This window comes from Alphaproteobacteria bacterium (assembly GCA_033344895.1).
In the GTDB taxonomy this organism is placed as follows: Bacteria; Pseudomonadota; Alphaproteobacteria; order UBA8366; family Aestuariispiraceae; genus Pacificispira.
Genome location: JAWPMN010000001.1, coordinates 2,758,015 through 2,871,142, shown reverse-complemented (window position 1 = coordinate 2,871,142; position 113,128 = coordinate 2,758,015). Strand labels below are relative to the sequence as shown.

Annotated in this window: 111 protein-coding genes, 2 other RNA genes and 1 pseudogene (2 of these 114 running past the window's edge); 59 read left to right on the top strand and 55 right to left on the bottom strand. The window is 62.2% G+C overall.

Translation table 11 applies throughout. From position 1 onward, the window contains the following. The 5 genes from R8L07_13980 to greB all read left to right on the top strand — a co-directional run. A protein-coding gene (locus R8L07_13980; protein MDW3206639.1) for a spermidine/putrescine ABC transporter substrate-binding protein crosses the window boundary here: on the top strand, window positions 1-30 show its end. It extends 1,065 nt beyond the left edge of the window; 30 of the gene's 1,095 nt are visible here — the last part of the coding sequence; its start codon lies beyond the left edge, outside the window; the stop codon is at window positions 28-30. 98 nt (window positions 31-128) lie between these two features. Then, a complete protein-coding gene (locus R8L07_13975) occupies window positions 129-1,058 on the top strand; it encodes an ABC transporter permease (GenBank protein ID MDW3206638.1) in 930 nt (309 codons plus the stop codon). A 4-nt stretch (window positions 1,059-1,062) separates the two neighbouring features. Then, on the top strand, window positions 1,063-1,908 hold the full coding sequence (locus tag R8L07_13970; GenBank protein MDW3206637.1) for an ABC transporter permease: 846 nt from the start codon (window positions 1,063-1,065) through the stop codon (window positions 1,906-1,908). Next, on the top strand, window positions 1,905-3,002 hold the full coding sequence (locus R8L07_13965; GenBank protein ID MDW3206636.1) for an ABC transporter ATP-binding protein: 1,098 nt from the start codon (window positions 1,905-1,907) through the stop codon (window positions 3,000-3,002). Before R8L07_13970 ends, R8L07_13965 begins: the two co-directional genes overlap by 4 nt. Before the next feature lie 9 nt (window positions 3,003-3,011). Continuing rightward, window positions 3,012-3,575, top strand: coding sequence for a transcription elongation factor GreB (greB, locus tag R8L07_13960; protein MDW3206635.1), 564 nt, complete (start codon window positions 3,012-3,014; stop codon window positions 3,573-3,575). Between the two features lie 6 nt (window positions 3,576-3,581). On the opposite strand, the gene R8L07_13955 is transcribed toward greB, so the two are convergent. The 8 genes from R8L07_13955 to R8L07_13920 all read right to left on the bottom strand — a co-directional run bounded on the left by R8L07_13955 (window position 3,582) and on the right by R8L07_13920 (window position 10,197). Next, window positions 3,582-4,385: a phytanoyl-CoA dioxygenase family protein gene (locus tag R8L07_13955; protein MDW3206634.1), complete on the bottom strand. Its 804-nt coding sequence runs from the start codon at window positions 4,383-4,385 to the stop codon at window positions 3,582-3,584. Between the two features lie 112 nt (window positions 4,386-4,497). Then, entirely contained in the window at window positions 4,498-4,899 is a 402-nt protein-coding gene (locus R8L07_13950) for a response regulator (GenBank protein MDW3206633.1), read from the bottom strand. Window positions 4,900-5,032: 133 nt separating this feature from the next. Beyond that, window positions 5,033-5,467 (bottom strand): thioesterase family protein, encoded by a 435-nt coding sequence (locus tag R8L07_13945; GenBank protein ID MDW3206632.1) that lies wholly within the window; start codon window positions 5,465-5,467, stop codon window positions 5,033-5,035. Continuing rightward, complete coding sequence (locus tag R8L07_13940) at window positions 5,464-6,267, bottom strand: alpha/beta hydrolase (protein MDW3206631.1); 804 nt, start codon at window positions 6,265-6,267, stop codon at window positions 5,464-5,466. The genes R8L07_13945 and R8L07_13940 overlap by 4 nt, the downstream gene beginning before the upstream one ends. A gap of 16 nt (window positions 6,268-6,283) precedes the next feature. After that, entirely contained in the window at window positions 6,284-7,591 is a 1,308-nt protein-coding gene (locus R8L07_13935; GenBank protein MDW3206630.1) for an O-acetylhomoserine aminocarboxypropyltransferase, read from the bottom strand. 507 nt (window positions 7,592-8,098) lie between these two features. Further along, entirely contained in the window at window positions 8,099-8,896 is a 798-nt protein-coding gene (locus tag R8L07_13930) for a 3-hydroxybutyrate dehydrogenase (protein MDW3206629.1), read from the bottom strand. An 89-nt stretch (window positions 8,897-8,985) separates the two neighbouring features. Continuing rightward, entirely contained in the window at window positions 8,986-9,996 is a 1,011-nt protein-coding gene (locus R8L07_13925) for an NADP-dependent oxidoreductase (protein ID MDW3206628.1), read from the bottom strand. Window positions 9,997-10,014: 18 nt separating this feature from the next. Then, on the bottom strand, window positions 10,015-10,197 hold the full coding sequence (locus R8L07_13920) for a DUF1192 domain-containing protein (protein MDW3206627.1): 183 nt from the start codon (window positions 10,195-10,197) through the stop codon (window positions 10,015-10,017). Window positions 10,198-10,290: 93 nt separating this feature from the next. Here R8L07_13920 and R8L07_13915 point away from each other — a divergent pair, with 93 nt between their 5' ends. Then, window positions 10,291-11,301: an NAD(P)H-quinone oxidoreductase gene (locus tag R8L07_13915; protein ID MDW3206626.1), complete on the top strand. Its 1,011-nt coding sequence runs from the start codon at window positions 10,291-10,293 to the stop codon at window positions 11,299-11,301. A 2-nt stretch (window positions 11,302-11,303) separates the two neighbouring features. On the opposite strand, the gene R8L07_13910 is transcribed toward R8L07_13915, so the two are convergent. Further along, window positions 11,304-13,085: a M3 family oligoendopeptidase gene (locus tag R8L07_13910; protein ID MDW3206625.1), complete on the bottom strand. Its 1,782-nt coding sequence runs from the start codon at window positions 13,083-13,085 to the stop codon at window positions 11,304-11,306. Between the two features lie 121 nt (window positions 13,086-13,206). On the opposite strand from R8L07_13910, the gene R8L07_13905 reads away from it, so the two are divergent. The 7 genes from R8L07_13905 to R8L07_13875 all read left to right on the top strand — a co-directional run bounded on the left by R8L07_13905 (window position 13,207) and on the right by R8L07_13875 (window position 21,371). Beyond that, a complete protein-coding gene (locus tag R8L07_13905; protein MDW3206624.1) occupies window positions 13,207-15,021 on the top strand; it encodes an AMP-dependent synthetase/ligase in 1,815 nt (604 codons plus the stop codon). A 4-nt stretch (window positions 15,022-15,025) separates the two neighbouring features. Continuing rightward, on the top strand, window positions 15,026-15,646 hold the full coding sequence (locus R8L07_13900; GenBank protein MDW3206623.1) for a glutathione S-transferase family protein: 621 nt from the start codon (window positions 15,026-15,028) through the stop codon (window positions 15,644-15,646). A 131-nt stretch (window positions 15,647-15,777) separates the two neighbouring features. Continuing rightward, window positions 15,778-16,593, top strand: a complete 816-nt coding sequence (locus R8L07_13895) for an alpha/beta hydrolase (protein ID MDW3206622.1) — start codon at window positions 15,778-15,780, stop codon at window positions 16,591-16,593. Between the two features lie 56 nt (window positions 16,594-16,649). Further along, window positions 16,650-18,011 carry an AarF/ABC1/UbiB kinase family protein gene (locus R8L07_13890; GenBank protein ID MDW3206621.1) on the top strand — a complete coding sequence of 454 codons (1,362 nt, stop codon included), beginning with the start codon at window positions 16,650-16,652 and terminating at the stop codon, window positions 18,009-18,011. A gap of 198 nt (window positions 18,012-18,209) precedes the next feature. After that, entirely contained in the window at window positions 18,210-19,529 is a 1,320-nt protein-coding gene (locus tag R8L07_13885; protein MDW3206620.1) for a Re/Si-specific NAD(P)(+) transhydrogenase subunit alpha, read from the top strand. A gap of 3 nt (window positions 19,530-19,532) precedes the next feature. After that, window positions 19,533-19,958, top strand: a complete 426-nt coding sequence (locus R8L07_13880) for an NAD(P) transhydrogenase subunit alpha (protein ID MDW3206619.1) — start codon at window positions 19,533-19,535, stop codon at window positions 19,956-19,958. A 24-nt stretch (window positions 19,959-19,982) separates the two neighbouring features. Then, window positions 19,983-21,371: an NAD(P)(+) transhydrogenase (Re/Si-specific) subunit beta gene (locus R8L07_13875; protein MDW3206618.1), complete on the top strand. Its 1,389-nt coding sequence runs from the start codon at window positions 19,983-19,985 to the stop codon at window positions 21,369-21,371. 85 nt (window positions 21,372-21,456) lie between these two features. Here the strand turns inward: R8L07_13875 and R8L07_13870 are convergent, their stop codons facing one another. The 3 genes from R8L07_13870 to R8L07_13860 all read right to left on the bottom strand — a co-directional run bounded on the left by R8L07_13870 (window position 21,457) and on the right by R8L07_13860 (window position 25,004). Further along, complete coding sequence (locus tag R8L07_13870; GenBank protein ID MDW3206617.1) at window positions 21,457-22,359, bottom strand: D-Ala-D-Ala carboxypeptidase family metallohydrolase; 903 nt, start codon at window positions 22,357-22,359, stop codon at window positions 21,457-21,459. After that, window positions 22,356-24,188, bottom strand: a complete 1,833-nt coding sequence (locus R8L07_13865; protein ID MDW3206616.1) for a L,D-transpeptidase family protein — start codon at window positions 24,186-24,188, stop codon at window positions 22,356-22,358. Before R8L07_13865 ends, R8L07_13870 begins: the two co-directional genes overlap by 4 nt. Before the next feature lie 177 nt (window positions 24,189-24,365). Further along, complete coding sequence (locus tag R8L07_13860) at window positions 24,366-25,004, bottom strand: glutathione S-transferase family protein (protein ID MDW3206615.1); 639 nt, start codon at window positions 25,002-25,004, stop codon at window positions 24,366-24,368. A gap of 227 nt (window positions 25,005-25,231) precedes the next feature. On the opposite strand from R8L07_13860, the gene R8L07_13855 reads away from it, so the two are divergent. Then, the gene (locus tag R8L07_13855) at window positions 25,232-25,564 is read left to right on the top strand and encodes a hypothetical protein (GenBank protein ID MDW3206614.1); all 333 of its coding nucleotides are present in this window, start codon (window positions 25,232-25,234) and stop codon (window positions 25,562-25,564) included. A 12-nt stretch (window positions 25,565-25,576) separates the two neighbouring features. Here the strand turns inward: R8L07_13855 and R8L07_13850 are convergent, their stop codons facing one another. From R8L07_13850 to R8L07_13835, 4 genes are read right to left on the bottom strand one after another with little or no spacing between them, the layout of a single operon-like run. Next, window positions 25,577-26,326 carry an aspartate/glutamate racemase family protein gene (locus R8L07_13850; protein MDW3206613.1) on the bottom strand — a complete coding sequence of 250 codons (750 nt, stop codon included), beginning with the start codon at window positions 26,324-26,326 and terminating at the stop codon, window positions 25,577-25,579. 10 nt (window positions 26,327-26,336) lie between these two features. Then, window positions 26,337-27,521 carry a Xaa-Pro peptidase family protein gene (locus R8L07_13845; protein ID MDW3206612.1) on the bottom strand — a complete coding sequence of 395 codons (1,185 nt, stop codon included), beginning with the start codon at window positions 27,519-27,521 and terminating at the stop codon, window positions 26,337-26,339. A 10-nt stretch (window positions 27,522-27,531) separates the two neighbouring features. Further along, window positions 27,532-28,752: a diaminopropionate ammonia-lyase gene (locus R8L07_13840; protein MDW3206611.1), complete on the bottom strand. Its 1,221-nt coding sequence runs from the start codon at window positions 28,750-28,752 to the stop codon at window positions 27,532-27,534. Window positions 28,753-28,755: 3 nt separating this feature from the next. Next, window positions 28,756-29,931 carry an amidohydrolase gene (locus R8L07_13835; protein ID MDW3206610.1) on the bottom strand — a complete coding sequence of 392 codons (1,176 nt, stop codon included), beginning with the start codon at window positions 29,929-29,931 and terminating at the stop codon, window positions 28,756-28,758. A 141-nt stretch (window positions 29,932-30,072) separates the two neighbouring features. Between R8L07_13835 and R8L07_13830 the strand changes: the two genes are divergently transcribed. Continuing rightward, a complete protein-coding gene (locus R8L07_13830; GenBank protein ID MDW3206609.1) occupies window positions 30,073-30,543 on the top strand; it encodes an Lrp/AsnC family transcriptional regulator in 471 nt (156 codons plus the stop codon). 1 nt (window position 30,544) lies between these two features. Here the strand turns inward: R8L07_13830 and R8L07_13825 are convergent, their stop codons facing one another. Continuing rightward, window positions 30,545-30,958, bottom strand: coding sequence for a DUF1801 domain-containing protein (locus tag R8L07_13825; GenBank protein ID MDW3206608.1), 414 nt, complete (start codon window positions 30,956-30,958; stop codon window positions 30,545-30,547). Next, complete coding sequence (locus R8L07_13820; protein ID MDW3206607.1) at window positions 30,955-32,022, bottom strand: GlxA family transcriptional regulator; 1,068 nt, start codon at window positions 32,020-32,022, stop codon at window positions 30,955-30,957. Before R8L07_13820 ends, R8L07_13825 begins: the two co-directional genes overlap by 4 nt. A gap of 298 nt (window positions 32,023-32,320) precedes the next feature. On the opposite strand from R8L07_13820, the gene R8L07_13815 reads away from it, so the two are divergent. Genes R8L07_13815 through R8L07_13800 form a run of 4 tightly spaced genes read left to right on the top strand, consistent with a single transcriptional unit; the run spans window position 32,321 to window position 37,505 of the window. Beyond that, window positions 32,321-33,565 (top strand): sarcosine oxidase subunit beta family protein, encoded by a 1,245-nt coding sequence (locus R8L07_13815; GenBank protein ID MDW3206606.1) that lies wholly within the window; start codon window positions 32,321-32,323, stop codon window positions 33,563-33,565. 11 nt (window positions 33,566-33,576) lie between these two features. Continuing rightward, a complete protein-coding gene (locus tag R8L07_13810; protein ID MDW3206605.1) occupies window positions 33,577-33,909 on the top strand; it encodes a sarcosine oxidase subunit delta in 333 nt (110 codons plus the stop codon). Window position 33,910: 1 nt separating this feature from the next. Then, window positions 33,911-36,931 (top strand): sarcosine oxidase subunit alpha, encoded by a 3,021-nt coding sequence (locus tag R8L07_13805; GenBank protein ID MDW3206604.1) that lies wholly within the window; start codon window positions 33,911-33,913, stop codon window positions 36,929-36,931. Then, complete coding sequence (locus R8L07_13800; GenBank protein ID MDW3206603.1) at window positions 36,924-37,505, top strand: sarcosine oxidase subunit gamma family protein; 582 nt, start codon at window positions 36,924-36,926, stop codon at window positions 37,503-37,505. The genes R8L07_13805 and R8L07_13800 overlap by 8 nt, the downstream gene beginning before the upstream one ends. A 39-nt stretch (window positions 37,506-37,544) precedes the next feature. On the opposite strand, the gene R8L07_13795 is transcribed toward R8L07_13800, so the two are convergent. Further along, window positions 37,545-38,228, bottom strand: a complete 684-nt coding sequence (locus R8L07_13795) for a hypothetical protein (protein ID MDW3206602.1) — start codon at window positions 38,226-38,228, stop codon at window positions 37,545-37,547. A 178-nt stretch (window positions 38,229-38,406) separates the two neighbouring features. On the opposite strand from R8L07_13795, the gene R8L07_13790 reads away from it, so the two are divergent. Beyond that, entirely contained in the window at window positions 38,407-39,162 is a 756-nt protein-coding gene (locus R8L07_13790) for a hypothetical protein (GenBank protein ID MDW3206601.1), read from the top strand. Here R8L07_13790 and R8L07_13785 read toward each other — a convergent pair. Then, window positions 39,159-40,736: an ATP-grasp domain-containing protein gene (locus R8L07_13785; GenBank protein MDW3206600.1), complete on the bottom strand. Its 1,578-nt coding sequence runs from the start codon at window positions 40,734-40,736 to the stop codon at window positions 39,159-39,161. The two genes, R8L07_13790 and R8L07_13785, sit on opposite strands and share 4 nt — an antisense overlap. Beyond that, window positions 40,733-41,734 carry a hypothetical protein gene (locus tag R8L07_13780; protein ID MDW3206599.1) on the bottom strand — a complete coding sequence of 334 codons (1,002 nt, stop codon included), beginning with the start codon at window positions 41,732-41,734 and terminating at the stop codon, window positions 40,733-40,735. Before R8L07_13780 ends, R8L07_13785 begins: the two co-directional genes overlap by 4 nt. A gap of 168 nt (window positions 41,735-41,902) precedes the next feature. Here R8L07_13780 and R8L07_13775 point away from each other — a divergent pair, with 168 nt between their 5' ends. The 8 genes from R8L07_13775 to R8L07_13740 all read left to right on the top strand — a co-directional run bounded on the left by R8L07_13775 (window position 41,903) and on the right by R8L07_13740 (window position 49,903). After that, window positions 41,903-42,865, top strand: a complete 963-nt coding sequence (locus tag R8L07_13775; GenBank protein MDW3206598.1) for a metalloregulator ArsR/SmtB family transcription factor — start codon at window positions 41,903-41,905, stop codon at window positions 42,863-42,865. Beyond that, window positions 42,862-43,728, top strand: coding sequence for a methylenetetrahydrofolate reductase (locus R8L07_13770; protein MDW3206597.1), 867 nt, complete (start codon window positions 42,862-42,864; stop codon window positions 43,726-43,728). Before R8L07_13775 ends, R8L07_13770 begins: the two co-directional genes overlap by 4 nt. A 4-nt stretch (window positions 43,729-43,732) precedes the next feature. After that, complete coding sequence (locus tag R8L07_13765) at window positions 43,733-44,626, top strand: homocysteine S-methyltransferase family protein (protein MDW3206596.1); 894 nt, start codon at window positions 43,733-43,735, stop codon at window positions 44,624-44,626. Window positions 44,627-44,802: 176 nt separating this feature from the next. Beyond that, complete coding sequence (locus R8L07_13760) at window positions 44,803-45,717, top strand: methyltetrahydrofolate cobalamin methyltransferase (GenBank protein ID MDW3206595.1); 915 nt, start codon at window positions 44,803-44,805, stop codon at window positions 45,715-45,717. A 56-nt stretch (window positions 45,718-45,773) separates the two neighbouring features. Next, complete coding sequence (locus R8L07_13755) at window positions 45,774-47,843, top strand: ASKHA domain-containing protein (protein MDW3206594.1); 2,070 nt, start codon at window positions 45,774-45,776, stop codon at window positions 47,841-47,843. Between the two features lie 40 nt (window positions 47,844-47,883). Then, window positions 47,884-48,228: a hypothetical protein gene (locus tag R8L07_13750; GenBank protein MDW3206593.1), complete on the top strand. Its 345-nt coding sequence runs from the start codon at window positions 47,884-47,886 to the stop codon at window positions 48,226-48,228. A gap of 189 nt (window positions 48,229-48,417) precedes the next feature. After that, window positions 48,418-49,338 carry a metFprotein gene (locus R8L07_13745; protein ID MDW3206592.1) on the top strand — a complete coding sequence of 307 codons (921 nt, stop codon included), beginning with the start codon at window positions 48,418-48,420 and terminating at the stop codon, window positions 49,336-49,338. 298 nt (window positions 49,339-49,636) lie between these two features. Then, window positions 49,637-49,903 carry a hypothetical protein gene (locus R8L07_13740; protein ID MDW3206591.1) on the top strand — a complete coding sequence of 89 codons (267 nt, stop codon included), beginning with the start codon at window positions 49,637-49,639 and terminating at the stop codon, window positions 49,901-49,903. A 15-nt stretch (window positions 49,904-49,918) separates the two neighbouring features. Here the strand turns inward: R8L07_13740 and R8L07_13735 are convergent, their stop codons facing one another. Continuing rightward, on the bottom strand, window positions 49,919-50,497 hold the full coding sequence (locus tag R8L07_13735) for a HutD family protein (protein ID MDW3206590.1): 579 nt from the start codon (window positions 50,495-50,497) through the stop codon (window positions 49,919-49,921). A 191-nt stretch (window positions 50,498-50,688) separates the two neighbouring features. Here R8L07_13735 and yghU point away from each other — a divergent pair, with 191 nt between their 5' ends. Next, window positions 50,689-51,555, top strand: a complete 867-nt coding sequence (yghU, locus tag R8L07_13730) for a glutathione-dependent disulfide-bond oxidoreductase (protein MDW3206589.1) — start codon at window positions 50,689-50,691, stop codon at window positions 51,553-51,555. A 125-nt stretch (window positions 51,556-51,680) separates the two neighbouring features. Beyond that, window positions 51,681-52,328, top strand: coding sequence for a LysE family translocator (locus R8L07_13725; protein ID MDW3206588.1), 648 nt, complete (start codon window positions 51,681-51,683; stop codon window positions 52,326-52,328). A gap of 7 nt (window positions 52,329-52,335) precedes the next feature. Here the strand turns inward: R8L07_13725 and R8L07_13720 are convergent, their stop codons facing one another. Both R8L07_13720 and dcd read right to left on the bottom strand, forming a co-directional pair. After that, window positions 52,336-53,310, bottom strand: coding sequence for an NAD-dependent epimerase/dehydratase family protein (locus tag R8L07_13720; GenBank protein ID MDW3206587.1), 975 nt, complete (start codon window positions 53,308-53,310; stop codon window positions 52,336-52,338). A gap of 108 nt (window positions 53,311-53,418) precedes the next feature. Then, a complete protein-coding gene (gene dcd / locus R8L07_13715; protein MDW3206586.1) occupies window positions 53,419-53,982 on the bottom strand; it encodes a dCTP deaminase in 564 nt (187 codons plus the stop codon). Window positions 53,983-54,198: 216 nt separating this feature from the next. On the opposite strand from dcd, the gene R8L07_13710 reads away from it, so the two are divergent. Together R8L07_13710 and R8L07_13705 are read left to right on the top strand one after the other, a co-directional pair. Next, window positions 54,199-57,750: an indolepyruvate ferredoxin oxidoreductase family protein gene (locus R8L07_13710; protein MDW3206585.1), complete on the top strand. Its 3,552-nt coding sequence runs from the start codon at window positions 54,199-54,201 to the stop codon at window positions 57,748-57,750. Further along, complete coding sequence (locus R8L07_13705) at window positions 57,747-58,247, top strand: GNAT family N-acetyltransferase (protein ID MDW3206584.1); 501 nt, start codon at window positions 57,747-57,749, stop codon at window positions 58,245-58,247. The genes R8L07_13710 and R8L07_13705 overlap by 4 nt, the downstream gene beginning before the upstream one ends. 36 nt (window positions 58,248-58,283) lie before the next feature. Here R8L07_13705 and R8L07_13700 read toward each other — a convergent pair whose 3' ends face one another. Continuing rightward, window positions 58,284-59,630 (bottom strand): HAMP domain-containing sensor histidine kinase, encoded by a 1,347-nt coding sequence (locus R8L07_13700; protein ID MDW3206583.1) that lies wholly within the window; start codon window positions 59,628-59,630, stop codon window positions 58,284-58,286. A 249-nt stretch (window positions 59,631-59,879) separates the two neighbouring features. Here R8L07_13700 and R8L07_13695 point away from each other — a divergent pair, with 249 nt between their 5' ends. Both R8L07_13695 and R8L07_13690 read left to right on the top strand, forming a co-directional pair. Beyond that, window positions 59,880-60,113 (top strand): hypothetical protein, encoded by a 234-nt coding sequence (locus R8L07_13695; protein ID MDW3206582.1) that lies wholly within the window; start codon window positions 59,880-59,882, stop codon window positions 60,111-60,113. Window positions 60,114-60,203: 90 nt separating this feature from the next. Further along, entirely contained in the window at window positions 60,204-61,058 is an 855-nt protein-coding gene (locus R8L07_13690; protein ID MDW3206581.1) for a D-amino-acid transaminase, read from the top strand. A gap of 19 nt (window positions 61,059-61,077) precedes the next feature. Here R8L07_13690 and R8L07_13685 read toward each other — a convergent pair whose 3' ends face one another. From R8L07_13685 to hspQ, 10 genes are all read right to left on the bottom strand, one after another. Beyond that, window positions 61,078-61,599 (bottom strand): DUF2059 domain-containing protein, encoded by a 522-nt coding sequence (locus R8L07_13685; GenBank protein MDW3206580.1) that lies wholly within the window; start codon window positions 61,597-61,599, stop codon window positions 61,078-61,080. Window positions 61,600-61,689: 90 nt separating this feature from the next. Then, window positions 61,690-62,250 (bottom strand): DUF2059 domain-containing protein, encoded by a 561-nt coding sequence (locus R8L07_13680; GenBank protein MDW3206579.1) that lies wholly within the window; start codon window positions 62,248-62,250, stop codon window positions 61,690-61,692. A gap of 77 nt (window positions 62,251-62,327) precedes the next feature. Further along, window positions 62,328-63,074, bottom strand: a complete 747-nt coding sequence (locus tag R8L07_13675) for a hypothetical protein (protein MDW3206578.1) — start codon at window positions 63,072-63,074, stop codon at window positions 62,328-62,330. A gap of 316 nt (window positions 63,075-63,390) precedes the next feature. After that, complete coding sequence (locus R8L07_13670; GenBank protein ID MDW3206577.1) at window positions 63,391-64,572, bottom strand: alpha-hydroxy acid oxidase; 1,182 nt, start codon at window positions 64,570-64,572, stop codon at window positions 63,391-63,393. Between the two features lie 70 nt (window positions 64,573-64,642). Continuing rightward, a complete protein-coding gene (locus R8L07_13665) occupies window positions 64,643-64,945 on the bottom strand; it encodes a virulence factor (GenBank protein MDW3206576.1) in 303 nt (100 codons plus the stop codon). 29 nt (window positions 64,946-64,974) lie between these two features. After that, the gene (locus R8L07_13660; GenBank protein ID MDW3206575.1) at window positions 64,975-65,625 is read right to left on the bottom strand and encodes a DUF1638 domain-containing protein; all 651 of its coding nucleotides are present in this window, start codon (window positions 65,623-65,625) and stop codon (window positions 64,975-64,977) included. Window positions 65,626-65,662: 37 nt separating this feature from the next. Beyond that, entirely contained in the window at window positions 65,663-66,352 is a 690-nt protein-coding gene (locus R8L07_13655) for a B12-binding domain-containing protein (protein ID MDW3206574.1), read from the bottom strand. 188 nt (window positions 66,353-66,540) lie between these two features. After that, on the bottom strand, window positions 66,541-67,263 hold the full coding sequence (locus R8L07_13650) for a tetratricopeptide repeat protein (GenBank protein MDW3206573.1): 723 nt from the start codon (window positions 67,261-67,263) through the stop codon (window positions 66,541-66,543). Between the two features lie 102 nt (window positions 67,264-67,365). Next, on the bottom strand, window positions 67,366-68,970 hold the full coding sequence (locus tag R8L07_13645; GenBank protein ID MDW3206572.1) for an acyl-CoA synthetase: 1,605 nt from the start codon (window positions 68,968-68,970) through the stop codon (window positions 67,366-67,368). Between the two features lie 20 nt (window positions 68,971-68,990). Beyond that, complete coding sequence (gene hspQ / locus R8L07_13640; GenBank protein ID MDW3206571.1) at window positions 68,991-69,371, bottom strand: heat shock protein HspQ; 381 nt, start codon at window positions 69,369-69,371, stop codon at window positions 68,991-68,993. Between the two features lie 119 nt (window positions 69,372-69,490). Between hspQ and R8L07_13635 the strand changes: the two genes are divergently transcribed. Beyond that, window positions 69,491-70,060, top strand: a complete 570-nt coding sequence (locus R8L07_13635) for a DinB family protein (GenBank protein ID MDW3206570.1) — start codon at window positions 69,491-69,493, stop codon at window positions 70,058-70,060. A 10-nt stretch (window positions 70,061-70,070) separates the two neighbouring features. Here R8L07_13635 and R8L07_13630 read toward each other — a convergent pair whose 3' ends face one another. After that, the gene (locus R8L07_13630; GenBank protein MDW3206569.1) at window positions 70,071-70,991 is read right to left on the bottom strand and encodes a DMT family transporter; all 921 of its coding nucleotides are present in this window, start codon (window positions 70,989-70,991) and stop codon (window positions 70,071-70,073) included. A 188-nt stretch (window positions 70,992-71,179) separates the two neighbouring features. Here R8L07_13630 and ettA point away from each other — a divergent pair, with 188 nt between their 5' ends. Together ettA and R8L07_13620 are read left to right on the top strand one after the other, a co-directional pair. Then, window positions 71,180-72,865, top strand: coding sequence for an energy-dependent translational throttle protein EttA (gene ettA, locus R8L07_13625; protein ID MDW3206568.1), 1,686 nt, complete (start codon window positions 71,180-71,182; stop codon window positions 72,863-72,865). Window positions 72,866-73,160: 295 nt separating this feature from the next. Next, window positions 73,161-74,870 (top strand): methyl-accepting chemotaxis protein, encoded by a 1,710-nt coding sequence (locus tag R8L07_13620; GenBank protein ID MDW3206567.1) that lies wholly within the window; start codon window positions 73,161-73,163, stop codon window positions 74,868-74,870. A 52-nt stretch (window positions 74,871-74,922) separates the two neighbouring features. Here the strand turns inward: R8L07_13620 and R8L07_13615 are convergent, their stop codons facing one another. Beyond that, window positions 74,923-75,813: a DMT family transporter gene (locus tag R8L07_13615; protein ID MDW3206566.1), complete on the bottom strand. Its 891-nt coding sequence runs from the start codon at window positions 75,811-75,813 to the stop codon at window positions 74,923-74,925. A gap of 63 nt (window positions 75,814-75,876) precedes the next feature. On the opposite strand from R8L07_13615, the gene R8L07_13610 reads away from it, so the two are divergent. Next, window positions 75,877-76,767 (top strand): LysR substrate-binding domain-containing protein, encoded by an 891-nt coding sequence (locus R8L07_13610; GenBank protein ID MDW3206565.1) that lies wholly within the window; start codon window positions 75,877-75,879, stop codon window positions 76,765-76,767. Here the strand turns inward: R8L07_13610 and R8L07_13605 are convergent. The 3 genes from R8L07_13605 to rnpB form a co-directional block, all read right to left on the bottom strand. Next, complete coding sequence (locus tag R8L07_13605; protein ID MDW3206564.1) at window positions 76,764-77,321, bottom strand: PAS domain-containing protein; 558 nt, start codon at window positions 77,319-77,321, stop codon at window positions 76,764-76,766. The two genes, R8L07_13610 and R8L07_13605, sit on opposite strands and share 4 nt — an antisense overlap. 59 nt (window positions 77,322-77,380) lie before the next feature. Next, window positions 77,381-78,196 (bottom strand): hypothetical protein, encoded by an 816-nt coding sequence (locus R8L07_13600; GenBank protein ID MDW3206563.1) that lies wholly within the window; start codon window positions 78,194-78,196, stop codon window positions 77,381-77,383. A 120-nt stretch (window positions 78,197-78,316) separates the two neighbouring features. Then, window positions 78,317-78,719: RNase P RNA component class A (gene rnpB, locus R8L07_13595), an RNA gene on the bottom strand. 70 nt (window positions 78,720-78,789) lie between these two features. On the opposite strand from rnpB, the gene R8L07_13590 reads away from it, so the two are divergent. The 9 genes and pseudogenes from R8L07_13590 (at window position 78,790) to R8L07_13550 (ending at window position 85,217) form a co-directional block, all read left to right on the top strand. Continuing rightward, a complete protein-coding gene (locus R8L07_13590; GenBank protein ID MDW3206562.1) occupies window positions 78,790-79,875 on the top strand; it encodes a GlxA family transcriptional regulator in 1,086 nt (361 codons plus the stop codon). 14 nt (window positions 79,876-79,889) lie between these two features. After that, window positions 79,890-80,477 carry a demethoxyubiquinone hydroxylase family protein gene (locus R8L07_13585; GenBank protein MDW3206561.1) on the top strand — a complete coding sequence of 196 codons (588 nt, stop codon included), beginning with the start codon at window positions 79,890-79,892 and terminating at the stop codon, window positions 80,475-80,477. Window positions 80,478-80,569: 92 nt separating this feature from the next. Continuing rightward, window positions 80,570-81,736 carry an acetyl-CoA acetyltransferase gene (locus R8L07_13580; GenBank protein ID MDW3206560.1) on the top strand — a complete coding sequence of 389 codons (1,167 nt, stop codon included), beginning with the start codon at window positions 80,570-80,572 and terminating at the stop codon, window positions 81,734-81,736. A 159-nt stretch (window positions 81,737-81,895) separates the two neighbouring features. After that, window positions 81,896-82,159 (top strand): hypothetical protein, encoded by a 264-nt coding sequence (locus R8L07_13575; GenBank protein MDW3206559.1) that lies wholly within the window; start codon window positions 81,896-81,898, stop codon window positions 82,157-82,159. Window positions 82,160-82,395: 236 nt separating this feature from the next. After that, window positions 82,396-82,581, top strand: a pseudogene (locus R8L07_13570) (RebB family R body protein). 89 nt (window positions 82,582-82,670) lie between these two features. Continuing rightward, the gene (locus R8L07_13565; GenBank protein MDW3206558.1) at window positions 82,671-82,904 is read left to right on the top strand and encodes a RebB family R body protein; all 234 of its coding nucleotides are present in this window, start codon (window positions 82,671-82,673) and stop codon (window positions 82,902-82,904) included. Window positions 82,905-82,940: 36 nt separating this feature from the next. Then, window positions 82,941-83,186, top strand: coding sequence for a RebB family R body protein (locus R8L07_13560; GenBank protein MDW3206557.1), 246 nt, complete (start codon window positions 82,941-82,943; stop codon window positions 83,184-83,186). Next, the gene (locus R8L07_13555) at window positions 83,183-83,542 is read left to right on the top strand and encodes a hypothetical protein (protein MDW3206556.1); all 360 of its coding nucleotides are present in this window, start codon (window positions 83,183-83,185) and stop codon (window positions 83,540-83,542) included. Before R8L07_13560 ends, R8L07_13555 begins: the two co-directional genes overlap by 4 nt. A gap of 97 nt (window positions 83,543-83,639) precedes the next feature. Then, a complete protein-coding gene (locus R8L07_13550; protein ID MDW3206555.1) occupies window positions 83,640-85,217 on the top strand; it encodes an aromatic amino acid ammonia-lyase in 1,578 nt (525 codons plus the stop codon). 9 nt (window positions 85,218-85,226) lie between these two features. Here R8L07_13550 and R8L07_13545 read toward each other — a convergent pair whose 3' ends face one another. The 5 genes from R8L07_13545 to R8L07_13525 all read right to left on the bottom strand — a co-directional run bounded on the left by R8L07_13545 (window position 85,227) and on the right by R8L07_13525 (window position 88,742). Beyond that, window positions 85,227-85,754 carry a polymer-forming cytoskeletal protein gene (locus R8L07_13545; GenBank protein MDW3206554.1) on the bottom strand — a complete coding sequence of 176 codons (528 nt, stop codon included), beginning with the start codon at window positions 85,752-85,754 and terminating at the stop codon, window positions 85,227-85,229. A gap of 175 nt (window positions 85,755-85,929) precedes the next feature. After that, on the bottom strand, window positions 85,930-86,901 hold the full coding sequence (gene trxB / locus R8L07_13540) for a thioredoxin-disulfide reductase (GenBank protein ID MDW3206553.1): 972 nt from the start codon (window positions 86,899-86,901) through the stop codon (window positions 85,930-85,932). 107 nt (window positions 86,902-87,008) lie between these two features. Continuing rightward, a complete protein-coding gene (locus R8L07_13535) occupies window positions 87,009-87,554 on the bottom strand; it encodes a dihydrofolate reductase (protein MDW3206552.1) in 546 nt (181 codons plus the stop codon). After that, on the bottom strand, window positions 87,551-87,928 hold the full coding sequence (locus R8L07_13530; GenBank protein MDW3206551.1) for a TfoX/Sxy family protein: 378 nt from the start codon (window positions 87,926-87,928) through the stop codon (window positions 87,551-87,553). Before R8L07_13530 ends, R8L07_13535 begins: the two co-directional genes overlap by 4 nt. Before the next feature lie 19 nt (window positions 87,929-87,947). Further along, window positions 87,948-88,742 (bottom strand): thymidylate synthase, encoded by a 795-nt coding sequence (locus R8L07_13525; GenBank protein MDW3206550.1) that lies wholly within the window; start codon window positions 88,740-88,742, stop codon window positions 87,948-87,950. A 39-nt stretch (window positions 88,743-88,781) separates the two neighbouring features. Here R8L07_13525 and ssrA point away from each other — a divergent pair. Together ssrA and R8L07_13515 are read left to right on the top strand one after the other, a co-directional pair. Beyond that, window positions 88,782-89,151: a transfer-messenger RNA gene (ssrA, locus tag R8L07_13520) on the top strand. A gap of 141 nt (window positions 89,152-89,292) precedes the next feature. After that, window positions 89,293-90,939 (top strand): PAS domain-containing sensor histidine kinase, encoded by a 1,647-nt coding sequence (locus R8L07_13515; GenBank protein ID MDW3206549.1) that lies wholly within the window; start codon window positions 89,293-89,295, stop codon window positions 90,937-90,939. A gap of 15 nt (window positions 90,940-90,954) precedes the next feature. On the opposite strand, the gene R8L07_13510 is transcribed toward R8L07_13515, so the two are convergent. Then, complete coding sequence (locus R8L07_13510; protein ID MDW3206548.1) at window positions 90,955-92,190, bottom strand: MFS transporter; 1,236 nt, start codon at window positions 92,188-92,190, stop codon at window positions 90,955-90,957. Window positions 92,191-92,521: 331 nt separating this feature from the next. On the opposite strand from R8L07_13510, the gene R8L07_13505 reads away from it, so the two are divergent. The 3 genes from R8L07_13505 (at window position 92,522) to R8L07_13495 (ending at window position 95,354) form a co-directional block, all read left to right on the top strand. Then, the gene (locus R8L07_13505) at window positions 92,522-93,436 is read left to right on the top strand and encodes an ABC transporter permease (GenBank protein ID MDW3206547.1); all 915 of its coding nucleotides are present in this window, start codon (window positions 92,522-92,524) and stop codon (window positions 93,434-93,436) included. Window positions 93,437-93,513: 77 nt separating this feature from the next. After that, window positions 93,514-94,272 carry an ABC transporter permease gene (locus R8L07_13500; GenBank protein ID MDW3206546.1) on the top strand — a complete coding sequence of 253 codons (759 nt, stop codon included), beginning with the start codon at window positions 93,514-93,516 and terminating at the stop codon, window positions 94,270-94,272. Between the two features lie 35 nt (window positions 94,273-94,307). Continuing rightward, window positions 94,308-95,354: an extracellular solute-binding protein gene (locus tag R8L07_13495; protein ID MDW3206545.1), complete on the top strand. Its 1,047-nt coding sequence runs from the start codon at window positions 94,308-94,310 to the stop codon at window positions 95,352-95,354. Between the two features lie 71 nt (window positions 95,355-95,425). On the opposite strand, the gene metZ is transcribed toward R8L07_13495, so the two are convergent. From metZ to R8L07_13475, 4 genes are all read right to left on the bottom strand, one after another. Then, window positions 95,426-96,613, bottom strand: a complete 1,188-nt coding sequence (gene metZ / locus R8L07_13490) for an O-succinylhomoserine sulfhydrylase (protein MDW3206544.1) — start codon at window positions 96,611-96,613, stop codon at window positions 95,426-95,428. A gap of 42 nt (window positions 96,614-96,655) precedes the next feature. Next, window positions 96,656-97,078, bottom strand: a complete 423-nt coding sequence (locus R8L07_13485; protein ID MDW3206543.1) for a rhodanese-like domain-containing protein — start codon at window positions 97,076-97,078, stop codon at window positions 96,656-96,658. A gap of 125 nt (window positions 97,079-97,203) precedes the next feature. Then, window positions 97,204-97,812, bottom strand: coding sequence for a bifunctional nicotinamidase/pyrazinamidase (gene pncA / locus R8L07_13480; GenBank protein MDW3206542.1), 609 nt, complete (start codon window positions 97,810-97,812; stop codon window positions 97,204-97,206). 74 nt (window positions 97,813-97,886) lie between these two features. Continuing rightward, window positions 97,887-98,498: a class I SAM-dependent methyltransferase gene (locus R8L07_13475; GenBank protein MDW3206541.1), complete on the bottom strand. Its 612-nt coding sequence runs from the start codon at window positions 98,496-98,498 to the stop codon at window positions 97,887-97,889. Window positions 98,499-98,726: 228 nt separating this feature from the next. On the opposite strand from R8L07_13475, the gene R8L07_13470 reads away from it, so the two are divergent. Next, the gene (locus R8L07_13470; protein ID MDW3206540.1) at window positions 98,727-99,197 is read left to right on the top strand and encodes a DUF1203 domain-containing protein; all 471 of its coding nucleotides are present in this window, start codon (window positions 98,727-98,729) and stop codon (window positions 99,195-99,197) included. 20 nt (window positions 99,198-99,217) lie between these two features. Here the strand turns inward: R8L07_13470 and R8L07_13465 are convergent, their stop codons facing one another. Next, window positions 99,218-100,012 carry a copper chaperone PCu(A)C gene (locus R8L07_13465; GenBank protein ID MDW3206539.1) on the bottom strand — a complete coding sequence of 265 codons (795 nt, stop codon included), beginning with the start codon at window positions 100,010-100,012 and terminating at the stop codon, window positions 99,218-99,220. Window positions 100,013-100,106: 94 nt separating this feature from the next. On the opposite strand from R8L07_13465, the gene R8L07_13460 reads away from it, so the two are divergent. The 6 genes from R8L07_13460 (at window position 100,107) to R8L07_13435 (ending at window position 106,277) form a co-directional block, all read left to right on the top strand. Beyond that, a complete protein-coding gene (locus tag R8L07_13460; protein ID MDW3206538.1) occupies window positions 100,107-101,531 on the top strand; it encodes a hypothetical protein in 1,425 nt (474 codons plus the stop codon). A gap of 108 nt (window positions 101,532-101,639) precedes the next feature. Further along, entirely contained in the window at window positions 101,640-102,950 is a 1,311-nt protein-coding gene (locus R8L07_13455; protein MDW3206537.1) for an ABC transporter substrate-binding protein, read from the top strand. A gap of 82 nt (window positions 102,951-103,032) precedes the next feature. Then, window positions 103,033-103,914, top strand: a complete 882-nt coding sequence (locus tag R8L07_13450) for a branched-chain amino acid ABC transporter permease (protein MDW3206536.1) — start codon at window positions 103,033-103,035, stop codon at window positions 103,912-103,914. Further along, entirely contained in the window at window positions 103,911-104,846 is a 936-nt protein-coding gene (locus R8L07_13445) for a branched-chain amino acid ABC transporter permease (protein MDW3206535.1), read from the top strand. The genes R8L07_13450 and R8L07_13445 overlap by 4 nt, the downstream gene beginning before the upstream one ends. Continuing rightward, the gene (locus R8L07_13440) at window positions 104,843-105,577 is read left to right on the top strand and encodes an ABC transporter ATP-binding protein (protein MDW3206534.1); all 735 of its coding nucleotides are present in this window, start codon (window positions 104,843-104,845) and stop codon (window positions 105,575-105,577) included. The genes R8L07_13445 and R8L07_13440 overlap by 4 nt, the downstream gene beginning before the upstream one ends. Before the next feature lie 4 nt (window positions 105,578-105,581). Further along, the gene (locus R8L07_13435; GenBank protein ID MDW3206533.1) at window positions 105,582-106,277 is read left to right on the top strand and encodes an ABC transporter ATP-binding protein; all 696 of its coding nucleotides are present in this window, start codon (window positions 105,582-105,584) and stop codon (window positions 106,275-106,277) included. Window positions 106,278-106,361: 84 nt separating this feature from the next. Here the strand turns inward: R8L07_13435 and rsmI are convergent, their stop codons facing one another. The 4 genes from rsmI to R8L07_13415 form a co-directional block, all read right to left on the bottom strand. Continuing rightward, window positions 106,362-107,639, bottom strand: coding sequence for a 16S rRNA (cytidine(1402)-2'-O)-methyltransferase (gene rsmI, locus R8L07_13430; GenBank protein ID MDW3206532.1), 1,278 nt, complete (start codon window positions 107,637-107,639; stop codon window positions 106,362-106,364). Between the two features lie 31 nt (window positions 107,640-107,670). After that, window positions 107,671-108,327: a methyltransferase domain-containing protein gene (locus R8L07_13425; protein MDW3206531.1), complete on the bottom strand. Its 657-nt coding sequence runs from the start codon at window positions 108,325-108,327 to the stop codon at window positions 107,671-107,673. A gap of 11 nt (window positions 108,328-108,338) precedes the next feature. Further along, on the bottom strand, window positions 108,339-109,205 hold the full coding sequence (locus R8L07_13420; GenBank protein MDW3206530.1) for an isocitrate lyase/PEP mutase family protein: 867 nt from the start codon (window positions 109,203-109,205) through the stop codon (window positions 108,339-108,341). Between the two features lie 111 nt (window positions 109,206-109,316). After that, a protein-coding gene (locus tag R8L07_13415; protein ID MDW3206529.1) for a FecR domain-containing protein crosses the window boundary here: on the bottom strand, window positions 109,317-113,128 show its final stretch. 5,512 nt of this gene lie beyond the right edge of the window; the window shows 3,812 of its 9,324 coding nt (coding positions 5,513-9,324); the start codon falls outside the window, past its right edge — the gene reads right to left on this strand; its stop codon occupies window positions 109,317-109,319.

Sequence of the window (113,128 nt, the reverse complement as noted above, 5' to 3'; positions counted from 1 at the left end):
GAAGCCTGGACCCGGTTCCTGGCGGCCTGATCGCCGTAAGGGAAACCGATTGATATCCGACCGCGGCGCGCGGTCCGAAATGCTGCGCGCCGCGATCGGAACCCGGTCAACGAGGGGGCACGACCGGCATGGAGCCTTGGCATAAGTTCCGACAGGTATTCTGGGCCGTCGGCATTCCGCCGACCTTCTGGCTCGTACTTTTCTTTCTGATACCGCTCGGCCTGATCTGGCTGTTCAGTTTTGGCGAAAAGGTCGGCGTCGTCGGAATCGACATCACCTGGACGCTCGACAACTACGCGCGTGTCTTTAATGCCGACATTCTGACGATCTTCTGGAAGTCGCTGTGGATGGCCGGCATTGCGACGCTGATCTGCCTGTTTATCGGCCTGCCGGTCGCGCTCGGCATCGTTTATGCGCCCCGTCAGTGGAAAGGCCTGCTGCTGCTGGGCATCATGCTGCCCTTCTGGACAAATCTGCTGATCCGCACCTATGCGCTGATCGCGGTCCTTCGCACGCGCGGCTATGTTAATTTCACGCTGGAATGGATTGAGGCGCAGATCCAGGCGCTGTTCAATCTGGTCGGTATGGGCGGCGTTGCGCTCGCCCTGTTTGGCGAGCGGTACCAGCCGCTGGAACTGCTGTACAACGACCAGGCCGTGATACTGGGACTGGTCTATGTCCATCTGCCCTTCATGGTCCTGCCGCTCTATGCTGCGCTGGAGCGTCTCGACCGGTCCTATCTGGAGGCCAGCCTCGATCTCGGCGCTGGCCATCTTCGAACGCTCTGGAATGTGGTCGTGCCGCTGGCGCTGCCCGGCATCATTTCCGGTATCATCATCACCTTCATCCCGGCGCTGGGCAGTTTCCTGACTCCGGACCTGCTGGGGGGACCAGACAGCACGATGATCGCCACGATCATCGAACGCCAGTTCAAATCGGCGAATGACTGGCCCTTCGGGTCGGCGCTGTCCTTCCTTCTGATGTACATCACCTTCGGGGCCCTTGCGATCCGCGCGCTGATGGCACGGCGCGGCGGTCGCGACGGGCTGGAGGGCTGACGCGATGGCAAAGAAGACCCTCTTCGGACGCGAACCGGCCGGGCCGCTGGACTATCTGCGGAAATGGCCGCTGGTCACGATCATGGTCATGACCTTTCTCTTCCTCTATGTGCCCTTGCTGACACTGATGGCATTCAGTTTCAACGACAGTCGGCGCAACATCGTCTGGCGCGGCTTTTCCACCAAGTATTACGAAAAGCTGTTCGGCAACGAAGACCTGATGATCGCCTTCGGGAATTCCATGACGATCGCCCTGGTCTCCACCGTCGTCTCGCTGGTCCTTGGGGCGATGGTGGCGATCCTGCTCTGGCGTTTCCGGTTCCCGCTGAAGCCGCTCTACGAAGGCACGATGGCCCTGCCCATCGTCATTCCCGAGATTTGCATGGGCGTGGCCATGCTGGCCTTCTTTGCCCGTATCGGCTGGCCCAACGATCTGCCCTGGCCCATAAATCTGGGCAACATCACCATCGCCCATATCAGCTTTACCTTCCCCTTTGTCGCCGTCATCGTCCGGGCGCGTCTGGCAGGCTTCAACCGGGAGCAGGAGGAGGCCGCCCGCGATCTGGGCGCCAGCGATTGGCAGGTCTACCGCGACGTCATCATCCCGCACATGAAGCCCGGTCTGGTCGCGGGCGCCCTGCTGGCCTTCACCCTGTCGCTGGACGACTTCGTCATCACCTTCTTCACCTCGGGCCCGGATACCGTGACCTTCCCGGTCAAGGTCTACTCCATGGTCCGTTTCTCGGTGACGCCGGAGGTCAACGCGGCTTCAACCGTTCTGATCGTCATCACCGTCTTCCTAACCGCCATCGCCATGTGGCTGCAGAGCAAAGGGGCCGATAAGAAATGACCGACGGCGCCAAGACAATCATCGGCATCCGTTCCGTAACCAAACGCTTCGGCAGCGAAGTCCTTGCCGTCGACAACGTGTCGATCGACATCAAGGAGGGGGAGTTCTTCGCCCTGCTGGGTCCCAGCGGCTGCGGCAAGACCACCCTGTTGCGCATGATCGCCGGCTTCGAAGTGCCCAGCGACGGCACAGTCGAAATCGATGGCCAGATCATGGACGATGTGGCCCCGAACAAGCGGCCCGTGAACATGGTCTTCCAATCCTACGCGGTCTTCCCGCATATGACCGTCGCGGACAACGTCGCCTATGGCCTGAAAATGGATCGCGTGCCGGCGTCGGAAACCAAGGAACGGGTCGAGGAGGCCCTGGGGCTGGTTCAACTTCCGGGATACGGCGACCGCATGCCCGATCAGTTGTCCGGTGGTCAACGCCAGCGGGTCGCCCTGGCGCGCGCGCTGGTGAAGCGTCCGAAAGTGCTGCTGCTGGACGAACCGCTATCGGCCCTCGATGCCAAACTGCGCGAGGCCATGCAGCTGGAACTGCGCAATCTTCAGGCCAAGGTCGGCATCACCTTCGTCATGGTGACCCACGACCAGGATGAAGCGCTGAGCATGGCGGATCGTGTTGCGGTAATGGAATCCGGGCGCGTCCGCCAACTGGCCCATCCGCGTGATCTCTACGAATATCCGAACTGCCGTTTCGTGGCCGATTTCATCGGCAAGATGAATCTCTTCGAAGGGTTCGTGAAGACGGCGTCGGGCGGTGAAATTTCCGTCAATATCGACGGTATCGGCGACATCCGGCTACCCTTTGACGGGTCGGCAAAAGGCAAGATCGGTATCGCCATCCGGCCGGAGAAGGCCATGGTCTCGGCGGAGAAGCCGTCGGATGACGAGTGCCTCGCCCTGGAAGGCCGCGTGACGCAGGTTGCATATTACGGCAATGAGAGCCATGTCTTCGTCAAAACCGAATCCGGGTTGGATTTTTCGGTGACGACGCAGAACAGTGAACGATCCGTCGTCGCGACCACCAATCCGGGCGACCGTCGCTGGGTGAGCTGGCGCCGGAAAGACACGTTGGTCCTGGCCGAGTAAAGAGTTCCCATGAGTAAGGCGTTTACCAAGGAATCCGATTCCGAAGAGGAAGAGGACCTGCCCGACGGCGCATCAACCCTGCCGCGCGGGACGAAAAACTATATGACCCCCGCAGGCTACAAGCGACTGCAGTCTGAGCTGCAGCACCTGTTGCGCGAAGAACGGCCGAAGGTTGTCGACATCGTATCCTGGGCGGCGGGCAACGGCGACCGGTCTGAAAACGGCGACTACATCTACGGCAAGAAACGGCTGCGCGAGATCGACCGACGCATACGGTTCCTCACCAAGCGGCTGGAAATCGCCGAGATCGTCTATCAGGAACGCCAGACCAACCGCGACCAGATATTCTTCGGCGCCACGGTGACCTTTGAAAATCACCGCGGAGAGGAAAAGACGATCCGAATTGTGGGCGTCGACGAGGCCCGTATCGAACGCGGGGAGGTCAGTTGGGTCTCCCCCATTGCCCGGGCGCTGCTGAAGGCGGAAGAGGGTGACGTCGTCAAGGTTCAGACACCGACGGGCCCGGAGGAAATCGAGGTGGTCGAAATAGCCTATAACGGCGACGAGGACTAGGCTGGCTCAGCCCGTCTGCCAGGTCGCGTTACGGCGCCGGTCGACCTCTTCCCGCAGGGCCATAAGGTCTGGATCAAAATCCTGCAGCACGGGCGGCAGGGCATCGTAATAGCCATACTCGTCCCTGCCCCGCATCAGGATCGCACATTCCCGAGCCTGAACCTTTTGGCGCACGCCTGGCTTCATGAACACGGCATTGAACCCGATCCGTCGGTCCGAAGACCGGTTCGGCTGCGACGCATGCATCGTCCAGCCGTGATGCACCGACAACTCACCCGGCGCCAAAGCCGCCGACACTGCGGCCGCCTCATCGACATTCTGAATGGTCTGACCGCGTGAGAGGATATTGTCCGCCTCTCGCAGATCGACATGATGCTGCTTCCCGATGGTATGGGATCCGGGGATCATCCGCATGCAGCCGCTTTCCACGGTCGCCGGAGACAGGGCCAGCCAGGCGGAGACGATGTCATCCGTGTCCAGCCCCCAATAGGTCAGATCCTGATGCCAGGACACCTTCTTCATGTTGCCCGGCTCCTTGATGATATAGGCGCATTCATAGGCCATGACGTCCGGCCCCAGAATGGCCTCGACGGCATCCAGCAGTCTTGGATGCCGAAGCAATCTGTCCGCGCTTCGGAAAATCAGATTGGGAAACAGCACATAATGCATGGACCCGCCGAACCTGGTCTCGGCGACCTCCAATTCACGGCGAAACGTCGCCGCCTCCTGCGGATCCAGAATGGGTATGCCGGTGACGAACCCGTCCCGAAAATAGCGGTCACGCAAGGAAGCGAAGTTTCCGTCCGGCATGGCGGCCCCCGTCGGTTTCTGACTTCCGGAAGCGTGAGGAGGATCGTTCACAAGGGCAAACGAATCATTCTTCTGCTGATGATCGAGTTATTCGATGGATCGCCGGGTCGGCTTACGAGGAAAGATACCGCCCGTTTTCCATGGAGGGAATTCGGAGCGATTCCATCTCCTCGATATCTGCGTCCGAAACCGGCTTCTCGATGCCCCAGAACGCCCCCAGTTCCTCAGCCAGATGCGCATAGCTGACGCCCGCAGCCATTTCCGTACCGCTCATCGCCACAACCGGTACCTTGATGCCGCTGCTGGCCATCCATCGCATCAGTTCCAGCCCGTCCATCCCCGGCATGATCACGTCCATAAGCACGAGGCTGAAGCGTTCTCCGCCCAGCATGTTCATGGCGGTAAACGCATCGCCCGCTTCAACGCAAGGAATTGATTTATTGCGGAAACGCGCCTTCAGGACCTCTCGGGTCGGGGCATTGTCATCGACAATCAGAACAGGCGCATAATGCATTGAGGGCAACCTCTCACTAAGTCACCCGAAGCTAGATATATCCGATCCGGCAAGAAGCTCAAGACATATTACAATTTTCGCAGACAATTTCGCCGGATATGCGCAACCATGCGGATCAGCCGGAGAGGCAAGCCTAGACGGCAACCAAAGGTGCAACGGCGTCGCGTACCATCTGCGGAACACGAACGGTTTCGCGGGTCTGGCGATCGACATAGACATGCACGAAGTGACCGAAGGCGGCGCACTCTGCGTCGGCATCCCTGAACAGGGCTATCTCATAGGTGATCGACGAATTGCCGATCCTCGGCACCCGCAGGCCCGCGTGAACCGTATGCGGAAAGGAAATCTCCTTCATGAATCGGCATTTCGTTTCGACCACTAGGCCGATTACCGGGGAATTCACGACATCCAGCCCCGCCTTGCGGATCAGGTGCTCATTCACCACCGTGTCGAAAAAGGAATAGTATTCGACATTGTTCACATGCCCGTAAGGGTCCTGGTCCATCCAGCGCGTCGGTATCGCCAGAAGATGCCGAAAGTCCGACCGGGTCGGCAGGTCCGCGCTCATCCCGCGACTTTCCGGATCAGCGACATCAATGCCATGCAGCTCTCGCGCGGGGCCTCGACCGTCATCATATGTCCGGCGGCGTCCAGGATCGTCGCCTCCGCCCCGTCAATCGCGTCGATCAGCGGCTGTGCCACCTTGACCGGTGTCATCTTGTCGCCGCGCCCGAGCAGCAGTTGCGTCGGGCAGGACACCTTTGCCGCCGCCTCCAGCGCGCCCTGATAGTCGTTGCAGGCCGCCAGATCGGCATGCAGCACGCCCGGTGCCATGCGATCGATCAGTATGACCGCCTGGCGCAACATCCAGATGCCATGGCTGGGGTTACCCCCGCGATGGGCACGGCTGCCATGGCCCCAACCGGCGATCAGTTCCGCCGCCGTCAGCTTGTCGTTCCTGGCCGCATCCAGCAGAGCCGGATGGACCGGCATCTTCGCCGCCACACCGCACAGGCCCAGCCCCGCGCATCGATCGCCCAGACGCGAGGCGGCTTCCAACACGGTCAGCCCGCCCATGGAATGCCCGATCAGGATCGGCCGCTCGATTTCAAGGCTGTCGACCACCCGGATCACGAAATCGGCCAGTCCCCCGATACTGTCGATCGCAGGACCGGGTGACCGGCCATGTCCGGGAAGGTCCAGGGACAGCACGGATGCGCCGTGATGGGCAATGTAGCGATTCTGACCGCCCCAGATCGAATGATCGCACCCGGCCCCGTGAACCAGGATCGCAACAGGCTTCTTCGGATCGAACGCGGCCCCGCCGGTATTCGCGAGTACCGGACCTTCCTTCATGTCGATGATCATCGAGAATCCGCTCCCCTTACTCAGCGGCTGCCAGTTTGTAGGCGCGGCGAAGCGCCTGATTCAGATCTGCGATCAGGTCATCCGGGTCTTCCAGCCCGACCGAAACCCGAATCAGATCGTCCCCGATACCCGCCGCGGCCAGTTGTTCCGCGGTCATCTGCTGATGGGTCGTGGAGGCCGGATGCAACACCAGGGATTTGGCGTCGCCGACATTGGCCAGATGACTGAACAACTCGACCGATTCGATGAACTTCGCCCCGGCGGCGCGGCCACCTTTCACCCCGAAGGCCAGCATGGAACCGGGCCCTTTCGGCAGGTAACGCTGTCCCAAATCATGGTCCGGATGACTTTCCAGGCCCGGATAATTGACCCACTCTACGGCTTCATGCGCCGCCAGAAAATCAGCGACCTTTCTGGCGTTGGCCACATGGCGGTCCATGCGCAGCGGCAGCGTCTCGATCCCCTGCAGCAGGTGGAAGGCATTTGCCGGGCTCAGCACCGCGCCGAAATCCCTCAGCCCTTCGGCCCGGGCACGCATGATGAACCCTGCCGGCCCGTACTCCTCGGCGAAGACGATCCCATGATACGCCTCGTAAGGTTCGGTAAGGGTCGGGTACATGTCAGCATGCGCGAACCAGTCGAACCGGCCGGAATCGACCAGGACACCGCCCATGGCCACCCCGTGTCCGCCCAGCCATTTCGTCGCGGAATGCATGATGATGTCCGCGCCGTGATCGAACGCCTTGCAGAGATAGGGCGTGTTGAAAGTCCCGTCGATCATCAGGGGCAGCCCGTGTCGGTGGGCAACATCCGCCACCGCTTCGATATCCAATACCTCCAGATTCGGATTGCCCAGGATCTCCGCAAAGACCAGCCGTGTTTCGGGGCGAATTGCGGCCTCGAACTCCTCCGGCTTGCGCGGGTCGACCAAGGTCGCCGTGATGCCGAAGCGCGGCAGCGTGTGCAGGAACATGTTGATGGACCCGCCATAAAGCGACTTGGACGCGACGATATGGGCGCCCTGTCCCATCAGGGTGGAGATCGCCAGGAACAGTGACGCGTGACCGCTGGCCGTGGCGACGGCACCGACACCACCTTCCAGGGCCGCCACCCGCTCCTCCAGCACAGCAACCGTCGGATTCGAGATTCGCGAATAGATGTGGCCGGGGCGCTCCAGATTGAACAGCGCTGCAGCATGATCCGTATCATCGAAGACATAGGACGTCGTCTGATAGATCGGCACGGCGCGCGCGCCGGTCGTCGGATCAGGCTGCTGCCCGGCATGCAGGCTCAGGGTATCGAATTTCAGGAAGTCGGGCTTCATCGGCGGAATCTCCTTATCGGAAGCGACCGATCCACCGAAGGAAATATCCGGGACGGCGGCTCTGATGACCGCAGTTTAACCCGTCCGGACCGGCCTCTGCCAAGACCATAAGACATGAAAAGACCGCCGAATTGGCGGTCTTTTCGTATCCCACGGTACTGGCGTCGAGTTTTCCCCGATCTCCCTGCACCCCCTGTTCAACTTGCCTCACGGTCGAGACGGTACCGGGCCTTTTCCGCGCGGTCAACAGTCTTGTGGCCCCCGCCCCATGCTTGTGGGTGATTTTGTGAACAGGCGGTAACAATCATTCGTTTGCGAATGAATTGTTACAGGAATCCCGCAAAAAAAATTGGCCGCCAGAGGCGGCCAAGTAGAACAGGGGGTCTAAGAGTGTCTTGCGGCCCCGAACAAGGGGGGTGGGGCCGAGGGGTAGACATCCTCAGGATAGGGCTGGAACCCTAACAAAGGGTTAACTGAAATCGAATATGTGTTGGGCATACGGTTTCGTTAGCGCGCCGTCCAGCCGCCATCGACGGGCAGGGAAATACCTGTGATCTGATCCGCGGCCGGCGAGCACAGGAAGACGAGACATCCGCCAAGTTGCTCCGGCGTCACGAACTCCATGGAGGGCTGCTTTTCCGACAGGATTTCGGCGGCGGCTTCATCCACTGAACAGCCCAGTTCACCGGCCTTCGCCTCGATCTGCCTTTCGACCAGTTCGGTGCGGACCCAGCCCGGATTGATCGCGTTGCAGGTGATGGCCTCTTCCGCGGTTTCCAGCGCGGTTACCTTGGTCAGGCCGACAATGCCGTGCTTGGCCGCGACATAGGCCCCCTTGTTGACACTGGCCACGAGCCCGTGGGCAGACGCGGTATTGATGACGCGTCCCCATCCGCCGCGCCGCATTTTCGGAAGCGCTGCCTTGGTCGCGTGGAAGGCGGAGGTCAGATTGATCGCGATGATCGCATCCCACTTGTCCTCCGGGAAAGCTTCCAGCGGGCTGACATGCTGAATGCCGGCATTGTTCACCAGAATATCCATGGACCCGAATGTCGCGTCGGTCTGCTCGACAGCGTCCGCGATTTCCTCGGCCTTCATCATATTGGCGCCGTGGAAGCGGATTTCCTGGCCGGTTTCCGCCGCCAGCGCCGCCCGGGTCTTTTCGATTTCAGCTTCGTCACCCAGGCCGTTGAGCATCACATTCGCCCCGGCCAGGGCCAATGCCCGCGCCATCGCAAGACCGATTCCACTCGTCGACCCGGTCACCAAGGCCGCACGGCCCTTCAACAATCCAGTCTGCGACATTCCTCTACTCTCCTGATCCTGGCGCCTTCGGGGCGCATGTTCGTTCCGCCAGACCCTAACTTGCTGCACCGCAAAAACAAGGTCGGGAATCAGACCCGCACAACCTGCTTCCCGAAATTCCGCGACGTCAGCAAGTTCAGAAAGGCCGTGGGCATCTGTTCGATACCCTCAAGTACGTCCGTCCTGAAGGTCAGCTTCCCGTCCGTTTCCCATTGCGCCAGTTGACGGCGTGCCTCGGGATACCGGGCTACGTGGTCAAAGATCAGGAAGCCTTCCATTCTGGCACGCGCGACAAGGATCTTGCGCATGAAGCGTTCGCCGATGTCCGGTGCGTCGAACTGCCCGGCCAGACTGATCGTGCCGCAGATGATGACCCGTGCGCCCAAGGCAAGATTGTTCATTGCCGCGTCATGGATTGGCCCCGCGGTATTGTCGAAGAAGACATCGACACCGTCCGGGCAGGCGTCGGCAACGGCACGTCCCAGGTTCGGTACTTCGCGGTAGTTGATACCGGCATCGAAGCCGATCTCGCGACACCAGTCCAACTTGTCCTGACTGCTGGCGACAGCCACGGCGCGGGCGCCGCGGATCTTGGCGATCTGCCCGACGACCTGCCCGACGGCCCCGGATGCCGCCGAAACCAGAACCGTCTCGCCCTCTTTCACTTTGCCGATCGTATCCAGCGCAATCAGCGCCGTAAGGCCGGGCATTCCGAGATAGCTGAGCCAGGCATGCTCTGGCGCATCGATGGACGGGTCGACACGGGTCAGGCCGTCACCGGACACAGCGGCATATTCGCGCCAACCGAACCCGATGGTCTCGAACAGGTCGCCCGGCTGCCAAGCGGGATGGCGGCTCTCCACCACCTCGGCGACGGCGCCGCCATGCATAGCTTCACCGACGGAAACGCCGCCGGCATAATTCGCCTGCTTCGAGATTCGGCCCCGCATATAAGGGTCGACCGAAAGCCAGCGCGACCGGCCCAGCACCTGTCCGTCGGAAAGGTCGGGAATCTCACGCTCCTCCAGCCGGAAAGTCCTGTCGTCCGGCATGCCTGTCGGATGTTCCGCCAGAACCCAGGTTTTGTTGGTGCCCGTCATGTCGCACTCCTCGCAATGTCAGGATTTAAAGAAGCTCTCGGCAGCGCCCCGGGCATCCTTCTTGGCCGCGATCTTCTCACGGACCCGGGAAATCTCGGCTTCCAGTTCTTCGATATACTCGCCCAGCGCCTCGATGCTCATCGTGTCCAGGTCCATCGGCTGGATGCCCTTCGGCTTCGGGCGCTCTTCTTCGTCGAACATGGTCTGTGCCTCCCTTGCGGCGGTGACGGTGGACTGTCAGTATCGCGCCCGCCCGTCGGTCCGCAAGACCGGGATCAGCAAAGGAGTTTCGCCATGTCCGTACCCGCCCAGATGACCGCTGTCGAGATCACCGAACCGGGCGGGCCGGACGTTCTGGTCGCCGGGCAAATGGCCACGCCGTCGCCGGCACCGGGCGAAGTCCTGATCCGCGTTCATGCAGCGGGCGTCAACCGGCCCGATGTGATGCAGCGCGCGGGCGCCTACCCCCCACCGCCGGGCGCCTCTCCCCTGCCCGGTCTGGAGATCGCTGGAGAGGTGGCGGCCCTCGGCGACGGGGTGCAATCGCTGCAGATCGGCGACAAGGTCTGCGCCCTGACGCCCGGCGGCGGCTATGCACAATATTGCACCACCCCGGCCGAGCACTGTCTACGCCTACCGGAGGGCTATGACATGGTACGCGCAGCCGCCCTGCCCGAGACCTTCTTCACGGTCTACTACAACGTCTTCATGCGGGCCAAGCTGACCGCCGGAGAGCGCATTCTGATTCACGGCGGCTCCAGCGGCATCGGCACGACCGCGATTCAACTTGCCAAGGCTTTCGGCGCCCAGGTCGCGGTCACCGCTGGCAGCAACGACAAATGCCGGACCTGCCTAGAGCTGGGCGCGGATCTGGCCATCAATTACCGCGAAGGCGAATGGGCGGAACAGGCCAAGGGGTGGACCAAGGACATGAACGGCGGGCCGGGGCTGGATGTCATCCTGGACATGGTCGCCGGCCCGTATGTCGATCAGGGGATCAAGCTGCTGCGCCGCGACGGGCGTTATGCCTTCATCGCCTTCCTGAAAGGGCCGAAGACCGAAGTCGACTTCACCCGCGTGCTGATGAACCGGTTGACGATCATGGGATCGACCCTGCGTCCCCAGACCGTCGCGGAGAAGGCCGCCATCGCCGACAATCTGCGCCGGGATGTCTGGCCGCTGCTCGATTCAGGCAAGGTCGCGCCGGTGATCCACCAGACATTCCCTCTGTCCGACGCGGCCGCGGCGCACCGGCTGATGGAAAGCTCCGATCACATTGGAAAGATTGTCTTGACCCTGGATTAAGGTCAGAAGGTCGCTTCCAGTTCGTCGATGAACCCTTCCAGGACGCCCAGGCCCAGTTTCCAGAAATCCGGATCGGACGCATCCAGTCCGAACGGCGCCAACAGTTCCTTGTGTCGCAAGGTCCCGCCTGCCGACAGCATCTCCATGTATTTCGTCTGGAAGCCCTCAGGCTCCGACTCGTACTTCGCGTATAGGGCGTTCACCAGACAATCCCCGAACGCGTAAGCGTAGACATAGAAGGCCGAATGGATGAAGTGCGGGATATAGGCCCAGTAATTTCGATAATTCTCATCGAAGCGGAACACGTCGCCCAGGCTTTCCTCGCTGACCTGCATCCACAATTCGCCGATCCGATCCGGTGTGAGTTCCCCGTTCCGACGTTCGTCATGCACCAGCCGCTCGAACTCGCAGAAGGCGATCTGGCGCACGACCGTGTTGATCATATCCTCGATCTTGGACGCCAGCACGGCGCGGCGAGCCACCGGATCCTTCGTCGCGGCCAGCATGCTCTTGAACGTCAGCATCTCGCCGAAGACGGATGCGGTCTCCGCCAGGGTTAGCGGCGTATCGGCCATCAGGTGGCCCTGTTTCGCGGCCAGCACCTGATGCACGCCATGCCCCAGTTCATGCGCCAGGGTCATGATGTCCCGCGCCTTGCCCTGGAAATTCAGCAACAGGTAGGGATGCGCGGATGGTACCGTCGGATGCGCGAAGGCACCGCCCGCTTTCCCGGGTCTCGGCGGAACGTCGATCCAGGCATTGTCGAAGAACCGCTTCCCGACCGCTGCCATGTCCGGAGAGAAGGCCGAATAGGCATCCATGACGATCGATTGTGCATCGTCCCAGGTGAAGGTGCGATCATCGTCGGCCGGCGGCGGGGCCAACCGGTCCCAGTAATCCAGCTTGTCCCGGCCCATCCATTTCGCCTTAAGCCGATAATAGCGGTGCGAGATGCGCGGATACATGTCGCGCACGGCCTGAATCAGCGCGTTCACAACCTCGTCTTCGACCTGATTGGCCAGATTGCGGGACGAGATCGGTCGCGCAAAACCGCGCCATTTGTCCTCGACTTCCTTGTCTTTCGCCAGCGTATTGGTGATCAGCGCAAAGGTAGAGATGTTCTCCCCGAGAACGGTCCCCAGCACCTGACTCGCCTCCTTGCGGACGGCGGCATCGCGATCCTGCATCTTGTGCAGGATTTCCGTCTGGGTCAGCAATTCCTCCCGGAACGGGAACCGCAGACTGGCGGAGGTCTCGTCGAACAGGCGCATCCATGCGCCGCTGCCCGCAACGCTCTTGTCCAGCAGCAGGCGCTCCACTTCGTCGGACAACTGATGCGGACGGAACAGACGCAGCGCATCCAGCCACGGCCGATAGCGTCGCAGCGCCTCGCTCTCCGCCAGTCGGGCGTCCAGCGCCTCGTCCGAAACCTTGTTCAGTTCCAGAGTGAAGAACAGCAGATGGCCATTCGCTTCCGTCGCCTTCTCGCGCATCGTTTGATAGAACTGACCGATCTTCGGGTCGGTGACATCCCCGGCATGCAGCAGCTGCGCGTAACTCATGACCCGCGACAGCACCTCGTCGATCGCCTCATATTCGGTGATCGCTTCGGCAAGCTGTGCCCCTGTCAGACCATCGACCTTTCCCGAAAACCGGCTCTCGAACGCCTGCGCCCGGGCCATTGTCTTTTCGACATCCTGTTTCAGTTCCTGCGAATCAGGGGCCGGATAGAGGTCGGTAAGGTCCCAGACGGGCAGGTCGGCGGCGGCATGCGTATCAGGCATCGTACTTGTCTCCTTCTTTCACATCCGTATCTATGTTTGTTTGGGGACCGGAACAAGGCATCGAAAGAATGCCGACTGTCCGTCCCGCCGGGGAAACATCCAATTACAAGAGCCGAGGGCGATGCTGGATTATGCGTCTATTCCGAACCTGCCGACCCTGTTCTTCGATCAGGCGAAGCGCTGGGGCGACACACCATTTCTGTGGGCGAAGTCGGACGGGCGCTGGCGGCCGACCAGTTGGGCCCAGACCGCACAACGGGTCGCGAAGCTGGCCTATGGGCTGAAGCAGGCCGGCGTGAAGCCGGGCGACCGCGTCATGCTGGTGGCGGAGAACCGCCCGGAATGGATGATCACCGACCTGGCGATCATGACCCTGGGTGCCGTCGCGGTCCCGACCTATACGACCAACACGGTCGAGAACCACATCCATGTGATGCGGGATTCCGGCGCGAAGATCGCCGTTTGCTCAACGGCGCAACTGGCAAAGCCGGTCATGGCGGCCGCGACCCGTGTCGGCATCGAAACGGTGGTGGTCATGGAATGGCCGGGCGCCGTGCCGCAGGGCATGCGGATCTACGGCTGGGAAGACCTGCTGGGCATGGCGAAGGGCCAGAAAGAGGCCAGCGTCGAAGCAACGGCGGAACGCGCACGCAGCCTGGACCGGAACGCCATGGCGGCCATCATCTACACGTCCGGGACTGGCGGTGTGCCGACCGGGGTGATGCTGAGCCACGGTAACATGCTGTGCAATGTGATGGGAGCGGATGAATTTCTGCGGACGCTGCCCGGTCTCGACGACGGCACGGAGGTATTCCTGTCCTTCTTGCCGCTCAGTCATTCCTATGAGCACACGGTCGGTCAGTTCGTCCCAATTTCCATCGGTGCACAGGTCTACTACGCCGAGGGCCTGGACAAGCTGGCGCAGAATATCATCGAGACCCAGCCGACGATCATGACCGCCGTGCCGCGCCTGTACGAAAACATGCGCGGCAAGATCCTGCGCGGCGCGGAGAAGGTCGGCGGAACGAAGGAAAAACTGCTCCTGAAGGCCATCGAACTGGGATCGAAACGATATGAAGATCCCGCATCGCTGAGCCTTGTCGAGAAAATCCAGGACTTCTTCCTCGACCTGCTGGTCCGGCGCAAGGTCAAGGCGCGGTTCGGCGGACGCCTCAAGGCCTTCGTTTCCGGTGGGGGACCGCTCAACTACGATGTCGGGCTGTTCTTCGTCTCCCTGGGATTGCGCGTGCTGCAAGGCTATGGCCAGACCGAAGCGGCGCCGGTTGTCTCGGTGAACCGGCCGGATATCAACGATCTGACCACGGTCGGACCGCCGCTTGTCGGGGTCGATGTGAAGATCGCCGAAGACGGTGAGATCCTCGTGCGTGGCGAACTTGTCATGCTGGGATACTGGAACCAGCCCGACCGCACGGCGGAGACGATCAAGGACGGCTGGCTGCATACCGGCGACATCGGTGAGATGGACGAGCTGGGCCGTATCCGGATCACCGACCGGAAGAAGGACATCATCGTCAATTCCGGTGGCGACAACATCTCTCCGCAACGCGTCGAGGGCATTCTCAGCCTGCAGCAATCCATTGCCCAGGTCATGGTCTATGGCGACAAGCAATCGCACCTGGTCGCCCTGATTGTCCCGGATGCCGACTGGCTGCGCGAATGGCGGGCGAAGAACCGCAAGAAAGGGGAAGGCTGGGCGGACCTGATGCAGGACGACGATCTGCGCAAGGCGATACGCGCGGCGGTCGACGATGCGAACAAGGATCTGAACCCGATCGAGAAGGTCCGAAAGTTCACATTGGCGGATGAGCCGTTCAGCGTCGACAACGACATGCTGACCCCGTCGATGAAAATTCGCCGGCACATCATTCGCGAGAAATATGCGGATCGATTGAACGCGCTTTACGGAAAAGGCTGAACGAATGAAGCTCTATGGCGTCTACCTGTCCCCTTACACCCGGCGCGTGGCGATCGCCCTGAACATTCTGGACATGCCGTTCGAGCATGACGGTCTGCGCATCTTCGAAACGCCGGAGCCGGTGCGGGCGCACAATCCGCTGGTCCGGGTGCCGACGCTGGTGATGGATGACGGCAGTTCCCTGGTCGAAAGCTGGGCCATCCTGGATGAGCTGGACCGGCTTGCCGGTCCGGAAAGGGCTCTGGCCCCGGCGGCGGGCACGAAGCGCCGTGAAGTACTGCAGATCGCGGCTTATGGCGTCGGTGTAATGGAGAAGGCGCAATGGGCGTTCTATGAGCGCCGCTTTCATCCGGAGGAAAAGGTCCATGAGCCCTGGGAAGCCCATAATGACGCTCAGGTCGTCGCCGGTTTGAAGCATCTGGACGGCATCGCGGCGGCGGCGGGCGCGGACTGGCTGGCCGGCACGGACAGCGTCAGTCATGCCGATATCGCGGCCGCCGTCGCGCATAGCTTCGTTCGGGCTGTTCGGCCGAAGCTCGATGCGGACACGATCGCGCCCGCCTTGTCGGCCTTCACCGCGCGTTGCGAGGCCCTGCCTGCCTTCAAGGCCTGCCCGCTGCCCTGACCGGCCTTCAACAAGAGCACCGTGCGAGCCCGCCTACCGGTCCGAAGCCCATCGGTTGCACATCGCCGGCCCCGCCTTTGCCGGCGCGTCGAGCCGGTTTAGCGTCCCGTCCGACACGAAAGGAGCCCGCATTGAACTCCGATTTGCTCAATCTGGAGATCCTGACCGCTCGACCACCGGAAGGCGTGCCGGTCCGACCGACGCCCCTGGTCTTTCTGCATGGTGCCTTTGCCGGAGCCTGGTGCTGGTCGGAACGGTTCCTGCCCTATTTCGCAACGCTGGGCTATCGATGCTACGCGCCCTCCTTTCGCGGTCATGGCGACAGCGACGGACAGGCGCAACTCGACCGGTACGGCATCGCGGATTACGTCTCGGACCTGGCATCGGTCGTGCGCGACCTTGACGTTTCCCCGATGCTGATCGGGCATTCCATGGGCGGTTTCGTTGCGATGAAGTATGCCGAAACCCGGGAGGTGGCAGGGCTGGCCCTTCTTGCCTCGGTCCCGCCCGGCGGCCTGATCGGCCCGTCCATGAGCCTCGCGACCTGGAACCCGATGCTGATGTTCGAAATCGGCATGGCCCAGGCCGGAGCTCCGGGTGCGGTCAGCATGTCCGGTCTGCGTCAGGCGCTGTTCTCGGATCGTGTGCCGCCGGAAAGGGTCGAACGATACATGCCCCAGATGGGCGGTGAGTCGTCCCGTGCCGTCGCGGAAATGCACGGCACCATCCGTGTCGATCCGAATCGCCTGCGCGGACGTATTCCCCTGTGCGTCATGGGCGCGCAGGAAGACGGTCTGATCCCGCCGGCCTTCATTCGGTCCACGGCCCGGCAATTGGGCGTCGAGGCGACCATTCTGGACCGGGCCGGGCATGGCATGATGCTGGACGAAACCTGGCAAGCGACGGCCGATGCCCTTGCCCGGTGGATGCGCGCGAACGATATCTGAACCGGCGGTCAGGGTCCCTGCCCTGCGTCGCACCCGGTCGCAAAACGAGGGGCAGCATGTCCGACGACACATCTGAAAGATACAATGACGACGCCAGTTTCACCGGGCAGGTCCGCCGGGTCGCCCAGGTCGGCGGCGCCATGGCCGGGCTGGGTGCGCGTCTGGCCGGTGCCCGCTATCTGGGTGTCAAACTGGACAAGGACCAGCACGCCGGTCAGCTCAAGGCGGCAATTGGCGGCCTGAAGGGACCGCTGATGAAGGTTGCTCAGATTCTGGCGACAATCCCGGACGCCCTGCCCAAGGAATATGCCGAAGAACTGCGCCAGTTGCAGTCGAACGCTCCGTCCATGGGGTGGCCTTTCGTCCGGCGCCGCATGAGTTCCGAACTGGGACCGGGCTGGACCAAGAAGTTCGGCACCTTCGAAAAGGAAGCTGCCCACGCCGCGTCATTGGGTCAGGTCCACCGCGCACGGCTGGAAGACGGGACGCAGCTGGCCTGCAAGCTTCAATACCCCGACATGGCCTCGGCCATCGACGCGGATCTGAGGCAGTTGAAACTGATCTTTTCGATCTACGAACGTTACGACAAGGCGATCTCCACCCGCCGGATCTATGAGGAGCTGTCGGAGCGGCTGCGTGAAGAACTGGACTATACCCGCGAAGCCAACGCGATGCGCCTCTATACGGACATGCTGGCCGAGGAAGATCGGGTGCATATCCCGGAACCGGTCCAAGACCTGTCGACCAAGCGGCTTCTGACGATGACCTGGCTCGACGGGCGGCCGCTGATGGATTTCCGTGAGGCACCACTGGAGACACGGAACGAACTGGCGCTTTCGATGTTTCGGGCGTGGTATGTCCCCTTCTATTATTACGGTGTCATTCATGGGGACCCGCATCTCGGCAATTACACGGTGCGCGCCGATGAAAGGTCGATCAATCTTCTGGATTTCGGCTGCATCCGTGTTTTCCCGCCCAGCTTCGTTCAGGGGGTCATCGATCTGTATCGGGCTCTGCGCGACGACGATATGGACTTAGCCGTGTACGCGTACGAAAGCTGGGGGTTCGAGAATGTCACGAAGGAACTCCTGGATGTTCTGAACATCTGGGCCCGATTCCTGTATCGCCCGCTGATGGAGGACAAGGTCCAGCGCATCCAGGAATCCGACAGCGGCCAGTTCGGCGCCAAGATTGCCGGGCAGGTGCAAAAGGAACTGGTTCGGCTCGGCGGCGTCCAGCCACCGCGGGAATTCGTTCTGGTCGACCGGGCGGCGATCGGGCTCGGCTCGGTCTTCATGCATCTCAAGGCCGAAGTAAACTGGCACCGGCAATTCCATGAACTGATCGACGACTTCGATGCCAACCGTCTGGAAGCGCGGCAGAAAGCGGCACTCGCCGGGTCCGGATTGGCCCGGTGATCCACGCGCTGTGGCGGCGCATGATAGACGCCATTCATTAGAATGATACAAAACTTCAATACAACAAATTACAAAACTGCTCTTTTCTTTTCTCGATTGGTGTCCATATCCCCGTTATCATTCGCGAAATTCGGGCCAGCCGCGCGACAAAACGCGCCGATGGTCCGACTGTGCAGTTAAGGGGAAAAGGATAATCCCATGAAGATCGCGGTTCTGAAGGAACGGCGCGCCGGGGAAAAGCGCGTCGCCGCCTCGCCTGATAGCGTGGCCAAGTTCATCCAGTTGAACTGTACGGTCACGGTGGAAAGCGGCGCCGGAGAGTCCGCCTCCATTTCGGACGACGCATTCAAGGAAGCGGGCGCCCAGATTGCCAAATCTCCGGCCGAAACGATCAAGGGGGCCGATCTGGTCCTCAAGATCGCGCGCCCGACCGATGACGAAATCAAACTGTTTGCCAAGGGACAGGCGCTCGCCTGCCACGCATACGCCCTGACAGAGAGCGACATGGTGAAGAAGCTCGCAGCCCAGGGGGTGACGCTGTTTGCCATGGAACTGGTGCCGCGCATCACGCGGGCGCAATCGATGGACATCCTGTCCAGTCAGGCGAACATGTCGGGCTACAAGGCGGTGCTGGATGCCCTGCAGTACTACGGGCGCGCATTGCCGATGATGTCGACCGCCGCCGGGCGCGTGAACCCGGCCAACGTCTTCGTCATGGGGGTCGGCGTCGCCGGGCTTCAGGCCATCGCAACAGCAAAGCGCCTGGGCGCCATCGTCTGGGCAACCGACGTCCGCCCGGACACCAAGGAGCAGGTGGAAAGCCTGGGGGGCAAGTTCCTCGCCGTCGAGAACGAGGAATTCCAGCAGGCCCAGACCGAAGGCGGCTACGCCAAGGAAATGTCGGACGATTACAAGCGCCAGCAGGCCGCACTGATCGCCGAGAAGATCAAGACGATGGACATCGTCATCACCACGGCCCTGATCCCGGGCCGCCCGGCACCGGTGCTGGTGACCGAGGACCATGTGAAGTCGATGAAGCCCGGCGCGGTGATCGTCGACCTGGCCGTTGAAACCGGCGGGAACTGCCCGCTGAGCGAATACGGCAAGGTGGTGACCAAACACGGCGTCACGCTGGTCGGCCACGACAACGTGCCCAGCCGTCTGGCGGAAACGACGAGCCAGCTTTTTGCCCGCAACCTGCTGAACTTCCTGACACCGATGATCGACAAGGAAAGCGGCGCGCTGACGATCGATACCGAAGATACGGTCGTCGCCGGCACGCTGGTCTGTCGCGACGGAGAGATCGTCCATGATCGCGTGAAGGACGCGGTCGGCGCGTCACCGGCCAAGAAGGCGGCATCGAAATCCGGCGCGGCAAAGAAAAAGTCCGGCTCCAAGAAGTCCGCCAAGAAAGCGGCCGCCAAAAAGGCCCCCGCCGCCAAGTCGGCGGAGGCGCCCGCAGCGAGTCCGGAAGAAACGAAGACCGCCGATGGCGGCACCGAAAAGAAGGAGGGCTGATCGATGGATCAACAGACCCTTAGCGATACCGCGGCCACCCTCAAGGAACAGGCGCAGGCGCTTGCCGATCAGGCCGCCGCCCTTTCCGACAAGGTTGCCGCCATGGACCCGACCGGCGCCGTCGCCGCGGCCGAAGCGGCCACCGGCACGCCGTTCCTGCACCTCTTCACGGCCTTCGTCCTAGCCTGCGTCGTCGGCTACTACGTCGTCTGGTCGGTCACGCCGGCGCTGCATTCGCCGCTGATGGGCGTTACCAACGCCATCTCGTCGGTCATTATCGTCGGCGCGCTGATTGCAGCGGGCCCGACGGACCTGAACCTGTCCAAGGTTTTCGGCTTCATTGCCGTGGTCCTGGCCAGCGTCAACATCTTCGGCGGCTTCGTGGTGACGAACCGGATGCTGTCGATGTTCAAGAAGAAACAGCGCTAAGCGCGGCGGGAAAGGAGACCGACAATGGAATGGGCCGGTTACGCATATCTCGTTGCCGCAGTGTGTTTCATCTTGGCACTGCGGGGGCTGAGTCACCCTGAAACCGCACGAAACGGCAATCGCTTCGGCATGGTGGGGATGGCCATCGCGGTCGTCACCACACTGGCGATGCCGTCGGTGTTGTCCTACGAATGGATCATTCTGGGGATTCTGATCGGTGGCACGATCGGGACGGTCATTGCCCGGAAGATCGAAATGACGGCGTTGCCTCAACTGGTCGCCGCCTTCCACAGCCTGGTCGGCCTGGCCGCCGTCTTCGTGGCGGGTGCCGCCTTCTATGCGCCGGAAGCCTACAATATCGGTACCGCGGGCGACATCGCCGTGGCCTCGCTGATCGAGATGTCCCTGGGCACGGCCATCGGGGCCGTCACCTTCACCGGGTCGATCATCGCCTTCGGCAAACTGCAGGGCGTGATCAGTTCGAAACCGCTGATCTTTGCCGGTCAGCATCCGCTGAATGCGGGGCTGGGCATCCTGCTGGTCGCTCTGGTCGCCGGATTCTGCGTAACGCAGGAAGCCTGGCTGTTCTGGGCCATCGTACTGCTGAGCTTCGTCATCGGCATCCTTCTGATCGTGCCGATCGGCGGCGCCGACATGCCGGTCGTCGTCTCCATGCTGAACAGCTATTCCGGCTGGGCGGCGGCGGGCATCGGCTTCACGCTGGGGAATACGGCCCTGATCGTGACCGGGGCCCTGGTCGGCGCGTCGGGCGCGATCCTGAGCTACATCATGTGCAAGGGGATGAACCGGTCGATCATCAACGTGATCCTGGGTGGCTTCGGCGGCGAAACCACGGCCGCCGCTGCCGGCGGTGACGACGACCGTCCGGTCAAGTCCGGCGGCCCGGAAGATGCCGGCTTCATGATGAAAAATGCCGACAGTGTCATCATCGTCCCGGGCTATGGCATGGCCGTCGCCCAGGCGCAGCATGCGCTTCGGGAAATGGCCGACCTGCTGAAGGCGGAAGGCGTCGAGGTAAAGTATGCCATTCACCCGGTCGCGGGCCGCATGCCCGGCCATATGAACGTGCTGCTGGCCGAGGCCGACGTGCCCTATGACGAAGTGTTCGAACTGGAGGAGATCAACAACGATTTCGCTTCCACCGACGTAGCCTTCGTCATCGGCGCAAACGACGTGACCAACCCGGCGGCGAAGACGGACAAGACCTCGCCGATCTACGGCATGCCCATCCTCAACGTGGAGGATGCCGGACAGGTCCTGTTCCTGAAGCGGTCCATGGCATCGGGCTATGCCGGTGTCCAGAACGAGCTGTTCTTCAGGGACAACACGACCATGCTGTTCGGCGATGCCAAGCAGATGGTCGAGAAAATCGTCAAGAGCCTCAAGGACTAGACGGCGGGTTCACAAGCCGCCTCATCCCAAATTCAAGCCGCCCCGGTGATGTGCCGGGGCGGCTTTTTCTTTGGTTCCGAAAGTCCTACCGGCCCCAGCGCGCACGCTTGCCGCGCCCGTCAATGTGCAGGAACGGACCATGGAAGGCATTCGCACGATAGGCGCCCAATCCGCCGCGGGGTAGATCCGTACGGCGCGAGAAGAGTTCGGCTGCGAAATCGTAAAGGAAATCGGCGTCCCGCTTGTCGATCCGATTGTCCCCGTTCAGGTCGTCCATCACCCCGTCGCGCGGCGCGACGTCGATATAGATGTCGCTGGCATCGCCGAACATGTGGCGGGACAGCCGCGCTGAGCCAATCGCGGTGTTGTAGAACGGCGTCCGGTATCCGCTCATGACGAAGAACTGCTCCGCATCCGTGATGCCCTCCTTGCGCAGTTCCGTCAGCAGCGCTTCCAGGCGCAGGATGTTCGGTTCGGAAACCAGCAGGAATTTTGGATAATGGGACATCTGCTGTTTGCAGATGAACTGCCCGATGGTCAGCGTTGGCGAGATGGGCAGATGCATGTCTTCCCGATCCAGCCGGATCAGCCCCTTCGGCGTGTTCCGGGGGTAGTGCCCGATCCGGTACCCCTCCAGATAGCCCCGATCATCGATCTCCTTCGTCGGTTTCAGGATGAAGAGGGTAATCTGCGCGACCTCCCGGTCCTCGGCATCGAAGATCTTCATCGTTCGATTGCCCGCCGTGTCGGGGGCGGTCCAACTGGACCACCATACGGCCTCGCCGTTCACCTCGGCGGAATATCCTTCCGGCAGCTTCAGGCGTAGCGTTTCCCCCGGCATCACAAGTCGGTGCCAGATGGAATAGGGGATTGCCTTCCCATTCAGGGAAATCGCGGGTTCGGCGGCCGCTACCGATGCGACGGGGACTACGAAGGCGAGCGCAAGCGTCAATCCTGCGGCCAACAGGCCAATCAAATTTTTGCTCATCGGCGGGCGGTCATGTCCGAATTCGTTGTCTCGGTTTCCGATTCGGCGACATCGCGCATCGGAGCATACTGCTCAGCATATATGATACCGTCGTGGCGGCCGTAAATATCCCGCCAGAAATAAGGCGCCCCGGTATCGTCCACAGTGACCGTCATGTAGGTGATGTGGATCTGAACAGATTTCCGCAACGGGATATGTTTGTCCTGTTCGACGTCCTTCAGCGCGTCATCAATACGATCCGCCAGATCCTCACCGCTCTTTCCGGCGACCCAGCGGGCCATCTCAACCGGTCGCTCCAGACGCACGCATCCGGAACTGAACGCGCGACTCGCCTCGTCGAACAGGGAACGGCTGGGGGTATCGTGAAGATAGACGGAATACTGGTTCGGAAAGATGATCTTCAATGCGCCCAGCGCGTTGTCTTCACCTGGTTGCTGCACCAAACGGTACCGTTTGACAGACTCCGGATCGCTCCAGTCGACCTGGGCGGCAGACACCTCAACCCCAGAGGCACGTTCATAGACCCGGTATCCCTTGCGCAGCGCGTAGGACGGATCCTCGCTCAGTTTCGGCCGCTTGTCGCGGCGGGCGATGCTGACCGGCACATACCATTTCGGGTTGGCCACGATGTATTCGACCTCATCCGAGAAGACCGGGGTCTCGCGCCCGCGGCGCCCGACAACCGTCTTGGAGGAAATCTCCTTCACACCGTCGCTCCAGCCTTCGGCCGTGAAGGACGGAATATTGGCCCAGATGTACCGGGCGCCCATGTCGCCCTGCTTGCGCCAGCGATACATCGCATCGGCAATACGGTCGATTTTCGATGACACACTCTCATTCATCGCATCCAGCGTCCGGGGGCCAATCACACCGTCCACCTCCAGACCGTGACGCTTCTGGAACCGCTCAACCGCCGCAACCAGCCTGTCGTCGTACAGTGCCTCCGGCGCCGGCTGGCTCAGTTCCGGCGAAGGCTTAGCGACGTCATAGCCTTCTCGCGTCAGTCGATCCCGAAGCAGCGGTACGCGCGGGTCGCTGTCCCCGGGGCGGATCAGCCCGCCCGACGGGATCGCCCGCCAGCCGCCGTCATGCAGAATTTCCCGATAGTCCTGCAGCACCCGTCGCAGCCCCCGATATTGCGGATGATCGGGCTCGAACTGCTGAATCTGGCTTTCAAGGTCGCCTTTCCCGGCACTCTTGATTGCGGCGGGAAGCGCCGCGATCGCAGGGCTGGATTCATCGACCCGGATGACTTCCCCTTCATCCATCAGGCCGCCGCTAATCGCACCAAGCATGCGCAGAAATGCTGAGGTCATCAAAATGTCGGCCCTTGCCCGTGCCGCCTTGTCTCCCTCGAAACGGTCGGCGATCAGCGCGTCGATATCCCGCTCCAGGGTCTCCTCCGGGGCAACGCCGTAATCGAAAAGCTGCGCCCCGAAATCGGCGAGCGCTTCTGCTCCGTCGCGATTCCAGACAGGCTCGAAGAGCTGGCGGGCGTAAACGGCCCTTGCGGCATCAATGGCGCCCGGCGCCACGTCTCCGCCGAGTTCTTGGCGCAGAAAACCGCTTGTCAGCGTATCTTCGATTTCAGCCGCCAGTTTTCCGTCGAGCGGTTCGCCCAGCAAGGAGTCAGCAGGCGGTGGAATGAGCGGACGCGTCTGTTCCGGAGCGGCCCCGGCATCCGTATCGGAGACCGAGGCGACAAGATCCCGCTCTGCCGAGACCTTCTCAGCATGGGCTATTTCCGCCCGCGTATGCGCGATGATCGGCGCGGCCGCCCCGGCGACCAGCAATGTCGACAGTGGAATCACAATTCGGCGCAGTTTCATGACGTAACCCCCTTCGGTCCGGCCGACCGGCAGCCTTCGCGCTTTCAGCGCGTTCGGGCCGAGGTTAGGCCAGGGAAAATGGCAAGTGGTTCACGTCAGAAACGTTCAGGGCCCGGTTTGGTTGCCGGAGTGCCCAATATCGGCACTCCCGAGCTTACTCCGTGATGGGTCCCGATATCAGAGCTCGCCCCGGGAATGCGGATCGATACTGTAGGGGTACACCTTGGCAACGTAACCGGGTTGGTCCATCACTCGACGAATCCAGGCGACGACATTTCCATACTCGGCGAGTGGCAGTCCGGCCTCGTCCGTCCGGTGGACGTAGGCGAAGACGGCGATATCCGCGATCGTGTAGTCCGCCCCCGCCAGAAACGACCGCCCCGCCAGTTCCCGTTCGAGCACGCCCAGCGTCCGCAGGGCCGTGCCGCGCCGTTGATCGACCAGTTCCGCTCCCAGACTCGCCAGTTTGCCGGTCAAAGTCCAGTAGCGCAGCGACGCGATGCCGTTCTGCACATAGTCGGCCTCAAAGAACAGCCACTGCATGACCCACCCGCGCATCGCGGGGTCGTCGGGCAGGAACCGGCTGCCATCGGCCAGGAATGTAAGAATGGCATTTGATTCCGCAATGAAGCTGCCGTCTTCCAGTTGAATGGCGGGCACGGCGCCCATCGGATTGGCCCGCAGAAAGGCTTCCTTCTGCCCCTCACCTTCGAAAATGCTGATGATCTCTGTTCGATAGGGCTGCCGTAGCTGGTTCAGGAGCAAACGCACCTTGTAGGCGTTCTGAGACGGCAGATAGTCATAAAGCGTGATCATGATCCGGTCCCGGTGTCGTTCGAATGCTGGCGAATGGGAACGGACATTCGAACATTCCGGACCGGACTTCATTCCGGTTCTTGCGCAATATGGACTCTTGTCGTCGCGGCAGAATTTCTAGGCTTCTGTCACATTACAGTAACAAAACAATCATGTTAGATGTTTCCCAATTCATAGATGAATACGTCACGATACTGTAACCTTATGTTCGGACTAAGGAGAACATCATGCTTCGAACAGTTATCGGTTTCGGTATTGTCGTTGCGCTGGCGGCAGGTATTACCGCGGCACCTCAAAGGGCTGCCGCTCAGGGTGGGCCACAAGTCTGCGGTCCCCGTGATGCGATCATCACACGACTTTCTGCCCGGTATCAGGAGCGCCAGTCGGCCATCGGCATGACCAGCGGAGGATCTCTGGTCGAACTGTTCGTCTCTCCGGAAGGAACATGGACCTTTGTCCACACCAACACCGAAGGGATAACCTGCCTGCTTGCCGCCGGCGAGGACTGGGAGCTGGTGCTTCCGGAAGACACGGCGCAGGGGCCGGCACAGCCGTCCTGAAGCGCCCCGCAGCTACACGTCGAACAGCCGGCCGAAACCACTCGGCCGTACAGAACAGCCAGTCAGCCTCAGACTGTGCCAGGCCAGCGCCTGATTGCTGCACACCACAGGGAGGTTCAACGCGGCCTCCAGTTCTGCAACCACCTCGGCCGCTCGCAGTGCCGTGCAGGAGATGAACAGGGCGTCCGCTGACGGATCGAGAATCCGATGGGCAGCCGCGGCAATTGCGGATGGCGGAATCCGCGTCGCGTCAAAGTCACTGTCGATGTTGAAGCCTCCGACATTCAGGACCTCATACCCCCGTGCCTCGATTTCTGTGACCAGGGTCGCGTTCACTTCGCGGATATAGGGCGTCAGGATCGACAGCCGCCTCGCCTCCAATGCCTTGAATGCCTCACAGGCGGCGCGCAGCGGATTGGTCACCGGGACGTCGGGCCAGACCGACCGGATCGCATCCGCGACAATCTTTTCGCCGATTGCCGCCGTACCCGACGTGCAGGCGTAGATCATCGCATCGACGCCGACATTCGGCAGAATACCGGCGGCCGCCCGGGCAATATCGGGGCCCATCGCACGCAGGCTCTCGAGAGTCACCGGATTGGCGTTCAGAACCCGGTTGGTCAGAATCTCGACACCTTGGGGCACAATCCGGCGCAGATCGCTTTCGATGTTGAAATCTGTCGCCAGGGTGATGACACCGATCCGGCCGAGGGGATCGATCGTCTCCAGCTCATAGTCGAATGTCAGGTCGTCGTATCGCATTTCGCCCCCTTCAATCCACGACCGGAATTTCGGACGCGGCACGACGGGTCAGCCATTCCGCCCCGTCCTCTGTCACCACGATATTCTCCTCGTGCACCATCTGGCGGCCCGGCGCGAATTCCATGCCCGGTTCCAGGGTCAGGACGGCGCCCGGTTCCAGCAGCGTGCCGTCGTCCGGTGTATTGGACGGCCATTCGGTCAGTTCCATGCCCAGTCCATGCCCCAGGCGCCCGACAGAATTGCCCAATGCGCCGCCACGTTCCATGACCTGCCACATGGCGGACCAGACATCGCTGGTGGTCGCCCCGGGACGGGCCGCCCGGAACCCGGCTTCCGTCGCCTCGTAAACGGTGCGATAGGCGCGCTGCAGGTCTTCCTCCGCGCGCTGAAAGGCGAAATTCCGGTCGAAATCGCAGAAGTAGCCGTCATAAGTGGTGCCGGTATCGATGATCAGCACATCGCCTTCGTCCAAAATGCGATCGGTCGGCCCCATGATGATACTGTCATAGCCGCCCGGCCCGGACCCGGCGATCAGATAGGGCGAGTTATCGGCGCCACGCTGCAGCAGATCGATCCGGAAGGCGCGGCAGATCTCCAGTTCGCTCATCCCCGTCCGCATCAGCGCAGGCAGGGCTTCGAACGCGCCGGACGTGATCTCGCAGACATGCCGGATTTTCGCGATCTCCGCCGGGGACTTCACGAAGCGCAGGCGATGCAGCAACGGGGCCGCGTCGACCGGCTCCAGCCCCTCCAGATCGCCAAGAATCTTCAGAAAATCCGCAAGGGGCATGCGAACCAGGCTTTCGTGTCCCATGGGCACACCCAGCCGGCCGAACCGGCGCGGCAGGTCCGCCAGGGCCTGGGTCAACAGCGACACACCATCATCGGCCGGGCGCGGTGCCGGCCAGCATCGGATATCGTCGATCCAGGTCGCCTCCATGCCGGCCCGTCCGATCTCCGGAATGATCGTAACCGGCTTGCCCGACAGGGGCAGCAGGACAAACCAGGGACGGGTCGGGCTCTCCCAGAACTGGGTATGGAAGCCAGTGAAGTAACGAACCTCCGGTTCGTTGGTCAGCAGGATCGCATCCATCCCGGCGGCCCGCATCGCCGACTGGGCCCGTGCCGTGCGGCCCTCGAACTCCGCCACTTCGAACCCGCGACGCGGTCTTGCGGCGTCCCCCCGATCCGCCATGATGCTTCCCCTACGCCGCAATTTCCGCCGGCGGATGTCCGACGATGGATTCATAGATTTCAGGGTCCGTGGCCCCTTCCGTTCCGATCACGAGCACCCGCGCGGAATTGTCCAGCCCCAGCGCCGCCGCCGCATCCGGCGATTTGCAGGCCGCGACCAATCCGGCCAGTCCGGCAACCGCGGATTCCCCGGCCACAATCGGGCGCGCGCCCTGCGCCAGCCCCCGCATCAGCGGGGCGACCCAATCGTCCGATACCGTCATGAAGTCATCCGCCCCCGCCTTCAGCACCTCCCAGGCCAGCAGGGAAACCTCGCCGCAGGACAGGCCCGCCATCACCGTCTCCTCGACAATGTCGATTGCGACGGGCGTACCCTGGACGGCGCTGCGATAGAGGCAGGGGGCCCGGTCCGGCTCCACCACCACCACGCGCGGGCGATCGGCGCCGTAGTGCTGCCACAGACCAGCCGCGACGGCACCGGCCAATCCGCCGACGCCGCCCTGCAGAAAAACATGGCTGGGCGGCGCAGCGGTCGGTATCTGTCCGACAAGTTCCGACACCATCACGGTATATCCGGCCATGACATGACGCGGCAGGTCCATGTAGCCGTCATAGGATGTATCCGAAACGATGTGCCAGCCGTTGGCCGACGCATCCTGCGCGGCACGGCGGACCGATTCATCATAGTTCCCGTCAACCCAGACAACTTCCGCGCCGAAATCCTCCACCGCGCGGGCACGGCCCGGACTGACACCGGCATGCATGTAAATCTTGCAGCCGGCGCCGAACATCCGCGCACCCCAGGCCACCGACCGGCCGTGATTTCCATCCGTAGCGGTGACGACAGTGACACCCGCAGCCCGGTCCGCGTGACGCCCCTGGGCGATCTCATCCTCCGGCAAGGGAATACCGGTTTCGGACCGCAACTCCCGCCCCAGCAGCTTCAGCACCGCATAGGCCCCGCCCAGCGCCTTGAAACTGCCCAGACCGAAACGTGGTCCCTCATCCTTGTAGTAAATGGATGCCAGATTAAGGCTCCGGGCGGCTTCCGACAGATCGACAAGTGGCGTCGGTGCATAGCCGGGCCATTGGGAGATCGCCGTCCTCGCGCTGTCGCAAAGCGCGGAATCCAGAACCGACCCCAGCCCTGCCGGATACGGAATTCCGGTCTGCGCCTTGTCATTGTGATGCAGCACCATGTCGCCGCCGTGCATTTCGGACAGATCCATCATGGGTCACTCCCCCGTCGGCAAGATATCGCGGACCAGTCGGACCCAAAGCCCGGACCCGACCGTCAGTATCGCGTCGTTGAAATCATAATTCGGGCTGTGAAGACCGCAGCCCCCTGGTCCTGTGCCGCCATTGCCCAGAAGGAAGTAGCAGCCGGGCTTTTCCCGCAACATGAAGCCGAAATCCTCCGAAGCCATGACCGGGCGGCAATCCTGATTGACCTGATCCGCCCCAAGGTGATGGACGGCGCTTTCCGCAAGCTGAGCTGCCTCTTCCGGGGCGTTGATGGTTGCGGCAAACTCGTGGCTGTAGCTTACGGTCGCCGTTGCGCCATGGGCCTCGGCAATAGCGGCCGCGATCCGGCGCATACCCGCTTCGATCGCCGATTGCTGCTGGGACGTGAAGGCCCGCACATCGCCGCGCAGAACAACCTTGTCCGGGATCACGTTACGCGTCGCGGCGACATCGAAATCCGTTACCGACAGAACGCAGGGTTCCAACGGGTCCAGATGCCGCGACGCCAGGGTCTGCAGGGCAAGCACGATCTCCGACCCGGTCACGATGGGGTCGACTGTCATATGGGGAAGTGCGGCATGCCCGCCCCGTCCCTGAACGACGATCTCGAAATTGTCTTCGCAGGCCATGATCGGGCCGGGTCTGACGGCCACATGCCCGGTCGGCAGAGACGGCATGTTGTGAAGCGCAAAAATCGATCGCACCGGAAACCGCTCGAACAGACCGTCGGCCATCATCGCCTTCGCGCCCAGGCCGTGCTCTTCGGCCGGCTGGAAAATGAAGACGACCTCACCGTCGAAGCCGCCCTCCTCGCTCAGGCGCTTGGCCGCCCCCAGCAGCATCGCGGTGTGGCCGTCATGCCCGCAGGCGTGCATGCGACCAGGCACCGTGGACGCATGGTCGAAGCCGTTCTCCTCCTGGATCGCCAGGGCATCCATATCCGCACGCAGGCCAATCGAAGGACCGTTCCCCCGGCGCAGGACGCCGACGACGCCGGTGCCGCCGATCCCCTCCTCAACAGACAGTCCAAAGCCGCGCAATGTCTCCGCTACGAAACCGGCGGTACGCGGCAGATCGAATCCCAATTCCGGGTGACGGTGAAGGTCATGGCGCCAGCCCCGCATCAGCGACTGGAACCGTGTGGGATCTTCCATGGTGTCTGGCATGGCGCAACCTGAGCGTATTTGACGACCGAACGGGTTCCATCCTATTCCAGTAGAGATGATGAATTTCGTCGCTCTTTGCACTTCATGGTACGAAATTCCTCCACTTCCAGGAATTCAGCGCCAAATATTATCGAGGGTCAGATGGATGAATTCGACGCCCGACTGCTGAATCTGATGCAGGAGAACAACCGCCTGACCGCAGAGAAGCTGAGCGAGCTTGTCGGACTGTCGCCCGCGGCCTGCCAGAAACGGCTGAAGCGCCTGCGCAAGAACGGCACGATTGCACGCGACATCTCAGTCCTGTCGCCGGAGGCGGTGGGCCGGAAACTGACCCTGATCGTCGAAGTGACGATGGAGCGCGAACGCCCGGAGGTCCTCGACCAATTCAAGCGTACCATGCGGGCCGCGCCGCATGTGATGCAGTGCTATTATGTAACCGGAAACGCCGATTTCATCGTCATCCTGACGGCGCGCGATATGAAGGAATACGAGGAGTTCACCCGCCGGTATTTCTTCCAGAACTCGAATGTGCAGCGGTTTCAGACCAATGTCGTCATGGACGATGTAAAAGTCGGCCTGAACATTCCCGTGGATGCCTCGGAGAGCCCCTGACCTATTTCCGACTGTGATAGGTCAGTCCCAGCGCAATACAGTGCATCAACGCGTCCCGGCATTTCCCTGGATCCGTCGGCAGCACAAGCGCCCGGTTGCCTGAATATTCGAACAGATCGCCGTACCGGGCCTGGAAATCCGCGATCAACGTCGTGCTGCAATGAACGAAAAGCGCACCGCGCGCCGGATTATCCGGTGCCGGGCCCAACCGAAGGGTCGTTCCGCTCTTGGGCTTTTCCGTGAGGTAGGACGGCTGCCCCCACTTCAGGGCTTCCACGACCCGACCGCTTTCAGGTGTCCGCATTGCGGTTTCAAAGATCAGATCCCGAACGGGGTGCAGGATGCCGCGCAACGCCACAGGCAGCTTCAGGAACGCCGCCGACACTTCTTTCGATGCCGGTGGCGCGAATGTCATCCCATCGCCTCGACCGCGTCGTCGTCAATCTCGTCGCCGGCCAGATCATCACCCAGATCCTCGTCCAGCGCGTCGTCATCCGACGGTGTCCCACCGCCGGGACCGCGCCGTTCCGCGCGCGGCGTGCGACCGAACATGTCGCGGTAGCATTTGGAGAAATGCGAGGCCGACGTGAACCCGCTGGCAAAGGCAACCTCCGTCACCGGCATGGTCGTCTGGGTCAGCAGTGTCTTCGCCCGGTTCAGGCGGAGTTTCAGATAATAGCGCGCAGGGCTGGTGTTCAGATAGCGCCGGAACAGTCGCTCCAACTGGCGGCGCGACAAACCAACACGATCGGCAATCTCGTCACGGGTCAGCGCCTCCTCGGTGTGACGCTCCATCTCGGAAATCGCGCGGATCAGCTTCGGGTGACTGATGCGCAGACGGGCCTGCAGCGGCAGACGCTGATCGTCATGGCCTTCACGCATGCGCTCATGCATGAACTGTTCGGCAACGGCGGCAGCCAGTTCCTGACCATGGCGCGTCGAGATTTCGTTCAGCATCATGTCGAGGCCGGACACGCCGCCGGCACAGGTGAACCGGTCGCGATCAACCTCGAACAGCTCCGCACGGACGTCCAGTTCGGGAAATTCCTCTGTAAAGCTGTCCAGGTTTTCCCAATGAATTGTGCAGCGATACCCTTTCAGCAATCCGGCATGGGCCAGAACGTGGGCACCGGTGCAGATTGCACCGATATGGCTGCCTTCCCGCGCCCAGCGGCGCAGCCAGCCGAAAACCGCATTGTCCTTGTAGACATGGGCTTCCAGCCCCGAACACAGAATGACGTTGCTGGGGGCCTGATTGTAGTCCGCCACGGATTTGTCAGTCTGGATCGGAAAGGCATTGGATGCCAGAACGGCCTCTCCATCGCGGCTGGCGGTTTCCCACTGATACAGGGTCTTGCCGCTGATCCGGTTGGCCAGGCGCATGGGTTCCACGACGCCCGAAAGGGCGATCATCGAGAAATTCGGAATCAGGACAAAGACGACTTTGTCGGGCCCCGAACCCGCAACGGGCTTGAACATTCGAGTTGCCATCGACCACCCAATCGCAGATCGACTGACTAACGCATACGCGACATGTCAGCGATATGACAGTTTGCCTACCTAACCGCCCATCCTGCAAGTCGCCGTTTTTCCTCCCCGGATCGGCTTGCCGATATGCGTCATTCGCCTATGGGGCCAGATCGGGCACCTTGTCAATCCGCGTCATACCGCCCGTAACGGCGCCGTCGCAATCTTTGTGAAGGCTGTCGCAGTTCTGAAAGGGACGAAACGCGGTCGGCCTTATGGATACGGTCCTGGGATGAAGGACCTCCGAACCATGAAGAAATATTCGATCTTCGCCATCGCGCGGAACGCACGGAACCACCATCAGGACTGGGAACGCGCCTGGCGCAGCCCCGACCCGAAACCGTCCTATGATGTCATCATCATCGGCGGTGGCGGTCACGGCCTGGCGACGGCCTACTACCTGGCCAAGGAATGCGGCATCACCAATGTCGCCGTCCTGGAAAAGGGCTGGCTGGGCGGCGGCAACACCGGCCGCAACACCACGATTGTCCGGTCGAACTACCTCTGGGATGAGTCGGCGGCGCTGTACGACCACGCGGTCAACCTGTGGGAAGGGCTTAGCGACGAACTGAACTACAATGTCATGTTCTCCCAGCGCGGCCTTCTGCACCTGGCGCACAATGTCCATGACATGCAGGAGATCGGCCGGCGCGGCAACGCGATCTACATGAACGGCATCGACAGCGAATTCCTGACCCCCGAGCAGGTCAAGGAAATGGTGCCGATCATCAATCTGAACTGCCGCTATCCGGTGATGGGTGCACTGCTGCAGCGGCGCGGCGGCACCGCCCGCCATGATGCGGTGGCCTGGGGCTACGCCCGCGCGGCTGATTCCATGGGCGTCGACATCATCCAGAATTGCGAAGTGACCGGCTTCAAGATCGAAAACGGCGTCGTGAAGGGCGTTGAAACCACGCGCGGTTCCATCGGCGCGAACAAGGTCGGCGTCGTCGCGGCGGGTCATTCCTCCGTCGTCGCCGAAATGGCCGGTTTCCGCATGCCGCTGGAAAGCTTCCCGCTGCAGGCCTTCGTCAGCGAACCGATGAAGCCGATTGTCGATTGCGTGATCATGTCCAACGCGATTCACGCCTATATCAGCCAGTCCGATAAGGGCGAACTGGTCATCGGCGGGTCGGGCGACCCCTACATCTCCTATTCCCAGCGCGGCAGTTTCGATCAGATCGAACATGTGGTCGGGCCGGTGATCGAACTGTATCCGATCTTCAGCCGCGTGCGCATGCTGCGGCAATGGGGCGGGATTACCGACGTGACTGTCGACCGGTCGCCGATCATCACCAAGACCCCGGTTGAGAACATGTACTTCAACTGCGGCTGGGGCACTGGCGGGTTTAAGGCCACGCCGGGTTCGGGCCATGTCTTTGCCCATTCCATCGCAAAGGGCGAAATGCACCCGATCGCCGCGCCGTTCACCATGGACCGGTTCCATACCGGCGCCCTGATCGACGAAGCGGCCGCCGCCGCCGTCGCGCACTAAGGAGCTAAGCCATGTTTCTCGTAAAATGTCCCTGGTGCGGCTGGCGCGAACAGACCGAATTCTCCTATGGCGGCGAAGCCCATATCGCCCGCCCCGCCGATCCCGACAAGATATCGGACCAGGAATGGGGCGAGTACATCTACACCCGTGACAACACCAAGGGTGTTCATGCCGAACGATGGGTTCACACCCAGGGCTGCGGCCGCTGGTTCAATGCCGTCCGGCATACCGTCACCGATGTGATGTGGGACAGCTACAAGATGGGTGAGGACGCGCCGAACCCGCCGGCCGACTGGGATGGCCTGTCGAGCCGCGACGAGCTCGAGTCGAGCGAAGGTAAGTAAGATGAGCCAGACCTACCGACTGAACGGCAAGGGCCGGATCGACCGGTCGCAGCCCCTGACCTTCACCTATGACGGCAAGTCCTATACCGGGTACCGCGGCGATACATTGGCATCAGCCCTGCTGGCCAATGGCGTCAAGCTGGTCGGCCGCAGCTTCAAGTATCACCGCCCGCGCGGTATCATGACCGCCGGGTCGGAGGAACCGAACGCGCTTGTGCAACTGGGCGAAGGCAACCGGACGGAGCCGAACACCCGCGCCACGATGGTCGAACTGTTCGACGGGTTAAGCGCGTCGAGCCAGAACTGCTGGCCGTCCGTGAAGTTCGACCTGCAGTCCATCAACCAGAAATTCGCGAAGCTGTTCCCGGCCGGGTTCTACTACAAGACCTTCATGTTTCCGTCCTCCTGGTGGGAGCCGGTCTATGAAAAGATCATCCGAAACGCCGCCGGTCTGGGCAAATCCCCGATGGAACGCGACCCGGATTCCTATGCCCAGAAATTTGCCCATTGCGACGTTCTGATCGTTGGCGGCGGACCGGCCGGTCTGGCAGCCGCGCTGGCAGCGGGTCGCGCCGGCGCGCGCGTCATCCTGGCCGACGAACAGAACGAATTCGGCGGATCGCTGCTAGGCGACGATGCCGAGATCGACGGCAAACCTGCCCTGGAATGGGTCGCCGATGCCGTGGCCGAGTTGGAAAGTCTGGACGAGGTCACGGTGCTGCGCCGGACGACGGTTTCCGGATACTACGACTACAACTTCCTGACGGCACTGGAACGGGTCACGGATCATCTGGGACCGCAGGAAGACGACAGCGTGCCGCGTCAGCGTTTCTGGAAGATCCGCGCCAAACGGGTCGTGCTGGCACAGGGCGCCATCGAACGCCCGCTGGTCTTCGCGGACAATGACCGCCCCGGTATCATGCTGGCCTCGGCCTTGCGCACCTATATCAATCGGTTCGGCGTATTGCCGGGACGCGAGATCGTCGTCTTTACGAACAACGACACCGCCTACAAGACCGCCCTGGACGCAAAGGCGGCCGGCGCGCGGGAGGTAACCGTTGTCGATCTGCGCGACGACCCGAAAGGCGTCCTGGTCGCGCTGGCGGAAGAGGCCGGAATCCGACTCTTCAAGGGCTATGCCGTTGTTGCCACTGCCGGCAAGCATGCCGTCGGCAGTTGCGAGATTGCCAAACTGGGCGAAGACAATCGCACCATCGTCTCCGACACGACCGCCCTGCCCTGCGATATCCTGGCCCATTCCAATGGCTGGAACCCGACGGTCCATCTGTGGAGCCAGGCGCGCGGTAAACTGAACTGGGATGAAGAACACCAGTGCTTTGTGCCGGGTTTTGCCGGCCCGTGGAAGCCGGTCTCCGCGGGATCGGGCAACGGCGCCTTCGCCCTGAAGGACTGCCTGTCCCAAGGCTTCGCCACCGGCGCAACGGCGGCAAAGGCCGTCGGCTTCGGCTCGGGCGCTGCCCCGCCGACACCCGCGACGGACGACATCGAATACGGCGCCATGCGCATGGTCTGGACCGTGCCCGGCAAGAAGCCGCTGGGCCACGGCAAGGCCAAGCATTTCCACGACCACCAGAACGACGTCGTCGCGTCGGACATTCATCTGGCGGCGCGCGAAGGCTATATCTCGGTCGAGCATCTGAAGCGCTACACGACGACCGGCATGGGCACGGACCAGGGCAAGACCTCCAACGTCAACGCCCTGGCGATCATGGCCGAAATTCGCAATGCGGCGATCCCGGAAGTCGGTACGACCACCTTCCGCCCGCCCTACACACCGATCACCTTCGGTGCCGTCACCGGACAGAACCGCAACAAGCTGTTCCTGCAGGAACGCACCACCCCGATGCACAAGGCGCATCTGGATGCGGGCGCGGTGTTCGAGGATGTCGGTGACTGGAAGCGCCCCTGGTACTTCCCGCAGGGGAAGGAGACGATGGACGAAGCGGTGATGCGCGAATGCCGCCAGGTCCGGGAATCCGTCGGTATGCTGGACGCCTCGACCCTGGGCAAGATCGACATCCAGGGCAAGGATTCCGCAGAGTTCCTGAACTGGGTCTATACCAACAAATGGGACAACCTGAAGCCGGGTCGCGCCCGTTACGGCCTGATGCTGAACGAGCACGGCATGGTCTTCGACGACGGCGTTACCACGCGGCTGGCCGACGATCATTTCCATATGACCACCACGACCGGCGGCGCCGCGCGCGTCCTGGGCTGGCTGGAAGAATGGTCCCAGACCGAATGGCCGCAGATGGATGTCTACTTCACATCCGTCACCGAACAATGGGCGGTCTGCACCATCACGGGACCGAACTCCCGCGCGCTGCTGTCCGAACTGACGGCCCTGGACCTTGATCCGGAAACCTTCCCCTTCATGGCGATGCAGGAAGGCAAGGTCGCGGGTGCCCCCGCGCGGGTCTACCGGATCAGCTTCACCGGCGATCTGGCCTATGAGATCAACGTGCCGGCACGCTATGGCCTGCATGTCTGGAACGCCCTGCGGGAGGCCGGCAAGAAGCACGACCTCTGCCTCTACGGCACCGAGACCATGCACGTTCTGCGCGCCGAGAAGGGTTTCATCATCGTCGGTCAGGATACCGACGGCACGGTGACGCCGATGGATCTCGGCATGAACTGGATTGTCTCGAAGAAGAAGGACGACTTCCTGGGGCGCCGTTCCTTCGCGCGCAGCGATACCGCCCGTGAGGGCCGGAAGCAGCTGGTCGGCCTGCTGACGCAGGATCCGAACTTCGTCCTGCCGGAAGGCGCGCACGTGGTGGAAGACGTGAAACCCAAGCCGCCGATGAAGACGCTGGGCCATGTCACATCCAGCTATTTCAGCCCGAATGTCGGTCGTTCGATCGCACTGGCCCTTGTGGCCGACGGTCACAATCGCAAGGGCGATACGCTCTCCGTCCCTCTGATGAGCGGCCGAGTAGAGAAGGTGACGATCACCGATACGGTTTTCTTCGATAAGGAAGGGACGCGGACCAATGGCTGATGCGATCCAACCCGGCGTGACGGCCGATACCCCGCTGACCGCCAAGACACCGGTCCAGATCGAGGGTCTTTCGATCACCGAGTTGCCCTATCTGGGCAAGGTCACCCTGCGCGGCGATGCCGGCAACAAGGCCTTTGCCGAGGCGGTAAAGAAGGTCCTGGGCGTGGCCCTGCCGACCGAACCGATGTCCTCGGCCCAGAAGGGCGGCATACGCGTATTCTGGAAGGCGTTTGACGAATGGCTGATCTGGACTGAGGCGGATGGCCAGACGAAACTGATCGACGACCTGCGGGCTGCCTTGGACGGCGTCAGCAAGGCCGTGGTCGATCTGTCGGATTACTATACGGTGATCCGGATATCGGGCAGCCTGTCGCGCGAATTGCTGGCCAAGGGCTGCGCCCTGGATCTCCATCCGAACCGCTTCACCCCTGGCCAGGCCACCGGAACCGGTTTCCATCACGCGACTATCTTCATCACCCTGGTCGAAGGCGATACGTTCGATGTGATGATCCGCTGGAGCTTCGCCGATTATCTCTGGGACTATTTCGCCGACGGTGCGCGGGAGTGGGGCTGAAACGGCTACCTCGCCCGCGCAGTGGTTGCCGCAAACCGGCTAGAGTCCGAACATGCGGTTCGTGAAGGCCAGCAGAACGACGGGCAGAACGACGGCCCAGGGCGCACAAACGATGCCGGCCGCTTCGGCTCGGCTGAACAGGGGGAATGCCGTCAGTCCTCGTCTGCCCGTCTGCCGAACCGCCAGGCAGGACAGGACGCAATAGCTGGCCGGCAAGTAGATCAGAAACACATGATCTCCACCGAACCCTGCCAGCAGTTGGTTCCGCCCGAGCCACAGTATGGCAAAGCCGACCTGGACTAGCGCATACAGGGCGACGAACCCCGCATAGATCCATGCCTTCATCCTGAACGCCGATCCAGGGCTACGAACCCGTCCGCCGATGACATTGGTAATGTTCTGTTGCGTCAGGAAGACGTAGGTCCTGTACTCCGCCCGAAGGCAGGCTCCCGCAACCAGGGCGCCGAACAGAATGGCGAGATACAGACTGTCCCAGAATGCGGGCAATCCGCGCACTGCCCCAAAGCTGTCGGAGAGTGGGGCTACGAACACGGACCGATAGACGCCCAGCACCTCCCGATACGGACCGGACCATTCCACCATGCCATTCAGCAGGGAGGCGAAGGCCGCGCAGGCTAACAGGTAGGCAATGGCGGCAAGGATCAGCCCCCAGGTCGGAACCGCTCGCAAGGCCTGAAGCGCCGCTGCCATTTTGCGTGTCACTGACACGATCACCACCAGTGCCGTGATTTGCCGAACATCCGCTTGCCTATAGGCAATGCCATGCGCACCGCGCAAGCCGGAAAGGGCGGACATGGCGCGATAAAGCCATGGCACTGTTTGGGCCGCGCGTGTTTAATAGGGCCATGAGCGGTCGATTGTATTGTGCAGGGTGGCACGCATGCTGAATGAACTGGAGAAGATCGCCGGCAAGGTCGCCAATGCGCCGCGACCGCCATTGCCGGGCGGGATCATCGAAGAGGTACCGGACGAGGATCCGGCGACCATGATGGCGACGCAGGATGGTGCACGGATCTATCTGCCGGCCGGGGCGGTTATCGAATACCGCGACGAGAATGACAATTTCAGCGTCCGCCGCATCACCCTGGTCTCTGCGGAACCCGAAGGCACACCGCCGAGCCTGAACGCCTATTGCCATGTGCGGCGCGGCCTTCGCCGGTTTCAGTTCGACCGGATCGAACGCATTCTGGACCCCCATGGCGCGGTCGGCACCTATTCATCGCCCGAAGCCTTCCTGAACTGGTTCCGCTATGACCGCGAGGGGCCGGAAGAGGGAGAGACCGCGGCACGGTCCCTGCTGCGCGCCGCACGGCACGAACTGACGGTGCTGATGTTCTTCACCCGCTGCGACGGTTATCTGCACCCCGCCGAGCGATCGGTCCTGCTCGACTACATAACCAAGACTTATGGGGACGACGCTGTCGATCCCGACGATCTTTGGGAGGTGGTACGCCGTCTCTACCCGGATTCCGATACGATGATGGCGGCCGCAAAGGCCATCGTCGACGCGGACGGCACCGATGCGCTGGACGATCTGCGCGTCAGCATCCGGCGGCTGATCGAGGCGGACGGGGTGATTCACAACAATGAGGCGCTGCACGCCATCGAACTGGCCTATCTGAAGGACAACGCCTAGCGCGCCTCCCGCAGGGCAGCCAGTTCCGCCTCCAACTCGCCGATCCGGGCATTCATCTTGCGAATTCGCATTTGCTGCTGCCAGTAGAGTTCCTCGAACAGGCCCGGGGCATCCCGCAGCAGCTTGCGAAACGCCTCCCCGCTGACCTTCATCGCGGTACAGCCCTCACGCCCGCCACGCACCCCGGCCGAGCGTGGCCGCCCGTCGATCACGGCATATTCCCCGACGACAGAACGCGGCCCGATACTGTTCAGAAAGACCTCCTGCCCCTGTCCGTTGCGGTGCATGACATCCAGCGCCCCCTCGATCACCAGCAGCACATAGTCACCGATATCACCCTCGTGCCAGACATAGCGGCCAGGCGGCACGTGCAGGCGAACGCCGTGGCGATACAGTTCCGCCAGGGCGTCCTCTGAGAACGCCGTTGATTCCCGAAAAAACTGCCGAAAGTCGGTGTTCACCAAGCGACTAACGGCCGCTACATCCGTTTCCTCGGAGTAAACGACGGAAAATCCCAGATGGGCTTCGTAATTCAGCAATGTGTCGCTGAGGATGTTGGAAAACAGGGCCTGAAAGGCACCATGATCCGGCCGGTGGGACGATACATCCACATTGGTCCCGACATAGCCCATCATCCAGGTATAGATTTTCTCTTCCCGACCTTGCCAGATCGCCTCCCAGTCGGGCGCCGCGTCTGAAAAAAACGCCTCGTAGGGATTCAGGTCAAAGGAGTGGAATGCGAGGTCGATCAGCCCGTCGCCGCCGAAGCGCAGCGGGTTGAGTTCCACCGGGACGAGGCCCTTGCTGCCCAGCTTGAACTCGCCATGGATCGGAAAGGCGCACGCGCCGAGCGTCTCGTTCAGGCCTTCGAACCATGCCGTCAGCTCGGCATGCAAACGGTCGAAGACCGGCTTGCTGGTATAGTAAAGGGCATGCAGGTAATCCGGGTTTTCCGGGATCGGATGATGGTAGATGTTTACGATGACCGGCGCCCCAGCCCCGTCGTAGAACATGTCGACGGCATATTCCTCGCCATCGATGAACTCCTCGACGATGACGTCGGCATCCGACAGGACCGTATCCGCGAAGACCGCCCCATTCTTTCGAATTTCGGCCCGCATTTCAGCCTGGATCGCGGCAAGGTCCGATCCGGAGTCGATGATCTTGATCGCCGTCGCGAAATACCCCCGGTTCGGTTTCACGACGAAGCGGCGCCCGGGCGGCAGGTCCAACGTTGGCAGATCCGTCAGGGGCAGCAGGCGGTGGTAGAAGTCGGGATACCGCGCGGACAACATCTCACGGCAGCGGTTCTTGTTCTTCAACGCATCGATAAGGTCAGCACGTCTGGGGTCGTCGAGCCGCTGCAGCACAGTATCCAGCACGTTCTCCGACGTGATCACGACGCGGTCGTCCGGACCGAACCGGCGGTCGCCCTGTCCATCCAGTTCGCCGCCGTCCATGAGATCTGCGACGCCGCGCCGAACCGTGTCATCCAGAACAACGGACGAGCCGTGATCGGAACGGTCCACAACGATCAGTCCGGTCGTCCGCGGCCCCTCCATCCGGCTGTTCATCCGGCTGCCCCGCCGGACGCGGCGGTCGTCACGAAGATCGCAAAGAAAATGGCATAGACCGCCAGAAGAATCGGGATACCGGCGAAATTCAGCCGGCGCGCCAGCCGGTCACGCCCGATCAAATGCAGACGTTCGCAACCGACCGACAGGACCATGGAAGCGGTGATCAGAAGAAAGGTGCTGATCTCCAGATGATCGGCCAATCCCAGCGTCGGTGACGACGGATAGCTGCTTTCCAGCACGTGCTTGTTGCCGATGGCGGAAAAAATCGCCGCCAGGATCATGCCGATCCGATAGTCCGGCATGCCGGAAGCTGCAGTAAGCCAAATCGCGGCACACATCAGGACCGCGATCAGATAGCCGATATAGGCTTCGAAGAAGAGTTTCGGATTGTCCCGCTCAAGGGGAATCGAGAACACCACCCTCGGAAAGGCCAGAAGATCGGCCGATTCCTCCCCGAAGGTCGTGTTGTAGGTAAAAACCCGGGGGTCTCCCTGGATCGGACCCGGCGCCCACCCGCTCAGGTTCAAGTCCTTCCCGATCACGGAGTTTTCGCGATCAAACACAAACTGCATCTGCGTCGCGTCCAGACCGACGCTTTCCAGAACGATATCCATGCGCTGCGAATCGAACGGAAAGTCTGCCAGGTCCCAGGACTGGTTCACCAACAGCCGGTACTTCGCCGCCACATAACGCCGCCCGTCCGAACGAAAGCGGCTGTAGCTTTCCAGCCGCTCGTATTCCCGGGCATTGGTGAATTCGATGGTGTTCAGGGGATCGTATCCGGGCTGGTCGTGAATGAACCACAGCCAGATGATCGTTTCGAACGTCTCCTCGTAGAAGTCCAGATCGTACAGGGACGAAACGAAAATCCCGACCTCCACCTTCGCCGGTTCGGCGCGTGCGGCACCGGGCACCGACATCAGGGTGATCAGCAGGGAGGCAAGGACCGCTGGAACAATCAGACTGCGGCGGAGGAGGGTCGATACGGACGGCATGCGATGGGTCTCGGAACCTGGACTGAATCTTGGGCTCGGCGCCACGGCGCGCCGCGCACGACCTTACCGTCAGTTGCCCGCCGCCGCCATAGAATACCCGTTCGAATCTCTGCAATTGACAACAATATAAAGATATCGTTATATTGACATTAGATTGAGGAGGGCGCCATGGAACGGCTCTTACAGGCAATGCGCGCGGTGGCGGAACCGACCCGGCTTCGGATTCTGAACCTCGTCGCCCATTCCGAACTGACCGTCAGTGACCTGGTTGGGTTGCTGGGTCAGAGCCAGCCCCGTTTGTCCCGCCATCTGAAGCTGCTGGTCGAGGGCGGCGTCCTGGCCCGCTACCAGGAGGGTACCTGGGCTCGCTATCGGCTGGCCGGCACGGCCGCTGACGAATCCGGCCCCGCTGCCTTCGCCGGTGCGGTGCTTGACCTTCTGCCACTTGACGATGCGACCCTGTCCCGCGATCTGGAGCGTCTGGACCGTCTCCGCCGCAAGCGGGATGCGGAGGCCGCCGCCTATTTCAAACGCAACGCCGAACAGTGGGATCGAATCCGCGCCCTGCATGTCGACGAAACGGCCCTGACGGAGTGCCTGAACGACGTTACGGCCGACTGGCCGCTGGGTCGTCTGCTGGACATCGGAACCGGCACCGGCAAACTGCTGGAACTCTTCGGCCCGCGCGCCACCAGCGCCGTCGGCATCGATTTGTCGTCCGACATGCTGCGCGTTGCCCGCGCGGCGATCGAACGCGACGGCCTAGCGCACTGCCAAGTACGCCAGGCCGACATGTATCAGATTCCCTGCGACGACGGCGACTTCGACACGGCGGTGCTGCACATGGTGTTGCATTACTCCGACGATCCGCAGCAGGCCCTGACGGAAGCCGCCCGCGCCCTGTCGGAGGACGGCCGCATCGTCATCGTCGATTTTGCCCGTCACAATCTGGCGGAGCTCCGCGCCGAACATGCCCATCGCTGGCCCGGCTTCACGGATGATCAGATCTGGGAATGGCTGGCCGGCGCCGGCTTCACCGATACCGATGTCACCCGCCTGGAAGGCGGCGCCCTGACCGTCTGCGTCTGGACCGCCCGCAAGGCCCAAGCCGAAAAGGACGCGGTCGCATGACGTCGCCTCTCTATATCAGCTTCGAGGTCTTTCCGCCGAAATCGGGAACCTCCGCAAAGTTTGTCGACAGCGTCCGGGCGCTTGCGGGAACCGGCAGTCATGTCTCTGTGACCTACGGGGCCTCAGGGTCAGGTCGCGGGCGGAGCGAAACCGCCATGGACGCGCTCTGCGATGCCGGACTGTCCGGCTCAATCGCCGCCCATCTGACCGCAACGGGTCAGCCGCGCGACCGGGTGCTCTCGCTGGCGCGATCCTGGAAGGAGCGTGGCATTCGCCGGATCGTCGCCTTGCGCGGCGACGCCCCGCCGGAAGGCGAAGGCGAGTTTCAGTGCGCCGCGGAGCTGACCGAGGCCCTGTCGGGGATCGGCGGTTTCGACATCGGTGTCGCCTGCTATCCGGAGGGACATCCGAAATCCCCGTCCCGTGCCGCGGAAATCGACCACCTGAAGCGCAAGCTGGACGGTGGCGCCTCTCACGCGATCACGCAGTTCTTCTTCGATCTGGATCTTTTCCTGCGCTTCCGCGACGAATGCGCCCGGGCCGGGATCGAGAAGCCGATTGTCCCCGGTCTGCTGCCCATTGCGTCGCTCGACGGGCTGCACCGCTTCGCCGATGGCTGCGGCGCCACGGTACCGGCATGGCTGGACGCCCGCTTCGCAGGGCTGGAGGATGACCCGGAAACGGTCCGGACCCTCTCGGTCGCCACAACGGTGTCCCTGGGCGAGCGGCTGGCCGCCGAAGGCGTCGACCACATCCATCTCTATACTCTCAACCGGACCCGCGATGCGCTGACCATCGCCCGCGCCCTTGGCGTGCCGAAGTCGGTCCCGTCCCCCTTCCCCGCAACTGAGGAGGCTGCGTAAGCCCATGCGAACCATCAACGATGCCCTGACCAACCGGGTTCTCTTGACCGACGGGTCGATCACGCGGGAACTCAAGCTTCCTGAGCTGGACCTGGATGCGGATCGCGACTTCTTCGGCGCAGGCGAATGCCCGGAAGTGCTGAACCTCACGCGCTACGACAAGATCAAGGCGGTGCATTCGGCATTCCTGAAGGCCGGGGCCGACATCGTGCGCACCAACAGCCTGCGCGCCAATCCTCTGACCCTGAAAGCCTACGGGCTGGAGGAAGAAGCCTTCATCATCAACTTCAAGGCGGCCGAAGCGGCCACGGAAGCCGTCGACAGCGTGCCCGGCCAGGGCCGCCGCCGGTTCGTGATGGGCGTGCTGCGCGACGATGGTTGGGACGTGCCCCCGGGTGAGGTCGAAGCGGCGGTCGCAATCCAGGCGGAAGGCCTGATCGCCGGCGGAGCCGACGGTCTGCTGCTGGACGTTCTGCCCGGCGTCGGCCGCATCCAGGCAATGCTGGAAGGCGCACGCAAGGCCCGCGCGAAACTGAAGAGCCATGTCGCGATCCTGCTGCAGCGCGTGGACGGCGGTCCGCGCTTCGGGCCGCGCAGCCTGGCGGCAGCCGACGGGATTGTGCAGTTCCGCCCGGGCGACGCCCGCCGCGCGGCCTGGCTCGACGCCGCTCTGCGCGACGGGACGGTCAACCTGATCGGCGGCGGCTCGCTGCCGGAACATACGGCGACGTTGGATGCCATGCTGCGGGATCGGGCGGAGGATGGTTTCCGTCCGGTGCTGGGTTGGGTCCGGGACGAACATGTCGTCGACGAGATCGAGCCGGTGTCCAGTTGGACCCGGTTCCCCGAGGCGGAACTCTCCGCCGATACCGCGGATCGGCGGGCGGAAACGGTCTGAAAAACACCGCCAACCCGGCGCGGGAAGGAGAACGGCGCGATTCCGACGTTATGAGGCGCGGTCGCGCTGTTCGCCCGCGCCCGCTGGGTTATTTATCACCGCCATGAGCCGATTGCCCCAATAGGCGCCCCCGGGATCCGGCCGCGCCGACGCACATGCATTAAGGAAGCGACCCCATGACCCAAACCGTTATCGAATCGAAAACCAAGACGCACATCATCGGCTTCGACAAGCCGTTCACCGTAATCGGCGAACGCATCAATCCAACCGGCCGCAAGAAGCTGGCCGCGGAGATGAAGGAATACAATTTCGAAACGGTGGAACGGGATGCCCTGGCCCAGGTCGCGGCAGGCGCCCACATGCTGGACGTCAACGCCGGTATCCCGCTGGCCGACGAGCCGGACATCCTGGCGAAGGCCATCAAGCTGGTTCAAAGCCTGACCGACGTGCCGCTGTGCATCGACAGCTCGATCGTCGAAGCGCTGGAACGCGGCCTGGAAGCCTATGAAGGCCGCCCGCTTTTGAACTCCGTCACCGGCGAGGAAGAGCGTCTGGAAGTCGTCCTGCCGCTGGTCAAGAAATACAATTGCGCCGTGGTCGGCATCTCCAACGACGAAACCGGCATTTCCGAGGATCCGGACGTCCGTTTCGAAGTCGCCAAGAAGATTGTCGAACGCGCCGCCGATTATGGCATTCCGGCCTGCGACGTCGTCATCGACCCGCTGGTCATGCCGGTCGGCGCCCTGGGGAATGCCGGCGTCGGCGCCCTGAACCTGATCCGCCGCCTGCACGACGAATTGAAGGTCAACACGACCTGCGGCGCATCGAACCTGAGCTTCGGCCTGCCGAACCGGCACGGCCTGAACGGCGCGTTCCTGTCCATGGCGGTCGGCGCCGGCATGACCAGCGCCATCATGAACCCGCTGCACGAGCAGGAAATGCACGCGATCTGGGGCGCAGACGTCGTCGCCGGTCACGACAAGGATTGCGCCGCCTGGATCAAGCGCTTCCGCGAGCCGGCTCCGGAAGGCGAAGCGCAGGGCGCCCGTGGTGGCCGTGGCGAACGCCGTCGCCGCCGCTCGGCTGCCTAACCCTCTTTTCACCTTCATCCAATCGCGTACCGATCCCCGGAGGAACACGAACGGAAATGGCGGATATCGACCCGGCCGACACGGACAAGACGAGTGATGGATCCACCCAGGAAAGCGTGAAGACGGCCCATGTCGTCTTCACCCCTTCCGGAAAACGCGGGGATTTCCCGGTCGGGACCCCGATCCTCCAGGCGGCCCGTCACCTGGGGGTCGACCTCGATTCCGTCTGTGGCGGCCGCGGCATCTGTGGGCGCTGTCAGGTCGTTCCGGGGAAAGGCGACTTCTCCAAGTTCAAGGTGAAGAGCCGTCCGGAGAATGTCTCCGATTTCGGCAAGGTCGAAGAACGCTACAAGCAGAAGCGCGGGATGAAGGATGATCGGCGGCTCGGCTGCTCCAGTTTCATCCAGGGCGACCTCGTCATCGACATTCCGGCCGACAGCCAGGTTCACAAACAGGTCGTCCGGAAACGCGCGGAAGTGCGCAATATCGAAATCGACCCGATCGTGCGCCTTCATTATGTCGAGGTCGAAGAACCCGACATGCACAACCCCTCCGGCGACCTGGAGCGACTGGAAAAGGCGCTTCAGGATCAATGGGGCCTGACCGTCGACCGGGCGGATTTGCCGGTCCTGCAGGTCCTTCAGAAAGCCCTGCGCAAAGGGGAATGGAAGGTTACGGCCGCGGTCCGCAACGAACACAAGCTGGTGCATGTCTGGCCCGGCTTCCATGAAACCGCCTTCGGTTGCGCGGTCGATGTCGGATCGACCACCATGTCGGTGCACCTGACCGACCTGCAGACCGGCGAGGTGATCAACTCGGTCGGGGCGATGAACCCGCAGATCCGCTTCGGCGAAGATCTGATGAGCCGCGTCAGCTATGTGATGATGAACCCCGGCGGCGATGCGGAAATGACCAACGCCGTGCGCGAGACCCTGGGCTATCTGCTGGTTCAGGCGGCGACCGAGGCGATGGTCGATCCGAACGACATCCTGGAACTCGTGCTGGTCGGGAACCCGATCATGCACCACCTGATCCTGGGGATCGACCCGACGGAGCTGGGCTGGGCGCCCTTCGCACTTGCCACCAATCAATCCCTGCGGGTCTCCGCGACCGAACTGGACCTGAAGGGCAAGGTCAATCAGGGCGCCCGTGCCTATTTCCTGCCCTGCGTTGCCGGCCATGTCGGCGCGGACTGCGCCGCAGTCGTCCTGGCGGAGGGCCCGCAGCACCGCGAGGAAGTGACGCTGGTCGTCGATGTCGGCACCAATGCGGAAATCGTTCTGGGCAACAAGGAACGCCTGCTGGCCTGTTCCAGCCCGACGGGACCGGCGCTGGAAGGCGCACAGATCACGTCCGGCCAGCGCGCCGCGCCGGGTGCCATCGAGCGCGTGCGCATCGACCCGGAAACACTGGAACCGCGGTTCAAGGTCATCGGCTCCGATCTCTGGTCGATCGACGAAGGGTTCAGCGACTCCACAAGACGCATCGGCGTATCCGGAATCTGCGGATCGGGGATCATCGAGGTACTGGCGGAGATGTTCCTGGCCGGAATCATCACCGAGGACGGCATCATCGACGGTTCGATGGCGGCGAAATCGGACCGGATCGTGCCGGAGGGCCGCACTTTCTCCTACATCCTGCATCGCGGCGAGCCGGAAATCCGGGTCACCCAGGCGGACGTGCGCGCCATTCAGCTGGCCAAGGCCGCGCTCTATGCCGGGGCACAGCTGCTGGTCGACAAACTGGGCAAGCCAGTGGAACGGGTCGTGCTGGCCGGTGCCTTCGGCAGTCATATCGATGCGAAATACGCGATGATCCTCGGCCTGATCCCGGATTGTCCGTTGGACATGGTCGCCTCGGTCGGGAACGCCGCCGGCACCGGGGCGCGTATTGCGCTGCTGAACCGCAAGGCGCGCGACGAGATCAAGGACCTCGTCGCGACCATCGAGAAAGTGGAAACGGCGGTCGAACCGCGCTTCCAGGAGCATTTTGTTGGGGCAATGGCCTTCCCGCACAAGACCGCCCCCTTCCCCAATCTCGCCAGCGTCGTGGCGCTACCGGAAAAGAAGGCCGGCGGCGGCGGATCGGAAGGCGACGGCGGCCGGCGTCGGCGGCGCCGGGGCTAATGCGGCAGTCTTCAGACAGGTCTATGATTGGGATGGGCAAATGATTCGGGCAATACTTTTCGCTTTGGGTATCTGTATTATGTCTCCCGCGGCCTCTGCCGCGGTCATAATGGAATCCTGGTCCGGCGAGACTGAAACTCTAGAGCAATGCAAAAGCACAGCTCAGAACGTGCTTTTTCAATCTCTCAAAATTCTTATGAAAATCGCCGACACGCCGGAGCATTTCGAACTTAAATATCAGGGTGATTTTTCGGTAAGTGTTTCGTGTAAGATCACGAAATCCGGCGACGCAGCGTACTTCATTTCCGGTGCCAGCGGCTTAGGTTCGGATTTCAATTTATTCTGGGAAGTCATGAATAATCTGAAAAGCCAATTTGGAAAATAGACATACAAGCGACGATGCAAACGGTCCGCGCCAGCATTTTAGAACCGCGACGTTACCGTCGCAACGTGGCTTTCCGGAACCTCATTAACTTGACGCCGATGGTCGTCGCGGAATGAAAACTTGTCGCTTCCGCCAAGGTGCGCCGTCGCGTTTGGCGGCACTCTCCGTCAAAATCACGGAGACGCACAAATGACGGAACCCAAGGCCATGTCCGAAGTCGACCAGATCATCGATTTCATGAGCACCACCACCCTGGAAGTCACGCCGGGCGGGGCCGCCAAGATCGACGACTTCCGGGAGGTTCTGCGACCGAACCAGATTGTCTATGTCACCTTCCTGCCCGGCTCCGACTTTCGTGACACCGTCACGACGGTCAAGAAGCTGAAGGATCAGGGCATGCGTCCGGTACCGCATTTCGCGGCGCGGTCCATCCCGACCAAGGCGTTCTTCGAAGAGAACCTGAAGATGCTGACCGCCGAGACCGGGGTCGAAGAGGCCCTGCTGATCGGCGGCGGTGTCGACAATCCGGTCGGCGAATTCACCGAGTCGATGCAGATCCTGCGCCTCGGTCTCTTCGAGAAATACGGCATCAAGAGCCTGGGTGTCGCCGGCCACCCGGAAGGCAGCCCTGACATTCCTGCGGCCGAAGTCGTCCGCGCCATGCTGGACAAGAACGAATACGCCCGGCAGAGCCCGATGCATCTCTACATCGCGACGCAGTTCTGCTTCGAGGCCGAGCCGCTGATCGCCTGGGACCGCAAGATCCGGTCCGAGGGCAACGAGTTGCCGATCCATATCGGCATTCCTGGTCTGGCCACGATCAAGACGCTGATGAAGCATGCCCAGGCCTGCGGCATCGGCAATTCCATGCGCTTCATCGCCAAGCAGGCCCGCAACGTGGCCAAGCTGATGACCGTCAGTGAGCCGGACAAGCTGGTCCGCGACCTGGCCGTATACAAGGCGACCGACCCGACCTGCGGCATCGTTCAGAGCCACCTCTATCCGCTGGGCGGCCTGAAGAAGTCCGCAGCGTGGCTCTATGCCGTACAGGACGGCAAGTTCGAGCTGAACAAGAAAGGCGGCTTCAAGACGGATTACGCTGTCGAGTGATCTCCGCCCCCGGCCCGAAGGCGCCGCGGAAACCCGTATTTGGCATGGGCCGCCCAACCGGCGGCCCTTTGCTTTTCCGCACCGTTGCTGCTGTGCCGCAGGTGGGAATCATGTCGATAGGACACGGTTGCATGGGGGCCATGCTTCTCCAGCGGGGCAATCCGTCGATATCCTGATAGACATTCGCTCGGATTTATATGTAATGCCGCCAAGCGCACGCGGCGGCGATGCGTGTAGGGTGGGTGCTGGATGGCCCGCGCCGTTTTCGCCCGAACAATCCGCCGGGTGGAGTTGTCACATGAAAGCTTTTGTTCTTCCCTTCGCGGCCCTGCTGCTGGTCGCCCCGGTTGTCTCGGCCTCCGCGCAGACGGTGACCGACAAGAAAACCTGCCTTCAGGCGGTAGCCGATGCACGGGCCTCCAACGAGGAATCCGCCGTCTCCGCCAAGGTGAAAGAAGAAGTCGCCAGCATGGTCCAGATCGCGGATCACCTTTGCACCCAGGCGAACTTCGTCTTCGCCGAGAAGCTGCTGGGTATTGCCCGTGGCATGACCGCCCAGGAGTAGCGTTCGCGTCGGCGGCTAGATCCCCGGTAATTCAGCGGGGCGCAGCTGTATATCCAGCCAGCGCCCCGTGATTTCCGCCGCTTCGACTTCCGATCCGGCCAGCCATAGCGTGTCGCGGGAATCCAGCAGGACTGGGACGCCGCCCACAGCGCCTTCAACCGGTCCGTCCATCGCAAAGATCAGATGATGGACGGTGCCGGGGCGCGGCGCGACCCGGTCGCGTGCCTCGACCTCCGCCTGCCAGCCTTCGCGCCGTGTCATGACGTTCAGGTCGACGATCGGCCCGTTCAGAAGCGCGGCATGACAGGTACGGTCCCCCGCAAAGGCGGCCGGCTGTCCCGGCAGACAATGCAGGGCTTCCCCGTCATCCTCAGGCCATGTCAGGCGCAGCCCGGCCCCTTCGATGACGGTCAGAATGCGGTCAACGTCCGGAAACACGGAAAAGGCGCCAGGCGCTACGACAGGCGCCATCGATATACGCCAGTCGAACGCACAGCCAGGAACGGCAGAGGTCTGCACGGCAATTTCCTCGGTCTCACCAAGACCGTTGCGCCAGGGCACACGGCGATAGGTTTCTCGTTTCAGGACCCTCATGCTCGCCCTCCAATCAGCCACGCTACGTTATGACCGATGCGCGGGAATGAACACAACCCGGTCACAGGTCCTGATACTAGAATAATTGTTCCAAAACCTTGTCAGATCGCCCGACAACCCCAACCTTGTGCGGGGCAAGGCGCCCGGATCTCTTCGGCGAGCGCCGAATCATTCAGAGTCAGGGGAAATTGATGAGCGATTCCGCAACCTACACACCGCCCAAGGTCTGGACCTGGGACAAAGCCAGCGGCGGCAAGTTCGCCAGCACCAATCGCCCGATCGCCGGGCCGACCCACGACAAGGAACTGCCGGTCGGAGAAAACCCGCTGCAGCTCTACTCCCTGGCCACGCCGAACGGTGTGAAGGTCACTGTCATGCTGGAGGAATTGCTGGCAGCCGGCCACAAGGACGCGGAATACGACGCCTGGTACATCGATATCGGCGAGGGCGATCAGTTCGGCAGCGGTTTCGTCGACATCAACCCGAACTCCAAAATCCCGGCCCTGCTGGACCGAAGCACGGATCCGGCGACGCGGGTTTTTGAATCCGGTTCCATCCTTTTCTATCTGGCGGAGAAATTCGGCGCCTTCCTGCCAAGCGACGGCAAGGCGCGCGTGGAGACGATGAACTGGCTTTTCTGGCAGATGGGCAGCGCACCCTATCTCGGCGGCGGGTTCGGGCACTTCTACTATTATGCACCCGAGCAGTGGGAATATCCGATCAACCGCTTTGCCATGGAAGTGAAGCGTCAGTTGGATGTGCTGGACCGGCATCTGGCTAACAGCCGATACCTTGCCGGTGACGAATACACGATTGCCGACATCGCGACCTGGCCCTGGTACGGCGTGCTGGCGCTCGGCAAGCAGTACGGCGACGCCGGCACTTTCCTGGATGTGAAATCCTACGAGCACGTCCAGCGCTGGACCCGCGAGATCGGCGAGCGGGACGCAGTCATACGCGGACGGTCCGTCAATCGCGGCTGGGGCGAAGAAGGCGAACAGATCCGCGAGCGCCACAGCGCGGCCGATTTCGAGGGCAAGACCGGCGTTCGACTCTGACCGTCTCTCGCGCACGAAGCACCCTGAAAGCGTCGGCAGTGACCCTGCCGGCGCTTTTGCGTTCCGGCTGGCATTCTTTCCAGACGGCGATAGGATGACGCCCTCTACCAGTGGGAGAGATCGACATGCCGGTCCTGGACATCATCACCATCGAATACCTCATCACCGCCACTTTGGTCGTTCTGGCCCCCGGCACGGGCGTGATCTACACGGTATCGATCGGGGTGTTTCGTGGTGGATTGCCCGGCATTGCCGCCGCTTTCGGATGCACGATGGGGATCGTACCGCATCTCGCTGCCAGCCTGCTCGGCCTGGCGGCCCTTCTGCACGCCAGCGCGGTCGCCTTCCAGGTCGTGAAACTCCTTGGCATTCTCTATTTGCTGTATCTCGCCTGGGGCATGCTGCGTGACGGCGGACGCATCGAACTGGACAATGCCGCAAGAAAGTCGGGCGGCAGCGTCTGGCGTGACCTCGGCGGCGTTGCTTTGCGCGGCAGCCTGATCAACATCCTGAACCCGAAGCTGTCGATCTTCTTCCTGGCCTTCATCCCGCAATTCGTCCCGGCCGCCTCCCCCGGCTCCCTGCCGCACATTCTGGCGCTGGCCGCCGTATTCATGGCCCTTACTTTTGCCGTCTTTGTGGGATATGGGCTGCTGGCGCATGCCGTCCGACACCGCATCCTGGCGTCGGAAACCGTGACAAAATGGATGAAGCGCTGTTTTGCGGCCGCCTTCGCCGGCTTTGCGGCACGGCTGGCCCTCGCGGAACGCTAAACGAAAATCAGACGCCCCTGTAGCCGCGGTACCAGTCGACGAATTTCGGAATTCCAACATCGATCGGCGTGGTCGGCGCATAGCCGAAATCCCCGGCGATGGCGTCGATATCAGCATAGGTCGCCTGAACGTCGCCCGGCTGCATCGGTTGGAAGTCCTTCTTTGCCTCCATGCCCAGCGCGTCCTCCAGAATCTGGATCAACCGCATCAACGGTTCGCAACGGTTATTGCCGATGTTGTAGACGCGGTGCGGCACCTTGTCTTCCGAAACGGTCGGCGGACCGTCGAGCACGGCGACGACGCCCGCGACGATGTCGTCGATATAGGTGAAGTCGCGCTTCATCTCGCCATTGTTGAAGACGGGGATCGCCTCACCTTTCAGCATCTTTTCCGTGAAGATCCATGCGGCCATATCGGGACGGCCCCAGGGACCGTAGACGGTGAAGAAGCGTAGCCCCGTCATTGGGATCCGGTAGAGATGGCTGTAGGAATGGCTCATCAACTCGTCGGATCGCTTGGTCGCGGCATACAGCGACACTGGCGTATCCGTCCGGTCATCCACCGAAAACGGCACCTTGGTATTGCCGCCATACACCGAGGACGAGGACGCATAGACCATATGATCCAGCCCATCCGTGCCGCGCGCCAGTTCCATGATATTAAGATGGCCCAGCAGGTTCGTTCGGGCATAGGCGTAAGGATTCTTCAGGGAATAGCGGACACCGGCCTGGGCGGCCAGATGAACGATCTTCCTGATTCCAGCAGTTCGAAGGGCCAGTACATCGTCCGTTTCCGCAATATCCAGTTCGCGGAAGGAAAAGCCGGCCTGCCCTTTCAGCGTTGCCAGACGGGCATGCTTCAGCGCCGGGTCGTAATAGTCGTTCAGATTGTCGATTCCGAGGACGGTTTCGCCACGTGCCAGCAGAACTTGCGACACGGCCCTTCCGATAAAGCCAGCGGCACCGGTAACGAGAACGGTCATGGGTAGATGGATTTCCGACGGTGTTTCGAGGCAGTTTCGGGCGCTGATATAGCGTTTCCAGACCTGCTGTGCACTCTCTAATCTCGTCGCAGTCGCGAACCCGCGAGACTAGCTGTCGCTGCCGACACGACTCGCCACGGGACCGGACTGATTGACGTATTTCGCACCCTCCTTCCGGTCATAGGGATTCAGCGCCGGAGAGGTCAGCGGCTCGAAGCTGACGGCACAGACCCTCATGCCGGGTCGCAGTGCCAGGGCGATGTTGCCGGCATTGAAGAACTCCAGCGTGATCACGCCGTTCCAACCCGGTTCCAGCGTATGTGCCGTCGCGTGAACCATCAGGCCGATCCGCGCCAGGCTCGATCGCCCGTCCAGCCAGCCGACAAGGTCGTCCGGGATCTTCACCCGTTCCTTCGTCGCCCCCAGCGCAAAGGCCTTGGGCTGCAGGATAAAGGCCTCATTTTCCGGCACGTCGTACTGCGCCATCGGGTCCTGATTGCCCAGCCCCTTGTCGACATCGATGACCGACAATTGCTCATGCTTGAAATAGAGAAACCGGCTGTCCAGCGTCAGATCAATGGAGACCGGCCCGAAACGCACCTTCTCCGCAGGATCGATCTCAATAGACCGTTCCTCGATTCGTTTCAGAATATCGCGATCGGACAGTTTCATGACCGCTCCCTCAAGACCGTTATGCGCATGTCGCGGCGATTCGAGCCCGCAAGGCAACGGAAAGCAAGCGGCATCGCATATCAGTTGAAAAAATAGGTCAGCAATGCTAACCTATTTTCCTGACACATGACGCACCGCCCTTGTGGGTGTTTGCGACCGGCACCATACTCAACAAAACAAACAAGCATGCCGGGATGCTATTGGGAGAGAAGCACAATGGCCGAGCTGGCTGAAGTTTCCCTGGACGACAAGTACACCCTGGAAGAAGGCCGCGTCTTCCTGACGGGAACGCAGGCATTGGTGCGGCTGCCGCTGATGCAGCGTGCACGGGACCAGGCCGCCGGGCTGAACACGGGTTGTTTCATTTCCGGCTACCGCGGTTCGCCTCTGGGCGGGTTCGACCAGCAGCTCTGGCGCGCGCGAAAATTCCTGGAAAAGAGCAACATCCATTTCCAGCCCGGGGTGAACGAGGATCTGGCCGCGACGGCGGTCTGGGGAACGCAGCAGGTCGGCCTCTATCCGGGCGCCGAGGTCGATGGTGTCTTCTCCATGTGGTACGGAAAGGGCCCCGGCGTCGACCGGACCGGCGATGTTTTCCGCCATGCCAACATGGCCGGCACCTCGAAGAATGGCGGCGTCCTGGTCCTGGCCGGTGACGACCATACCTGCAAATCCTCCACCACGGCGCACCAGACCGAATACGCGTTCATGGATGCGATGATCCCGGTCCTGCACCCGGCGAATGTTCAGGAATTCCTGGATATGGGCCTGCACGGCTGGGCCATGTCCCGGTATGCCGGCGTCTGGGTTGCCTTCAAGACCCTGGCGGACACGGTCGACACCTCGGCCTCCGTCTATGTCGATCCGCACCGGGTCGTCAGCAGGATGCCCGAAGACTTCCAGATGCCGCCGGACGGGCTGAATATCCGCGCCTCGATCCACCAGCCGCTGGAAGAGGAAGAGCGCCTTCACAAGTATCGCCTCTATGCCGCCCTGGCCTACGCCCGCGCCAACAACCTGAATTACGAAGTGATCGGCGGGAAGAACCGCCGCCTGGGCATCGTCACCACCGGCAAGAGCTATCTCGACGTCATGCAGGCGCTGGAAGATCTGCATATCGACGAGGCCTTCGCCGAGAAGCTGGGCATCGTGATCTACAAGGTCGGCATGCCCTGGCCGCTGGAACGCGAAGGCATCCGCCATTTCGCCGAGGGCCTGGAGGAAATCCTGGTCGTTGAGGAAAAGCGCGCCGTCATCGAAAACCAGCTCAAGGAACAGCTCTACAACTGGCGCGAAGACGTGCGCCCGCGCGTTGTCGGCAAGTTCAACGACAATCGCGAACTGCAACTGCCGTCCTATGGCGAACTGACGCCGGCGGGGATTGCCCGCGTGCTGGTCGATCGCCTGAAGAAACTGCCCGGCGGCAGCGCAACCGTGGATTCGAACGAGCATTTCAGAAACCGCCTTGGATTCCTGGAATCCAAGGAAAAGTCGCTGTCCGAAGCCAAGGGCGGTACCAAGCGTGTGCCCTATTTCTGCTCCGGCTGTCCGCACAATACGTCGACCAAGGTGCCGGATGGCAGCCGCGCGCTGGCGGGTATCGGCTGCCACTACATGGCACTATGGATGGACCGCAACACGCAGAGCTTCACCCAGATGGGCGGCGAAGGCCTGACCTGGGTCGGTCAGGCACCGTTCACGTCGGAAAAGCATGTCTTCGTCAACCTGGGCGACGGGACCTACTTCCATTCCGGCCTGCTCGCGATCCGCGCCGCTGTGGCCGCGAAGGTAAACGTCACCTACAAGATTCTGTTCAACGATGCGGTCGCCATGACCGGCGGTCAGCCGCATGACGGGCCGATCGACGTGCCGACCATGGCGCGGCAGGTTGCGGCGGAGAATGTCGAACGCCTGATCGTCGTATCCGACGAGCCGGAAAAATATCCGTCGACGGCCGGCTATTTCCCGGCCGGAACCACCGTCCATCACCGCAGCGAACTGCCAAAGCTGCAGAAGGAGTTGCGGGAGGTCCCCGGCTGCACCGCGATCATCTACGACCAGACCTGTGCCGCGGAGAAAAGACGCCGCCGCAAGCGTGGCCTCTACCCGGACCCGGCCAAACGCGCTTTCATCAACGAGCTGGTCTGTGAGGGTTGCGGCGACTGTTCGGTCAAGTCGAACTGTCTGTCGGTCGTGCCCAAGGAAACCGAATTCGGTCGCAAGCGCGCGATCGATCAGTCGAGTTGCAACAAGGACTTCTCCTGCGTCGATGGCTTCTGCCCGTCCTTTGTCACCGTGCATGGCGGCAAGCTGCGCAAGGGCAAGGGCGCGGATGCGGGCGCCGCGAAATCCGCCGGTGTCTCCGACCTGTTCGAGGCACTGCCGGAGCCGAAGATTCCGACAACGTCAGAGCGTCCCTGGGACATCCTTCTGACCGGTGTCGGCGGTACGGGCGTCGTGACCATCGGCGCGCTGCTGGGCATGGCGGCGCATCTGGAAGGCAAGGGCTGTTCGGTCCTGGATATGGCCGGCCTGGCGCAGAAGGGCGGTCCGGTGACCAGTCATATCCGCATCGCCGCCAAGCCGGAGGATATCAAGGCCGTCCGGATCGCCGCCGGCGGGGCCGATGTGATCCTGGGCTGCGACATGGTGGTCGCATCCGGGCATGACGCCATGGCGAAGGCGGAGCGTGGATCGACCGTTGCCGTCGTCAACACGCAGGAATCCATCACCGGCGCTTTCACCAAGAACCCGGATTGGCAGTTCCCGACCGAAGAAATGGAACGCATCATCCGTGACCAGGTCGGTCCGGAAGCGGCCCATTTCCTGCCGGGCACCAAGGTCGCGGAGGCCCTGATGGGAGACAGTATCGCGACCAATCCGTTCATGCTGGGTGTCGCCTTCCAGATGGGCCTTGTACCGATCAGCCGTGAGGCTCTGGAAAAGGCCATCGAACTGAACGGCGTCGCCGTGGAGGCAAACAAGCGGGCCTTCCTTTGGGGTCGTCGCATGGCGCATGACCCGAAGGCCGTCCTGAATCTTGTCGGCAAGGCGGAGGAAAAGGCGAAGGCAGCCGACACTCCGGAACTCGCCACGACGCTGGAAGACATCGTCGCCAAGCGGATCGCCTTCCTGAAGGATTACCAGAACGAGGCCTATGCCCGTCGCTACAAGGATCTGGTGGATCAGGCCGTAACGGCGGAAGGGCGCCTCAACCAGTCCGATGGACGCCTCGCGAGGGCGGTCGCGCGGTACTACTTCAAGCTACTGGCGATCAAGGACGAATACGAGGTCGCGCGCCTCTATACGTCTGGCGACTTCATGCGGTCGGTCAAGGAACGCTTCGAAGGCGACTTCAAGCTGCGCTTCCATCTGGCCCCGCCGCTCCTGGCGGAACGCGACCAGGATACCGGCGAGTTGAAGAAGAAAGAATACGGGCCCTGGATGATGAAAGCCTTCGGGGTGCTGGCCAAGTTGAAGGGCCTGCGCAATACGCCGTTCGACATCTTCGGATATTCGGAGGAACGCAAGGCGGAACGCGCCCTGATCGCCGACTACGAGACGTTGATGGCGGAGATCTTCGACAAGCTGTCGCCGAAGAACTACGAAACCGCGATCGAACTGGCCTCTGTGCCGGAGCGGATCCGAGGCTACGGCCACGTCAAGGAGCGGCATATCGCCCTGGCGAAGAAGCAGGAAGGCGAGTTGCTGACCCGTTTCCGGAATCCGTCAACCTCGCCGGCCCCGGCGACGGAAGCGGCGGAGTGACCTTCACCCTTCGCGAAGCGGTAATGCCTCAGGACCAGGCGGTCCTGACCCGGTTCATGGCAGGGCTGTGCGATTTGGAGCACGCCCTGCATCCGGGCCGACAGTCCGGGGCAGACGGTGCGGAAGCCCATCTGCTCTATCTCGCCAGGGAAGTCGCGGAGAACAACGGCCTGATCATTCTGGCGGAAACGGCGCCCGGAAGCGCGGCCGGCATGATGATCTGCGCCGTCGAAGACCTCGGCGGGCATTATCTCTATCCGGAAAACCGGGTCGTTGGATATGTCTATGACCTCTGGATTGAACCCGCGCATCGCGGGTCGGCATTGCTGGACAAGCTGCTGGACCATGCGGAAGCCCATTTCCGGTCCATCGGAATAACCCTGATGATGATCAACCATCTGGCGGGCAACGACCGGGCTGCGGCAGCCTATCGGAAGCGCGACTTTCGCCCTGTCGAGATCATGCTGGAGCGCCGTATCCCGCCAGAAGAGACCTGAACGGTCCACTGCACCCGTTGGCTCAGCCGCCCTCCCCTAAGCGGGAAGTTCCCGTACCAGGAACCGTGCGGCGAAGGCGCCTTGAGGCGTTCTTTCCAGGTGCAGACTGTGGCCGGCTTTCGCACAAAGCTTCCGGCACAATTGCAGACCGATCCCCGCGCCGCCTTTCCTGCGCGCCGATGCAAGGCTGGTATCACCTGCCTCCGGGCCGCCGTCGTCCGGCGAATCCAGGCTATTCGATATCAGTATCTCCGTGCCGTCCCGTGCCTGCGACGACTCGATGGATATCGTTCCATCCTGCGGACTGTACCGAATGGCGTTCGACATCAGGTTGCGGACCACCATTTCAACCTCATCGGCATACTGATACAGGACCGACTGCTCCGAATTGAGCCTGATATCCAGGCGTTTCTCGATCACGGGGTCGTCAAACAGGCGAACCGTCCGCTCCATGAGATCGTGCAGATCGATCCGGGACGCGACCCGGCTGGAGGCGTTGAACTCCTCCTTGCTCCACACCAGCAGGTCCTCGATCAGGGTCAGCGTGTCGGAGGCTGCCCGGGAAACCTTGCCGGTCAGGATCCGCGCCTCGTTCGTATCTCCACTCTCCAGACTGCGGGAAACCATGTTCGTCAAACCTACCAGGGCCGTGAACGGGCTTCGGACGTCATGGGCGATCACAGACAGAAGGGTCGTCCGGGAGTCCAATTCCTCCTCCAGTCGACGGTTGATGCGGACGACGGTCATGATCGAAAATCCCAGTCCGGCGACGAAGCTGAAGATCACAATATCGGCGAAAGCGGCGCCGTGTACGATCGACGCCTGCATGAAGTCCGCGATGCCCTGGTCCTGAAAGTACGTATAGGCCCCCCGCGCACTGTGAAACAGGACATGGGCGACCAGCATGAACAGAACCAGCCATTCGGCGGAGGACATCTGTGCGACGGTCCCGCGAACCAACCGAACCGCGGCGACAGCGGATAGCAATGCGATGACAATCGAGATGACAACGATCCGCGCGGAAACGTTGTTGTCGACATAGGTGAAGAAACAGAATGTCGCGATTGTCACGACGAGGCCGCTGCCAATCAGCAGGGTGTCCAGCTTCTGCTCCTGATAGCGGTTGATTCCCGCCAGATAGGCGCCGTGGGCCGCAACGATCAAGGCATTCGCAAGAATCACCGACACCCAGTCCGGTACCAGATGCCGGAAGGATATCAGAAGCATCCCTGCCGCCAGCATGCTGGCGCCCAAAGCCCATTCCCTGGGGCCCTTCGCATGGGGCGCCGCGCGCCATAGTGTCACCAGGGCGGCTGCCTGCAGGACGCTGGTCAGCGCCGCCATGATAGCCATCGTTCGGATATCGAGCGCCATTGCGTCCATATTTGCGGTCTCCATTGAGGTCGTCTGATGAAGAAATGCCGCAACTTCCTTAATAAAAAATTACGCAGAACTTTAGTTCAAATGCTTTTCTCTAATTGATTGACGCCCATGCATTTTACTCTACCTATAGTTCAGGTGTTCCCGCTGACTGCATACCCGTGCGCCTGATGGCACCATTGAATCCCCATGCGTACGCCCCACTTGCTAGAGTAGGAGTAGGATTGAACCCTCGACCCAAGGAGGTTGAACATGAAACGGTTCGCACTTCTTACGACAGCACTGACCCTATCGGGCAGCTTGGCCGCACCGGCCATTGCCCAGAATGCCCTGGTGACGCAATCGGTCACCCCGGCGATTTCTCAGGTCACCACACAGGCCATTCAGGACCGAACCCGCGAAGCGCTGGAAGAGAATTCCGAGCGCATGTCCGACACCGGCGACGCCGATACCAAATCGGTCACCGCGACCGCGACGACGGAATAGGCGCTGATCCGCAACGGATTGTATCGCGGTATTTCCCGCCATGGACTTCTCGTGTAAGAACTCGGCATTTCCAGCCTGAGGGAGAAGTCCATGTCGCGCATCGTCTACGTTAACGGCGAATATCTTCCTGAAGAAGATGCGAAGATCTCGGTTTTCGACCGTGGTTTCCTGTTCGCGGACGGGGTCTACGAGGTGTCGTCCGTGATCGGCGGCAAGCTGGTCGACAATGCTGCCCACATCGCGCGGCTGGAACGCTCCCTGAAAGAGCTAAAGATGGCGTGGCCGTGCAGTCCCGAAGAACTTTTGGCGATTCAGCACGAAATCATCGCGCGGAACGACCTCGACGAAGGCATTGTCTACTGGCAGATCACGCGCGGCGCCGCCGACCGCGACTTCGCCTTCCCCAAGGACGCCAAGCCGAGCCTTGTGATGTTCACCCAGGCCCGAGCCGTCTGCGACGTGCCGGCCGCGCAAAAGGGGATTGCCGTCGTAACCGTGCCGGATATTCGCTGGGGCCGACGCGACATCAAGACGGTGCAGCTGCTGGCGCCGAGTCTCGCCAAGATGGCGGCCCTGGATGCCGGCGCGAACGACGCCTGGCTGATTGAGGACGGATACGTCACCGAAGGCAGTTCCAACAATGCCTTCATTGTCACGATGGACGGCACCATCGTGACCCGCAGCCTAGGCAACGAGATCCTGCACGGCATCACACGCCGCGCCGTCCTGGCGATCGCCGAGCGCGAGGGCCTCAAGGTCGAGGAGCGCGCCTTCACGCCGGAAGAAGCCTATGAGGCCGCCGAGGCCTTCATCACCTCCGCGTCCAGTTTTGTCATGCCGGTGGTCAAGATCGACGACCGCATCCTGGGCAACGGCGTTCCCGGACCGGTCGCGTCCAAGCTGCGCAGCCTCTATATCGAACTGGCCCGCGCCGCAGCGGCGTGAGCGCCCGAACGGGCGCCGGTCAGGCTGGAATTTGATACCCGGCCGCCTCCAACCGCTTCTTCAGTGCCTCGACAATTGGCGGAATACGGCGGCCCAGCATGTCCTGCGTGGCGACGGTCACTTCCTGAATGATCTGCGGCATCAGCTCGATCGACTTGCGTCCCGTCGGAGTCTCGTAGAAGGCGATCATCACCTTCAGATCCTCGGCGGTGTAGTGCCGCAGGAAGATTTTTCGCGACAGGGCGATGGATTCCTCCGACATGCCCATCATCGCATCGTAGAACAGCTTATAAACCGTGTTCGCATCGGCATCCGTCATGCGCGGATTGACGCGTCGCACCTCTGCTACGATTGACTCGGTGGTCGCGCCGGCGACCTGCGCCATGACCTGATCGAGAGACATCATCGCCATCAGCTTGTCGACCAGAACGACCTGTTCGGGGTGTGTCTGCGCTGCAGCGTCCCGAACGGTCGCTCCATGGACCTGAACAACAGCCAGAACCGCTAGGGTTCCTATCAGACAAACTCGCAAAATTCCCATCAGCCCTTCCCCAGATTGGTATGGCGCCATCGTAGACGCGATGCGGAACTCGTTTCAACTCTGGAGCGCTATTCGTTCCGTTCCGTCGCGCTATTGGATGGATTTGAAATCCGGGCTCTTGTAGCCGGCGGCACGCAGGCGCGCCGACAGGGCATCGACGATCGGCGGGACGGTGCGGCCGACGGCATCCGTCGCCCTCGACGCGATCGCGCCGGTCAGTTCCGGGGTCAGCCGGATCGACTTCTGGCCTGTCGGCGTCCGGTAGAAGGCAACCAGATCGCGCAGTTCCGCCTCGGAATAGTGGCGCAACAGCATGGCCCGGGAAATCTGTGTCAGGTCGGGCGCGCTGCGCCGTACGGCATCTTCGAACAATTGACGGACCGCCTGAGCCTCGGCGTCGGTCATGCTTGGGTTGGCGACCCGGACACTGCGAACGATTTCGGTCGCGGTACGGTCAATAATCCGTTCCGTCAGGCGGTCGTATTGCAGCAAAACCAACAGCTCATCGACCAGCATCCGGCTGTCGTCGGAGCCGGGTCCATCGGACCCGACCACATCCAGCACTGGCAATAGCATGGTCTGGGCGGACGCAGGTGCCGCCGTTGAAATCACAAAAATGGCCGAAATCAGCAGTGCCGACACGCGCCGCATGATTGTCCCCACCCCTCAGATCCGAAACTGCCGTCACAGGATGTAAGGGAGGCACCGTATTCTGTCGAGGGGCCTATTCAGGAATTCGGCGACTTGGCCGCGTTGTGGTCTTCCCATGCCTTGCGGTAGGCCTTCGATGCCTCGATCAGACGAGGATCCGGACCGGATACGGGGCGGCCGTTATGATCGTGACCGGTGGCACTGGCCAGCAGCGCACGCTCAGAATAGATCGCCGATATCGCGAGATAGGCGGAAGGATGTCCGGACTTTGCAAGCCTGTCGAGCGACACCAGGAGGCGATCCCGTTCGGGCCACCATTCGGGCAGACGCGCCTGTACGCCCTTCTTCCCGGCCAACGCCATGCGCTGGTCGCCCAACTGAACCATCTCCAGATGAACCTGGATAATCGCTTCCAGCGCCTGATCGCTGCCATCGGTCATGGCCTGACGCAACATGCGGTAGCCGCGCTCGCGAACGCCCGGCGACCCGTCGGGTTCCTTGTCGAATCCCATCGACGTCGTACCGAACCACAGGAAATAGCCGACCGAATAGCGCATTTCGATACGGTCATCGCGCTGATTGGCCCGTTCCACTTCCAGCAGGCATTGTCGCGCGCGGCGCTTCCAGTCCTCAGGCGACTCGCCCGCGCGCTCCGGTGTCGACCATGCATATTCCGGAACGCCGGAATAGCCCTGCCGAAATACGAAGGTCCAGAACTGTTCAAAGTCCCCGTCATATAGCCGGTTCAGGCGATCGCCGCATGTTGCCGGATCGAGCGGCGCCTCGAACACGGTGTCGGCCCGCGCAGGGGACCCGACAAGCATCAGGCCCGTCAGGAGGACAGACGCCCCAAGGGCGCGCATATGCCGAACACAGGAGTACATTCCGTGAATCTGGGTTGAATCGCATATTTTCGCAAGAGAATCAGATGGATATACACGCGTGCCCCTCGCCCTCAAGGGTGGCTTCTGCGCGCTAACGCCTTGCGGTACTTGGATAATCCCGCCTCACCAGATCTAAACGAATATTGGCGTCTATCTCGTATTCGATTCAGATTTTAAAAGTATTTACCAAAAATACTTTCCGAATAGTCCTATCTGTACAGGATCACGATTCGGATAATCGGGCCGTACGGCCGACTTACGAGCGCCCCTCACCCGGCAGTTCGGGCGCAGTGATCAACCGGTCCGGCAGATCCTGAACGCGGGTCACACCCAACTGCCCCATCATCGTGCGCAGTTCCGCGGTCAGCACGTCAAATACATGCGCGGCGCCCGGCAGCCCCATCGCCCCCATGGCGTAATAGAAGGCCCGGCCGATCAGCACAAAATCCGCCCCGAGCGCCATCATCCGGCAGATATCCAGCCCGGTGCGGACTCCGCCATCCGCGACCAGCGCAAAATCCGGTCCTACGGCCCGGCGAATGGCAGGCAGGACCTCCACTGCGCTCGGCGCCGCTTCCAGTTGCCGACCGCCGTGGTTCGACACCACGACGCCATCCAGACCGATATCCCGGCACAACACGGCCTCCACCGGATCGAGGATCCCCTTGGCCAGCAGAATGCCGTCCCAGTTCGCCCGGATACGCTCCAGATCGGCAGGGGAGACATGCCCCGGCAGCAGGCTGAATACGAAACGATCGCGTTCCTTCGCACTGGCACCCGCCGGCGCATAATGCAGAAGGGTCTCCAGTTTCGGCATGCCATGCCGCCAACTTGCATAGGTCCAGGCTGGATGCGTCAGAAGCTGCCAGAATGTCGCCGGGTCCGAGAGAGAGAACTCACTGCCGAAATTGTTCCGGATGTCATGGTCCCGGCGCAGAAAGTCCGGCACATCGACGGTCACCATCAGGACCTTGTACCCCGCCTCCTTCGCCCGGCGCAGTACATCCGTCTCGATTTCCGGGACATTGGGTCGATAGAGCTGGAACCACCCCATGGTGCCGGCGGCGGCCTTGAGCTTCTCCAGACTGGAAACGGCGACGGTGGAAACTCCAAAGGGCTGGTTTCGGCGCCGCGCCTCGCCCGCCAGCGCCTCGGCGGAGCCCGGCCAGACCGATCCGCCATTGCCGACCGGGGCGATGCCGAACGGCGCGCCGAAGCTCTGCCCGAACAGTGTCGTGGTCAGATCGATCTCACCGCCGTCCACCAGATAGCGGGGCATCAGGCGTACCGCGTCCAGGGTGTCCCGATTGCGCTTCAGGCCAAGCCCCAGCCCCATGCCCCCGGACACGTAATCGGCCATGAATCGCGGCATGCGGCGCAGGGCCGCGCGCTCCATGTCGTAGGTGGAGGGGTACTTTCGATTGAGTCTGGGATTCATGAACCGACCGGATGTCTGACAGGACTGGACCGCCGCAGTATACGCCTTGCCCGCGCCCTGTCAGCCGGTGTCACGCAGCCACGCCGCCATTCTCGACCAGCGCCTTCAGGCGCGCCTCGTCGAACTCGGCCTCCAGCCTGTCGGCCGCCGTTCGGGCCTCGGCCTCCAGATCGTCAGACACCTCGACCGGATCGCCCTTGCGCCATTCCGCCAGGTAGTCATCGGTAGAACGGGCCCCGCCGCGCATGGCGGCACGATCGATCGCCTTCTCGAATCGCTCGTCCAGAACGATCTTCACCTGCTCCCGGCGCCCCTTCTTCGCGATGACCTGGGCCGGGATGTCGCGCCAGTATACGACGGTAAGCTGTGCCATTCCAAAACGTCCCCTTTAAAGTCCGTTGTTCAATTGGCGGCGTCGGCCATGAACGCGGCCAGTTCGCCATAACCGGTTTGCCGTTTTTCGAAACGCAGGCCCAGTGACTCGGCCGCGGCCCGCGCCTTTCGGTCAAGCGCCGGATCGTCCGTCTGCGCCAGATACATCAGCCGCGTGTAGTTGCCGAACAGCATGTCGCGCATCTGCGGGTATTTTCGCAAGCCCATGCCGTCCAGGATCAGTGTCTCGAAATGACGGGCGAGATAGTCCGTCAGATAGAAGGTGCCGAGTTCCTCTTCCGCCATCGCATCGAAAGCATCGCTGCCGGCAAAGAAGGAATAGCAATGCGGCCCGCCGATCCGCACAGCGCCCTCGCCATCCACGACGCGATCCAGCAGACCGCCCGTGCCGCAATCAGCGTAGGCCACGAATATCCGCTCATACCGGTCCTTGTTGGCCCGAATCTTCTCGCGCAGACGGTCCGGAATCTTCTGTGGCTCGTTATGCAGCTTGGCCGGCAGGCAGGTGACGGCCATGTGCTGCCACTTGTTGATCCGGATCAGGTCGACGATTTCGCGCGCCAGCGCCCCGCAGGCGATCACCAGCACGGTGGCCTGGTCCGAAACGAATTCCGGCGCCTCGTCGGGCGCCGGATCTTCGTCGAGGCAAGTGTCCGTCATCGGCACGCCCTCGCTTCACCGGCCGGGGCCGGCAAGGTTACTGGTTGTTCTTGCGGGCCATCACTTCCTTGGCCGTTTCCACCGCGACGGCGGCATCGCGGCAATAGGCGTCGGCACCGATCTCACGGGCGAATTCCTCATTCAGCGGCGCCCCGCCGACCAGAACCGTGAAATCGTCGCGGATGCCCTGCTCCTTCATGGTGTCGATCACGACCTTCATGTAGGGCATGGTCGTGGTCAGAAGCGCGGACATGCCGAGGATATCCGGCTTGTGCTCCTCCAGCGCCTCCAGATACTTCTCGACCGGGTTGTTGATGCCCAGATCGATGACCTCGAATCCAGCGCCTTCCATCATCATCGACACGAGATTCTTGCCGATATCATGGATGTCGCCCTTGACCGTGCCGATGACCATCTTGCCCTGAGGCGGTGCCCCGGTTTCGGCCAGCAGCGGACGCAGGATATTCATCCCGGCCTTCATGGAATTGGCCGCCATCAGCACTTCCGGCACGAAGAGGATGCCGTCGCGGAAGTCGATCCCGACGATCCGCATGCCTTCAACGAGCGCTTCGGTCAGCACCTTGTAGGGCGCCCAGCCGCGCTCCAGCAGAATATTCGTCCCTTCAACGATCTCGTCAGCGAGACCGTCATACAGGTCGTCCCACATCTGCTCGACCAGTTCCTGGTCGTCCAGTGAGCGGAGGTCAAGATCCTCTTCGTCGGCCATATCCGTTCTATCCCTCTACGGCAATGGGGCGGATTTCCTCCCCGCCCCATGGTTCTTTAACGTGCCGGATACGCTAATTCCAGGCGGTTTTCAGGCTCGCATCCGCGCGACAAGATTTGTCCATAGCACGACAATGAAATGAGTTCCCGTGCGACACGGCCCGACCATACATCCGATGATACCATGAATCACGGAATGATACGTAGCTGGCGGTATGCTTCGGCAAGGCGCTGCGCCTCTGCCGTCGCTTCGTCCGACAGCGCCGTTGACACCGATTCCAGCCGCGCGGACAGGCCGGTATCACCGTTCTCGACGGCGAGCGTCAACCAGGCCCAGGCTTCGATATCGTCCTGAGGCGAATTGCCGACGCCGGAAAGATAGAGCAGCCCCAGCGCCCGCATGGCCGGCACCACCCCGCGAAAGGCCGCCTGCTCGTACCAGCGGATCGCGGAATCGATTTTCTTTTCGACGCCGATCCCGTCCTGCATCAGAATTGCCAGATTGTACTGCGCCTCTGCCACGCCCTGTTTCGCCGCAGCCTCATACAACGCCGCAGCCTTTGCATAGTCGCGTGGCCCGGCAACACCATCCGCATACATGCGCGCCCGCTTGAACTGGGCCGCGGCATGACCGCCCTCGGCCGCACGTTCATACCAGTTCGCAGCGGCGGTGAGGTCCGGTGACCCGGATATCAGCCCGTTCTCATGCAGATAGCCCAAGCGAAACTGGGCCTGGACATCTCCGCTTTCCGCCTTGGCCCTGTATCGATCGACGATGAAGTCCGGGGCGACCTGCAGTGTATCCGTCGACGCCTGCTGCGCCAAAGTGGTATCAGTCGACCCCAGCATCAGGGCGACGAAAGCCGCCCCGGCAAGAAGCCGTCCCATATGCCAACCGCTGGCCGTCGACATGCGAACGGCTATCCCCCAAAAACCCCATCTCATGGTAATGGAACTTAGGCGGATTCCCCGGACGCGTCGATACCTCTCGCGCAAAGATCGCATTGCGGGTTGTCAGCGATTGCGCAGTTCCCGACGCATGATTTTGCCGGTCGCGGTCATCGGCAGACTGTCGACGAATTCGACCTGACGCGGATATTCATGGGCCGCCAGGCGCGTCTTGACGAAGCTCTGAATGTCGGCGACCAGCGCCTCGTTCGCATCGACGCCGTCGCGGACAACGACGAAGGCCTTCACCGCCTCGGTGCGCAGCGGGTCAGGCACGCCGATCACCGCCGCCAGCGCTACCGCCGGATGCTTCATCAGACAATCCTCGATCTCACCGGGCCCGACCCGGTAGCCGGCCGTGGTGATGACATCGTCACTGCGCCCGACATAACGGAAATAGCCGTCCTCTTCCCGCAGGCCGGTATCGCCTGTCAGCAGCCAGTCGCCCGCGAATTTCTCTTCGGTGGCCTTCGGGTTGTTCCAGTATCTCAGGAACATCACCGGATCCGGGCGCCGGATGGCGATGTGACCGACCTCTCCGTCCGGCAGCGGATTGCCGTCATCGTCAACGATCCCGACGGTATGGCCCGGCACAGCGCGCCCCATCCGCCCGGGCCGCACCGGCATGCAGGCGCTGCAATTGCCGACGACCAGATTGCATTCGGTCTGGCCATAGAACTCGTTCAGGGTCAGACCGAAAGTCTCGCGCCCCCAATCCAGCAGTTCCTTGCCCAGCGTCTCCCCGCCCGAGCCGATGGACCGCATGGCGTAGTCGAACCGCCCCCTTGGATTCTCGACCTGCCGCATCAGTTTCAGCGCTGTCGGCGGCATGAAGGCGTTGCGCACCCGAAAGCGCCCCATCAGGTGAAAGGCTTCCTCCGGATCAAATTTGCGCGCCCGATAGGCCAGAACCGGCTTGCCGTGATGAAGACTGGGCAGAAGCACATCGATCAGACCGCCGATCCACGCCCAGTCCGCCGGTGTCCAAAAAAGGTCGCCCGGCTGCGGGAAGAAATCATGCGGGAATTCGACCCCCGGCAAATGGCCCAACAGCACACGATGGGCATGCAGCGCCCCTTTCGGCTGTCCCGTCGTGCCGGAGGTGAAAATGATCAGGGCAGGGTCGTCCGCCGCGGTATCGACGGCTGTGAACCGGTCCGACGCCTTTGCCAGGGCCGCATGGAAATCCATCGCCCCGTCATGGGGGCCGTCGATACAGAACACGACCTGCAGATCCGGCAGTCGGTCCCGAATGGCGGCAATTTTCGGCAGACTCGCCGCATCGGTCACCAGCGCCCGCGCCCCACAGGTGGACAGCCGGTACTCCAGCGCATCCTCGCCAAAAAGGGTGAACAGCGGCACCGCAATCATGCCTGACTTGTAGGCCGCGACATGGGCCACCGCCGTCTCCGGCGCCTGTGGCAGCAGGATACCGATCCGGTCTTCGCGCACCATACCCTGCGCGTTCAGAACATTGGCGAAGCGATTGCTGAGCCGGGTCAGGTCACCGAAGCTGTAGGTCCGGACACTGTCATCGGCGCCGCGATAGATGATGGCCGGGTCGTCCGGATTCTGCCGGTCCGCTACATCGACGCCGATATTGTATCGCGCCGGAACCTGCCATGCGAAGCGGTCCACGACGGTTTCGTAGCGGTCGGCGGCAATCAGCATGGCGCGGTTACCCGAACAGGTCAGTTGATGCGGTCGCGCGGCACGACCCAGCGCCCGTCGCGACGGCCGTCGAAGTATTCTTCCAACTGCGGATGGGCGACTTCCTCACCTTCCGGCATCGGCACCAGGTTCTGTTCCGAGACATAGGCGATATAAGGAGAGTTATCGGCCGGGTTCACCGCGAACAGATGATAGAAGGGCTGATCCTTGCGCGGCCGCACATCGGCCGGAATGGCTTCATACCATTCGTCAGTATTGGCGAATTCGGGATCGACGTCGAAGATGACGCCCTGGAAGCCGAACTTGCGATGCTGGACGGACTGACCGATCTGGAACTTCGCCAGCCCCTTGTCGGCGGAATCGCCGCTGTCGGTTTCCGATCCGGGCGGCGGGCCGGACATTTCGTCCTTCGCAGCAGTCCAATCGTCTTTTTCATGCATCGCTCAACATCCCTCGTGTGTCATAGTACTTTGACCGCCGGGAAAATGAAATCAAGCCGTTAGTTGGAGTTTAGTAACCAATGACCATTAATGCGATGGGCGTGATGCGCGCCCAATGCGCCAACCATATCCTTGCCAACGCCCGCTTAATGGCGGCCTGCTACCAACTGGACGAAGCCGACTACATGGCCAAGCGCCCATGCTTTTTCGGCTCCATTCACGCCACCCTGGACCACCTGGTCGTCATCGACCGTCGGTACCTGGACCGGATGCAGGGTAATCCGGTCCCACCGTCAGACGGCGACCCCGCCGAGTTTCCCACGAGGGGTTCTCTCGCGGCGGGACGGGTCCAAATTGACCAGCGACTAAAGGATTTCGTCGCCGGTCTGACACCAGCCGATCTGGACCGGGAAGTCCTGTTGCACGAGACCGAGCAATGGGGCCGCGAGGTGAACCCCATCTGGCTGGTGCTGCAGCATGTCTTCGCCCATGGCACCCACCATCGCGGCCAGGTGCACGATTTGCTGTCCCAGACCGAAATCGACCCGCCGCAACTGGACGAATTCTACCTGCGGATGGACCGCGAGGGGCGGAAAGCAGAAGTCGAAAGGTCCGGACTGACCGGCTGGATGATCGACGGCAAGGGGTAAGGCCCGCCGGTCAGGTGCGCCGCGCGAAACGGATATTGATCCAGTTCCCGACCAGGATGACGGCCCCGCCCAGAAACACGAAGGGATCCAGCGCCTCGCTGTAGAGCAACATGCCGACCACGGCGATGAGCGGCAGGCGCAGGAAATCCATCGGCGCCACCACCATGGCATCGGCCCAGCGAAAGGCCTGGGCAATGCAGAAATGTGCCGTCAGCCCGCCGACCCCGACCACAATCAGCCAGAGGGCGGATTCCGTCCCGGGCAACGTGAAATCGCTCAGCGACCCGATCAACCCCATCGGCGCCTGCAGAACCGCCATCCAGAACAGGATGCTGAGCGGCGACTCGGTCGCGCTGAGCTTCTTGGTCGTGATCATCGACAGCGAAAAGGCGAAGGATCCGATCAGCATCGCGATATGCCCCGCCCCGAACTCGACCACCCCGGGACGCAGCACGACCAACACCCCGACGAAACCGATCGCGATGGCAATCGCCCGGTAGCGGTTCATGGATTCCGCCAGAAACAGCGGCGCGATCAGCGCGACCCAGATCGGCGTGGTGAACTCAATGGCGAAAACCTCCGCCAGAGAGATCAGCGTGATGGACAGAAACCAGCAGAACTGACCGATGAAATGGGCGACGTTCCTGGCCAGATGCATCCGGAAATGCCCCGTCCTGAACCGGCCCAGGCCGCCCGGCAGCATCGCACCGATTGCCACGACGATGACGATGCCAATGATGCTGCGATAGAACATCAGCTGGAAGGTATCCATCTCCCTGGAGATTTCGCGCCCGGCCACTGCCATCAGCGCGAAGGACGTCAGCGCCCCCATCATCCAGACCGCCGCCCAGACCGGATTGGCTTTGCGTGCCGGCGCAATTTCCAGCCCGGCATTGCGACCGGCAACGACCGGCGGTTCGCGATCCGTCATGTCCCATTTCCCCCAAGGCATGCGGCTGCTTCAAGCCGCGGGCACCGACATTCGCTTCCCGCGCCCGGGCCCGCAAGGCAGACAATCGCAAAAAATTGCCCTCGTCGCCCAACTCCGCTACAACCGCGTCGCCGCTCCGGAAGGGGTGGCTTCCAGACGATTTCCGACGATCAGGGAGCAGGACCGCCATGGCCTCGTACCAATACGTTTTCGGCATGCACAAGCTGGGCAAGGCCTATCCGGGCGGCAAGGAAGTCCTGAAGGACATCAACCTGCAATTCCTGCCCGGCGCGAAGATCGGCGTACTGGGCTATAACGGCGCCGGTAAGTCGACCCTGCTGAAGATCATGGCCGGCATCGATCAGGACTACACCGGCGAAGCCTGGTCCGCCGACGGTGTGAAGATCGGTTATCTGGCCCAGGAGCCGCAGTTGGACGACAGCAAGACCGTCGCGGAAAACGCGATGGAAGGGCTGGGCGAATTGAAGGCCGTCGTCGACCGCTTCAATGAAGTGTCGATGAAGCTGGGCGAAGTCACCGACGATGACGAGATGATGGCGCTGATCGCCGAGCAGTCCGAACTGCAGGAGAAGATCGACGCCGAGGACGCCTGGGATCTGGACAGCCGGGTCGAGGTTGCGATGGACGCCCTGCGCTGCCCGCCTGGCGATTGGAATGTCGCCAACCTGTCCGGCGGGGAAAAGCGCCGCGTCGCCCTGTGCCGCCTGCTGCTCAGCCGCCCGGACATGCTGCTGCTCGACGAACCGACCAACCACCTGGACGCCGAAAGCGTCGCCTGGCTGCAACGTTTCCTGGCCGATTATCCGGGCACCGTCGTGATGGTCACCCACGACCGTTACTTCCTGGACAATGTCACCGGCTGGATTCTGGAACTCGACCGAGGCCGCGGTATTCCTTACGAAGGCAACTATACCTCCTGGCTGGAGCAGAAGCAGAAACGCCTGCAGCAGGAAGGCCGCGAGCAGGAAGCGCGCATGCGCAACATCGCCGCCGAACGCGAGTGGGTCAGCGCCTCCGCCCGTGCCCGCCAGACCAAATCCAAGGCGCGTATCCAGGCCTATGACGAGTTGGTCCGAGAAGCCGAGGCCGCCGAACAGGCGAACCAGACGGCCCAGATCGTCATCCCGCCAGGCCCGCGCCTGGGCGGCGTGGTGATCGAGGCCGACGAGGTCCGCAAGGCCTATGACGGCAAGCTCCTGATGGACGGCCTGTCCTTCAAACTGCCGCCGGGCGGCATCGTCGGCATCATCGGCCCGAACGGCGCCGGTAAGACGACCCTGTTCCGCATGATTACCGGCAAGGAGCAGCCCGATAGTGGCTCGATTCGCCTGGGTGAGACTGTGAAGCTGGGCTATGTCGACCAATCGCGCGACGCGTTGGACCCGAACAAGACTGTTTGGGAGGAAGTATCCGACGGCCAGGACATCATCGAACTGGGCAAGCGCAAGGTGCAGAGCCGCGCCTATGTCGGCAGCTTCAACTTCAAGGGCGGCGACCAGCAGAAGAAGGTCGGACAACTCTCCGGCGGGGAGCGCAACCGCGTTCACCTGGCAAAGATGCTGAAATCCGGTGCCAACGTCCTGCTGCTCGACGAACCGACCAACGATCTGGACGTCGATACCTTGCGCGCCCTGGAAGACGCCCTGGCGACCTTCCCCGGCTGCGCCGTGGTCATCAGCCACGATCGCTGGTTCCTGGACCGTCTCGCAACCCACATCCTGGCCTATGAAGGCGACAGCCAGGTAGTCTGGTTCGAGGGCAACTACGAAGACTACGAGGCCGACCGCAAACGCCGTCTGGGCGTCGAGGCGGACCAGCCGCACCGGATCAAGTACCGCCGTCTGGAGCGATAACGGATTTTGGCGTTGGCTGCGCGGGCCTTCCCGGCAGCCGACGCTGACGCCGCCGTTTCGAGCGACCGCCAGCCGGGCCGGTCGACAACCCGCGGGCCGACAGTCTGTCGCCAAACCCCACCCAAGTCGGGCCGGAGACCACAGGTCGGCTTTAGTCGCCGCGCGAGGTCGAAAAGCTCCTTTTCGGGGCACGGAAACGCGTGCCCGGCAAACATTATTACATTTCAGTTCAATTTTTGTTAAGAAATGCGATGTTTCACTACTCAATAACAAACCCTTGGGGGAGTGAAACAGTATGCTCAAACTTAGGCTCAAGCTGCGCACGCGGCTTGTACTGATTGTTCTGGGGCTGATTTCTCTGGCAGCGGCCACGGTTGGCGGCAGCGCGATCTACATCCTGGAAGAGGAGATCGCCGATCAGGTCATCGAACGCCAGAATGCCAGTCTGCGGACCGCGGCGGTTCTGTTGCGCAAGACGGTCCCGGAGACGAAGTTCACCATCACCAAGGCCGGGCGCGTCACCAAGCTCACCCTGCCGGAGATCCCGGATTTTCCGGATCACAGCATGATCGACGAGATCGGCTCGGTCACCGGCGAGACCGCGACCGTCTTCGAATGGGAAGACGATAACCGCGATTTCTGGCGCCGTACGACGAACATCATCAAGGATGACGGCAGCCGCGCGGTCGGAACGCAACTGGGCCAGAGCGGGCGCGTCTATCCCTTCATGATGCGCGGCGAGACCTATCTGGGCGAAGCGACGATCCTGGGCAAGGACTACTACACGATCTATGAACCGATCCGGAATCCGTCCGGCGATACGATCGGCATTCTCTATGCCGGTGTGCTGAAATCGAATGTGCGCGCCGCGGCATCGAACATTGTGACCGGCATCCTGATTGCGACGATAGCCAGCTTGCTGGTCTGCGGCGGGATTGCATTCATCCTGGTTCGGACCTCGATCCGCCCGATGCTGCAATTGACGGATCAGATGATCGAAGTCTCGAAAGGCAACACGAAGAAGGCGGTCCCCTATACCGAGCGCGGCGACGAGCTGGGCGACATGGCACGGGCACTCGAGGTCTTTCGCGAGAACGCGGAGGAGAATGCCGGGCTGGTGGCACAGCAGGCCGAGCGACAGGCCAAGGCGGAAGAAGAGAAGCGCGACTTCATCAAGGGGATTGCCACGCAGTTCCGGGACAAGGTCGGCGGCATCATCCAGTCCCTGTCGGAGGTCAGCAGTCAGAGCGACACGGCCATTCGCAACATCGTCGGCAGCGCCGGCGAACTGCGCGGCATGTCGGAACAGGCGGATGCTTCCTCCAACGAGGCAGCGAATTCCGTCAACGAGGCGTCTTCGGTGACGTCAGAGCTGTCGACCTCGATCCAGGAAATTGGTCGCCGCTCCTCCGATTCCGCCCGCGACGCGCAAAGCGCCGCCCAGCAGACGGAAAGCGTCAACGAGAAGGTTGCCGGACTGCAGCAGGCTGCGGATCGCGTCGGCGAAGTTGTCAAACTGATCAACGACATTGCCGAACAGACCAATCTTCTGGCCCTCAACGCCACGATCGAGGCGGCACGCGCCGGAGAAGCCGGCAAAGGCTTCGCGGTCGTTGCGAACGAGGTGAAGGGGCTTGCGACCCAGACCGGCAAGGCGACCGGCGAGATCGCCGAGCAGATCGCGTCGATCCAGAGCGCGATCCAGGATGCCGGCGGCGCCATCGGATCCGTTGTCGACAGCATTCGTCGGATCAGTTCCGGCGCGTCTGAAATCGCGGACATGGTCGATGCGCAGGTTTCCGCAACCGAAGGCATCAGCAGCAATATCGAACAGGCCCAAAGCCGCACCATGGAAGTCTCAAACATCATGGGGGCGGTCCGGGCCAAGGTCGATGACAACGAATCCGGCGCCAAGGCCGTTGAGGAATCGTCCCACCGCCTCAACGACACAGTCCGGACCTTGAAACAGGAGGTTGACGGGTTCCTGAAACAGCTCGCGGGGTAACCGCAGAGAGTTCGGGGCAGGGGTTTGGGCGGTCGGGCAGTCCCGGCCGCCCTTACCTATTGGGGCTCTTCGACCGGTTGACCACCCACACACCGGTTATCGCCAGCACGCCACCGATCAGGCTGAATACGTCGGGATAGATCCCGTTGACGGGAATGGCCAGAACCATGGACAGCGGGATCATCAGGTTCAGGAAATTGGAGGCGCGCGCGGCACCGAACAGATGCAGCGACCGGGTCCAGCAGATGTAACCGAATATGCTGGGCCCGATGGCCAGATACAGAATCGCCGCCCCCGCATTCGGCATCGACCATGCCTGAGCCACCCCTTCCGGTAGCCATGGCAACAGACAGACCGCCCCGCCGATAATGGTCGCCGAGGCGGCACGGGCGGCGCCATGCCGGACTGCCAGCGGACGCTGAACCACAAAATAGGTTCCCGAACAGATCGCGGCGGCCAGAACGAGGCTCGACCCGCTTCCGAAGCGCAGGTCGCCCGGCTGACCGAGGCCGACACAGACCGCGCCCGCTAGGGCGATGGCGGCCCCACCCCATGCCGCGGCACCGAACCTTTCCTTCAGGAACAGAACGGACAGCCCCGCCGCGATAACCGGCTGGATCGCGATCAGGATACAGGCCGCCCCCGGCGATACATCCCGCATCCCGGCATTCAGAAAGGCATTGTAGACCGCGATCCCCAAGGCGCCGCAGATCAGAAACCGGGGCAGGTCCGTCAGCAGGAATCCCAACCCACCGTGCCGGGACAGCCACAGGGTGAGCAGAATTGCCGCCACAGAGAAACGCAGCGCGGCTACCGGCAACGGATCGGCGAACTGCACCGCATATCCGATTGCCGGAAAGGCACTGCCCCAGAGCAGAACTGTTGCAAACAACGGCCAGTACGCCGTCAGGCCGGCCTTCGGAATGAAATCTGTCTGTGTCATTCCGATTGAATAGGCCCTGCCGTCCTGTTGTCATATCGCACGGATTCCTAATATCCTGTGTGTATGATGCACAGCTTTACTGGCTTGCCACCGATTTCGGCACTTAACGCATTTCTGGAAGCGGCGCGGCTCGGTTCGTTCTCGGCCGCGGCGGCGGCGCTGAACGTGACCCATTCCACGGTCAGCCGTCAGGTCGCATTGGTCGAAGACTGGCTGGGCCATCCGGTGTTCGAGCGGAAGGGCCGTGGCGTGGCGCTGACTCCGGCCGGCCAGCGGTTTTCCGGCGAAATTCGGGCGGCGCTGGAACGCATCGCCCGCACCGCCGACCAATGGAACCCACGTCGCGGACGGCCCAGTGTCAGGATCAGCACAACGCCGTCTTTCGCACGGCTGTGGTTGCTGCCCCGGCTGCGACAGATCGAGGGGAACCCGCCGGATCTGCAGCTTGATCTTCGTCTCGATCACCGCGTTCGGAAACTGGAGCCAGGCGACATCGATATCGCAATCCGCTACACCGCGAACCCCGGTGGCGGGCCCCGTTTCGAACCGTTCATCGACGAGACATTCCGACCGGCCGCATCAGTCGCGCTGGCCGCCGAACTGGGTCCGAATCCGGATCCGGCAGACCTGCTGAACCATCCCCTGATCCATGATTCCGACACGGCGCAATGGCGCGCCTGGTTCGCCCGACACGGGCTGGAATACGCCGCCCGTCAGCAGGACCGCCGGTTCGAAGACTACGATATGGTGGTCGATGCCGGATCCCAGGGACTCGGCATTGTGATGCTGCGTTCCATTCTGTCCGATGCGGACGCCGAAGCCGCCGGAATTCAGCCATTGACCGAACAACGGCTCGACAACCCGAAACGCCATTTTGTCGTGTTCGACCAGACCGAGGAGCGCCCTGCTGTGCTGCGCGCGGTTGAGCGGCTGCTGCGGATCGGCGGGCGTTAGCCGCGCCGCGAACCCTGTCCGGGTTTGTGCAGGGGAAGACCGTTCTTCAACTGTTTCAGCCGATCCTCGTTGCTGTGGAAGGCGAAGACCAGAAACAGACAGCAGATCGCACCGTCTTCATCGGCCATCGGCATGATCAGCCGGCGATAGGCCATGACCCGGACATTATTTTCGTACAAGTCGATATCGCCGACCGTCGGCTTGCGCCGCTCGACGGCGCGAATGTAGGAGGGAAGCTGCCGCTCGAGATGCTCCGGATCGTAGAGGTCATCGAACCATTGTCCGGTATGCTCCGTCCGGAACCGCTCCACGATCTCCGTCCCGACCAGACGATGGCGGAGCCGGTAGCCACCGTCCGGCTGGTGGACGACGTCGACCAGATTGACCAGCGGCAGGACCGGAAGGATGTCCAACGGGTCGAGATCGGCATATTTCGGCACGTCCTCGCCATGCGTAATCGATTGCCAGTACCGGAATGCCGTGACGAGTTCCGCGCGCTCAAGCAACCGCTCGAACTCATCAATGTCGAACATTTCAATTTCGCCATCCGGCATCGTCGTGTCGATTCTCCGCCCGTTTCAGGGACTATGACACGATACTTTCGGCCGCGCACTCACTCCGCTGCGATGATTTCCGTAACCGCGGCACCGAATGTGTCGCTGTTCGTCATTCGGTCGTTCAGATTATGCTCACCGTCCGCCACGGTATAGAGCGCCGCGTCCAATCCGCGTGCCGTGACATCCTCCACGTAATCTTCCGACAACACCGGGAAAGTGTTCCTGTCGCGGCTGCCGACCAGCAGGCGCACGACCGTTCCGGGTTGGATTTCATCAATATAGTCGTCGGGGCTCTCCGCCCTTGGCCAGGGATTGCGCCCCCGCAAGCGCCGCCAGTTGGCTATGTCACAGGGACAGGCGATCAGCAGTGCCCGCTGAAGCAGACCCGGATGTCGGCCCAGAATTACACCCGCCGTCGCGGCGCCGCCGCTGTGACCGATCATCACCACTTCCGAAACACCGTAATGCGCCTTCAGGGCGGCGGTCGCCTCCGCGACGGCATCGAACTCGTCTGCTGTATAGAGGTTGGAGCGGTTTTCCTGTCGGCTGGGCGTGCCCGTCGATCGGCGACCGTCACCGGAATAGCCGACCCGCATCATGGCAACGCCGATCTGACCCAGTTCGGCGGCGCGTTCAGCCAGCGGAAAGATGTAGTCCGCCGGCCCGCCGCGGCTCAGATCGCCATGCAGGACCACGACCAGACGCCTGGCCGCACCGGGATCGGCAGGCAGATAGGTCTTGATCGCCATGCATTCCTCATTGGCCGGCGCATAGCCCACCATGTCCGCCGGCTGGCAGTCCGAGTCGCCGGCCCGCGCGGATACCGAGGCCGCCGTCAGAATCACGGCAGCGATAATCAGGAGTCTGTTCATGGCTGTAATCTCCGGTTGCGTTCCCTTACGCCGGATCTATGGCAGGAACAGGCCCCCAACCCTACGCGGGGGAGCTACTTGCGTGAATTGAAATCTTCGGATGTGCCATGCCAGGGAAGCGGGGCCAGACGGTCTGTAAGCCGGGTTCTGTCCCTGCCCTTTCGGGCAATGGACGGCCATTCATCTGGGACGGCCGTTGCCGGCCGCCTCGCGCAACCTACCCGGACGGGACGCGGAAACGCGCCTGCCGCTCCCTCTTGCGAGAAAAGGGGCGGCTACCGTCCCTATTCGGTTTTGCTCCCGGTGGGGTTTACCATGCCCTGCCCGTCGCCGGGCAGGCGGTGCGCTCTTACCGCACCCTTTCACCCTTACCGGACCTGCGCCCGGCGGTTTGCTTTCTGTGGCACTTTCCCTGGGGTCGCCCCCGCCGGCCGTTAGCCGGCACCGTGTTTCCGTGGAGCCCGGACTTTCCTCACCCGGGCGGGTTTCCCCACTGCCCGGGCGCGGCCGTCCAACCGTCTGGCCCTGGCCGCAGGGAATACGCCCTCTTCGTCGCGCTTTCAACGTTTCCGTCACATCGCTAAATTCACGCCATGAACAAGGATGCTTCCCCTCCCGAGCCACCGGCCGCACTGAATGTCGGAATGGTGCCGCTCGCCCGGTTTACCCTGAACGCGTTCGGGTCCTTTATCGACGCCCTGAGGTTGGCCGCGGACGAACGCGATCGGTCCCGCCCGATCCGCTGCCGGTGGGAAGTGATGAGCCCCGCCGCCCGCGCCATTCCGGCCAGTTGCGGCGTATCGATCACCGCGACGGCCGATCTGCTGGACCCGGCAAGGTTCGATTACATCGTCGCGGTCGGCGGTCTTCTGGGTCATGACGAGGCGCAGGACGCCCCCATCGTCGACTACCTGCGCACCGCGGCGTCGAAGGGCGTCGCCGTGGTCGGCATCTGCACCGGCGTCTTCTCAATGGCCAAGGCAGGCCTCCTGGACGGGCGCAAGGCCTGCGTCAGCTGGCTGCATTATCAGGACATGATCGACCGCTTCGACCAGGTCGAGCCCGACACCAGCCGCCTGTTCGTCGCCGACGGAAAGCGGATCACCTGCGCCGGCGGCGTTGGCGCGGCCCGGCTGGCGGCCTGGATGATCGAACGGCATCTGGGCCATGACGTGGCGCAGAAGGCGCTGAGCATCATGATGGTCGAAAGCAGCCGGACGGCCGCCCCGGCCCAACCGCAGCCGCCGATAGCGCAATCCGTCCGCGACCCGCGGGTCGCCCGGGCCATCCTGCTGCTGGAGGAAAAACTGTCCGATCCGCCGCGCATCGGACAATTGGCCGACCGGGTCGGCATCTCCCGGCGGCAGTTGGAGCGCAGCTTCCGCGAGGAGCTGGGCATGAGTTTCGGGGATTTCTCCCGCCGAATGCGCCTGGATCACGGGCTCTGGCTGACAGTGACAACCGACCGGTCGGTTCTGGATATCACCCTGGAATGCGGTTTCAACGGCCAGTCCCATTTCGCGACCCTGTTCCGGAAGGCCTTCGGCATGACCCCAACCGAGGTCCGCCGCCTGTCCGCCGTCGAGGCGGATTCACTGCTGCAGACCCGCCTGCAGTTCAAGCCGCGCAGCGTCATGGAACGCCGTGCAGCGATGCAGGCTATCCCAACTCTGGATTAGGTTCTCGCTCCGGAATGGCTACCCCAAAGACAGAAAATCCAGACCGGACTATCGCGCGCATACTGAAGGTCAATCATGCCGGGGAACACGGGGCCATTCGCATCTATACTGGGCAGATTCGGATCGCGACCCTTACCGCACCCGACCTTTGCGACTTCTTGAGCGAAACTCGCGGTCATGAAATCAGGCACGCTGATGCATTCAGGCGTGCTATGCCCGCACGGAAAGCACACCCCTGTCGGGCGATGTGGTTATGGGGCATAGGTGGTTACGCTTTGGGGATGGTTACCGCACTGCTGGGTCGTCGGGCCATCTGGATCTGCACGGCCGCTGTAGAAGCAAGAGTGCATCGCCATCTAGCGCATCAGCTTCGTTTCCTGGCGCATCGGGACTGCGAACTTCACGACATAATTGCCGGCATCCGAGACGAGGAAGAACAACACCTGGCGGCCGCGCGACAGGCCCTTGGGCGACCTCGAGCGCTAGACCGGCTGCTCGATGCTGTGATTGCGCTATCCACCGAAGCTGTGATCTGGCTGTCCACTAATGGCGATTCCCGGAGAATGGCGCGCGAGATAGCCCCTAACGACACCGCAAGCTGAGCGGCATCTACTTCCCATGACTCGACCGTTGTATTGCAGTGCGGTAAAACCCATTTCAACGAGACAAAACCGGACAGAGAGGAGCCCCCGTCATGACTGCAGCGATTGTTGGCTGGTCCCATTCCCCCTTCGGCAAGCTGGAAGGCGAAGATGTTGAATCCCTGGTCGGCCGCGTCGCCGAAGATGCGCTGAAGGATGCCGGGGTTGCCCCGGAAGACGTCGATGCCATCTATCTCGGCTGGTATAATGGTGGCTTCTCCAAACAGGATTTCGGCTCCTCTCTGGTGATGAACACCGTGGACGGTCTGCGCTTCAAGCCGTCGACCCGGATGGAAAACGCCTGCGCGACCGGGTCCGCCGCCGTGCATCAGGGTGTGAACTATCTGGAAGCCAAGCAGGGCAAGGTCGTTCTGGTCGTCGGCGTGGAAAAGATGACTGCGACACCGGGCCCGGAAATCGGCGGTATCCTGCTGCAGGCTTCCTATCTGAAGGAGGAAGGCGAAACCGAAGGTGGTTTCGCCGGGGTCTTCGGCCAGATCTGCAACGGCTATTTCCAGAAGTATGGCGATCAGAGTGACGGTCTGGCGACCATCGCCGCGAAAAACCACAAGAACGGCTGCGCCAATCCCTATGCGCAGTTGCGCAAGGATCTGGGCTTCGAGTTCTGTCGCACCATTTCGGACAAGAATCCGCTGGTCGCCGGACCGCTGAAGCGCACCGACTGCTCGCTGGTCTCCGACGGCGCGGCGGCGCTGGTGCTGGCGGATATGGATACGGCACTGGGCATGAAGAAGGCCGTTGCGTTCCGCGCCCGAGCGCAGGTCAACGACTATCTGCCGATGTCGAAGCGTGACATGACCTTCCTGGATGGCTGCGCCCGTGCCTGGGATCAGGCCTTCGACAAGTCGGGCCTGTCGCTGGACGACCTCAGCTTCGTCGAAACCCATGACTGCTTCACCATCGCCGAGATGATGCAGTACGAGGCCATGGGCATCGCCAAGCCCGGTGAAGGCGCGAAGGCGGCGATGGACGGCGTGACGGCGAAGGACGGCAAGCTGCCGGTCAATCCGTCGGGCGGGCTGAAGGCGAAGGGCCACCCGATCGGCGCGACCGGCGTGTCCATGCATGTCATGACCGCCATGCAGACCCGCGGAGAGGCGGGCGACATGCAGGTCAAGGACGCCAAGCTGGGTGGCATCTTCAACATGGGCGGCGCGGCGGTCGCCAACTACGTTTCCATCCTGGAAGCGGTGAAGTAGGGCCGCCCAAGACGGCATCTCTATCGAGACGAAGACCCCGGACCGAAAGTCCGGGGTCTTCGCGGTTTTGACCCTTCCCGCGGGTCCGACACGCGATTCCTCTTCCGCACGCGCTTTGGTTGCGCTACTATGCTCGTCAGGATTGTGGGAGAGGTTGTCTTGGCACGGAAACAGGCAGGGCCCCGCTCGGAGTCGGGCGTATCACGGGATGATACATCACCGGATGATACGCCGCCGGACAGCACCGGGTTGGATCTCGCGGCTGATGTGGCACGGGACTGTTTGAATACCGCCCAGTCGATGCAGCAGGCGATGCTGGCGGCGGTTGCGGAACAGCAGCGCGGCCATCAGGAACAGCTCGCCGAGACCGCACGCCTGTGCCTTGAGATACTCAACGGTCCCGGTCCAGAGCCGGAACGCTGATCATGGCCGACGACATGGGCAATGACGACACCGGCAAAGACGATTCAGGCAGGGACGGCGCCGACACGCCGGAGACCGTGCACGAAGACGCTGTCCGGGAGGCCGAGATCGGGCTGCCGAATGCCGAGCCCCCAGATGCCGAGCCTCCCGAAGCCGCCGGCGCCGGGACAACGGACGCGCCATCCGAACCTTACGACGCCCCCTTACCCGAACCTCCCACGGAAGGAGACTTTGCGATGGCCGACAATACCCCGGTCAACAGCCAGATCACCGACGCGGTGACCCAGGTGAATGTCAAAGTGCTGGGCGACGCGCCGGCCATGGCGATGGGCGCGCTCTACCAATCCGCCGCCCATGCCGCCGGCATCCTGTTTGAAAACGCCGTCGCCCAACAGCAATCCAGCCAAACGGTGCATCAGGCGATCGTCGCCGCGATTGCCGACCGGTTGATAGACGGGCGCGGCTAAACGCCGGCCCACGCCCCGAATCTAATCCGAAGGAGTTCTGAGAAATGGCGATACCAACCCCCGTGAACGGCCAGATCACCGATGCGGTGACCCAGGCGAATGTGAAAGTCCTGGGCGACGCCCCGGCCATGGCAATGGGCGCGGTGTTTCAATCGATGGCCCATGCCAGCGGTGTTCTCTATGAGAACGCGACCGCGCAACAGCAATCGGCGCAGACGATTCAGCAGGCCGTTCTTGGCGCGATCGTGTCGCGCCTGTCCGGCGGTTACGCCAAGTAGTCCCCACGACGGCGACAGACGATCAGGAGGACCCGCATGGCCTTTCCGACCCAGGTGAACGGTCAGATCACCGACGCCGTGGCCCAGGTTTCCGTCGGAAACACGGGTGCTGCGCCGGCTCTGGCTTCCTCCCTGCTTCACCAAGTCTGGGCGCAGGCGATGGGGTTGCAGATGCAGAACGCGACCGCGCGCCAACAGCATGATTCCATGATCGCGGATGCACTTCTGGGATCGGCAGTCCAGCGCCTGAAGCGGGGCGGTGCCGAGGATGACAGGCCATGAGCCCGCGCGCCGAAAGCGCCATGAACGATCAGGTCGCCGAAACCGCGGAGAACCTGTTGCGACTCGCCGCGGGCGGGGCCGACACACTTTCCGCCCAGGCGCTGAGGCAGGCAGCCGCCCAGACCGGCGCGATGATGTTGCAGGACGCCGCCGACCATCTGCGGCGCACCCAGATCCTGGCGGAAGCCGCCACGGCCCGCGCCCTAGCCGATCTCACCGATGGAAAGGGTGAGGCGCAGGCGGTCATCGATGCCGCCCAAAGCGCCGTCTCTCACGCGATCCAGGCCCAGGCTGAAACCAGCGATGCTGTTGCCAAATTGATGGCCAATCTGCCCGGCGGCGCGGAAACAGGATAAACTGGTCGCATACCCCGGTTGCGGAACGATGGACTGCTGCCCTATACGGGCAGCAGTCCTTTTTGTTCAAACATAAGAGACGCACCCGGATACGGTCATGACGATTCAGACGCCCTTGAACGAGACGCCCACCGTCTCGCCCTCCTATGTCTCCCCAGCCCCCGCCGCCCTGCCCCGCGTCCCGGTGACCAAAGGGGCACAGGACGCGATCGCGCTGACCGGGAACGATTTGACGCTGCACGAATTGGCACGGATCGCCGTCGGTCATCACAAGGCGCTTCTGGCGGACGATGCCTGGCAGTGTATCGCCGACGCCCGCGAAGTGGTCGAGGGCATCGTGCAGTCCGGACGCCCGGCCTATGGCATCACTACCGGCGTCGGGTCCCAGAAAGATTCCGGCGTTCAGAAGACCGAGCTGGCATCGTTCAACCGCCGCCTGCTGGCCGCCCATGCGACCCGTGTGCCCGGGCCGACCCTGGATCCTTCGGTCGTGCGGGCGGCCATGACGATTCAATCCAACCTGTTCGCGACGGGGACCAGCGGCGTCCGGCCGGAGTTGGTGAAACGCATCCTGGAACGCCTCAACGACAACCGCATTCCACCGGTCGACGCATCCGGCTCCGTCGGTGCATCCGACCTCGTGCCGCTGGCGCAGCTCGGCCTTGGCTTGCTGGACAGTGCACCGGATTCGATCTTCGAGCCGGGTGCGAAAGAGGCGTTGTCACTGATGAACAGCAACGCGATCTCGCTCGGCATGGGTGGGTTGGGGCTGGTCGCGGCGGAGCGTCTGTTGAAGACCATGGATCTGGCCGCTGCCGTCGCTCTTGAAGGGTTGCGCGGGAACCCGGGCGCCATCGCCGCTCAGGTCGCCGCCGTGCACCGTCGGCGCGGGCAGAAACGGTCGGCCGGGCATATGCGGGCCCTGCTGGACGGATCGGCACTGTGGCGGGACGGTGAACCGCGCTTCCTGCAGGATCCCCTGTCCTTCCGCTGCGTTTCGCAGATCCACGGCGTCGGCTGGGAGGTACTGACCCGCGCCCAGGAGGTCTGGGAGACCGAGTTGAATGCGCCGACGGACAATCCATTGATCGACAGCACGACCGGTAAGGTGATCAGCCACGGCAATATGGATTCGACCGCCCTGACGGCTGCCGTGGACCCGCTGCGACAGATTCTGGCGAAGATGTGCGAATTGTCTGGGGAACGCCTGCACAAGCAGCATTGGCCCGCATTTTCCGGCCTGCCCACGGGGCTGGCCCGGGAATCCGGCGCCGTGGGGGGCGTCCAGTTTCTCAATCTGTCCCATATCGCGGCGTCGCTGATCGCATCGACGAAGATCTGGGCCACACCGGTTCTGTTGAATTCCGTCGGGCAACTGGCGGACGGCGTGGAGGACACGGCGGGCCTTGCCATGCACGCCGTGGCCGACATGGCCCGCGTGATAGAGGCCGCCTACAAGATCGCGACCATCGAATTGACGGTTGGGGTCTGGGCGATCCACCGGCGCGGCATCGCATTGGAGGATCTGGGCGCGGGCATACGGCCGGTTGTGGAGACTCTGCTGCCGCTGCTGCCGATCGACCGTGAAGGGGACGACATGTTTTCCCTGACGCCGCTGATCGATCTGATCGTCAACGGCGATCTGGTGGAAACCGCATTTGCGTCGATTGACTAACCGGCCACGTCAGACCGGCTTGACCCCGCCCATGGCGACGACTTCGGCTGCCGGCTTTTCCGCCACGGCGGCCACATTGTCTTCGACCGGTGCGATGGCGGCCGGCGCTTTCGGTGGGGCATCGGCCTTGTCGGTCTTGTGGGAGGATTTGACCACCGGCTTGGCCCCGGACTTCCCGTCAATCCGGCTGTAGCGGCCTTCGATCTTCGCACCGGCGGCAACTTCGATCACGTCGTGGCGCACGTCGCCGATCATGGTGGCGGTCACGTTCAGCTTGACGATCTTGGCCTCGATGTCGCCTTCGACACGGCCGTCGATCACAGCTTCCTGCGCCTGAATCTTGCCGACCAGTTCGCCGGACCGTCCGATGGTGACGGATCGGCAGCGCAGATTGCCTTCCAGTTTGCCGTCGAGAAGGAGGTCGATATCGCCCTCGATATCACCGGTCACCGACATGCCCGCTGCGATATGGGATCTGGCCACGGGGCCTTCGACCACGGCTTGCGGCGCTCCGGGCCGCTCCTTCGAACCGAACATATGGTGATGCCTCCCGTTCATCAAACCAGATATAGATAGCACTAACTATCTATAATCCATGCTAAATTAGCGGGTGGCAAACTACAACAGGGTGATTGTGAACCTTTCCCGACGCGCCCCGTTTCCACAGGAAGTGCGCGCGGGTTAATCCCTTCGATTCATAGGGATATCAGGGTTACTCGGCGGCTTCGGACGCGGCGCCGTCTTCCAACCCGGCGATGAATTTCTCCGCCTCCAGCGCGGCCATGCAGCCCATGCCTGCCGCCGTCACGGCCTGCCGATAGGTCTTGTCCTTCACGTCGCCCGCCGCATAAACGCCGGGGATATCAGTCGCGGTCGAATCCGCCGCGGTCAGGATGTAGCCTTCCTCATCCATCTTGATATGGCCCTTGAACACGGCCGTCGCCGGGTCGTGACCGATGGCGACGAACATGCCGTGGACGGCCAGTTCGCTTTTCGCATCGGTCTTGACGTTGCGCAGGACCAGCCCCTCGACACCGAGCGGATCCTCGCTGCCAGTCACATCTTCGACGACCGTGTCCCAGATGACCTCGATCTTCGGATGTTTCAGCAGGCGATCCTGCAGGATCTTCTCGGCGCGCAGGCTGTCGCGGCGATGGATCAGTGTGACCTTGGACGCGTGATTGGTAAGATACAGCGCCTCTTCCACGGCAGTGTTGCCGCCACCGATCACGGCGACTTCCTTGCCGCGATAGAAGAAGCCATCGCAGGTCGCGCAGGCGGAGACGCCGAAGCCCATGAACTTCTGCTCAGCCGGCAGGCCCAGCCAGCGCGCCTGAGCGCCGGTCGCGATGATGATCGTATCGGCCAGATAGACACTGCCGCTGTCGCCGACCGCGCGCAGCGGGCGCTGGGTGAAATCGACATCCGTGATCAGGTCATGGCGGATGTCGGTACCGACCTTTTCCGCCTGCTTCTGCATCTGGTCCATCAGCCACGGGCCCTGGATGACATCCTCATAGCCCGGATAATTCTCCACATCGGTCGTGATCATAAGCTGCCCGCCCGGCTGAAGCCCGGCGACCAGCATGGGTTCCAGATTGGCGCGCGCGGCATAGATCGCGGCCGTATAGCCCGCCGGACCGGCGCCGATGATGAGAACCTTGACCCGATGCGTGTCCGACATGCTGATTTCCTCGAAAAGTCTCTTGCTGCGCGGGATTGCCAGCGGCGCCCGACACCTGCTGACAGGTCCCAGAACATAGTCACCGCGCGCGCATCCGCAACCGCTTCCTAGCCGATTCTCGCCTCTTTGCGGCGATCCAGCGTGACAAAGTGATAATCCGGCGCCTCCACAGTGGGATCCTTCGGCGGCGGGCCCGGTTCCCGTGCCGTCTCCTGCCAATCTGCGGGATCTATCTCCGGAAAGAACGTATCGGCATCGGGGGCCGCGTCGACCTCGGTCAGATAAAGCCGGTCGGCATGCGCCAGGGTCTGTCGATAGATCTCCGCTCCCCCGACGACACAGACTTCTCCGACATCCGCCGCAAGGTCCCTGGCCCGGGTCAGCGCGCCCTCCACCGTATCGAATACCTCCGCCCCCTCGGCCTCGTAGCCCGCCGCCCGGGTCACGACGAGGTTCGGTCGCCCGGGCAGGGGCTTGCGCGGCAGGCTTTCCCAGGTCTTGCGCCCCATGACCAGAGGCTTGCCCATCGTGACCCGTTTGAAAAAGGCAAGATCACCCGGCAGCCGCCAGGGCAGATCCCCATCGATACCGATTGCGCGGTTGCGCGCCATGGCCACGACCAGAACGATTTTCGGGCGCGCGTCGCGCATCATTTCTTCCTCGCCTTCTTCCGGGCGGCCTTGCGCGCCTTTTCGATCGCGGTCCGCCGCCCCGCCTCAATCCCAAGACGCGCCCAGTCGAGCAACTCATCCTCATCATCCATGGCGGAATCCGGACAGCGCCGGAAGGCGGGCACCACGGTCGTACCGCCCTTCTTGTCATATTCGAACGGCTCACAGCAGGCCGCGTCGAAGGCTTCCGCGGTATCCGCATCGCATTTGAAGTAAAGCGTGTCGCGCAGCACGGCGGCGAACATCGCATCATCCAGATAGAAGCACATGCCGCCGAACAGACGCTTGCGATGCACCGGTCCCAGCGGCGCGAAGCGCTCCGCCAGCCAGTCCATCAGCTCTGCGCTGACCGCCATGAGTCAGTCCGCCCACATGTCAGACCGCCACGGGTGCCGCGATATGCGGATGCGGGTCGTAATCGGACAGTTCGAAATCCTCGAACCGGAAGGCGAAGACATCATCGATATCCGGGTTGATGGTCATGGTGGGCAGATGGCGCGGTGTCCGGGAAAGCTGCAGATCGGCCTGTTCCAGATGGTTCAGGTAGAGATGGGCATCCCCGAAGGTATGCACGAACTCTCCGGGCCGCAGTCCGACGCCCTGGGCCACCATCATCGTCAACAGCGCATAGGACGCGATGTTGAACGGCACCCCCAGGAAAATGTCAGCGCTGCGCTGATAGAGCTGACAACTCAGCTTCCCATCGGCCACATAGAACTGGAACAGACAATGGCAGGGCGGTAGGGCCATGTCGTCGATATCGGCGGGGTTCCAGGCACTCAACATATGGCGCCGACTGTCGGGATTGCGCTTCAATCCGTCGATCAGGATCCGCATCTGGTCGATGCTGCGCCCGTCGGGCGCGGCCCAGGACCGCCATTGCTTACCGTAGACCGGCCCGAGATCTCCGTTCTCGTCGGCCCATTCGTCCCAGATCGAAACGCCGTTTTCCTTCAGATAGGCGATATTGGTATCGCCGCGCAGGAACCACAGCAGTTCATGGATGATGGACCGCAGATGCAGCTTTTTCGTGGTGACCAGAGGGAAGCCCTCGGACAGGTCGAACCGGAACTGTCGGCCGAAAACCGACCGTGTCCCCGTCCCCGTCCGGTCGGATTTCACCACACCGTTGTCGCGCACATCGCGCAGCAGATCGAGATATTGCTTCATGGCGACACCATTTAGGGAGATTCCGGGGTAAACTGAAAACCCCTTTCATCGCGCGGTCATACTGCCTATATGTATCCCTGTCGAGCAATCGACTATGGCGCTAGAGGGCGCTGCGAAATAAGCGTAGTGGACCCGGGGGCAGTACCCGGCGCCTCCACCAGTTTCGCCGAGGATTTCTCAGGATTTCCTCGGCATATGGGGGCGAATCAGGATCGACACGCGTGGTAAAGGCAGATGTCCGCGCCCGGCATGGTACCGCCGTTATCGGGCCGTATCGCTAAATGCGAATGATAACGACGAGATGGTTGCTGTCGCTGCGTAAGTGGCCTCAGTAGCAAAGTCGGAATTCCTGGAAACCTCATCCGTTTCCAGGTGGGGTTTGGGGGACCCAGCAACAGAACCCCCCACTTTCTTCCCCACAAAAACCCGAAACCCGACGACCTGCGGTAGGTAAACCTACGCGCGCAAACCGTACGTTTAATGCGTGCAAGCGAATATTTGGTAGCCCATTAACCATGTTTTGTTCTAGTCTATGTCCGGGAGAGCGGATGTGACTGACACACTCGACATGGCAGTTCCGGGCGGAGTCAACGCCCTCCGTGCTCTGGATCGACTGAACCCCGGCGATCCTGAGTTCATGCCGGCGATCCTCAAAATTCTGGCAGACGTCACCGACTGTCGCCTTACCGGAATCGGGCTCAGGGTCGAGGATACCGACCGCATCGAGGTACGAGAAATCTATGATCGTCAGGGGGCCGTCGTACCGTTTTCCTATTCCTTCGCGAGCGGTCCCTGCGAAATCGTCTACAACACATCGCCGAAAGACCCCTTCCGGGCCTTCCCGGCTGAAGTCTCCACCCGATTTCACGCACCGGATTTCATGACTGCTCTCGGTGTCGAGGGGTATCTGGCAGAGGCGATCTACGATCCGGAGGGCCAGGTCTTCGCGCATGTCTTTGCGATCGACACGGACCCGATTGCGCTGGGCCCCGGAACCGAGATCACTTTCCGGCTGCTGGCACAACGGATCGGCGCCACGTTGATTGAACAACGTGCCCAGGATGCCCTGCGTCACAGCCAGATGCGCTACCGGACCGTCATCGACGAGATTGCCGATGCCATCTTCATTCACGATCTCGACGGACATTTTCTTGACGTGAACGAACAGGCCTGCGCGGCGTTGGGATACAGCCGGGACGAACTGCTGCAGATGTCCGTCGGCGATGTCGAAGTGGCCATACCGTGCGAACTGGTGATGGAAAACTGGCGCAAGGCACGGCTTGGCAAGCTGGTCGTCCAGGAGGGTGTCCATGTCCGAAAGGACGGCACCCGTTTTCCGACGGAAATCCGCGGCAGGTTGATCCAGCTGGAGGGTGAGCCCGTTGTCATCGTCTCCGCCCGGGACGTCAGCGATCTGAAGGTCACCGAAATCTCCCTGCTGGAGGCGCGCCGGGACGCAGAGGCCGCCAGCCGCGCCAAATCCCAGTTCGTCGCCAATATGAGCCACGAACTGCGCACGCCGCTCAACGCGATCATCGGCTTTTCCGACATCCTCAAAGAACAGCATCTCGGGCCGATCGGTCACGACCGCTACGCCGAGTATGCCGATGACATTCATCGAAGCGGCCAGCACCTGCTGCGTCTGGTTTCGGACATACTGGATCTGTCAAAGATCGAGGCGGGACAGGAAACCCTGCGGGAAACCGTGTTCATGCCCGATACGGTCGTTGCCGACAGTCTCGCGATCCTGTCGGATCGGGCGCGCCGGAAGTCGATCAAGTTCCAGACCGAAAGCGATACCGAGGACGTCTGGCTCAGAGCCGACGAGGTGAAGCTGGAACAGATCCTGATCAACCTGCTGGCCAACGCGGTGAAGTTCTCCTTCATCGGAGGCCGGATTCTGATCACGTCACGCCTGATGGACGATGGCAGTTTCGAGATCGTCGTAGGGGATTCCGGACCGGGTATCGAGCCGGATCGCCTGGAACAGGCCTTCGAAAGTTTCCAGCGGCTCGACTCCGCCCAGCAGATGGCGGTCGAGGGCACGGGCCTGGGCCTGCCGATTGCGCGCAAGCTGTGCGAACTTCATGGCGGCAGCGTTCACCTGGAAAGCGAACCGGGCAAAGGCACCAACGCGATCGTTCGAATGCCCGGACATCGCGTGGTCCCCCCCGCCGCCATGACCCAGTTGCACTAAACTCCGGTATCCCGATCAGGCCGGGGCCATGCCGCGACCGGACCGAATGCGGCTCATCAGCAGCCAGGCGGCAATTCCCATGTTGAACAGGTTCCACAGAATGCCGTTCAGGAAGGCGGCTTGATAGTTGCCCGTCAGATCGTATATCTCCCCGGACATCCACCCGCCCAGCGCCATGCCGAACACAGTCGCCATCAGCACGATCGAAACCCGCGTCCCGGCCTGGCGCGCCGGAAAATACTCCCGGACGATCAGGGCATAGCTGGGCACGATGCCGCCCTGGGACAGGCCGAACAGGGCCGACACGAGATACAGCGATATCAACCCGTCGAACGGCAGATAGAACAACAGCGCAAGGCATTGCAGCGCCGACCCCAGGATCAGGGTACCGATCCCGCCGATCCGGTCCGCGATGACGCCGGATATCAGGCGGCTCACGATGCCGAGACCCAGCATCAGGGACAGCATCTCCGCACCGACGGCGGGTCCGTAACCCAGATCACCGCAATAGGCGATAATGTGCACCTGCGGCATAGACATGGCGACACAGCAGGCAACCCCTGCCAGCGCCAACATCGTCAGCAGCACCGTCGGTGACGCCGGTGCGGCGCCCGTTGCCGCGCGCCGGGCGACAGGGGCATGTCCCTGATCCACCTGCGGCCGGCGCCGCAGCAGCATCGACAGGGGAACCATCGTCGCGACACAGAAGAGTCCGACCCAGATATGGGTTTCGCGCCAGCCTACCAGTTCGATCCCAAACTGAAGGACCGGCGGCCAGACCGTGCCGGACAGATAGTTGCCGCTGGCCACGATTGCGACCGCGATCCCGCGATGTCTGAGGAACCAGTGCGACGTGTCGGCAACCATCGGCGCAAAGGTGGCCGAACTACCCAGCATCCCGATCAGCAGCGCCTGGCAGGCCACGAACATCCAGAAACTGGTCGCGAAGGCGGACAGGACGTACCCGATTCCCAGCATGACCGCTGCGATACAGACAGGAACCGCGATACCGAACCTGTCGACCAGTCGGCCCATCAGGATGCCACCGGCCGCGAAGCCGATCATCGTCGCCATATAGGGAAAGGAGGCGCCGCCCCGGTCGATGCCGAATTCCGCCTCAATCTCCGGAAGGACAACCACCGAAGACCACAGGCCGATGCCGCCAATCGTGCTGACGATCAGGCTTATGAACAGGCGCAGCCATGCATAACGGCTGTCCGCCTCGGAAGGCATCGACAGGGTTTCGGACATGAGAGTAATCCTTGGGTCGTCCGGCGCGGACCCATGCTCCCTAACGCGGTGGGCTTTCCGCCGCAATGGCCATTATCGCCAATCGGACCGGTGCCAAAGAGTTGTGACGCGGCGAAACAAACCACCCGCTGCATTCACTTACATCGGGCAAGATGCCCGCGCCTCCGGGTTTATTTGACCGATTGCATAAAAAAACTTGGAATAACTGTCGTTGTCCCCTACCGTGGAGTTGCGAGTACGACGGGAAAACCAAACAAGGCGTGGATTCGGAACGCGAAACCAACTGCCGCGACAGAGCGGCGGCGGGACCGATCCGTCTCCGCGAGCAACAATGGCCGTATCGGAATCGGCGGGCAGACGGCGAGGCGGCGCATGGCGCGCCAGGGCATTGCTGATCGGTCCGGCTGCGCTGGCAATCGGTATCTTCATGGTCGTGCCGTTGCTTCTGATGGCCTGGATTTCGATCCACGAGCGCGACTTCTCCGGCAGCGTGGTCTGGGACAGTTACTCTGCGGAAGCCTATCTGCGCTTCATCTTCGAGCGGAATCTCGATGACAGCCTGTCCTGGAACTTCGACTACCTGTCGATCATCCTGCGATCGATCTGGCTTTCGGCGATCACCACGGCCCTGTCGCTGCTGGTCGGATTCCCGACCGCGCTTTTCATGGCGACCCGATCGGAGAAATGGCGGGCGACGCTGGTCTTTCTGGTAACCATCCCGTTCTGGACCAATCTGCTGGTCCGAAACTACGCCTGGATCCTGCTGCTGCGCGACCACGGCACGATCAATTCCTTCCTTCTCTGGACGGGGCTGATCGGTGAGCCGCTGCCCCTGCTGCACAACAGTTTCGCGGTGTCCGTCGGACTGACCTATTCCTTCCTGCCCTTCATGGTGCTGCCGATCTATGCCAGCCTCGAAAAACTGGACCCGCGGCTGATCGAGGCCTCGTTCGATCTCTATGCGAACCGGGTGCGCACGCTCTGGCACATCGTTCTGCCGGCGGCAAAGCCGGGCATCATCGCCGGATCGATTCTGGTTTTCGTGCCCTGCCTCGGCTCCTACGTGACACCGGAACTGCTGGGTGGCGGCAAGACGATGATGATCGGCAACCTGATCGGTCTGCAGTTCGGCGCGGCGCGCAACTGGCCGTTCGGCGCGGCGCTCGGCTTTGCGCTGCTCGCCCTGGTCCTGATCGCGATGACGATCTATGCCCTCAAGGCGCGGCCAAAGGCAGGGACGCAATGACGGACAAATCCGCCATGACACTGCCGATCCGCCGGGCAGCACCGGGTGATGCGAAGCACTGGCCTGGGGTCGCCTTCATGGCGGTCCTCTTCTTCGCCTATGTCTATCTGCCGATCGCGGTCCTGATCGCGCTGTCCTTCAACGCCAACGAATTGGTGACAATCTGGTCGGGCTTTTCCGTCGACTGGTACATCAAGGCTCTGCAGAACGAGGAAATGCTGCGCGCGGCGAAGAACTCCCTGATCATCGCCGTGGTGGCGGCCACGGCGTCGACCTCGCTCGCCACCTTGGCGGCGGTGCGCATGGCGCGGGACCGGTTCACGGGACAGTCGGCGATGAATGTCATGATCGCCCTCCCCCTGACGGTTCCGGAAATCGTCACTGCCGTCGCGACGCTGATGTTCTTCGCGATGGTCGGCATCACCCAGGGCCTGATCACCGTCATGATCGCCCATACGGTCTTCTGCATCCCCTTCGCCTATCTGCCGATCCGGGCCCGGCTGGAAGGCCTCGATCCGCGCCTGATCGAAGCGGCGGGGGACCTCTACGCAACACCGGGCGCCGCCTTTCGGAAGGTTACACTGCCACTGATCATGCCGGGGATCATCTCCGGCGCGGTGCTGGCCTTCATCATCTCACTGGATGATTTCGTCACCACCTTCTTTGTCGGCGGCGCCGGATCGACGACGTTGCCGATCTACATTTTCGGACTGATCCGGGTCGGCGTTTCGCCGGAGGTCAATGCGATCTCGTCGATCATGCTGCTGGTTTCGGTGGCGCTCGTCTCGCTTTCACTTCTGCTCGGTAGAGGACGCGGGCAGACACAGCACAGATAACGGCCGTCCTCGCAACAGGAAAACGGGAGACGATAATGTCAAGAATGTCCCAAATCCTTGGGGGCCTCACGGTAGCGCTGGGGCTGTCCCTCGGAGGCGCCGCGTCGGCGCAGGAACTGCATCTCTACAACTGGTCCAACTACTTCCCGCCGGAGCTTCTGGAGAAATACGAGGCCGAGACGGGTGTCACGGTCACGATCGACAATTACGCCTCGGAAGAGGATCTTCTGGCCAAACTGCAGGCCGGCGGCGGCGGATATGACGTGATCTTTCCCGGTCCGACCACGCTCGGCACAATGATCGAAAAGGGTCTGGTCGCGAATATCGGCGTCAATCAGATGGCGAATTTCGGCAATGTCCTGCCGCCGTTCCAGACGCTGTCCGTCGATCCCGACCGGTCCTATTCGGCGCCCTACATGTGGGGAACGACCGGTTTCACCTACGATCCGGCCATGGTGCCGGGCGGTGAGCTTGAGCAAAGCTGGAAGGAACTGTTCGAGCCGCGCGACGAACTGAAGGGCAATATCGCGATGCTGAACGAGATGAGCGACGTCTGGAACGCCGCCGCATACTATCTCGGCGTCGACAAATGCACCGAGGATTCCGGCGATGCCCAGAAGATCCTCGACCTGCTGATGGCCCAGAAACCGCATGTGAAGGTCTATTCGAACGACGGGACGATCGACCGGATGTCCGCCGGCGAGGTCGCGGTCCACATGCAATGGAACGGTGCCGCGCATCGCGTGAAGAAGAACAAGCCGGATGCGGTCTATGTCTATCCGAAAGAAGGCGTGACCTTCTGGACCGATACGCTGGCGGTTCCGGCAAACGCGCCGAACATGGACGCGGCGAAAGCCTTCGTGAACTGGATGATGGACCCGCAGAATGCGGCCATTGCATCGAACTACACCGGCTATTCCAACGCCATCAAGGGTTCCGGCGCGTTCCTGAACGAGAGCCTTTCGGCCGATCCGGCGGTCAACATGCCGGAGGAATTCGGCGAGCGCCTGTCAGGCTTCAAGCAGTGCAGCCCGGCCTCGAAACAGCTTCGCGAGCGGGTCTGGACCAAGTTGAAATCCTGATCCGACAGTCCGCACAGGAAAGGGCCGGCCCCCGGGGCCGGCCCTTTTGCATTCAGGACCGAAGCGGTCGATCAGGACAGCGCGGCGTCCAGGTCTTCCAACAGATCCTCGACATCCTCCAGACCGACGGACAGTCGGATCGTGCCGTCATCGATGCCCAGATGGGACCGTTCCTCCGGCTTCAGCCGCTGGTGGGTTGTTGTCGCCGGATGGGTCACGAGGCTCTTGGCGTCACCAAGGTTATTGGAGATATCCCACAGGCGCAGCCGGTTCAGAATGTCGAATGCGCGCGGCTTCCCGCCCGGCACCGTAAAGGTGACCAGCGTCCCGAACCCGCTCATCTGACGTTTTGCCAGCGCATGCTGCGGGTGGCTTTCCAGGCCCGGATACCGAACGGCCTGCACGCCGTCATGGGCCTCCAGGAAGTGCGCGATCCGGTCGGCATTCGCACACATCCGCTCGACCCGCAGCGGCAGCGTTTCCAGCCCCTTGACCATGATCCAGGCGTTGAACGGACTCATCGATGGGCCGGTATGGCGATAGAACGGTTCAAACACGTCCTTGATATACTTGTTGGTGCTTAGCACCGCGCCGCCCATCGTCCGGCCCTGGCCGTCGATATGCTTGGTCGCGGAATAGGTCACGATATCCGCCCCCAGTTCCAGCGGGCGCTGCAGCATCGGCGTGGCGAAGACATTATCGACAATCACCTTCGCGCCGGCGCCATGGGCCAGGGCGGACACCACCTCCAGATCGACCAGATCGAGCATCGGGTTGGACGGTGTTTCGACAAAAACCGCATCGGCACGGTCCTTCAGTGCCGAGGCCCACTGGTCCAGGTCATGCCCGTCGACAAAAGTCGTTGAGACACCGAAACGCGGCAGGATTTCCGAACAGACGATGTAGCAGGATCCGAACAGCGCCTTCGACGCGACGATCCGCTTGCCGTGCCCCAGGAAGCACGCCAGGGCCGAGAAGACCGCAGCCATGCCGCTGGACGTCGCCCGACAATCCTCCGCCCCTTCCAGCCGGGCCAGACGTTCTTCGAACATGCCGACCGTCGGATTGGCATAGCGCGAATACATGAAGTTGTCGGTCTCGCCCTTGAAGGAGGCTTCGGCCTGTTCCGCACTGTCATAGACATAGCCGGAGGTCAGGAAGAGACCTTCGCTGGTCTCCCGAAACTGGGACCGGTCCAGGCCGCCCCGCACCAGTTCTGTCTGGCGTCGATAGCGCCGCCCGGTCAATCCACCGTCCATCTTTCCGCGATCCTTCTTCACTTGCCGCGCCGGCCGTTCCGGTCAGCCCTGGGCCCAGGGCAGGCCCGCGACCTTCCAGCCGCCGGTCTGGCCGCGATGGCCCTCGCCGTCCTTATCGCCCTCGAAACCTTCGAGAATGTTGTAGCAGCGGGTGTAGCCCGCCTGGGTCAGCGCCGCCGCCGCCCCCTGGCTGCGCTGGCCGGAGCGGCAGAGGAACAGAAGCGCGGGATCGCCATCCCCGACCGCGCCCTTCACCTGTTCCACAAAGTCGGCATTAGCGACGCCGCCGGGAAACTTGATCCATTCGACCAGGACCGTCTGCTTGCCGATACGTTCCAGGACCGGTACGCCGACGAACTGCCATTCCGCTGCGGTGCGGACGTCGATCAGGACGGAATCCCTTTCGTCTTCCAGGATCTTCCAGGCGTCTTTCGGCGCGATGTCGCCGGCATAGGCTCCGCTCATTTTAGCCACCTCAACAGAGTTGTTCAGCTCGTGCGCGACGCATGGCACACGCCGTCGTCCACGGGAGACAAGGCGTTTAGCAGCATTTCACACAAAAGAAAAGGTAAATAATCAATTCCCGCAGATCAGGCGGCGAGAACCACGCCGTTGTCCAGCATGTCCCGTCGCGCCTCAGCCAGGGACCCGTCCAGATCAATGGCACGGCACCCGGCCTCGATCACCGTGACTTCGAAGCCCAGCTTGGCGGCATCGACGGCGGAGAAGCGGACACAGAAATCGGTCGCCAATCCCGCGATGACCAGCTTCGTCACACCCCGCTCCCGCAGGTAGCCCTCAAGTCCGGTCGGCGTCGTGTGGTCGTTCTCAAAGAACGCCGAATAGGAATCGATCGACGACCGATAGCCCTTGCGGACGACCAGATCCGCGGCATCGGTGTTCAGATCCTTGTGGAAGTCCGCGCCGGCGCTGCCCTGAACACAATGAACCGGCCACAGAACCTGGGGACCGTAAGGTGCCTCGATCAACGAGAACGGGTCCGCACCCGCCGTATTCGCGGCGAAGGAAAAATGGTCGGCCGGGTGCCAGTCCTGGGTAAGGACCCTGACCGGATAGGCTGGCATCAGATCGTTGATAACGGGTACCACCGCGTCGCCATCGGCAACCGCCAGGGCGCCGCCCGGGCAGAAGTCGTTCTGAACGTCGATTGCGATGAAGGCGGTGTCTTCGGTGGTCATCTTCAAGCTCCGGCACGGTCTGCGGGCGCCAGTTTTTCACGCAAGGCTGACATCGGCAAGAACCGCGGATCGGTTCAGCCCTTTTCCGGCATCTGCTTTCGGATCATATCGCCCAGGGCGGCATTCAGGCGGACAAGCGGTTCGTTCAGCTCCGGCACCGTGGAAAGGATGTAGAGGCCAATCCCCTCCTGGAGAAAGAACGTTGCGATATTGGGGAAACTGTCGATGACCTCGTCATGCGACCAGTCATCCTTCACATGGGCTTCGTAAGGATTCCCATGCTCCTCACCCTGAGGATAGTGCACGATGGGGATCGAAATCAGGATCAGTTTCGAAACGGACAGAAGCCTGTCGATCAGCTTCTGCGCATCTTCCTTTTCCATATGTTCCAGCACGTCGCCGCAGAACACGAGATCGAACTGGGAGGCCAGTTTTCCCGGATCGCAGAGCCGGGCGTCGACGCAGTGCACATGGTCGTATTTGGACGCCAGATCGTATTCGGTGACATAGGGTTCCCAGATCTCGACGGCATGCCATTCGCTCCCGGGCATATGGGCACGAAGCAGGTTGCTGTACGTCCCCGATCCCGCCCCGATATCCAGAACCCGCCGGACGATGCCCTCGTCGTACATCTTTCGAACGGCCAATGCCGTATAGAGTTTTCCGGCTTCCGTTGAACCAGCCATCCTTCAAACCTGTCCTTGCTTTCTGATGCCGATACATCGGCTTCATCCGAAAACCGGCCCGTAACCGGATTTCCATGATCCAGCGTCCGCCGATTGTGCCCCATCGCCGAAGCCACAAACCACCGACGCCCGAACTATCGCAAGAACCGGGTGGGCCGTCCACGATAGGCATTCTAACAATCCGGTTGTCCCAGCAATCCCGTTGTCCCGATTGGGAATGTCGCCGCGATGGCCTCGAGTTTCCTGCCTTTACCGACCGACGTCGTTCGTGCCCTGCAGAACGGCAGGCCCGATTCGAACGGTCAGGTTCCGGAACGCCAGGTTTCGGATGGCGCAGGCAATCCATGCCGCCATTGCCTACGGCAGATCCCGAAGGACAGTGAAATGCTGGTCCTGGCGCACCGCCCCTTCCCATTCCCGCAACCCTATGCGGAGGTCGGGCCGGTCTTTCTATGCGCCGATGCCTGCGAACCTCCGTCCGACACCACCCGGATGCCGGAGATCCTATGTGACGTATCCGAAGTGCTGATCCGAGGGTACGGAACGGACGATCGCATTCGCTATGGCACCGGCCGGGTGGTCGCTGTGAAACGGGTCCAGGGTGAGATGGAAGCAATCTTTGCCGACCCGACGGTCGCCTACATTCACGTAAGATCGGCCCGAAACAACTGCTTTCAATGTCGGGTGGAGCGCGGCTAGCGCGACGCCCGCGTCCCCTGTCAGTGCCGTATGGTTATGGCCGCCGTGACCGGTTCGCCATCCTTCGCATAGGCCCGGTGATCGTTGGTGTTCAGAGTTACGGCAATCTGATGGTCGCCGGGCGGCAGCGGGTCGGTCACGAACTCGGTTTCGTAAACGCGGCCGATTTTCACATTGTCGACGTAATAATGCGCGTGACCGTGATTCGGAACATGGGCTGAATCCACCGCGTCCCGGTCCAGAACGAAGCCGCCGAGATCCAGCGAGATCCGCCAACGCCCCTCGCCGACCGGTTCGGCGGCCAGCGCGATCTCCGGCACCGGCTCCCCCTCCGCCGGTTCGTAGAGACCGGCGCGCAGCGTCAGATCCCTTCGCGGCACCAGGGCCTCGACCCGCGCCTTGATTTGCACTTCCCCGGCATTCTGGAAGATCAGGGTCAGCGGGACCAATTGCCCCTCCTGAAGCGGTTCCTCGATGCCCAGCAGTTCCAGATGTGCGGTCTCCGCGCTGAGCGCCGTCGTTCCGCCGGACGGAATGACCACGAACTCCCCGCCATCCGTGTTCCGTCCGACCGTCGGGCCGTGGAACCCGCAATTGCCGGCATAGTCGCTGACTGCGCCGATCAGGATGTCGGGTTCACCGGATGTATTGGTCAATGTCATGAAGACCATCGCGTCGCCGGGCACCGTATCCGTAGCAATCAGGCGCGGCGATTCGACGAGAACGCCGCCTTTCGACCCCTGAAACATGAAGAGCGCCGCACCGCCAAGCAGGAGAGCGGCCAAAAATCCAACAGTCAGAATTCGAAGGTTCATACCTGCCCCGGCTCGGTTTCGGGGCAGAGTTTGGCTTGCATGTCCCGGACGGTTCAAGCCCAATTCCGCCCTCTGGGATGAACGAGGATCGACGGTGACCGGGCGGCAACCGCTAATACTGTGCGTGATGCTGGCCGTGCTATTCTGCGGCGGGACGGCGTGGGCCCACACGGCGGAGCGCGGTTTCATTCTGTTGCTGCCGACGGAGTATTACCTTCTGGGGGGCACCCTGTCGGTGGCGGTGTCCTTCGCAATTCTGTTCGCGATCGCGCCGGCCCGCATCGCCGAGGCGGCCGCAGATCGATTCTGCCTGCCCTGGTTTCGGGCGAGCTATCTCGACGAGATGTTCGCGGCGGCGTCCTTTCTGTTGTTCGTCTTCCTGATCTATTGCGGCGTGGAAGGCACGCGGGACCCACTGACCAATCCGTTGCCGCAGGCCGTCTGGACCCTCGGATGGGTCGGCATCACGATCCTGCACGCGGTGGTCGGCAACCTTTGGGCCGTTCTGAACCCATGGCGCTTTCCGGTTCGATTGATGCGGCGCGCGGCCGGGCTGACGCCTGACGGCGCGGGACGGTTTGCCCTTCCGCCAGGCCTGACCGGATGGCCGGCCATTGCCTTCTTCATGGCGATCGCCTGGTTCGAACTGGTCGACCTGGCACCGGACGACCCGGACCGGCTGGCCATTGCCGTCGCCGGATACTGGCTGGTCCATTTTCTGGGTGCGGTCCTGTTCGGCGAAAGGCAGTGGCTCAACGCCGCAGAACCGCTGACGATCCTCTTCCGATACCTTGCGCTGATCGCGCCGGTCGGAACGGAAAACCGGTCCGGGCAACGCCGCCTGACCCTCGCCTGGCCCGGCGCGCGCGTTCTCGACGCCGACCCGCCCCCGGTCGCGGTCGCGCTGTTCCTGCTTCTGACACTGGCCACCGTTTCGTTCGATGGCCTGAACATGACTTTCTGGTGGCTGGGGCTCAACGGCATCAACCCCCTTGAGTTTCCGGGGCGCTCGGCCGTGACCAACATCAACACGGCGGGTCTCGCCGCGGCCTGGATCGCGCTTGCCGGTCTTTACGCAACGGCGGTCCTGCTGGGACAATGGCTGGGGAGGGCCCCGTTTCTCCCGGCATTTCGACTGTTTGTCCTGTCGATTCTGCCGATCTCCCTCGCCTATCACCTGTCCCATTACCTGACCGTGCTCCTGGTCAACGGCCAATGGGCCCTTGTCGCGGCCAACGATCCGTTGGGAACCGGGTCCGATCTCCTCGGCTTGCGCGATTTTCGAGTCACAACGTCCTTTTTGAACGTCGCGGAGGACGTCGAACGCCTGTGGCAGTTCCAGGTCGGCGTAATTGTTGCCGGGCATATTCTGGCGGTGGTCCTGGCCCATGGCCTGAGCCGTCGCATACCCTATGGCCGCCATAATTTTCAAATGGTTAGCCAGATTCCGATGGCTGCTCTGATGGTCGGTTACACACTGTTCGGTCTATGGCTTCTCTCTTCGCCGACAGGGGGGTAAGGTAAGCGGCACTGGACAGGAATTTGTTTGTGTGCATACGATTTTCCCAAGAGTGCGGCCGCGTGGGAGCGGAACCGTGCCAACCAGACCTGAACAGGAGGTTTCGTGATGACCAGTCAGGGACCCAAGTCGAATACACAGAAAAAGCAGTTTAGCCGCCGCGACACGCTGAAGACCGTCGCGGCCGGTGGATTGGCCGCGGCGGCATTGCCCCTGGCCGGACGTTTCAATCAGGCCCACAGCGCCGAACCGATCCGCATCGGCTTCCAGGCCCACCGCACCGGCATCGGCGCTGCCTATGGCCGCTGGTACGAACGGACGACCATGGCGGCCGCCCAACTGATCAACGACGGCGGCGGCATCAACGGCCGCCCGGTCGAGATCGTTACCGAGGACGACGGCACCGACCCGAAACGCGGGGCCGAGGTGGTCGAGAAATTCGCCATTCAGCACAAGACCGATATCGTCTTCGGCACCCTGTTCAGCCATGTCGTCATCGGCTCCGCGCCGCGGGCGGGTGAGTTGAAGATCCCGTATTTCGTGGTCAGCGAAGGCCACCATGTCGCCAGCGGCAAGCTGAACCGCTATGTGCTGCAGCCGGGCATCACCGATGTGAAGAGCCAGGTCCAGTCCATGGCGCCCTGGGTCAGCGGCAATCTGGGCAAGAAGGTCACGATGATCTTCCCGGACTTCGCCTTCGGTCACGATCACCGCGACTATTTCTCCGCCGCGATGGCTGCCCAGGGCGGCGAGGTGATCGAGAAGATCGCGATCCCGCCGACGGAGACCAACTTCTTCAAGTATTTTCCGCGCATCCCGCAGGAAACCGAGGTCCTGTACCATGTCATGGTCGGCCCGGGCGTCCTGACCTTCGTCAAGGAAATGGGCCAGTTCTTCGGCGGTGACCGTCCGGAAATCTTCGGCTTCATCGACAGCCTGGAAGCCGTCGATCTGGCCAGTCCCGGACTGGAGGCCCTGGAGGGCACGTATTTCTGGGAAGCCTATCCGCGCTATGCCCAGAATGACGGGGCCAACCCGCATGATGCGTTCTACCGCGAAAAGGTCGGCGTCGACGCCAACGGGGCCAGTGTCAACGACCCGAAGGATATCTCGACCTATTCCCACATGTTCGGTTGCTGGGAGACCCTGCACATCATCAAGCAGGGCATGGAAGCTGCCGGCTATCAGGGCCCGGACGACCGTGCCAAGCTGATCGAGGCGGTGGAAAGCTTCACCGAATTCCCCGAAAGCCAGGCGCATCCGCAGGGCATGAAGACCTTCAACGGCAAGACCCATCAGGCTTTCGGTATCCAGAACATCAGCAAGGTCAATGAGGGTAAGCTGGGCGTCGTGCACCGTACCTCCATCGAGGACAGCCTGTACGAGCCGGAAGTCGACTACACGACGATGCCGCTGTAAGGCGCTTCGCAGGATCGTTGACCGGACCGCCGCCGCGCCGTTTCCCGGCCGGCGGCGGATCCGAAGCTGAAGGTCGTTCCCGTTGAATTACGGTACGTTTTTTCTGATCGCCTCGATGGAAGGCGCCGTTCAGGCGGCTGTCCTGGCCTTGACGGCGCTGGGTCTGTCGCTGGTCTTCGGTGTCATGCGCGTCGTCAATGTGGCGCATGGCGAATTCTACATGCTGGGCGCAGTCATCGCCTATTGGGTGTCGAGCCAGATTTCCGGCTCGCCGCTGCTCGGCTTTCTGGCGGCGCTGATCCTCAGCCCGATGCTGGTAGGGGCGCTCGCCGCGGCGGCGGACCGGCTCATTCTGAAGCGCCTGAATTACGATCCGGAGGCGACGATCGTTGCCACGATCGGGCTGCTCTACATCCTGCAGCAGGCGGCGCTGACCCTTCACGGGCCGGTGCCGACAGCGGTGGCCGCCCCCTTCGACTTTTATGTCCGGTTCCCCGGTTTCGGTTATTCCGGCTACAAGCTTTTCGTGATCGTTGCCTGTATCGCGCTGATGCTGGGCACGTGGTTCCTGCTGGCCAAGACCCGTATCGGACTGGTCATGCGCGCGACACAGTATGACCGCGAAACCGCCCAGGCCTTCGGCATCCCGGTCGACCGGGTCTATGCCGGGGTCTTCGCGCTGGGCGCGGCCCTGGCCGCCATCGCCGCGGTGCTGATCGTCCCCACGCAGCAGGCCTATTACCTGATGGGCGGCGATCCGCTGCTGCTGTCCTTCATCGTCGTCATCATCGGCGGTCTGGGAAGCCTGCGCGGCACCGTCGTCGCCGCCATCCTGATCGGCATGAGCGACGGCATCATCTCGACCCTGTTCGAACCGACCCTGGCGAAGATGATCGCCACTGCACTGGTCGCACTGGTCCTTGTCTTCCGCCCCACGGGCCTGTTCGGGACGGTGGCACGATGAACCGGGTTCTGGGACTTCATATCGGTGTCATCGTACTGCTGCTGGCGCTGCATTTCGTGCTGCCGGACTATCACCATGTCAGCCTGGCGCGAATCCTCGTCCTGACGGTCTACGCCCTCGGCTACAATCTGCTGTTCGGCTATACCGGATTGCTCAGCCTGGGCCATGCCCTGTTCTTCGCCGCCGGTCTCTATGGTGCCGGCATGTCGATGCAGGCCTATGGCTGGACCGCCGGGCCGGGATTCCTGTTCGGATTTTCCTGCGCCGTTCTGATGGCGCTGGGCATAGGATTGCTGGCGCTGCGCACCGCCGGGGTGTCCTTCATGATCGTCACCCTGATGTTCTCGCAGGTCGGCTATCTGACGACCCTGTATTTCAACGAACACACGCGCGGCGACGAAGGTTTCGTCATTCCGCTGGAGCTTCGGCAGGTCTTCGGCATCGATCTTTCCGTCGAAGACACCCGCTATCTGGCGGCGCTGGCCCTGTTCGCCGCAGCGGTCCTGATCAAGCTCGCCATCGTGCGCTCACCGACCGGCCGCATTCTGGTCGCGATCCGAGAGAACGAGGAACGCACGCGCATGCTGGGTTATGACCCTTTCCGCTACAAGCTGACCGCACTGGTCCTGTCCGGCGCCTTTGCCGGGGCGTCCGGGGCCGCCTATGGCATCCTGTTCGGCTATGTCGGGGCCAGTTTCGCATCGATCCAGTATTCGATCCTGCCGCTGCTCTATGTCTTGATGGGCGGTGTCGGCACGGTCCTGGGCCCGCTGGTCGGGACGGTCGCCATGTTCTATCTGATCGATATCGCCAGCGGTCTGACGTCGGCCTATCTGTTCTTCGTCGGTGCCGCACTCGTAATCCTGATCCTGGTCGCGCCCAAGGGCATCCTGGGAAGCGTTCGCGACCGCTGGGCGAGGTGGCTGCCATGACCCTGCTGAGCGCCCGGAACCTGTCCAAGAATTTCGGCGGCCTGACCGCCGTCAAGGACGTGGACTTCGACCTGCCGGAAGGCGAGATCCGCGCCATCATCGGACCGAACGGAGCCGGCAAATCAACCCTCGTCAGCCTGATCAGCGGCCGGATCAGGCCCACGACCGGAACGATCGCCTTTCAGGACCGCGATATCACGCGCCTGCCTGCCCATCGCCGGGTTGCGCAGGGCATTGCCTACACGTTTCAGATCACCAGCGTCTTCGCCAATCTGACCTGCCGGGAGAACATCCTGCTGCCCGCACAACGCGGCGCCCTGGCGGCGGCCGGTCCCTTCGGGCGTGTCGACACCGACGCCTTGAACCAGCGAGCCGAGGAAATCCTGACCCGCGTCGGGCTGGGCGACCGCGCCGATACCAAGGCGACGGAGATGGCCTATGGTCACCAACGCCTGCTGGAGGTCGGGATGGGGCTGGCCCTGGATGCCAAGCTGCTGATCCTCGACGAGCCGACGCAGGGCCTTTCGGATTCGGAGATCGCGAACTTCCTGGATCTGATTCGCGGTGTCGCGAAGGAGACGACCGTGCTGCTGATCGAACACAATATGACCGTCGTCATGGAACTGGCGCAGCGCATCACGGTGATGAATTTCGGCGAGATCCTGGCCGAAGGCACGCCGGAAGAAATCCGCGCCGACGACGCGGTCCAGCGCGCCTATCTGGGGGGCTGATGGCATGCTGACGGTTGATGGAATCGATTGCTTCTATGGTGACGTGCAGGTCCTGCGCGGCTTTTCCCTGATGGTCGAAGCCGGTGAGATTCTTTGTCTGCTTGGCCGCAATGGCGCCGGCAAGACAACCGCACTTAAGGCAATCATGGGCCTGGTGCCGCCGCGCGCCGGAAAGGTGACGATCGACGGCACTGACCTGACCAGCCTGCCTGCCCATGAAGCCCCGAAGCGCGGCCTTGGCTATGTCCCGCAGGGCCGCCGCCTGTTCGGCGAGTTAACGGTGGCCGAGAATATCGAGATCGGTCTGATGGTGAACGGGCACGGCAAGGACACACGCGAGAAGGTGCTGGACCTGTTCCCGGTCCTGCGCGAACGCCTGTCTCAGGTTTCCGGCAAGCTGAGCGGAGGCGAACAGCAGATGCTGGCCATGGCCCGGGCCCTGTGCACGGAACCCAAGGTCCTGCTGATGGACGAACCGACGGAGGGGCTTCAGCCGTCCATGATCTCCCGCATCCGGGAAGTGGTTCTGTCCCTGAAACAGACCGGCGTCGCGACCATTCTGGTCGAACAGCGGGTTGATGCTGTCCTGCCCGTCGCCGACCGCGTCGCCTTCATCGAAAACGGCGTCAACCGTGACACCGTTCCGGTTCAGACCCTGCGCGACGACCCCGATCTGCTGCATCGTTACGTCGGGGTTTGATCCGTCGCTCAGCCCCCGTACTCCTATGAAAACGGGGTTCAGGGCCAGCAGCGGATTGCAGCCATCCATCCAGGCGAGACCGAACTATTCCTCCGCCTTCTTCATCTCCAGGACGCGATTGAAGCCGTCACGACGGGGAATGCCCAGCGCCTTGGCGTAGGCATCACCGATGGCCTTGGTGGGCAGTCCGGCGGCGACCAGGGTTTCCAGCATGCGTTCCACCGCATCGCCGTCCACAGCCAGCGCGGCCCCACCCTCGTCCGCCGGCGGGGCGCCGCCGATCAGCAGGACCAGTTCGCCGTTTACCGCTTCGCCTTCGGTAATGTCCGAAAGGATTTCTGCGGCCGTCCCGGTCAGGACCTTCTCGCCGAACTTGGTCAGATTGCGGCACAGGGCCATGGGGCGGTCGGGCAGGATTTCCGCCGCCTCCTCCAGGGCTTTGTCGATACGGTGCGGTGCTTCGAAACAGACCGTCGTATAGGTCGCAGAGGTGAGTTCTTCGAACCGCCTTTTGCGCAGGGTCGGTTTGCGCGGCAGGAAGCCGACAAACCGGAAATCGTCAGTTGGCAGGCCAGCCAGCGACAGGGCGGTGGTCACGGCATCGGGCCCCGGCACCGTCGTCACGGCAAGACCTTCTTCCCTCACCGCACGTACCAGATGGAAACCGGGATCGGATACGGTCGGCATGCCCGCTTCCGAGACCAACGCGATGCGCGCGCCGTCGCGCAGGCGTCGCACGATATCCGGTGCGCGGTCGCGTTCATTATGGTCGTGATAGGCCGTCAGCGACAGGTCATCCAGTCCGAAGCCGGACAGCAGCGTCTTTGTCGTCCGGGTATCCTCGCACAGGATCAGGTCTACACTTTGCAGGACCGACAGCGCGCGTGGCGACAGATCGTCCAGATTGCCGATCGGCGTGCCGACCAGATAGAGGATGCCATCGCCGTCCTGATCCGCCTTTTCGTCCGACGCGATGGTCACTTCCAGTTCGGCGCCCGGCTGCTGCAGCGCCGCGATCAGATCGCGATCCAGCGCATGGGACCCCTTGTCCGCGCCGACGCAGAATGTGCGCGGCTCCGGCGTCGGCATGCGGCGAAAGATCAACGGCGCTCCGGCAGCGAATTTCGGATTTATCCGGGCGGTCGCCGTGTCTTCATGCGCGCCGCAGCGCAGGGTGATGCGGACGGCACCGCGCAGGCTTAGCAGCGCGGACTCGTCGTACTCCGCCTCCACCCCGATGATGCAGGTTCCGGCAGCCGTGATCGACGGATCGCGGGTCAGTTCGAAGGTCTTGGCATGGGACGCCCGGATGTTGGGGTGCCCCTTGCAGCGGATGATGACGGATTTTCCGGATGCGCTCATGGCCGCAAGATCGAAGCCGGGCGATGGAAAGTCAATCTTCCGCCACTGCGTCGATCATCAGGGTGCTGCGCGCGGACCCGCGCACCAGATGGCGGCCCCAGGCGGTACGGACCGGCGGATCGCCATGAATCAAGGCGCGATGGGTCATGCGGAAACCCGCCGCCCCGTAAATTTCCGGCAAGACGTCGGAGTCGGCCGGATCCTCGATATCGCCCATGCCGAGCCGCTCCAGATAGGGCCGGTCCTCAAAGACGGAATAGTTCAACAGGACGGACAGGCTGGCACCCGTTCTGCAGACCCCGCGCAGCAATCGCAGATGCTCCAGCGACGGTTCCGACACGATCCGCATCAGCGAGCCCCAGGGATATTGAACGGTCAGTTCGTCGACCAGCCCCTGAAACGGTCCCGGCAGCCGTTCCGCCGCCGCCCGAACGAACAACGCATTCGGCAGGCCGCCCTTTTTCGGGGACGCGCCGGCACTCCGGGCCGATTTCGCCATGTTCTCGGCTACGGCATCCACGCCGATAACCAGCTTGTCCGGAAAGTCCCGCGCCATATCCAGGACAAACTTGCCCTGCCCGGTCCCGACATCCATCACGACGGGCGAACGACCTTCGCGGCGTTCGGACAGGTCCGTGATGTCCAGGGGGGCCGTCTTCTTGCCCAACACAATGTCGAACGCGCTCAAGACCGACCCCGCTAGCCGTTCAGGAAGTCACGGATATGGCCTGCATATCGATCGTCATCCAAGGCGGCGGCGATCCGGTCCTTCGACGGTAGGCCCGCCAGATCGGATGGACGGGTGCCGTTGCGCAGTGCCAGCAGGGTCTCATAGGCGGCATTCATGGCCGCCGCGATCGGCTGATGACCGGTCAGTCGGATCCGGACATTCCGGGATGCCAGATAGTCCGGGTCCTTCAACTCCGGCCCGGCGCCGCCCAACACGATAGGAAGATCCGTAGCACCTGAAACGATATCCAGGCAGTCCCGGTCCGGCACACCGACCAGGAAAATGGCATCCACACCGACCTCGGTATAGGCCGCGACACGGCGACGGCATTCCTCCGCCCCGGCGATCTGTGCGGCGCTGGTGCGGCCGCAGACGACAAGGTCCGGATCCGGCTTGGCGGCCATGGCGGCCTTCATCTTGCCGATCCCCTCTTCCAGGGAAATCAGGCTTGCCTTGCCGCCGGACGCGAAGGGGGCCGGCAGATCGGTATCTTCGATGGACAGGGCGGCGACACCGGCCACTTCCAGTTCCTCGACGGTTCGCATCACGTTCAATGCATTGCCATAGCCATGATCGGCATCGACCAGCAACGGCAGATCCGTCGCGCGACCGATCCTGCCGGCCTGGTCGGCAAATTCGGATAGCGTCAGGACGATATGGTCGGGCGCTCCCAAGACCGTCATGGAAGCAGTGGACCCGGCCAGTATTCCGGTTTCGTATCCGATCTGGCGCGCAAGCCGCGCGGACATCGGATCATAGACCGATGCGGGGGAAACGCAGGCATCGCCGTTCAGCACGGCGCGAAACTGCGCCCGTCGATCCGTCCAACGCGCCATGTAATCCCCCGATATCGTCTTGCCTGGGCGCAGCATAATGCAGCATCCGGACGAAGAAAAACCCCGCCGCGGCAATCCGGGCGGGGTTCTTCAAAATACCCTTCGGAAGGATCAGACGTCCGGATTGCTGTCGACATCCTCGATGGTGAGCTTGAAATCCACCCCATCGATGCTGACCGTGTGTTCGCCGGCACCATATTCCTGATCGCCGACTTTCACCGTATCCTCGCCATCCTTCAGGATCTTCAACTCGTCGCGGTCGTCGGTCATTTCGATCAGATCGTCGACCGACAGGGACATGTCGACCGGCCCGTCGACGCCGGTGACGTCCAGGATTTCGACATTCTTGATCGCATTGGCCAGCGCATCGCCGGACAGGGAACTGAGGCCGCCATTGCCGCCGGTCAGTTTCAGCGTGTCCATGCCACTACCGCCATCAACGCCGGCACGCAGGCTTTCCAGCGCCGCCGCACCGTCCAGATCGTTGGCATCATAGGCATCGGAAATCGCCTGATCCACGGTCCCGAAACCGCCACCTTCCGCGGCGTTGCCGGCGGCCTGCAGATCGGCAATGTCGTAATGCATCTCATCATCGCCGGCACCACCGATCAGCAGATCATTGTCACCGTCGGCAATAAGCACATCATCGCCGTCACCGCCCGCCAGAAGGTTCGCATCCTCGTTGCCGATCAAGGTGTCGTCGCCCCGGCCGCCCAGCGCGTTTTCCGTTCCGCGCCAGACCGATCCGGACAGGTCGACGGTCAGATCGTCTTCCGTTCCGGCTGCCGCGACCGCCCAATCGGTCCCGCCACCCAGGTCGATTTCGTCGAACCGGTCACCCAGATCGTCATCCTGAAGATCCCGGGTCACGTCGTCTTCGGCAACGGTCCAGCCGTCCAGCGGGTTCAGATCTTCACCCGGCGTCATCGTGAAGTTCGATGCATCGCCGTTGGGATCCAGCATGATGTAGCTGCTGGAGAACAGGTTTACCCAGTCATCGGCGAGATTGGTCAGGATATTGCCCCAGCTCTGCCCATTGTCGAGGCCGGTCGTCACCTCTTCGATGATGCTGGAAATGCTGGTGATATCGCCGGTTTCCGCTTCGATCGCAGCGTCACCATAGGTGATGCTCTTCAACAAAACATCGGAACTTGAGGATACCGCCCTTACTGCGATGTCCACTTCCTGCCCCAAGGGCAGAGTCACGTCGCCGATTTCGACGGTCTGCCATTCCCCGCCGAATCCACTGGCCTTCACGGTCGTGGTGAAGGTGCCCATGGATACGCCGTTGACCATGACTTCAAACTGACCGGTCCCAGTATAGCTGTTCTTGCCAACGACAACGGAAAGGGTCTCGGTGGTCTCAGCCGGGACATCCGCGACATCGGTTACGGTCGCACCGCTTTCGCTGGCTTCGCTTATGAAGGCGACATTGTCACCTTCGCCGGTATCCGCCAGGTTCGGCGCATCGGCCAGGCTCACGCCGACCACAACGGTCGCCGCATCGGACGTGTTCCCGTCGTCATCGGTAACCTGCACGCTGACAGTGCGATCGCCCGCCTCCGGAACGGAGTCATCGCTGCCGAGCCGCACTGCCTCCAGGGCGGTTTCGTAATCGCTCAGCGAACCATCGCCTGAAATCGTCAGCAGGTATCCGTCACCGGTCGCGGTAGCGCTTTCGACGCTGAGGCCCAGTTCGGACAGCACGCCCTGATCGACGGTCAGCTTGTCGCCCGCCTGATAGCCTCCGGAAATGTGGATTGTCGCCTGCGTAAGCTGGGACCCGTCGACATCGCTGAGGCTGATGCCGCCCAGGATCTGGGCGCCGGCGCTGACAGCCGCGCTCTCTACGCTCAGATCTGAAACCTCGTCGATTTCCGGCGCATAAGTGTACTGCGCGCCGTCCACATAGACCTCGATATCTTCGAAATTCTTGAAGGAAATGCCCAGGCTATCGATCGAGTGGGTGCCGCTGCTGTTCGACTGCGCAGCCGCGGTCGCCGCCGCGATTTCCGCAATGACAGCTTGCAGATTGGGATGGTCCGCACTCAATTCGATACGCAGCGTGTCATCGCCATGGCCACCGTCCAGCGACAGATCGCGATCGGTTTCCTCCGCATCGATGGTCACGACGGTCAGATCATCGCCGGTACCAGCATCGACCGAACCGGAGCCGGTTCCCATCCGGATGACATCGTCACCATGGCCGGCTTCGACGGTATCGTCGCCCGCACCGCCATCGATCGTGTCGTCCCCGTTTCCGCCATACAGCGTATCGTTGCCGGTGCCGCCCACCAGCGTGTCATCGCCGTGCCCGCCATAGAGGGTATCGTCACCCGAGCCCCCGTAAAGGACGTCGTCACCGTTGTCACCGTACAGCGTATCGTCGCCGCCTTCGCCATACAGCGTATCGTCGCCATGCCCACCGGACATGGTGTCGTCCTTGTCAGTCCCGGTCGCGACATTGTCATCATTGTCGCCGGTATAGGTGATGCCGGCACCCGGGTCCGGGAAGACGATATCGAACACGTCGACCGGGTCGCCGTTCGTGTCGACGATATTCAGTCCTTCGATGTTCTTCACCTCAAGCCCGAGGCTTTCGAACACCATCGAGCCCGTGGCCGCGGAACCCGATGCTACGAAAGCGACCAGTTCCTGGAGGTCGGTCACGATGCCGACATCCTGGAGATCCCATTCGGTCACGGTCAAAGTCAGGGTGTCGCTGCCCGATCCGCCATCGACGACATCTTCGCCCTCGCCCTGGACAACGTACAGAATATCGTTCCCCGCGCCGCCCAGAAGCGTGTCGTCGCCGGTTCCGCCCATCAGGGTATCGGCACCGTCGCCACCTTCCAGGAGGTCGTTGCCATCACCGCCGATCAGAACATCGTTCGAGCCGAGCCCGGACCCGTCCTCAACCGATACCGCAATGGATGCCGTATGGGTCGCCGAATCGCCGCCACCGTCCGGATCGAAATCCGTTGTCCGTGCGGTGATCTGCAGGTTGAAATCCGCCGTGCCGGGCGGGACCAGCAAGGTAATGGAATCCAGCATGTCGGCCGGCAGGGTTGCCCCGCCACCGGTAACCAGAACCTCACCGCCCTGCAGCAGTTGCACGCCATCCGGCAGGCCTTCGATCGTCACCGTCACGACTTCGGAACCGTCGATGTCGTTCGAATAGGCTTCCAGGTTCAACGAGACGACCGCACTCAAATTACCGCCGTCACCGATCAGGTGATCATTGCCGTCGCCGCCGATCAATGTATCGCCGCCGGCCCCGCCGATCAGCGTGTCATCGCCCGACGTGCCGATCTCAGTCGTCGCCTCGGCACGCCCCAGCACGACCTGGGTATCGCCGACGATCAACGTCGGGTCGTCCGCCTTGGCCAGGACCGTAACCCCCAGTTCCTGGGACGTCGAAGCGGATTCGTCACCCTGTGCGGTGGTTACACGGATCGTCAGGTCGAAATCGGCACCGGAATCCTGGGGCGGGATGACCGCCAGGCCTTCCAGTTGATCGACCGTCAACGTGACCGTGCCGCCAGTGAAGCTCTGTCCCGCCGAATTGGTCAGGGTTGCGCCATCCGGCAGATTTTCGATGGATACGGTAACCGTCTCATTCGGGTCGATATTGCCGATGGAGATGTCGAGCGGAATGCTCTCATCCTCATTGCCGCTGGCCGTGACCGCGGTGATCGTCGGCAAATCGAGCTCCGGAGCGATGGAGATCGACATGTTGCGCTCAACCAGCGCCGTATCCCCGTTCTCGCCCTCCGTCGCGATCGCGCGAATGGTCAGGGACAGGTCACCGGAGAAGTTCTGCGGCGACAGCAGGACGAGGCCGGACAGGGCATCGGCCGGGATTTCCGCCGGATCGCCGGAATAGATCGTGCCGTCCGCCGCCTTCAGGCTGAACCCTTCAC

Excerpts from the sequence above, each read along its gene's own strand:
- R8L07_13750 (MDW3206593.1), top strand. The coding sequence starts at position 47,884 with ATGATTCGGGCAATACTTTTCGCTTTGGGTATCTGTATTATGTCTCCC.
- R8L07_13535 (MDW3206552.1), bottom strand. The coding sequence starts at position 87,554 with ATGATGCGCGACGCGCGCCCGAAAATCGTTCTGGTCGTGGCCATGGCG.
- R8L07_13680 (MDW3206579.1), bottom strand. The coding sequence starts at position 62,250 with ATGCGGCGCGTGTCGGCACTGCTGATTTCGGCCATTTTTGTGATTTCA.
- R8L07_13840 (MDW3206611.1), bottom strand. The coding sequence starts at position 28,752 with ATGATGGATCTGTCCGAAATGCACGGCGGCGACATGGTGCTGCATCAC.
- R8L07_13655 (MDW3206574.1), bottom strand. The coding sequence starts at position 66,352 with ATGGCCGACGAAGAGGATCTTGACCTCCGCTCACTGGACGACCAGGAA.
- R8L07_13530 (MDW3206551.1), bottom strand. The coding sequence starts at position 87,928 with ATGGCGGTCAGCGCAGAGCTGATGGACTGGCTGGCGGAGCGCTTCGCG.
- R8L07_13605 (MDW3206564.1), bottom strand. The coding sequence starts at position 77,321 with ATGCCGGATGGCGAAATTGAAATGTTCGACATTGATGAGTTCGAGCGG.
- R8L07_13500 (MDW3206546.1), top strand. The coding sequence starts at position 93,514 with ATGGCGGTCCTCTTCTTCGCCTATGTCTATCTGCCGATCGCGGTCCTG.
- R8L07_13880 (MDW3206619.1), top strand. The coding sequence starts at position 19,533 with ATGGATCAACAGACCCTTAGCGATACCGCGGCCACCCTCAAGGAACAG.
- R8L07_13765 (MDW3206596.1), top strand. The coding sequence starts at position 43,733 with ATGCGAACCATCAACGATGCCCTGACCAACCGGGTTCTCTTGACCGAC.
- R8L07_13650 (MDW3206573.1), bottom strand. The coding sequence starts at position 67,263 with ATGTCGACGGCCAGCGGTTGGCATATGGGACGGCTTCTTGCCGGGGCG.
- R8L07_13585 (MDW3206561.1), top strand. The coding sequence starts at position 79,890 with ATGGCTACCCCAAAGACAGAAAATCCAGACCGGACTATCGCGCGCATA.
- R8L07_13815 (MDW3206606.1), top strand. The coding sequence starts at position 32,321 with ATGAAGAAATATTCGATCTTCGCCATCGCGCGGAACGCACGGAACCAC.
- R8L07_13830 (MDW3206609.1), top strand. The coding sequence starts at position 30,073 with ATGGATGAATTCGACGCCCGACTGCTGAATCTGATGCAGGAGAACAAC.
- R8L07_13760 (MDW3206595.1), top strand. The coding sequence starts at position 44,803 with ATGACCCAAACCGTTATCGAATCGAAAACCAAGACGCACATCATCGGC.
- R8L07_13510 (MDW3206548.1), bottom strand. The coding sequence starts at position 92,190 with ATGTCCGAAACCCTGTCGATGCCTTCCGAGGCGGACAGCCGTTATGCA.
- R8L07_13825 (MDW3206608.1), bottom strand. The coding sequence starts at position 30,958 with ATGACATTCGCGCCACCGGCATCGAAAGAAGTGTCGGCGGCGTTCCTG.
- metZ (MDW3206544.1), bottom strand. The coding sequence starts at position 96,613 with ATGGACGGTGGATTGACCGGGCGGCGCTATCGACGCCAGACAGAACTG.
- R8L07_13645 (MDW3206572.1), bottom strand. The coding sequence starts at position 68,970 with ATGCTGATTGCCGCCGACCGCTACGAAACCGTCGTGGACCGCTTCGCA.
- R8L07_13940 (MDW3206631.1), bottom strand. The coding sequence starts at position 6,267 with ATGATCATCGACATGAAGGAAGGTCCGGTACTCGCGAATACCGGCGGG.
- R8L07_13690 (MDW3206581.1), top strand. The coding sequence starts at position 60,204 with ATGTCGCGCATCGTCTACGTTAACGGCGAATATCTTCCTGAAGAAGAT.
- R8L07_13700 (MDW3206583.1), bottom strand. The coding sequence starts at position 59,630 with ATGGACGCAATGGCGCTCGATATCCGAACGATGGCTATCATGGCGGCG.
- R8L07_13635 (MDW3206570.1), top strand. The coding sequence starts at position 69,491 with ATGACCATTAATGCGATGGGCGTGATGCGCGCCCAATGCGCCAACCAT.
- R8L07_13810 (MDW3206605.1), top strand. The coding sequence starts at position 33,577 with ATGTTTCTCGTAAAATGTCCCTGGTGCGGCTGGCGCGAACAGACCGAA.
- R8L07_13915 (MDW3206626.1), top strand. The coding sequence starts at position 10,291 with ATGTCCGTACCCGCCCAGATGACCGCTGTCGAGATCACCGAACCGGGC.
- R8L07_13485 (MDW3206543.1), bottom strand. The coding sequence starts at position 97,078 with ATGAGCGGAGCCTATGCCGGCGACATCGCGCCGAAAGACGCCTGGAAG.
- R8L07_13560 (MDW3206557.1), top strand. The coding sequence starts at position 82,941 with ATGGCCTTTCCGACCCAGGTGAACGGTCAGATCACCGACGCCGTGGCC.
- R8L07_13820 (MDW3206607.1), bottom strand. The coding sequence starts at position 32,022 with ATGTTCAAGCCCGTTGCGGGTTCGGGGCCCGACAAAGTCGTCTTTGTC.
- R8L07_13620 (MDW3206567.1), top strand. The coding sequence starts at position 73,161 with ATGCTCAAACTTAGGCTCAAGCTGCGCACGCGGCTTGTACTGATTGTT.
- R8L07_13675 (MDW3206578.1), bottom strand. The coding sequence starts at position 63,074 with ATGCTTGTCGGGTCCCCTGCGCGGGCCGACACCGTGTTCGAGGCGCCG.
- R8L07_13475 (MDW3206541.1), bottom strand. The coding sequence starts at position 98,498 with ATGGCTGGTTCAACGGAAGCCGGAAAACTCTATACGGCATTGGCCGTT.
- R8L07_13790 (MDW3206601.1), top strand. The coding sequence starts at position 38,407 with ATGCTGAATGAACTGGAGAAGATCGCCGGCAAGGTCGCCAATGCGCCG.
- R8L07_13505 (MDW3206547.1), top strand. The coding sequence starts at position 92,522 with ATGGCCGTATCGGAATCGGCGGGCAGACGGCGAGGCGGCGCATGGCGC.
- R8L07_13525 (MDW3206550.1), bottom strand. The coding sequence starts at position 88,742 with ATGAAGCAATATCTCGATCTGCTGCGCGATGTGCGCGACAACGGTGTG.
- R8L07_13755 (MDW3206594.1), top strand. The coding sequence starts at position 45,774 with ATGGCGGATATCGACCCGGCCGACACGGACAAGACGAGTGATGGATCC.
- R8L07_13710 (MDW3206585.1), top strand. The coding sequence starts at position 54,199 with ATGGCCGAGCTGGCTGAAGTTTCCCTGGACGACAAGTACACCCTGGAA.
- R8L07_13660 (MDW3206575.1), bottom strand. The coding sequence starts at position 65,625 with ATGACGGACACTTGCCTCGACGAAGATCCGGCGCCCGACGAGGCGCCG.
- R8L07_13545 (MDW3206554.1), bottom strand. The coding sequence starts at position 85,754 with ATGTTCGGTTCGAAGGAGCGGCCCGGAGCGCCGCAAGCCGTGGTCGAA.
- R8L07_13435 (MDW3206533.1), top strand. The coding sequence starts at position 105,582 with ATGCTGACGGTTGATGGAATCGATTGCTTCTATGGTGACGTGCAGGTC.
- R8L07_13805 (MDW3206604.1), top strand. The coding sequence starts at position 33,911 with ATGAGCCAGACCTACCGACTGAACGGCAAGGGCCGGATCGACCGGTCG.
- R8L07_13800 (MDW3206603.1), top strand. The coding sequence starts at position 36,924 with ATGGCTGATGCGATCCAACCCGGCGTGACGGCCGATACCCCGCTGACC.
- R8L07_13780 (MDW3206599.1), bottom strand. The coding sequence starts at position 41,734 with ATGCCGTCCGTATCGACCCTCCTCCGCCGCAGTCTGATTGTTCCAGCG.
- trxB (MDW3206553.1), bottom strand. The coding sequence starts at position 86,901 with ATGTCGGACACGCATCGGGTCAAGGTTCTCATCATCGGCGCCGGTCCG.
- R8L07_13610 (MDW3206565.1), top strand. The coding sequence starts at position 75,877 with ATGATGCACAGCTTTACTGGCTTGCCACCGATTTCGGCACTTAACGCA.
- R8L07_13905 (MDW3206624.1), top strand. The coding sequence starts at position 13,207 with ATGCTGGATTATGCGTCTATTCCGAACCTGCCGACCCTGTTCTTCGAT.
- R8L07_13845 (MDW3206612.1), bottom strand. The coding sequence starts at position 27,521 with ATGGCGGATCGGGGGGACGCCGCAAGACCGCGTCGCGGGTTCGAAGTG.
- pncA (MDW3206542.1), bottom strand. The coding sequence starts at position 97,812 with ATGACCACCGAAGACACCGCCTTCATCGCAATCGACGTTCAGAACGAC.
- R8L07_13875 (MDW3206618.1), top strand. The coding sequence starts at position 19,983 with ATGGAATGGGCCGGTTACGCATATCTCGTTGCCGCAGTGTGTTTCATC.
- R8L07_13885 (MDW3206620.1), top strand. The coding sequence starts at position 18,210 with ATGAAGATCGCGGTTCTGAAGGAACGGCGCGCCGGGGAAAAGCGCGTC.
- R8L07_13860 (MDW3206615.1), bottom strand. The coding sequence starts at position 25,004 with ATGATCACGCTTTATGACTATCTGCCGTCTCAGAACGCCTACAAGGTG.
- R8L07_13465 (MDW3206539.1), bottom strand. The coding sequence starts at position 100,012 with ATGAACCTTCGAATTCTGACTGTTGGATTTTTGGCCGCTCTCCTGCTT.
- R8L07_13775 (MDW3206598.1), top strand. The coding sequence starts at position 41,903 with ATGGAACGGCTCTTACAGGCAATGCGCGCGGTGGCGGAACCGACCCGG.
- R8L07_13565 (MDW3206558.1), top strand. The coding sequence starts at position 82,671 with ATGGCGATACCAACCCCCGTGAACGGCCAGATCACCGATGCGGTGACC.
- R8L07_13770 (MDW3206597.1), top strand. The coding sequence starts at position 42,862 with ATGACGTCGCCTCTCTATATCAGCTTCGAGGTCTTTCCGCCGAAATCG.
- R8L07_13930 (MDW3206629.1), bottom strand. The coding sequence starts at position 8,896 with ATGTCGCAGACTGGATTGTTGAAGGGCCGTGCGGCCTTGGTGACCGGG.
- R8L07_13670 (MDW3206577.1), bottom strand. The coding sequence starts at position 64,572 with ATGAATCCCAGACTCAATCGAAAGTACCCCTCCACCTACGACATGGAG.
- yghU (MDW3206589.1), top strand. The coding sequence starts at position 50,689 with ATGAGCGATTCCGCAACCTACACACCGCCCAAGGTCTGGACCTGGGAC.
- R8L07_13975 (MDW3206638.1), top strand. The coding sequence starts at position 129 with ATGGAGCCTTGGCATAAGTTCCGACAGGTATTCTGGGCCGTCGGCATT.
- R8L07_13600 (MDW3206563.1), bottom strand. The coding sequence starts at position 78,196 with ATGAACAGACTCCTGATTATCGCTGCCGTGATTCTGACGGCGGCCTCG.
- R8L07_13420 (MDW3206530.1), bottom strand. The coding sequence starts at position 109,205 with ATGGCGCGTTGGACGGATCGACGGGCGCAGTTTCGCGCCGTGCTGAAC.
- R8L07_13615 (MDW3206566.1), bottom strand. The coding sequence starts at position 75,813 with ATGACACAGACAGATTTCATTCCGAAGGCCGGCCTGACGGCGTACTGG.
- R8L07_13955 (MDW3206634.1), bottom strand. The coding sequence starts at position 4,385 with ATGCCGGACGGAAACTTCGCTTCCTTGCGTGACCGCTATTTTCGGGAC.
- R8L07_13910 (MDW3206625.1), bottom strand. The coding sequence starts at position 13,085 with ATGCCTGATACGCATGCCGCCGCCGACCTGCCCGTCTGGGACCTTACC.
- R8L07_13455 (MDW3206537.1), top strand. The coding sequence starts at position 101,640 with ATGACCAGTCAGGGACCCAAGTCGAATACACAGAAAAAGCAGTTTAGC.
- R8L07_13855 (MDW3206614.1), top strand. The coding sequence starts at position 25,232 with ATGCTTCGAACAGTTATCGGTTTCGGTATTGTCGTTGCGCTGGCGGCA.
- R8L07_13920 (MDW3206627.1), bottom strand. The coding sequence starts at position 10,197 with ATGTTCGACGAAGAAGAGCGCCCGAAGCCGAAGGGCATCCAGCCGATG.
- R8L07_13685 (MDW3206580.1), bottom strand. The coding sequence starts at position 61,599 with ATGGGAATTTTGCGAGTTTGTCTGATAGGAACCCTAGCGGTTCTGGCT.
- R8L07_13720 (MDW3206587.1), bottom strand. The coding sequence starts at position 53,310 with ATGACCGTTCTCGTTACCGGTGCCGCTGGCTTTATCGGAAGGGCCGTG.
- R8L07_13445 (MDW3206535.1), top strand. The coding sequence starts at position 103,911 with ATGAACCGGGTTCTGGGACTTCATATCGGTGTCATCGTACTGCTGCTG.
- R8L07_13835 (MDW3206610.1), bottom strand. The coding sequence starts at position 29,931 with ATGCCAGACACCATGGAAGATCCCACACGGTTCCAGTCGCTGATGCGG.
- R8L07_13740 (MDW3206591.1), top strand. The coding sequence starts at position 49,637 with ATGAAAGCTTTTGTTCTTCCCTTCGCGGCCCTGCTGCTGGTCGCCCCG.
- R8L07_13495 (MDW3206545.1), top strand. The coding sequence starts at position 94,308 with ATGTCAAGAATGTCCCAAATCCTTGGGGGCCTCACGGTAGCGCTGGGG.
- R8L07_13470 (MDW3206540.1), top strand. The coding sequence starts at position 98,727 with ATGGCCTCGAGTTTCCTGCCTTTACCGACCGACGTCGTTCGTGCCCTG.
- R8L07_13695 (MDW3206582.1), top strand. The coding sequence starts at position 59,880 with ATGAAACGGTTCGCACTTCTTACGACAGCACTGACCCTATCGGGCAGC.
- R8L07_13745 (MDW3206592.1), top strand. The coding sequence starts at position 48,418 with ATGACGGAACCCAAGGCCATGTCCGAAGTCGACCAGATCATCGATTTC.
- R8L07_13665 (MDW3206576.1), bottom strand. The coding sequence starts at position 64,945 with ATGGCACAGCTTACCGTCGTATACTGGCGCGACATCCCGGCCCAGGTC.
- dcd (MDW3206586.1), bottom strand. The coding sequence starts at position 53,982 with ATGAAACTGTCCGATCGCGATATTCTGAAACGAATCGAGGAACGGTCT.
- R8L07_13555 (MDW3206556.1), top strand. The coding sequence starts at position 83,183 with ATGAGCCCGCGCGCCGAAAGCGCCATGAACGATCAGGTCGCCGAAACC.
- hspQ (MDW3206571.1), bottom strand. The coding sequence starts at position 69,371 with ATGTCCGGCCCGCCGCCCGGATCGGAAACCGACAGCGGCGATTCCGCC.
- R8L07_13925 (MDW3206628.1), bottom strand. The coding sequence starts at position 9,996 with ATGACGGGCACCAACAAAACCTGGGTTCTGGCGGAACATCCGACAGGC.
- R8L07_13965 (MDW3206636.1), top strand. The coding sequence starts at position 1,905 with ATGACCGACGGCGCCAAGACAATCATCGGCATCCGTTCCGTAACCAAA.
- R8L07_13900 (MDW3206623.1), top strand. The coding sequence starts at position 15,026 with ATGAAGCTCTATGGCGTCTACCTGTCCCCTTACACCCGGCGCGTGGCG.
- greB (MDW3206635.1), top strand. The coding sequence starts at position 3,012 with ATGAGTAAGGCGTTTACCAAGGAATCCGATTCCGAAGAGGAAGAGGAC.
- R8L07_13590 (MDW3206562.1), top strand. The coding sequence starts at position 78,790 with ATGAACAAGGATGCTTCCCCTCCCGAGCCACCGGCCGCACTGAATGTC.
- R8L07_13950 (MDW3206633.1), bottom strand. The coding sequence starts at position 4,899 with ATGCATTATGCGCCTGTTCTGATTGTCGATGACAATGCCCCGACCCGA.
- R8L07_13970 (MDW3206637.1), top strand. The coding sequence starts at position 1,063 with ATGGCAAAGAAGACCCTCTTCGGACGCGAACCGGCCGGGCCGCTGGAC.
- rsmI (MDW3206532.1), bottom strand. The coding sequence starts at position 107,639 with ATGAGCGCATCCGGAAAATCCGTCATCATCCGCTGCAAGGGGCACCCC.
- R8L07_13440 (MDW3206534.1), top strand. The coding sequence starts at position 104,843 with ATGACCCTGCTGAGCGCCCGGAACCTGTCCAAGAATTTCGGCGGCCTG.
- R8L07_13550 (MDW3206555.1), top strand. The coding sequence starts at position 83,640 with ATGACGATTCAGACGCCCTTGAACGAGACGCCCACCGTCTCGCCCTCC.
- R8L07_13785 (MDW3206600.1), bottom strand. The coding sequence starts at position 40,736 with ATGAACAGCCGGATGGAGGGGCCGCGGACGACCGGACTGATCGTTGTG.
- ettA (MDW3206568.1), top strand. The coding sequence starts at position 71,180 with ATGGCCTCGTACCAATACGTTTTCGGCATGCACAAGCTGGGCAAGGCC.
- R8L07_13725 (MDW3206588.1), top strand. The coding sequence starts at position 51,681 with ATGCCGGTCCTGGACATCATCACCATCGAATACCTCATCACCGCCACT.
- R8L07_13935 (MDW3206630.1), bottom strand. The coding sequence starts at position 7,591 with ATGAAGCCCGACTTCCTGAAATTCGATACCCTGAGCCTGCATGCCGGG.
- R8L07_13735 (MDW3206590.1), bottom strand. The coding sequence starts at position 50,497 with ATGAGGGTCCTGAAACGAGAAACCTATCGCCGTGTGCCCTGGCGCAAC.
- R8L07_13580 (MDW3206560.1), top strand. The coding sequence starts at position 80,570 with ATGACTGCAGCGATTGTTGGCTGGTCCCATTCCCCCTTCGGCAAGCTG.
- R8L07_13630 (MDW3206569.1), bottom strand. The coding sequence starts at position 70,991 with ATGACGGATCGCGAACCGCCGGTCGTTGCCGGTCGCAATGCCGGGCTG.
- R8L07_13890 (MDW3206621.1), top strand. The coding sequence starts at position 16,650 with ATGTCCGACGACACATCTGAAAGATACAATGACGACGCCAGTTTCACC.
- R8L07_13865 (MDW3206616.1), bottom strand. The coding sequence starts at position 24,188 with ATGAAACTGCGCCGAATTGTGATTCCACTGTCGACATTGCTGGTCGCC.
- R8L07_13850 (MDW3206613.1), bottom strand. The coding sequence starts at position 26,326 with ATGCGATACGACGACCTGACATTCGACTATGAGCTGGAGACGATCGAT.
- R8L07_13870 (MDW3206617.1), bottom strand. The coding sequence starts at position 22,359 with ATGAGCAAAAATTTGATTGGCCTGTTGGCCGCAGGATTGACGCTTGCG.
- R8L07_13945 (MDW3206632.1), bottom strand. The coding sequence starts at position 5,467 with ATGAGCGCGGACCTGCCGACCCGGTCGGACTTTCGGCATCTTCTGGCG.